We start from the raw sequence: 115,343 nt of genomic DNA on the forward strand, positions 1-115,343 counted from the left end.
TGTATTAATTACAACGGTGGCTAAAAAACTTGCTACCCGAGAAAAATTATTAATTCCTGTTATGATGTTATTTTTTGCAGTAGGCGGTTCTTTAATGGGGATGGCGGAAGAAACGCTAGCCTATATTCCTCTTTTAATTCCCTTGGCACTTGCTCTTGGATTCGATGCATTAACAGGGACTGCTATTGTGTTAATTGGCGCATCGGCTGGTTTTACTACGGCAGTTATGAATCCATTTACAGTTGGTGTTGCGCAAGGAGTAGCAGAGCTTCCTATGTTTTCTGGAATGGGCTTTCGACTCATCTTGTTTGTAGTTGTTTACGCTGTTTCAGTTTGGTTTGTCTACCGATATGCGATGAAAGTGAAAAAAAGTCCTTCTATTGGGACGTACGGAAAATACAGCATAACCAGCGCAAATAAACTTTTAAACTCGGATACCAAGTTAACTAGAAAGCATAAATGGATTATGGCAGCATTTCTTGTTAACTACGTAATTCTTGCTTTTGGCGTTATTAAGTATAAGTGGTACATTACTGAAATTGCCTCTTTATTTGTCATTTTGACTGTTGTGATTGGGATTATTGGAAGGCTCTCTGTTGAAAATACAGTTAAGTCATTTACAAACGGGGCAGCAGCACTAGTTGGAGGAGCGCTTGTTATCGGAGTTTCTCGTGCTGTTCTTGTTGTTTTAAATGAAGGACATATTGTAGACCCTATGCTTCATCAAGTATCTGGAGCTATTCAGCATATTCCGGGATATTTAAGCGTCATCGGAATCTATAACTTCCAAGCGCTGATTCATCTTATTTTAGCATCTGGAACAGGTCATGCGATGCTGACGATGCCAATCATGACGCCTCTTGCAGATTTACTTGATATTACAAGGCAAACAGCAGTATTATCTTTTTCTTTTGCAGATGGCATTGGAAATATTATCTTCCCGACAGCTGGAACATTAATGGCTGGTTTAGCGATTGCGGGAATTTCATGGACAAAGTGGGCCAAATGGGTGTTGCCGTTAGTCCTTATTCAATATGTGATTGGTTTAATTGCCGTTGTGATTGCTTATTTTATCAATTACGGACCATTTTAAGCATCAAAATTATATAGAAAAATGTTATTCGTAAGTTGAGCTTACTAGTAGGAGGAATAGAAGTTGTTAACCTTAATCAAAAACGCAGAAGTATATGCACCAGAGTATTTAGGAAAAAAAGACGTATTGCTTGCAGACAGCAAAATCATCCTTATAGAGGATTGTATTGATCATGTAAATACGTCCATTCCTATTCATGTTGTAGACGCTGCTAATGATATTATAGCTCCAGGCTTTATTGACTCACATGTTCATATTATTGGCGGAGGAGGAGAAGGCGGATATAAAACACGTACGCCTGAACTAATGTTAACCGATGCAACGACTGCCGGTGTTACAACTATTGTAGGTGTACTTGGAACAGACGGTACAACAAGAAGAATGGAAAGTCTTCTTGCTAAAGCAAGAGGATTAGAAGAAGAAGGAATTAGCTGCTTTATTCACACAGGTTCTTATCAAATACCAGTAAAAACGTTAACTACCAGCATCGAAGAAGATCTTATTTTAATTGATAAAATTATCGGAGTAGGTGAAATTGCCATTTCTGACCACCGTTCCTCTGAACCGACATTTGAAGAACTGGTAAAGGCGGCTTCTGCTGCCCGCAATGGAGGGATTTTATCAGGGAAAGCCGGAATATTAGAAGTTCATGTAGGGGATGGAAAACGGAAATTATCTTTATTAAATCAAATCGCAGATGAAACAGATCTGCCAATTCGTCAGTTTCATCCTACACATATTAATCGAAATGAAGAACTGTTTAAAGAAGGAATTCAATTTGCAAAACGAGGTGGCTATGTAGATTTTACAACTAGCACCATTCCATATTTTTTAGAAGAAGGCGAAGTTAAGTGCAGCAAAGGGTTACGTATCATGCTTGAAGAAGAAGTTCCAATCTCGAGCATTACGTTCTCATCCGATGGACAAGCGAGCCTGCCGTTTTTTGATGATAACGGAGACTATAAAGGGCTTCAAGTTGGAAAAGTGTCTTCTTTATTTCAAGAAGTACGAGATGCAGTATTAGAAGAATCAGTGCCGTTAGAAACAGCTCTTCAAGTCATTACTTCTAATCCTGCCAAAGTATTAAAACTGGCCAATAAAGGGCATATTCAACCTGGAAAAGATGCAGATTTAGTCCTTTTAGACAAAGAGACACTAACAATTAAAACAGTTTTTGCTCAAGGTAAAGTAATGGTAAAAGACGGTGTCCCTGTTGTGAAAGGAACGTTTGAATAACAGGTTTTAAACATCATTTAACGAAAGTATCGAGGAAGGATACGAGCTAGTCAGAGAAAGGTATTAAAATTTGCGTGGAAAGGATCTTTCAAATGAAAAAGAAACTTGTTTCATGTCTTATCAGCTTTACATTACTTTCTTCTTTGAGTACACCGCTGCTTGCAAAAGCACAAGAAAATACTGAAGACATTAAAGGCAGCCTTGTTATTGCAGGCGGAGGTATAGGGACATCTAATCACGAAATCTATGAAAAGTTTCTCTCGCTTGCTGGAGGAAAAGAAAAAGCAAAAGTAGGGATTATTCCAGCTGCTAGCACAACGCTGCAGTCTTCTAAAAAGTTTAAGGAAGACCTCGTAAAATACGGAGCAAACTCAGATTCTATTAAAATTCTTCCCGTTTCAAATCACGATTTTTCTGATACACAAAAGGACGAATCAACCTGGAAGAATCAAGTAAATGATAAGAAGTTATCCCGTACGATTAAAGGACTAACGGCAGTTTGGTTTGTTGGAGGAGATCAAACCAAAATTGTGGATTCTCTTCGTCAAAATAATGGAAGTGATTCTGAAGCGTTAAAAGCTATTTGGGATATATATCGTAAAGGAGCAGTAATCGGAGGCACAAGTGCAGGAGCTGCAATTATGAGTGACGTCATGATTACAGGAGGAGACAGTCTAGGAGCGTTAAAAGACAGTTTAGAAAACAAGGAAAATAAACATGTAAGCAAAAACAAACGCAGTCAAAAAGAGTACGAGCCTCTATCAATTCAAAAAGGGCTGGGGTTTTTCCAACACGGCATAATTGATCAGCACATGGATGAACGAGCACGACTTGGGCGACTTGCAGTAGCTGCATATATTTCTGAACGTGACAAAGAAAAAAACTTTGCATACGGTGTGGACGAAGATACGGCTATGGTCGTTAACAATAAAGATCAAAAGATTGAAGTTGTTGGACGAAGCGGAGTAGCCGTCTTGGATATGAGCAAAGCTAAGCCTGTATCTAAGCAGAAAGCTCGTTCGGGATTAGAGAATATGAAGGTTAGTTACTTATCTTCTGGAGATAAAATTAACTATCATTTAAAGTCATTTGAATTTCCAAAAGAGAAAGTAGAAACGAAGGGATTTGAATATTACTCGTTTAACGCACTGCCTGCTACGGGTGTTTTTACGCCATATGGAAGATTAAAGGCTTATTTATCCTATTCTCTTGTTGACAATGAATCGATGAAATCTGCGAAAAGCTATGTTTATGACAGTAAAGGGTCGGGATATGAAATTGCTTTTCAAAAGGACAATGATACAAACGGCTACTGGAGATATACTGACGGCCAAAAAGACGACTATTCCATTGTAAATGTCAGAATGGATATTACGCCTAAAACCTTCAAATTCCAATCGGATAGAAAAACTAGTTTAACGTATAAAAAACCTACTTTTTCTTCATCTGAAAGTCCTGCATACGATTCGATTAAAGGTAATCTCTTAATTGCAGGAGGAGCGCTTGGCAGCAGCAATTCAAGCGTGTATAACAAGTTTATTAATCTTGCAGGAGGAAAACAAGCCAAAATAGGAATTGTGCCTGCAGCGAGTACTAAGTTCGACTCTTCTAATCAGTTTAAAAGTGATTTAATTAAATACGGAGTGAAAGCGGAAAATATAGAGATTTTACCTATTTCGAACCATGACTTTAAAGGGACTTCTGAAAATGAGTCGACTTGGAAAACAAATATGAACAGTGATAAACTAGCGCAAAAAGTCAAAGGGCTAACGGGCATTTGGTTTGTAGGAGGAGATCAAACCTTGATTACGGGCTCCTTGCGTAATGAAAATGGTTCGGACTCAAAAGTTTTACAAGCTATATGGCATACGTATAAAAGCGGGGCAGTACTTGGCGGTACGAGCGCCGGCGCTGCAATTATGAGTAATACTATGCTCGCAGGCGGAGATAGCTACGGAGCTCTTTCTTACGGATTTACAAACACATATAATGATATGACTCAGCAAGAAGGCGGGCCTGCTTATTTGGAAAAAGGTCTTGGCTTTTTCCAATACGGTCTTGTTGATCAGCATTTTGACAACAAAGCAAGACTCGGACGTCTTATTGCAACAGCATATGAAAAAGGAAATAAAAATCAGCTTTCATACGGAATTGATGAAGATACTGCTATGGTGGTAAATAATAAAGCAAAACAAATAGAAGTTGTGGGAAGAGGCGGTATTACGCTAGTTGACTTAGCGAAGGTACAGGCAAATGACAAATTTCCGAGTGATTACAAAAATATTCTTATCTCTTGTATCACTCCAGGCGACAAAGTAAATCTCACAACAAAAGAAATCGTCATAAACCCAGCTAAAACATCTACTAGAAAAAATGAATACTACAGTGAAAAAGTTGGACCAAATACAGGTCTTTTCTCTCCGCACGGTGTACTAAGCAAGTTCTTAGCTTACGATCTTGTTGATAACGCTCAGAGTAAAGAAATAAAGAGCTATGCATTTAACCAAAACAAAGGTTTTGAGCTTACCTTCCGAAAAAGTGCTGAAAGCAATGGTTATTGGGCTTATACAGACGGTCAAAAAGACGATTATTCCATTGTGAAAGTTGCGTTAGATATCAAACCAATAAAAGTAGCTATTAAATAAAAAGAGAACAGACAGTAATTCAATGCATCTAGCACTTTAGCATATTGTGCCTCCACCTATTAAAGCGGAGGCACTTTTTCTACTTATTTTTATTTGCAATAGGGACAAACGTCCGCTAGATGAAATGCAGGGCAACGTATAAAATGATAGGTACAGTATTCCAAGACTAATCTCTGAAGGCAAGCAAATTTAAAGGCCTGTAGAAAGGTGTTCATACGATGAAAAAGAAATTAGTTTTAATAACAGGAAGCAAGCAAACTAGAATCATTTTGCACAATCAATTAAAAGAGCTGCTAGACGATTACATTTTTATTGAATGCTTTGCGATTGACGAAGAATTACCGGGTGAAATTGATGGGGATGTTGTACTCTACTCATCAGAGAGTATAAAGCACGAACTGAAGGACAGATTAGACGTTCAGCATGCACATGAAATTGTAGGAAATAGAACGATTCACCATAAACATATAAATGAATTGCTGCAAATCCCCGCCCATACAAAAGTATTAATTGTAAACGATGACGATAAAGAAACCCTTAAATTAATAGAATCTCTCTATCAAGTAGGTATTAATCATGTTCAGTTTATTCCTTTTAAAAAGCAAAAGACCTATTACGAAGGTGTGGAAGTTGCTGTTTCTCCAGGTGAGATTCACTTATGTCCGCCATATGTAAAACATGTAATTGATATAGGCGTTAGGCTTTTTGATATGGCGACCATTTTTGAACTTATAAAATCATTTGGTTTTAATCAGTCTAATCATTCAATTATTTGGGATCGCTATTTACGAAATATTATTGAGCTGCAAAAAAAGCTAATAGAAGCAGAAGGGCAAATGAAAGAACTTCACCTCCATGTAAAGAGTGTTGTAAATGTAGTAGAAGATGGGATCCTGGCCGTGGATTTCAATAAAAGAATTACGTTATTTAATAAAAGGTTAGAATCATTGTTTCAGCTATCTTCTTCTGATGTTGTAAATCGTGAAATTCAACATGTCATTTCTAACGAAGGCCTTGTGGAGTTTATTACATCGTCCGACGAGAAAAGTCAGTACTTTAACGTAAACGGATACGAAATGGTTATCTATAAGTCTATGATTCAGGAAAGCAATACTACGGTAGCAACGTTTAAAAGTGTGAATCAAGCTGTTGAAATAGAAGGAAAAGCGCAGTCAGAACTTAGAAAAAACGGCTTTTCTGCTAAGTATAATTATCAAGATATTATCGGAGAACACCCAGCTTTGCTTAAAACGATTGAAATTTCCCGGAAAATGGCGGTTACTGAGTACCCTATTTTAATTCAAGGAGAAACCGGTACAGGAAAAGAGCTGTTTGCTCAGGCTATCCATAATCATTCTACACGTAAAAACGGACCGTTTCTTGCCGTGAATTGCAGTGCCATGACCGATACATTGCTAGAAAGTGAGCTGTTTGGGTATGAAGAAGCCAGTTTTACAGGAGCCCAAAAAGGCGGCAAAAAAGGGCTGTTTGAGAGCGCTGATAAAGGTACGATCTTCCTGGATGAAATTGGTGATATCAGTCCACGTTTACAAACTCAGCTTTTAAGAGTGCTTCAAGAAAAAGAAATTAGACGGGTAGGAGGGACAAGAGTTATTCCGATCAATGTAAGAATAATAGCAGCTACTCACAACAATTTACTACATAAAATGAAAGAAGGGTTGTTTCGAGAAGATTTGTACTATCGTTTACACGTATTATCTTTAACGATTCCTCCTTTAAGATATAGAAGAACCGATATTCCTTTACTGATTCATCATTTTATTTCTAAATCAAAAACGTGGACGCATATCCATCCAGAAGCGATGAAGCTGCTTATCGAATATGAATGGCTAGGAAACATAAGAGAATTAAAAGGAGTCATCGAGTATTTGCTTACTGTCTGCGATGAAAACGAAGTGAAAGCAAAAGACGTAGAGTATAGGCTTAGTAGTCAAAAGGAGGAGCATACTTTACATGAAATTGAAAATGAATCGGTTGACTTAATCGAACTTCAAGAAAATCACGCTCTGTTAGAAACGATAAAGCAGTGTAATGATACAGGAAAAGCAGCAAGCAGAAAGTGGATTACACAGCATTTAAAAGGCTTTACTCTTACAGAACAGCAGGTGAGAAATCGTTTGGATGTACTAGAAGAAAGAGAGTATATTATAAAACGCAGAGGCAGAGCAGGAACGAAAATAACAGAAAAAGGACTGCATTATCTATATCATTTAAAAACAAAACAGCACTTAATCAATCCTTAATATACGGAAGAAAGGGAAACTTCACTAATCAAGTTTCCCTTTTCTATAAAATAGTGTCGTCATAGACTGGGCGTTTACGGCTGATTTCCTCCGTATACTTTTCCTGTAGAGGAAGTAATAACACCGCCGTTTACGTTTAAAGTATAAGCTAACCCTCCAGAACCCGTCCAAGTGGAAAGATTAAAAGTGCTGCCATTAAATAGTTTATAGATAGAAATATTATTAAACGTCAGCGGCTGACCACTTATACAAGTAGCAGGCGCCTTATTCGTTTTAGCTAGATAAACAGCTGCATTTGTAGAGCCTGGCTGTGTTACTACTTTAGCTGAACCATCTTTTTCTACCAGAAGCGCTGACTGTTCATTAACAGCAATTCCCTTGGCGCTTGTTCCAGTTTCTTCTCCGTCTTGGATATTACGTGCAAGAAATGTTAAAAAACGTCCCATTCTATCTCGTTGTTCAAAATGAGTGTCTGTTTGAATGTTATTATTATGCGGGGTTTGAATCAAATAATCTGTAAAAGAAATAAGAGAACTATAGGGATTGTTTAGCGCTGTTTTCGAATCTAAAGTTGTAGAGCCTGCTGAGATAGAGTCATAAACGTGATCACCTTGAATCATGGTGCCGGCACTTGTTCCTCCAAAAGGAATGCCTTGATTAATACGATTATTTAAGGCTGTAAGAGCTGGGGATCCTTCTAAGAAATCTACGTAATCAGCTTGATTGCCTCCAGCAAAAAAGATGCCTTCTGCTTTGTTAATTTTGTCAATTAAAGAAGAGTCTGAACCTGCTCTTATTAAATCATCAACAACAATTGTGCTAACAGAGTTAAGGGGCTTACCTATGCTTTTGGCGAGGTCATAGATATATGAATTATAGGCGTCAGTACCCGTCGCTCTTATAACCAAGAAATCTCCGCCGTTTGCCTTTTGAATCATCCATTTGAATGCTTCATCTACATCGATGCTTCCGCCCATATAGACTTGCCCGAAGCTTGTACTAGTAGCTTTGTCTGCAGTACTTCCGACTTGATAAAGCGTATAAGGTGCAGAAGCAGCGGAAGTGGAGATTGGAAGTAAAAGAGATACCGCGAGAACAGCACAAGTAATGACCTGCTTTTTAATACTTTTCTTACGTTCAGCTTTTTTCATAAAGTTCTCCTCCTTTAATAAGTGTTCATAAATGAACATGCAAGTTTTATACCAACTTATTGAACACCGGCAAAATAGTGAAAGAAGGCTTTTTTTAAAAGCTCTATGTGTAATACAGGTTATTTATGGGTCATTATTAAGGTTTTTTACACCCGAAAAATGGCGAGAACAACTCTAACTTGGATATCTAATAGTGAAAAGAAATTGCAAAAGGTATATTACAAGATTACATCCCTCATTGAAAAATCACCTTTAAAAACTTAAAATTATAATAGAAAGGAAAAACAAGGATAAAAAGAAGAGCTGTCCGCAATAGCGACTTATTTATCAAACAGACCTTCATTCTATCAATATCTTCATCTCTTAAACATTTTCCACCAGCATTTCTACGCAGAAAAATTATACATGAGAGGATCTGTCAAAATGAACAAACAGGAAAGTAGCTACAGATGGGTTGTTTTTGGAACCGCTTTATTAGCGTATTATTTGATTGTCAGTCAACGAACAGCCCCTGGACTTATTACAGAACAGTTAATGAAAGATTTTCACGTTTCAGCGTCTGTTATAGGATTAATGACTAGTATACAATTTTTAGCATATGCAGGTCTTCAGATTCCTATTGGTTTACTTTCTGACCGATACGGTCCCAATCGATTTTTGATTATAGGGTCGCTTTTAACAGGAATAGGAAGTCTTATCTACAGCACGTCTCCTAACGAATATGTGTTAATTTTCTCTCGTTTACTAGTCGGTACGGGAGACTCCATGATTTTTGTCAATTTAGTGTTAATTTTAAGTCAGTGGTTTAAGGGAAATGAGTTTGTAAAGCTATTAGGTTTAATTGGGCTGGTAGGAAGTGTAGGTTCATTATCAGCTACCGTGCCTTTGTCTATGTGGATTTCATTTTCAGGCTGGAGGGTTCCCTTTCTTAGCATAGGTCTAGTTTTAATGGCGGTATCCTACCTGCTTTATGTCGTTTTGGTGGTGAAACCTAAACGATTATTTCAAGATGATGCTAAAGCAAATAAATCCTCTGTTAAGACTCCGGAAAGTGTATGGGCGATCCTAAGGAGAGTGATGACGACTCGCCAAGCCTGGGCAACATTTCTTTGTCATTTTGGTGTAGTTGGTACATATATCGGTTTTATTGGTTCTTGGGGAGTTCCTTATGGAATGAATGTGTTCCATTTATCTCGCGCTGATGCAAGTCAGCTTATTATGTATGGTCTGTTTGGCGCTATGATTGGCGGACCTTTAATCAGCTGGATATCAAGCAGGTTAAATTCCATTAAAAAAATTTATTCACTTATTCATCTTATTGTGGTGCTTAGCTGGACTGGGTTATTACTTTCCGGCGTGAAACCTTCATTCATGCTAGTCGTTATTTTGCTTTTTATCATCGGCTTTGGAAACGGCGCAAGCGCTTTGACATTTGCCGTAGTACGTCAATCCTTCTCAGTAAAAGAAGTAGGAGTTGTATCAGGTTTTGCCAATATGGGAGGCTTTTTAAGCGCAGTATTATTACCTAGTATTTTCGGAAATGTCCTGGATTTATTCCCCGAGCGTTCGCTGCATGTTGGTTATCATTATGCTTTTATGATTCCCATTTTGTTTTCAATGATGGGGTTGTTAGGTGTCTTACTAATTAAAGAAAAAGGAAAAAAGGAGCAAAAGGTGCTGAATGCTTCTTAATGTCTTATACAATGAGAGACATGCAAGAAAAAACGGGGCTGTCTGCGCCCACTCTGCGATACTACGAAAAGGAAGGCATTTTACCATTTGTGGAACGAAATGAACATGATCACCGTCTATACAATGACCAGAATATCGAGTGGGTCAAGTTTATTTTAGCCTTACGTGCAACAGGGATGCCGCTTGTCGAGATTAAACAGTATGTAGAGTCATATAAAAAAGGAGAAAGTACCATCAGCGAACGTAGAAAGATGATGCTTCAGCATAAAAAGAAAGTGGAAGCAGACATGTCGCAAACCTACCTGCATCTAGAACGAATTAATTATAAACTTGCGCTGTACGATACGTTGGAAGCTGGTTTAAACAATAAACAAATAAAAATTTAAATGCTGATAACAGAGAATCCTGTTCATACCCAAACTATACAGGTGTTAAAAACTGCGAAACAAACAAAACAAGATAACTGCACAGTTATCTTGTTTTGTTTGTTCTATTCTAGTATGTACTGCTTAAATAAAGAGCTACATCGCGAATTGCTTTATCAGTTGCACTTTCTATTAACTCTCTGTCCTTTGTATACGAATAAAGAGTATCGCCGTGAAGAAGGTGGTCTGATAAATTTAATAAGCCGACAGCCCGCTTGTTGAATTTATGAGCAATGGCCAAAGTGGTAGCTGTCTCCATATCCACACCGAGAAAACCTGCAAACGACCATTCCTTTACCATGTCAAGTGTCTCGATCAGCATGGCACCCATACTGACCACGTGTCCTTTTATATAGCTGTAGCCTTTTTGTTCACAATATCTACAGGCGGCTTCCACTAACTCTTGGTCAGCTTCTACAAGCGTTTTTTCTGGTAAATACCAGTGTGATACGCCATCTTGCATTTTTGCTGCAGATACGATTAAGATATCTCCATATTGTATAATAGAAGATAAGCCTCCAAAATATCCCGTTTGAATAAATAAGTCGGTTCCGCTGCCGGCAAATTGATGTACGATGTTTGACGCCATCGGACTGCCGTACACATTCGCAAATCCTATGTTTCTGTTATTTAACTTACCTATTACCGTGTTCCATTTAGGCATATGAACATCAGTGGATAAGATCTCCTTCCATAAATTTATATTATCTTGAAATTCCCACTCACCATGAATAATAAATGCATTAGGCAGCTCTTTTTCTGGTAGCTTTAATACGTTTAGCCAATCTTCTTTTTCAAAATCGCCATACAGCTTCATCTTTTTCTCCTTATTTTCTCATTTAGACTAGTTAGAAAAGAATTCTTCATTACTAGCTTTCATTCCTTTAATTTTTAGAACTAACAAATATAAAAGAAATGACAGTGCTGATTTAAAAATGAAGTTATGCGTGCTTTTTTTGCTCATTTCTCGACAAATATTTAGAATTAAAAAGGAATTCAGTAATAATAAAAGAAATTTCTTACTAACGCTTATTTAAATTAGATAAAGCTGTGAGAAAAGCTCCGTTTAGTGAATGGATAAGAGGAGGGAAGGTACAGGTGTCAAATTATTTTCCCATAATTAAAACAAAAAGGCTTACCCTAAGGGAGATTGCAGCAGAAGACGCAGGCAGTATTTTAAAATACCTATCCGATAAAGAAGTAATGAAACACTACGGTCTAGAGCCTTTTACAACGGTTGAAGATGCTTCAAATGAGATTGCGTGGTATAAATCGATCTTAAACGAAAAATCTGGAATAAGATGGGGTATTACTCTTAAAGAACAAGACGACATTATTGGCAGCTGCGGGTTTCTTAATAGAGTTCATAACCATTACCGTGCAGAAATTGGATATGAGCTAAGCAAAGATTACTGGGGGAATGGGATTGCTAATGAGGCATTGGGCGCTGTTATAAAATATGGTTTTACACATTTTAATTTGCGGAGAATTGAAGCATTAATAGAGCCTGCTAATACTGCTTCACAAAAATTAATAAAAAAGCATAGCTTTATAAAAGAAGGCTTATTAAGAAGCTATGAATTTACGTGTGGAAAATTTGATGATTTATATATGTATTCTTTATTAAAACAAGATTTTGACAGGCTTCAACCACATGAAGGGAATATCTAGACATCGTTATTAAGAATACGAATAGCATAATGACAGATAAGGGGAAAATGTATGGCCCATTTTAATGTTGATATTGTTCACTATCATCCTCAATTTGCTGAACAAACGGTAAAAATGTGGAGAGATAGTAAAGAAAAAGCGATTGAACAAAAGGAAATGCACAGTTTTGACCGTCATGTCTATTTTTTAAATCATATATTGTCAGCACACTATAAAATTGAATTAGCGTTAATGGATGAACAAATAGTAGGAATGATTGCTTATCATGCTGACGAAATTAGCCAACTGTACGTTCATGTAGATTATCAAGGAGGAGGAATCGGACAGCTTTTACTCGAAAGAGCCAAGACAGAATCAAATGGAAAATTAATATTACGTACATTTGAACGAAATAAAAATGCCCAGAGGTTTTACGAGAAACACGGCTTCAGTATTATAAAAAGAGGATGTGAAAACGAAGAGAAACTACCCGATATTACATATGAATGGACAAACAAATGAAGCATACGTAATTTTAATAAAGGAGCGGTTAGTGTGAATACGTTAGCACATGAAACATAACAACGCTGTCTATATGTCCGTGGTCCGCCTTTTACTAGTTTAAGATAGATGATTAATGCTAGCTATAAAAAGGAGGAGTTTAATATGATAACGGACAAACATTTTTTAAACGCTGTAGACGATACAAATGTTGATTTTACTGGATGGGATTTTTCTATTATTACTCGTACTGGTCGTATGGATAGCGACATGCTTTCGTGGTCGTACGGAAGTGAAGCTTTTCGTCTTATTCAAAACTCTAATGCCGCTTTAGATATGGGAACAGGAGGAGGAGAATTTTTATCTTTGTTACAGCCTTTTCCTCACGTTATGTACGCTACAGAAGGATACAAACCTAACGTTCCAATCGCTAAAAAACGTTTAGAACCGCTTGGTGTCACAGTTGTTGAACGAACTGAAGACGCAAATTTACCGTTTAAAGATGATACATTTGATTTGATTTTGAACCAGCACGAATCTTTTTGTGCTTCAGAAGTAAGCAGGATTTTGTCAAAGGAAGGCACGTTTTTTACGCAACAAGTGGGGGCTTAGACTGTTCACGAATCAATGAATGTATAGGGGTTCCAATAAATAAAGAGTTTTGTAATTGGAACTTAAAGAAAGCAATAGAAGAGCTTAACCAAAGTTCTTTTAACATCATTTCTTGCAAAGAAGAGTTTCCTGTACAGAGATTTTATGATATTGGAGCGCTCGTCTTTTATTTAAAGGCAATTCCTTGGCAAGTTTCTAATTTTGATATCGAAACACATATCGGCGGATTGTATAACATACATCAAATTATAGAGTCTGAAGGTTTTTTCGACGTAGAACAACATCGTTTTATTATTAAAGCTGAGGTAAATAAATAGGTAATCAACCAGAGAAAGCCGATCTCTAACTGGAGACCTGCTTTCTCTGGTTTAATTATGTAATTGTTTGCTAGATAAATCTAGCTCAAAAAGAAGAGAATTTCGATCTGGATAATCATATTGAACTGTCAGATCCTTTTTGGTCACTTGTTTAAACCCAGCTTTTTTATAGAAATTATGTGATCGAGTAGCTTGAGATGGAGTATCTAAAATAATTTTAGAAAACCCGTGCTTCTGCACAAAAAGAAGTAAAGAAGCATAAAGATTTTTTCCTATTCCAAACTCTTTTCCTCTATAGTGCTTGTAGACAAAAAATTTCTTTAATATGCCTATTTCACTGGTTTTCTTTTGCAACCCAATACATCCTACTACTTCTTGCTTATCATTCAAAGCTATCCAAAAGTTACCGCCGGTATGGAGATAGTTTGACTTAATGTCTAAAATATCCGGCTGTTCTTCAACACTAATACCTACACCAGCTTCTACATTTTGTACATGCAATATTAGTTGAATAACTGCTTCTTTATACTTATCTTCATACAATACAATCATTGATTAATAATAACCCCTTTCCTTCATTAAATGTTTCCTCCTCATTGCTCTTATTATATCTAGTACTATGGTGCAAATCTATTACGATAGTTGAGTAATAAAAATGTATCTATATGGAACGCTTGTTGTCTTGAATATGACTTTGTGAGGTATGAGATTTTGGTAATATGCAGTCTACTGCTTTTTTTGTAATGGGCATAAAAAAATTAAGCAGCACGCCGCCTAAAAACACGGTTAATAGCGTTCCGACACCAATTGGTCCGTTTAAAAGCATCGCAGATAGTAAAAATGTGAAGTAAATCAATGTTCTTGCGAGAAATAAATTTGTGTTAGCTAGTTTTTGTATGATTAATGTTAAGCGGTCAATTGGAATGGGTGCAAAATTTGTATGTAAGTAGGTTGAGGTTCCTACACCTATAATGATTAAACCAATTCCAAAACAACATAATTTGCTGTACCACATTTCAAAGGGAGCCCAACTCTCTAATAAAAAAAGCCATACATCAATACCAAGACCCGTTATGAATGCTGTTAACAGTCCCAGTACTTCCGGCTTTTGTTTGCTTAAAAGGGCATTACCACAAATTAATACACATGCAAGTATCATTTCCCAGCTTCCAACGCTAAGGCCTACGTTTAGGGACAGTCCAACTAAAAGTGCATCAAAAGGTGAAGCTCCTAGGTTGGATTGGATCGTTAAAGAAATTCCCAGAGTTAATAGTAAAATTCCTCCTACATAAACAACATATTTCACTGTAATCAGCTCCTTTACTTATTATTTTTTGTTGCAAATGCAACTATTTTAAGGTACATTAAACGTATATTATTTTTATTGTATTTGCAACAAAAATATGTGCAAAGGAGATATTTATGAGTGAAATTCTGCGTGAAATTGGAATGATAGCAAGAGCATTGGATTCGATTAGTAATATAGAATTTAAAGAGTATGACCTGACTAAGGGGCAGTATTTGTATTTAGTGCGAATATGTGAAAATCCGGGAATCATTCAAGAAAAGTTAGCTGAGTTGATAAAAGTAGATCGAACAACAGCGGCTCGGGCTATAAAAAAGCTTGAAATGAATGGTTTTATTGAGAAGAAAGACGATCCCCACAATAAAAAAAATAAAAATCTTTTTCCAACTGAAAAAGGGAAGAGCGTATATCCAGTTATAAAAAGAGAAAATGATTATTCCGATAAAATGGCATTAGAAGGTTTTACCCAGGAAGAAACAGATACCATTCTTAAGTTGGTTCAAAGAGTAAGAAAAAATATAGAAGCAGACTGGGAGTTTGTCAAAAAAGGAAACAAGAGAAATTATTGAGGATATAAAGGAGAGGCGTATGTCAGTGATGATGGATATAAAAAAGTGTACTCTTGAAGATGTAAATCACCTTCAAGATATTAGTTACAAAACATTTAATGAAACATTTAAAGATCAAAATTCACCTGAAAACATGAAAGCTTATTTAGAAAAAGCATTTACAGTAGAACAGCTACAAAAAGAACTATCAAATACGTCCTCGCAATTCTTTTTTATGTATGTTAATCATGAAATTGCAGGTTATTTAAAGGTTAATACGGGTGATGCTCAATCTGAAGAGATGGGGGAAGAAGCGCTTGAAATTGAAAGAATTTATATAGGTAACAGCTTTCAAAAACAAGGGCTTGGTAAACATTTATTTAATAAAGCAGTAGAGATAGCAACGACACTTAATAAAAAGAAAATTTGGTTAGGTGTATGGGAAAAAAATAAAAATGCGATTGCTTTTTATAAGAAACAGGGATTTGTTCAAACCGGATCTCACTCGTTTTACATGGGAGACGAAGAACAAATAGACTTCATTATGGTTAAAACACTTTTATAGTTTTTTAAAAGATAAATAAAGTACGATAAGGATTATTCACTAATTTAACTGGTAGAGGATAATCCTTATTGCATACAGAGATTTTATGCTTTTTTTCAAAGCAGATGCTTTTAGGGTAAGCAGTAAGCAAACTAATATGACTGCTGTGCCAGCATATAGGAGAATGAAATTAATGTCACATGCTTACCAATTTACTTTAATTCTATTTGAAATAACATAGACTAATTAGATATATATCGAATTAGAAAGTTTAAAAAATGAACGTTTTTACGTCCATTTTAAAAGATAACGGGCCACATCTCTTTCGGATTTAACTCGTATTCTCCATTTTGCCTATACATAAAATGCTGCATAATTAACTCTCTGCGAATCGTTGCGTAATCTTCATGATATTTTTTTATATGTTCATTCAGTTCTTTTTCTTGATACATTTTTCCATGCTGTAAATCACGTATTAAATAAGCTAATATCACGTTCTTTTTCTTTCTTTGACTTGGAATGATCTTTAAAGTTCCATCACTATTTATAAAGTTTTTAACAATTGATAATTTGTCTTTATCCTGTAAATGGTTTTCTTGATTTTCCATCGAATCCTCTCCAATATTCAAAATAGCCTTCGAGTTATATTCGAGTCTTTCAAGGTCTAGATAAAAATAAATAATGTTCCCTTGTCTTCTTTGATAAATAATTCCTACATCTCTTAGCTTTGAAATGTGATGAGTAATAGTTGAAGGCTGTAACCCCAGCTTATAAGCAATGGCTTGCCCGTGAAGAGGCCCTTTTTTTAATAGTGAAATAATTCTAATCCTGGTAGGGTCACCAATGGCTTTATGATAATTCACCAACTTATCTAATTGCATAGCGTACTACCTTCTTTCCCTAATTCGATATACATCTAATTAGATGTATATCGAATTAGATGTATATGTCAAAAAAGTAAAAATATTTAAAGTGATCACTTTTCACACTGCGTATAAAAAAATCTGCCCTGTATAGTCTTCAAACTATAAAAAAAGCGTCTATTTCTTCGTATAATTTAACCATTGTTTTTACCTGTTCTTTTTATTATTAAGAAAAAGTTACCATGTTTTCATCAAATAATACCGGGGAACATGTTCAAAGAGATAAATGAATTATTAAAGATACATGTATGTAAATAATAAATAATAAATGAAAAAGGAATGAGTAAATCATGACAGGAAATTCAAAAATTTTAATGGTTGTTACAAATGGACATACAATGGAAAACGGAGAACTTGCTGGCATTTGGCTTACAGAATTCTCTGAAGCATATTTAGCATTTAAGAAAGAAGGATACGAAGTAGTCGTAGCAAGTCCAAAAAGCGGAAAATCACCTGTGGACCCTAACAGCTTAACAGATGATGTGACGGACGAAGACAAAGAAGCAGGAAAACTTTTAGAGAATACAAAATCATTAGCTGAAGTAAGTTCACAAGACTTTGCAGGCATGTTTGTACCTGGAGGGCACGGAACAATGTTTGACTTTCCAGACAATACGCACTTACACCGTTTGTTAACAGAATTTGCTGAAGACGACAAGCTGATTGCAGCAGTATGCCATGGACCGGCAGCTCTTGTAGGCGGAAAGCTTAAAAACGGTGAGCCGATTGTAAAGGGTAAACGTATTACAGCGTTTACTGATTCAGAAGAGAAAGATACAACCTTAGATAAATACATGCCGTTTCTTCTTGAAACAAAGCTTCGTGAGCTAGGCGCTGAGTTTATTGCAAAAGATAATTGGAGCGATCATATTGAAGTAGACGGAAAGCTTTTAACAGGACAAAATCCACAGTCTACTATCAGCCTCGCAAAAGAATTTGTGCGTGCTTTAAACGCGTAAAAGTATGTATGACCTTAATAGGGTGAAATAAAATAGGAATTAAGGAAAATAAAAAGGGCAGCTATCTAAATAGCAGCCCTTTTATTTATTAGAAGGTTTATTTCTGAAAATGTATGTAGTAATTCCTGTCACAATGATAACAGCTACAACACAAATGATCAGACGAACAATCTGTGTCACAAAGATATTATCTGCAATGCTCATGTTTTTGGTTAAAATTAACGTTCCATAAGCAGCTAAGACAGATAAAAACATATTGACGATTCGTTGAGCCATGTTGTTTTTACTCCTTTCGCTTCACTACTTTACACTTTAACACATGTGTTCGCTGTAAAAAATATTGAATTACAAGTATGTCAGAAAATCAGCACTCCAGTAAAAGAATCTACTTGTAAGGAAGTAGCTGATATCATACTAGTTATGACGACTAGAGCTCAGAGAAGGAAATAAGATTTCTTTAGTCGAATTTAACATGCTTGTATTATTTTTTTAGATAGGTGGGAAAAGCTTGTTTAATAAATTAAAAAAGCTATTTATGGATAAACAGGATCAGGAAACAGATGACAAATATATTTTAGTCCCTGAGAGTGAAATAAATGAGAATTTAAAAAGAGATATAGTAAAGTTGGAAGAAGTAGGAGAGGCATACTGCAAAAGTCTTCAGCAAAAATATAGAAGTAAATTTGAACGTGATGGTAAGCAGAACTTAAAAATATGGGTGTGCCGGGATATTGATGGCGACCAACTGCCAAATCTAAGTTCGGAGCAGTGTTTAGAAAAAGAATATCGTTCCCAGGTTGGGATAAACTTTGATGGATTTACAGATGAAGAAGATGCATACGTTCATTACATCCAATTATGGTATTACTTTAGTGGGTATTTTAAAGGGACAGGCACTTTGTATGATTTGTCAAAAAATCATTTAGAGGCTGATATTGAAGAAAAATTAGAAGAATTACTGAACCAATTATAGATTTCTACTTAGCACTGAGATTATTTGTTAATACACAGGGAGAAGGAATATGAGGGGAAGGCCAGAGCTAGAAATAGAAAGGGAAAAAGTTTATAAAACGAAAAAAAATCCTAACAGAACATTTATAGCGCGAATTATTCAAGTGCCTAAGGAAGAAAATATGTTAGATTTTGTGCTGGAAATTAAACACTTAAGGAAAAAGGAACTTACTTATAGAAATCTATTAGTAACGACTGAAAACTGGTATGATTCTTTTCGTCTTGCTAGAGGAGATCTGAAATGGGTATCTTTGCATACAGTAGCAGTATGGGACCGGCTAGGACATAAATTAGTTGAGGTAGCAGCCCCGACCGGTAAGGAAAATTATCGTATTTCAAATGACCACTGCTCAGCTTACCGAGAAAAGTAATAATGACGATACAGTAAGGAGAAAACGAATGAAAAAGCATTGCTGCGATTATATGAATTATCATGCGAACTTTACGTGTGATATTCACAGTGATCCGTTTGATTGTCCAGATAATCTTATCTTATTTGATAAAACAAATAAGGAATACGGTTTAATTATCCATGATGGTGGTTCATCCATCATTGGAATTTCATTTTGCCCATGGTGTGGTGCGAAGCTATGAATTAAGTATGAAGGGGAGGAGATCCTCTTCATTTCTGGAATGGGGGATGGGGCTTGATTTTTCGTTATCTAGCTATGTTATCAGGATTAGGAATCGTTTTATTAAACCTTTTTGATCCTATACATCAAGGGGTTACGCGCTGGTTGATGGTCATCTGCGGTTTATTCATCTTTAGTAGCCATTTAAAATTCATCTTAGATAAGAAATCGAAAACAACGGATAATCAAAAGAAGACCTACTAATAAGAATTTCTTTTGATGTTGTACCTTTAATAATTATGTAAATGAAAAACCTAAAGAATATGTAGTAAAGAAATAAGAAAGAAAATTATATGTTATAATAATCATAAATATCCAAATAAAGGAACATTATGTTGTTATGAATCGTAAATTTAATTCTTTATTTATAGTCTATCCTATCGTTTTCTTTGTAGTGCGTACTGTTTTTTCTTTTGTGAAAAATAGCGCTGCGGAATCTGTCTATGAGACGTTAGCTATACTCGCCATGTATTACTTTGCAGCTAGTATTTTCTATTCGATCGACTTGTATATGCAAAAGAAAAATAGTTAATAGATTAGAAAATTCTGAGAGTCAGAGTAAACACAAATTATATAAAGGAGTCTAACAGTGCGCATTAAGAGCTATTTTTTGTTTATTTTTCCACTCATTTTATTATTATTAGCAAGCTGCGATCCATCTTCTACACCTAAGGAAAAATACTATTCAAGTACCAAAACCACCAATCTTAAATTAGAAAACGTTAAGTCAGTATCAGTAGGAAGTTCTAAATATGACGTAGCAAGTTATTTGAGGAAGAAACCAAAATTTATAGAGGTTGCTGAGCAGCCTCCGTACACTACCTACGTTTACGGAAAAAGTACAGAAAAGTATGATGTTGAATTTAAAATAGTAGATAATAAAGTCAGCAGGTATGACTTGATTAGCAGCAAGTATGGTAGCGAAAAGGGAATACATACTGGTGACAGCAAAAAAGATGTTATTAGGGCATATGGAGAAAATTATTACGAAAGAGAAGATACCGGAGCAACAATAATAGGGTATTTTGATAAAAATCATAAACTCAATATTGAGTTTTCTTTAGATGACAAGGACAAAGTTGGAGGCATTTTGGTTCAAAAAATAAATAATTAAGATGAGTAATACTCATTTTTGCTGCAGCTTTTAATATGTACTCATTTATGTAAATTGAGTATGTTTGAGCTATAAATCTAAAACAAATAAACAGAAAGGGTTTTTTCCTATTGAGTACGTTTACTAAAGTAGTACCGTCAGCTTTTATACTTCTCTATATAGTATTTTTCTTTTTAGATATTTCTTATCATTATGGTGTTTCTTATTCATATAGCTTTTTTCTTTTTTTATTTTTGTCATTAATATCTCTAGTTTTATGTTTAGTAATATGGTTTAAGGACAGGGAACGTCTTTTTCTATTTTTAGCTGTAGTTTCAATCCTTCAACTTACGTTTACTGTCTTTATTTATCTTTTGCCAGAAGCAGGAACTAAACCACTAATTTATGAAAAAGTAATCACAAAAGAAGATGTTTTACATAAATAAGCGTACACAAAAAAACTTGAAGAATGTGTATCTAGTATAAGGTTATTAAAGAGATCCCCTTACATAAAGAGGATCTCTTTGATGCAGGTGTTTGTAATAGTAATTATATTAACTAGCGTTGTATACTTCTTCATTACAAAGCGGTGTTTCATACTTATTAAAAAAAAATGTGTACAGTTAGTGTAAGAAAAGGAATTTAACAAAAACCCATTAATTTACACTTTAACCATAATATGTTATAATATTTCAAAAATGGTGGTGTGACGATGAGCGAAGATAAAGAAACACCTGAAAGAAGAAGAGAGAGATTAAAACACGAAGAGGTCAAGATAAACCCCACAGGGAATATGAACAATGCATTTAACAGAAATGAAGCTGGAAACCTATCTGGTTTAGCAGGCAGCTTAGGATGGAAGGGGCTAGGTATACTTATTACTGTACTGATTATAGGCTTTATCGCTGTGTCCCTATTTTTAAAATAATATGAGGTTTATAAATTAAGAGTACTGGAGGAGTCATTTTGAAAAATTATGCAGTCTTTATTGGTAGTTTTATAGTGTTACTGTTTGCTTTTCAAATTGTTTCTGGGCTATTTCTTACACTTACATATGTACCTGAGACTTCACAGCATTTGAGTAGCTCAACGCTCAGTATTTTTTCTTTTAATTATCCATTTTTAAGTTCTATTATAGCAGCGACCGTTGCATTTATTATTTCAAACAAAGTATGTAAAGTTTAAAAGAGCACCTATAAATGATTAGGTGCTTTTTTGTGCTGAAAATATTCATTATGATTTTTAACAACTGCTATTTTTCCTTTTTATGGTATTATATATAGATACGTATTCAGTACTGTTGAAAGAGGGAGATACTTAATGTTGCAAACACTGATTTTTGATATGGATGGAACGCTGTTTCAAACAGATAAAATTTTAGAATTATCGCTTGACGATACCTTTACCCATTTACGAGCACTCAATCAATGGGATACTCGCACTCCTATTGATAAGTATCGTGAGATTATGGGTGTACCTTTACCAAAAGTATGGGAAGCTTTATTACCTAGTCATTCAGATGAAATGAGAAAGTATACGGATGAGTATTTTTTGAAAAGCTTAGTGGAGAATATAAGAAAAGGGAAAGGTGCTTTATATCCCAATGTAAAAGAGGTCTTTAGCTATTTAAAAGAAAATAATTGTTCCATTTACATAGCAAGTAACGGTTTAAAAGAATATTTAGAAGCAATTGTAGACCATTACGATTTGAATAATTGGGTGACAGAGACATTTAGTATCCAACAAATCCAAACCCTCGATAAAGGAGAGCTAGTCAAAACAATTATAAAGAAATATGATATCAAACATGCTGCAGTAGTAGGAGACCGCCTATCTGATATCAATGCTGCAAAGGATAATGGTTTAATGGCAGTGGGGTGTAATTTCGATTTTGCTCAAGAAGCTGAGCTTGCGCAGGCTGATGTGGTAATAAATGATTTGAAGGAGTTAAAAACTATTGTATCTAACATAAATAGTAGCTTGTCAATCTAATAGACTGATCTTTGTACGTAACCGTTATAGCTGGTTAATGTCTCAATTTTATTAAGAGAATAAATTTTTTATATGCTATGTAAAAGGATAGGTCTTTAAAGGCCTATCCTTTTGATTTACCTTACAGCATTGGCATCCACTTGATTTTGAATCTTCACTGCAGTTTCTGCTTCGTCAATGAATTCATACATATAGAAATCTCAATCTATTGAAGTTGAAACATAACTAATGAGTGGTTCCCCTACAACTCTCCAATGTTTACATAATCTTTTCTTGTCATTAATAAATGGTTTACAATCCTGAGCTATGCTTAGGTTAAGATTTCCAAAATAGTTTTATATTAAAAATAATTCTATGAGAAAGGAGATTTTTGATTATGACTTCGCATATGATTCGTAAATCTGATAGCGCTCAGTTATATATTAGAGGATATAAGATAAAATTGACACTCAGCCAGTGGAAGCTTGTAAGCACTCAGAGATAATGAATGGTTAACCCAACTATAAAAAAGGAAACCTCCACCATAATTTAGGTGGGGTTTTTTGCATTTCTTTTATTAACTTTTTAATTGGTTAACTATTTAGACTTTATAATAAAAAAGACTAATAAAAGTTAAAAAATGTAATAAAAAAGAGGAATATTATTTAAGTGAAATTAAAATAAAGCACAACTAAATATGCATTTTTTAAATGTTTTACCACTTTTTATTGACCATAAAAATTTAAAAGAATTAAAATAAATATAAAGTAAGTAGTTACTTACATTTTAAAACTAATTTGTAGGAGGATGAATATTTTTAATGTATAGTTTAAGTTTTCAAAAGGTGGACGAGGCGAATGAAAAAGTTGGAGCAAAAGCTTTAAACCTTATAAAAATGAAAAAAGAAAATTTACCGATTCCGGATGGCTTTGTTATTCAAACAGAAGCTTTAAAGCGATATATCGAATGGAATGGGATTAATCGTCAAACGGATAATATCCACGAGAGAATTTTGCAAGGGGAAATTCCTATTGAAATTGAATCGGATCTCATAGAGGCATTTCGAAATCTAAAAAGCTCTTATACATCAGTAGCTGTTCGATCATCATCCAGTGCTGAAGATTTAGAAGGTGCATCGTTTGCTGGCCAGTATGAAACCTATCTTAATGTGAAAAGCCCTGAGGATTTTTTAAATAAAGTAAAAGCGTGCTGGGCTTCATTTTTTACTGAAAGAGTCGAACAATATACTCAAAATATGTATGCTGATTTTGATGAAATTTCAATGGCAGTTGTTGTTCAAGGGTTAATTGAGTCCGAAGTATCGGGAGTCATATTCAGTCAAAACCCCGTTACTCATAATACAAAAGAAATGATGATTAATGCCAGCTATGGACTAGGAGAAGCAATCGTATCGGGCATAGTAACACCTGATGTTTATCTGGTTAATAAACAAACCTTTGAGATAGAGAAAGAGAAAGGGCTAAAGGAAGTAAAAATAATTCCACTTGATGAAGGCGTTGAAGAAATCGAAACAACGGAAGATGAGCAGCAAAGGTTTTGTTTAACAAATGAAACAATTATTAAGCTGGCCGAAATAACAAAAGAAGTAGAAGCTCTTTACCAATATCCCGTAGACATAGAGTTTGGTGTTCAAAACAATCAAGTATATCTATTACAGGCAAGAGCGATTACCACATTAACAGAAACTAAAGAATTAACTCCTTTCCAAAAAGATATATCTTTAAGTTTCGAAGATATAGAAGAGTTTTGGATTTTAAATGACACAAGTTTTTCTCATGCTGTTAGTCCTTTGTACGCTTCATTTATTATTCCGGCATTTTCTGAAGGAACAGCTGCTAGTTTTAAAAAGTTAAAGTTTATGTTTAATAGACTTAATTTAAAACTTTATAAAGGTCATATCTATACAAAAATGGAGCCTTTTAAAGGAGATTCCAAGAAAAGATTCCAAGAAAATAAAGAATTGATGGAAAGTATTTATCCAATCCTAACAAAACGAATGAATCAAATAATTACGGAACAATTCTTGCCTTACTATAACAAGTTAGATAGCTTTACCGGAGGAAATCTCAATCTTCAGAGAGGAAAAGAGATTCTTCAAAGTTTGACTGATTTTTATAAAACGGCATATGACTTGCATTTTGACATTGTTATGCCTCAAATGTCTTTAAATACTAAGGCTGAAGAATACTATAAAAACCTTACAAATAAAAAATCCGGACATGATGTTTATGAGCTATTGACCGGGAAAATGAACAAATCGTTGGAAACGGATCAACAGCTTTCTAGACTTGCTTTAACAGTTAAAGACGATGCGGAACTTACTAAGATCTTTGAAGAAGAATGTACAGAAACTTTATTAAAGAAATTAGAGGAAAATAAAGCAGCAAAAAGCTTTATGGCTGAAGTAGATACTTTTCTAAAACAGTATGGATATCGAAGCGTCGTAAGTCACGATTTTGTAGGGGAAACTTGGCTAGAGAATCCTCTTCACGCGTTATTGATTATTCAAGGGTATGTTAATGACGGTTACAACTTTGATGAGAATTTCAAACAGACGGTCAAAAAACGTGAACAGAACTATAATGAATTTCTGGAACAGATAGCGGATAGCAAACACAAAGAAGAGTTTAAAAAATATTATCAGTGGGCATTAGATGCCTCTGTTATAAGAGATGACCATCATTTTTATATCGATGCAATGTTGGACGCAAAAGCTCGTTTATTCCTACTCAATCTAGGTGATTTACTAGTACATCATCATGTTTTTCTAATGAAAGAAGATATTTTCTTCTTATATCTTGATGAGGTAAAGTCTCTTTTAGAAAATCCAGTAGACGTGACAGAATTAGTTGAGAAACGTAAAAAAGAACACGCAGAACATGAACAAATGTCTAATTTGCCTAGATACTTCGGAGTCCCTGAGCCAGCTCACCTAAAAGAAGCTGAGAAATATATGGGAGCTATTGAAGAAAATGACGCTAACAGCGAACATTTTATTAAAGGGTTAGCCTCTTCCTCGGGAACATATACCGGAAAAGTAAAGGTCATTTTAAATACGAAGGAATTTTCCAAGCTGGAAAAAGGTGATGTTTTGGTATGTAAGACCACTACTCCACTTTGGACTACTTTATTTCAAACTGCGGGGGCTGTTATTACTGACGCTGGAGGTATTCTTTCTCATTCGGCAATAATTGCACGTGAATATGAAATTCCTGCAGTGGTTGGCACGAAAATAAGTACGGATAAGCTAAAAGATGGCTATATGGTCATGGTCGATGGTACGAATGGAATTGTCACGCTTTTAAATGAATAAATAGTTCTCTTCGCTTCCATTTGACAACAGCTCTTTTTCCTTTATATACTGCCTAATGGAAAGTAAATACTTACATTCAGGAAGCATAAAGGATGATTAACATGAAAAAAGATGAAACAAAAAAGAAGATAACAAAAGCTACAATAGAACTGCTTAAAGAAAAAGGCTACAAAGGTACTACCACTAGAGAAATTGCAGAACAAGCTGGCGTTAATGAATTAACTGTTTTTCGCCACTTTGGCAATAAAGAAGGCATTATTCAAGCTATTGTCAAAACAACAAGCTTTTCGCTTGAAATTTTTGATAAATCAATTGAATGGGAGCTTGAAAAAGATTTGACGAATTTCGGTTACCTGTTACTAAAAGACTTTGATAATAACCGAGACATGATTTCAATTGCTTTAAAAGATCCTTTAATTTTCTCACAGGCGCACGAAGAAATTTTGAAAAAAATTAATGATACGAAAGAAATACTAAAAGAATACTTTGAAGAAATGCAAAGGAAAGGATACATCAAAGAATTAGATTGCTGTACACAAGCGGAGATTTTCCTAAGTACGTATTGGGGATATTTTATGTATAAACTAAATTTTGGAGACAAAGCCTTACATGCAGATTATCAAGATATGATAAAAAACAGTATAAAAACGTTTATAAAAGGAATTTCTCTCCATTAAAAGGAGGCAATAATGTTTGGGTAAACATAAAGAGCTTATCTTGATTATTTCATTACTAATTGGGACATTTCTTGTACCAATAAATTCGACAATGATTGCCGTTGCTCTATCAACCATATCGGCTCATTTTAATGAACCACTTGCAAGTATTTCTTGGGTAGTAACTATTTATTTAATTGTAATGGCTGTCACTCAGCCTATCGCTGGAAAGCTAGGAGATCTATATGGAAACAGAAATATCTATTTATGGGGCGTGGTGTTCTTTCTGATAGCATCTTTAGGCTGTATATTTTCAACTAATCTCATTTCTCTTATTATCTTTCGATCACTGCAGGCAGTAGGAGGAGCTTTACTTACTCCAAACACTATAGCAATCATTAGATATGTGGTGCCAAAAGAACGGCTTCCTAAAGTTCTAGGTATATTTGGAATGGGGATGGGTTTGGGTGCTGCAATTGGACCTTTATTAGGGTCTGTCCTGCTTGAAAACTTCAATTTGGAAGCTATATTCTGGGTCAACGTTCCTTTTCTTTTCTTAGCTTTAATCGGCGGAATAGTTATGATTCCTAAATTTAATGTTAAAAAGCAAACAAGTACTTTAGATATTCAAGGTTCCATTTATTTAGCAATTAGCATTTCTTTATTGATCTTATTGATACACGGTATGAAATTTACCAAGGCTTTAATAATGGGAATAATATTTATTTTATCTACAATCTTGTTTATCAAAAGAGAAAATACGGCAGAAAACCCGATTACCGATTTTTCTTTATTTAAAAATTCCACCTTTACAAGCGCTAATTTATCTATTATGCTTAGCAACTTTGTTATGTATGTGATTTTATTAATTATGCCTCTGTTAATGAAGTCTCAATTTCATTTATCTACAGCGCAAACAGGGCTTGTTTTATCAGTTTTTTCGATTTCAATGTCTTTAAGCGGCTGGATAGGTGGATTATTAAACAATAAGTTTAGTTCTAAAAAAGTGATTGGGTTTTCTTTTGCTATGATTATTGTCTCTAATATTCTTTTTCTATCTTTAGAGAACATTGGATCTATTCTTTTTCTTATAGTGGCTTTAATTATTGGAGGTTTTTCGACCGGAATAGGTTTAACAAGCATGCAGGTTGCCTCGTTGGACTCCGTAAGCAAAGAACAGTCTGGTACAGCCTCTGGCATTTATTCAACGTTTCGTTATTTTGGAAGTATTATTTCGTCCACGCTTATTGCGCTCGTTACAAGCTATAACTACATCTTCATTATTTTAGGGATATCGGGGATAGTAGGTATACTAGTAGCTAGAAGCATTAAATCTAGTAGCCAAGATGTAATAAGCAGCAATAATTCTAGCGCAAAAGCATAGTTGTTTTTGATAAAGCTTTTGTTTATATACACAATTTACTAATTAATCAATAAAAAATAAGTACTGCTTCTAAAATAGGAGCAGTACTTATTTTTTTGCTTAAAAATCTTGGAGAAAATGGCAGATGAATTCATCTGTCCTTCAAAAATGACTTGTTTTAAATAAAAAAATTCTAATAATTCAATCTTGTTATTGACGAATTCGCATTTCAGATGTACACTTAAGTCACAAAGCTACTTAGTATACAAGTTACCTAAGTATACTAAATTATATGTTAATGGATATATCATTTAGAAAACAGCAAGTCATAAATTAATGAGGTGACTAAAATGAAAGAAATTAGTATTGAAGAATTAAAAGAAAAAGCCATTCAATTAAGAAAAACAGCTCTTACAATGATTTATGGAGCACAGTCTGGCCATCCAGGAGGTTCACTTTCTGCGGCTGATATTATGGCAGCGCTTTATTTTAAAGAAATGAATGTTGATCCGCACAACCCTAACTGGGAAGATCGCGATAGATTTGTACTTTCTAAAGGTCACGTTTGTCCCATTCAGTATTCCGCTTTAGCTTTACGAGGATTCGTTCCCTATGAAACGATATACACGTTAAGAGAATACGGTTCTCCGTTTCAAGGGCATCCAGATATGAAAAAGTGCAAAGGTATTGATATTTCAACAGGCTCACTAGGACAAGGACTTTCGTGTGGCGTAGGTATGGCAATCGCAGGTAAACGAGATTTTAAAGACTATAGAGTTTTTTCTTTAGTAGGAGACGGAGAATGTCAAGAAGGACAAATTTGGGAAGCTGCTCAAACAGCAGTTAAGTACCAATTAGATAATTTAGTTGTGTTTGTAGATAATAACAGACTTCAAATCGATGGATTTTGTGATGAAATTATGCCATTGCAAGATTTAGAGAAAAAATTTGATGCATTTGGTTTTGAAACAAAGCGAATTAATGGACACTCCATGGAAGAGATTGTAGCAACATTGGATGAAGTAAGAGTAGCGAAGAATGGAAGACCAAAATGTATCATTTGTGACACGGTAAAAGGTAAAGGCGTTTCGTTCATGGAGGATGTGGCTGATTGGCACGGAGTTGCTCCTAATGAAGAACAATATCATCAAGCAATGGAAGAAGTAGCAGGAGGTTTAAGATAATGAGCATACTAGAAAAAGATCTTACTGTAAAAAAAGCTACGAGAGAGGCCTTTGGAGATGAAATCGTAAAATTAGGGAAAGAAAATAAGAATATTTATGTCATTGATGTAGATATTGCAAAGTCGTGTAAAACAGTAAACTTTATCAAGCAATTACCTGACCAGCATATTAATGTAGGAATTGCAGAGCAAAATGCGGCTGGGTTAGCAGCTGGACTTGCTACGACTGGTAAAATTCCTTTTGTAAGCACTTACGCGGTTTTTGGTTCGTTAAGAATGCTTGAACAAATTAGACAAGAAGTCTGCTATCCTAACTTAAATGTAAAGATTGCTTGTTCACACGGGGGGTTAACGCCAGCTAATGATGGCGGAAGTCATCAAGCTATAGAAGACATGGGTGTATTAAGATCGGTTCCCAATATGACCGTCATTATGGGAGCTGACTATTATTCTACTAGAAAGCTAGTAGAACAAGCTGCTAAAGTGTACGGACCTGTATATCTTCGTTTTACTCGCGATACGGTTCCAATGATTTACGATGAAAATGAAGAGTTTACAATTGGAAAAGCGAAGAAAATTAAAGATGGAAGCGACATCGCTATTATTGCCAACGGCGATACAGTAAGACTCGCTTTAGAGGCAACGAAAGAATTAGAGAAACAAGGCATATCTGTGAAATTACTAGACATGCATACTATTAAGCCTTTAGATCGAGAAGCAGTGGTTGATTGCTTAAATATCGGAAAAATCATTACGGTTGAAGATCACAATATTCTAAACGGCCTTGGCAGTGCCGTATGTGAAGTAGTTGCGGAAGAGGGAAAAGGTACGGTTCGAAGAATTGGTGTACAGGATCAATTTGGACAATCTGCCCCTTATGAAAAACTGTTAGAGTTAAATGGAATTACTGTAGAAAATATTATCAAAACGGCTAAAGAATTGATTTAAGACTAACTAAATTAAATAGAAGAAGCTAACAAGATGGGGGAAATATAATATGTTCGATTTAAAAGAGAGAGTAGCAATCATTACTGGTAGCGGTTCCAAAAAAGGAATTGGACGTACAATCGCCCTGACACTTGCAGAGCAAGGAGCAGCTGTTGTTATAGCAGATATCAATTTTGATGGCGTGCAGGATACCGTAAATGAAATAAAAGAAGCTGGCGGCAAAGCCCTAGGAATAGAGTTAAATGTAACAAGTAAAGATTCTTGCGATGCGATGGTTAAACAAACACTTGAAGAATTCGGCAGAATTGATATTTTAATTAATAATGCAGGGATTTCTCAAAAGGTTACCGTTCAAGATATGACGCTTGAAGACATTACAAAAGTGTTTAACGTCAATATGTTTGGATTGTTTCTATGTACGCAAGCAGTATTAGAGACAATGAAAGATCAAAAGTATGGTCGAATTATAAGCCTGTCTTCTGTTTCGGCTAAAAGAGGTGGAGGAGTTTTTGGAGGACCGCACTACTCGGCATCTAAGGCCGCAGTACTAGGTTTTTCAAAGAACTTAGCGCGCGAGGTAGCCTTAGATGGTATTACGGTTAACTGTGTAGCTCCTGGACTCGTTAATACAGAAATTTGGAAATCCCTTCCTGAAGAAGATGCAAAGTCTGTGATTGATAGTATTCCTATGGGGAGACCAGGTGAAGTAAAAGAAATCGCAGCTACAATTGCCTTTTTAGCTTCAAAAGAAGCTTCTTATATTACAGGAGAAGAAATTGATATAAACGGTGGCTCACATATGGATTGATATTCAAGTTTGTTATACAGGCATGCCATTATGGTATGCCTGTATAGCTGTTTATTGATAAAATTATTAGTGAAATGAGAAACTGACTACATAAATAAGGATTTTTTTGCTAGAAGGTGCTAGGCTTGTTGCCCCTAAAAATAGAACAGTATATAATAATTATGTCTACTTAATTATGAATAAAATGAGCTAATAATTATAGAGAGAAGTGATTTCCATTAGTTTTAATCCAGTTTCCAATAATAAATTATATATTCAAATTTATAATCAAATTCTTTCTGAAATTCAATCTGGAGCGTTCCAAGTAGGAGACAAACTCCCTGCTGAAAGGGAGCTGTGTGAACAATTTGGTGTAAGTCGAGTACCTGTTAGACAAGCCCTTAGCGCCCTAGAATTGAACGGTTTTATTTATTCTCGCCAAGGAGAAGGTGTATATGTTAAAGAGTTTCAAACAGAAGCTGAAAATTCTCAATCCACACTTTTAACGGAATCTACCTCCCCTGAAGACATTGTGGAAGCAAGAATGAACATAGAGCCTCTTATTGTACGTTTTGCAGCTTTGAGAGCTACAGAAGAAGACATTAAGGATCTGCGTGCAACAATTGATAAGATGGAGGAAGAAACGAACGCAGGCGTGTATGTACCAGAAACAGATGAAGCCCTACATAATGGTATAGCAAAGGCTTCTCATAATGATTTATTTATTAGTATTATGGCAGCTATTAGCAATGCGATGAAACAGCAGGAAATGTGGAAGTTTATAAGAGATCGAACCGTCACGAGACCTGACTACCGAGAAGTTAATTTTAATGAGCATAAATTACTTATTAATGCTATTGAACAGCATAATGAAGAAGAAGCTGTGAGAATTATGAGTTTTCACATGCAAAATTTATATGATCGTTATTGGAAAGCTTAATTCCAACTAATTTTTTATTAGAATAATACCAAATATAGAGGTAAAAGGCAGCTAAAGTGTAGCTGTCTTTTTGCTGTTGAAAAGACAGCATAAAATGAGTAAGATTCAGTGTTTTCTTTCCAAACTAACTGTGTATTTCTTTTCATTTTTAATAAGGTTCAGAAAATATTTAATATAATAATTATATTGACAATTGATAGGTATGTAAGTACACTGTTTATATAAGGTAACTTAGTATACAAGTAGCTAAATCTATAAAACGGAGGTAATGTAAATCTTAAAATTCATTATTCTTTACAGCTCGATATTTTTTGAAGAGATTAGCAGAAGGATTCAAAAATGTAAGCGTTTTTTATCGTTATCGTGCATTACAAATGTTTTGGATTATTAGGATAGAAAGTAGAAAGTAGATTTATAGTGTTTTCATATCGCTAGTAAGGTTTTGGTGTATGATATTTTCTAGTAGTTCTTACTTTTTTAAATGATAAATAATACAGGGGGATACTTCGCTTTTTCATTTTTTATATTCCCATATGAAAGGGATTACAGAAGTAGGGACTAGATTTACTCAGACTTAGAAATAGATCAATCATCTTTTATGTAAACTTTTAATTCTTTCTGTCAATTAGCCTAGAGCAAACACTCAGGTCAAAGACTGAAGAGTATGAAGAATAGAAGGATGGTAACCCAGGGAGGAATTATTTTGGATCCAATTAACTTAGAACGTTCAACTACTAAAAAAGTAACGTTAAGGCTCATTCCATTTCTATTTTTATGTTTTACCATATCGATACTTGATCGAGTAAATATTGGGTTTGCTGCATTACAAATGAATGAAGATTTAGGTTTTTCTAATGCTGTTTTTGGATTAGGGGCAGGAATTTTCTTTCTTGGCTATTTCCTTTTAGAAGTACCTGGCAGTGCTATGATGACAAAGGTCGGGGCTAGAAGATGGATTAGTAGAATCATGATTACATGGGCAGTAATTGCTATTTTAATGGCTTTTATCCAAACACCATGGCAGTTTTATACAGCAAGATTTCTTTTAGGAATTGCTGAAGCTAGCTTTTATCCTTGTATGGTCTTTTATCTAAGTGGTTTTTATCAAACAAAACATCATGCAAAAGCAATTGCTGGATTTATGATTGCGATCCCTGGTGCTAATGCAATAGGATCTCCTCTTTCTACTTATTTATTAGGTATTGACTGGTTAAACATGGATGGATGGCAATGGCTTTTCATTTTGGAAGCGATTCCAGCTTTAATCTTAGGTGTGATATGTTTCTTCTATCTTGACGATAAGCTTGAGGATGTAAAATGGCTGACTAACGAGGAGAAGAAATGGTTAATCGACGTTACAACAAAAGAGAAGTTAGAAAAGCAGGAAGCCAAACACTATACATTCGCTCAGGCCTTAAAAGACCGTGACGTATTAACCTTATCTTTAGGATACTTTTTCTGGATGGTTGGCTACTACGGCATCGTCATGTTTTTACCGACAATTTCAGAAGGTTTATCTAAAACGACTTCTCTTAGCACGCATGCTATGGGGTGGATTTTAGGATTAATGTATGTTTGTGCAATGGTAACCATGATGTTGGTTAGTAACCACTCTGATAAGAAAAATGAAAGACGCTTTCACGTAGTTGCTTGTTTAGTAACAAGTGGCGTGGCATTGATTATCAGTAGCTACGTTGCAAATATGAACATTGTTTTATCATTTATATTCTTAACGATCAGTCTTTGCGGAGCGTTCGGAGCATATTCTCCGTTTTGGGCAATTCCACCGTCTTTCTTAACGGAAGCTGCTGCTGCAGGTGCCATTGCCCTTATTAATAGTATTGGTAATCTAGGTGGTTTCTTCGGACCTTACATCGTGGGATATATTAAAGATATGACCGGATCTTTTAATGCTAGTATGACATTTCTAGGTGTCAGCATGTTCGTAGCGTCCTTTATCGTAGCTTTTTTATTAAAACAATCAGGAAGAGCTATTAAAAAAAATACAGTTGATCGATTAGAAAAAACTAGTTGATTCTTGTTTGAAAGAAATTTGTACTACTAGGAGGGGCGGACAATTAGTTTCTAGAGACTGTCGGCCAACTTTCTTACATGGATAAGAATAACAGGGGTGTATGGCAATGATGAAGCTAGGAGTTTTAACAAGTGGTGGAGACGCTCCAGGAATGAATGCTGCTATTAGAGCAGTAGTAAAAACAGCTAACTATCATAACATAGAGGTAATGGGAATTGAGGGTGGTTACCAAGGTTTAATAGAAGGTAAACTTCATAGATTAACCTCTACGGATGTAGACTACATTGCGGATAAAGGCGGGACATTTTTAAAAACCTCCCGCTGCGCAGAATTTATGAAAGAGTCGGGCAGAATGAAAGCCTTAAGTGTATTAAAGGATTATGGAATTAATCATTTAGTGGTAATCGGCGGTGAAGGCTCTTTTAAAGGAACACAAAAATTACATCAATTAGGTGTAAATGTCATTGGTATACCGGCAACGATTGATAATGATTTATCTTACACAGATTATTCAATTGGATTTGATACTACATTAAATACGATATTAGAATGCCTCGGTAAAATTAAGGATACAGATTTATCTCATGAAAAGACTACCATTGTAGAAGTTATGGGAAGATATTGCGGAGATTTAGCCCTGTACTCTGCTTTAGCAGGCGCAGGGGAAATTATCTCCACACCTGAGAGAAAATTAAGTTTTGAAGAGATATGTTCCAAACTGAACGAGAAAATGAAAAGCGGCAAAAAAGATAACCTAATCCTGATTACTGAAAAAATGTACGATATTCAAGACCTGCAAAAATATGTCGAGGATCGATTAGATATTAGCGTCAGGACAAGTATATTGGGTTTTATTCAAAGAGGAGGACAGCCGTCCGCATTTGATCGTATATTAGCAAGTAAAATGGGGGTCACAGCAGTAGAATTATTACTCAAAGGGTATTCTGGTAGAGCTGTAGGAATCAAAGAAAATGACTTAATTAATGTAGATATTGAAAAAGTTCATTCGAAGTTATCTAGTAACGATGATAAATACAGCTTACTGGATACCATTCTAGCTTAAGGATATCTTTTCTAACATACAATGATTGATCTCTAAAAAAATGTATTTGAATACAAACGAATTTTTCTAATAAAAAGGAGGAAATAGAAATGAATAAGCAGGTTAATGTAAAACAGGGAACTATCGTTTGTCAAGTATGTGGGAAAGTTATTGAGAATGTAGACAACTCTGAAGGGGTTAAAACATGGTACGGGAAGTGTTCTGAAGATTGTTCTAGGAAATAACGTATTGGTAAAAAGAGACTCCCAAAATCATTAGAATTTTAATTAAGACTATAGCTGAACAAGGAGAGTAATCTTATGAAAGTTATAATTGCTTCAGATCATGGTGGGATAAATATTCGTAAAGAGATTATAAATCTATTAGATGAAATGTCCATAATATATGAAGATCTAGGCTGTGAATGCAGCAGTTCAGTCGATTATCCGGACTATGCGATTCCAGTTGCCCAACGAGTAGCAAATGAAGAAGCGGATTTTGGAATTTTAATCTGCGGTACGGGAATTGGCATGAGTATTGCCGCTAACAAAGTAAAAGGAATTCGTTGCGCACTTGTTCATGACGTTTTTTCAGCTAAAATGACGCGTGAACACAACGATACGAACATTTTAGCCATGGGGGAACGAGTAATTGGGCCAGGTTTAGCCCGCGAAATTGTGAAGACTTGGTTAACAACCCCATTTATTGGAGGCCGTCATGAAAATCGTATCTGTAAAATTACAGAATACGAAAATGTATCACAACCTTCTCTTGAAAGAAAATAAAGATAAAAAGGCAAGAATCAATTTGATTCTTGCCTTTTCCTATTATTTCACTTACTGATATGATGATTATAGATCCTATCAGAATAGCAAAACTAACCATTCCAATTCCCATACCAGTTAACCTTCCGTAAAAGCAGCTTATTATGACAACAATGAGACTAATTATTTTTGCAATTAAAATAGATGTAATAAAATATGTCTGATTTATGCTTAGGAGTTAAAGAAGTTTGTTTGCTGATGAAAAAATCTGTACGGTTAGTATCTATATATAGGAGGAAGCGAATATGCAGGGTAAAACGTTGATAACAAAAGTTATGGCTTACATAACTAGGTTTAATGGTCATCATACAGAGTTATTAGTTTACAAACACAAAGATTATCCAGAAGCAGGAGTTCAAGTTCCAGCAGGTACTGTAGAACAGGGAGAAACAATTGAAGAAGCTTTATATAGGGAGGTCAAAGAAGAATCTGGATTAATGGAGTTTTTATCGGTAACAAAATTGAAAACATATGTTTATCATCATGAAGGTAAAAGCCAGTATCATGAACGACATGTTTTTCATTTGGAAATTAAAGAAAAAACTGCAGAACGGTGGGAATATAAGGTTAATTCTAAAGGGGAAGATGCAGGATTAATCTTTTCATACTATTGGGCTCCTATTCAAGCTATTCCCAAACTAGCTGTAAATCAAGATGATTGCATTAATCAGTTATTTTTATAGTTCTAAATTTATTAATAAGAGAAATATGTAGGTATCAAAAAGAATAAAAGTAATTTTATATTACATCAAACCGTCCAGATATATAGCAAAGGAGAATAGGAAACATGCTTAATCAATTAAAGCTGTGGGCTAAAAAGTTAAAAAAGCAGCTATTTATCTTATATTTAGCTTATAAAGATGAACGAGTATCTTGGTATATCAAATTATTTACTGCTTGTGTTGTTGCATATGCCTTCAGTCCAATCGATTTAATTCCTGATTTTATACCGGTTTTAGGCTATATTGACGATATAATCATTGTTCCTTTAGGAATTATGCTTGCTTTGAAAATGCTACCTGCAAGTGTTATAGAGGACTGCACAATCAAAGCAGAAGAGCTCATTGGAAATGAACGACCTAAAAATTGGGTTGCGGGTTCAATTATTATCGTAGTATGGCTACTTATTTTTATGTGGAGCTGTTTTACTGTTTTTAAATTATTAAATTGAATGAACTCTTATCAAGAAAAAATATAGTAGGTTTACTATCGATCGTTATGATGCAAAATGGTAAATGATATATATAATTGAAAGGAGTACATTAGAACAAATGCAGCAAATTGATATCCAAGAAAAAAAGATAGACAGAGCTCTCTTTCAATTTGTTTTCCCTTTTTCCTTAAAGCAAGGAACTGAATCTAGTATCTCCCTTTTTTTAAATAAGAGCGGGTTTAAGCTATTTCAGTTAAATCAACTAGAAGACGAATGTGCATATTACGGCGATTTTAAAGTCTCACATCGTGATATGGAGGCGTATTATTTGTCTTTCACTAATAAGATACTCTTTCCACACTCAGAAAAAGAAAAAGGCCTTCATAGATATTCAAAACCTTTAAATAAAAGAGGTAAGTTAATTACAGATACAGAATGCATTCCTTTTCAAATACACTCTGTTGATTTAACGACATGTCCTTATGAACTTGGGTTTTTAACCATTCGAACTGAGTTGAAACCCTTTACGTCTGTGTCATTGTCTCATTCTTTAGAATTCGCAGATCGCTTTCGCGTATTAGAACCACGAACACGAAAGGATAGCAGTACAAAAATTGAATGCGATGGCAAGATATACATGGGAGCAGGGAAATTTGTATTTAACAACCTCTTTGAGGGGCTCTCCCGCTTTTTTGAAGGTGATTCAAAGGAGAATTCTTATTTTGAAACCTTTTCTTTTTTTGAAGATGAAAGAATGTATGTCCAATCTTTAGTGGCATTAGAGAAAAATGAAAAAATCGATGTAGTTGATGTTTATCGAATGGGAAGTCTTTGCGGCTTAACTGGAGAGGGGAAGACATATGTTCATGCTAATAACCTTCCTTACATTCAAGATTATTTACAAAAACATGCTTATCAGCGCTGGGCTCCTAGCACTTATTTTCTGATAGAAGAACATATTTTTACTTGTATAACGATTCAAGATGAACGTACAACTCCTGATTTAGCTAATCAGTTTTATGGAGAATTTTACTACGGGCTTGTATTAAACCTTTTTCACAAGATCGTTTTATTAAAATTAGCTAATACCTATACAGAGCTAAATATTGAAAAAGACGTAAAAGAAATGGAAAAATTAATTTATTCCATTAATTCGTTTACCGCCAATTATTTTTCGCTTGAAATAGTATCTCAGTCCCGGAGCCGTGATATTTTCTATCTTCTTAGGGAAAATTTCAATATTGAGTTGTTATATAAGGAAGCTAAACAATCTCTAGAGAGTTTATTTAGATACCAGGAAAACGTTAATGCGAAAAAAGACAGCCTGTTATTACTGATTTTGACTCTTTATTCCGTAGTAGGTCAAATGCTTGGAATGGGGCTTGTAGTAAATGATTTTATTGGAAGAATCAAATGGAGAAATATACTTGCGTACAATCCTGTAGAATATTTTGCCTTAACCCTGGCAGCTAGCGGTGTTATAATTTCTCTGATACTAGGCATACAAAGTTTATATCAATGGATCATTGACCAAAGAAATCGAAAAAAATGGGTGAAACAAACTGTATTATCTTCAACAAAGGAATGAGAGCAGTCCTTTATTTCCTCCATATTTATCTTAAAACAGAAACAAAGATCGTAAGCCCATAATTGATACCTATGGTTATCAATTATGGGCTAATTTATCTCTATGCCTTTTTAAAAAATGTTCAGCTATATTGCTTTACAATTAAAGATAAATGTTGAAATTAAGCTAATTATCCGTTTTTTTAGTGTGTTTTTTTACTGTCCATTTCTTATAGATGTAGTGTAGGAGGAAGCCTCTGTACTGATTTATAATATAGTAACTAACAATATAAAGTATACTTCCAAATAAGAAGCTATTAAGAACCATTCCTGTTAAAAAATTCTTTCCTACTTTCGCTCCTAGTTCTAGTCGATTATCCAAATCTTCATCTGCATTCTGAAGCAAAGTTTGATTAAGGTCGATTGGAAATATATATCCTCCCACTACTGTATTCAAGTAAAACATCAACGGAAAGGCCCACATAAAAAACATTCCACCAATAAGGCCTGCTATGCTATTTCCTTTACATAATTTAGCTAAACCTACGGATATTATAAGGCCCAATCCAAAGGTAGGAACAAAGTTCACAACAGAACCTAGACTAAAACCTAGCGCAACTTTATGTGAATGATCTTTTAATCTTAATAGTTTAATAAGTAAGTATTTAAACCGGCGCTTCAAAAACACTAATTTGCTCACATTATTCCTCCTATCTCTTCGCGCTGGCATCCTATCTTTCCTTTTGGTGTCCACCATTACAGAAAGGTTTTTTATTGTATTCAAGATTTAGCGTCACATAAGTAAAAAGAAAAATGAGGTTCAAGAAAAACAGATTTAACCATTATAAGTATATTTATACTTTATATGACAAAATAAATAGTTACCTCCTAATAAATCAAGTGATTTTTGAAAATGTCACAAAAAATTCACAAATAGGTTGTTTCTTTTCTCTTTCTCCCTGCTAAAATTTTATAGTCAAGAACAAGAAAAATATAACATCGGGGGATATACTTAGTGAAAAAGATAATTTCTTCATTAGCTCTATGCTCGTCATTGATTGTGTTACCAACAATAAGCCAGGCAGCTTTAGGAGACAAGCTATTAAAAGAAGGTATGACAGATCCAGACGTAAAAGAATTACAGGATGTTTTAAGACAGAAGGGGATATTTTCAGCTACTTCGACTGGCTATTTTGGTTCAATTACAAAAGATTCAGTTTTAAGCTTTCAGCGTTCTCATAGTTTAACCGCTGATGGAATTGTAGGATCTAATACATATCAAGCGTTAATAGGTAATTCAACAAGTACGGTTACAAACGGTACACTTTTAAAATATGGAATGACTAGCAATGAAGTTGAAAAAGTACAGCAATTGTTAAAGGGAAAAGGTTACTTTAATGCCACACCAACAGGATATTTTGGTACAGTTACTCAAACTGCTGTTATGAATTTTCAACGGGATCATGGCTTAGCCGTGGATGGAATAGTAGGTCCGGCTACTTTAAATGCCTTAAATAACGCATCTAACGGCTCCACTGGTTCTTCAACTGTCAATAGTTCAACGCAAGCGACAGCTAGTGATATTGTTGCTTATTCCAAAAAATTCATAGGCGTACCATATGTGTGGGGAGGAACGTCTCCGAGTGGTTTCGATTGCAGCGGTTTCATTTATTATGTATTTAAAAATGGAGGTGGAGTAACTGTACCGCGAACAGTAGCTACTTTGTATCAGTCAGGAAAAAGTACATCTACTCCAAATGTAGGAGATATTGTGTTCTTTGATACTACTGGAGGTCCTTCACATGCTGGAATTTATATTGGAAACGGGCAGTTTATTCATGCTGGCAGTTCAACTGGTGTAACTATTGCATCGTTAAGTAATTCTTACTGGGCCCCTCGTTATTTAGGAAGTAAATCTATTCTCTAATAGATTACTAGTAAAAAAATATAGCAATTGAAACTAAGCAACTTTATTATTTGTGTAAATAAAGTGAAAAGTCCTGATATATAGTCAGGACTTTTTGTTATAGCAGCGAACAATGGTCTTAATATAAAGGGTGAGCTTGCTTGAAAGAATGAGATGTATGTCTCCTGTAGCAGCTTGTTAATAACAATAACGCTAGCTAACATACACCATTTAGCCATTCAGACGTTAAACACTCCTTATATAAGCTTGTTCCATTGAATGGCTTTTGAATGTTTGAGTGTACGTGTTAAACATCGAAACATTGGTAAGTATTCCTGCAGCAAGCATTAACAATGTAAGCGAAGAACCTCCAAAGCTTATAAAAGGAAGGGTGACACCAGTAATAGGAAGAAGGCCCGTGACAGCCCCAAGGTTTACAAATACTTGAACAGCAATCATAACGGAAATACCGATAGCTAACAGTGCTCCAAAAGGATCACGACACTTAATAGCTGTTTTTAATCCTTTAAAAATAATAAAAAACAGTAGCCCCAATACAAGAAGTACACCCCAAAATCCCAGCTCTTCTGCAATAATGGCCATAATAAAATCCGTATGTGATTCAGGCAAGTAGCCCGTTTTTTGAACGCCTTGTCCTAATCCCATACCTAATATTCCTCCGTTTCCTATAGCCACATAAGAATTAACAAGTTGATATCCATCGCCTTGTTGATTTTCAAAAGGATGCAAGAATCCGGTAAAACGAGCCAAACGCCCCGGAGAAAACAAAAGATCCATGTTTCCGGTTACTAATAAAACGGTTAACATAACAAGTGTTCCAATTAGGCCTAATAAACTAATTTTTAAAATAGATTTCTTTGAAATCCCTGAACATAACACAATAGCTGCAACTGTTCCTAAAATAAGCAAGGCTCCGCCATAGTCAGGCTGCAAGATAATTAAGAAACAAATAAAAAGCACAACCACCATAGGTGGAAGAATCGACCTTTTTAAATCATTGATATACTCTTGTTTGTTTGCAAAAACAGCGGCTAAATAGATAATAAGCGTTAATTTTGTTATTTCTAACGGCTGAATAGCAATAGGCCCTATTTTAAACCAACTTTGTGCATTACCTGCTGTATGTCCAAAAGCTAAAACTAAAATAAGGAGTGAAATAGTGACACCTAATAAAAATTTTAATACTGCTTTTTCTTGATAAATTTTATATGGTACGATAGCTGCTAATGTGAAAAGGGTAAAGCCTGCTATAAGAGCAAGCTTTTGTTTTTTATAAAAATAATCCCCAGATACACCATAACGGCTAATTGCTGTTACCATGCTGGCACTATAAACCATAATTAAACCGATCAGGCTTAGAACAATTAACGCAGCAATAAATTTGTAATCGTAACACTTTAGAATTTTTTTGAACATAAAAAACTCCTCCTAAAAAAACGACCTAATAACGGCTATATATAAGAGAGAAAATAAAAAAATACACATATATTTCAATACTTTTATACGAATCTTTAGGTCTAAATTTATCTCTTTAGCCATTTTTTTATTAGTCATTGTATTACCTCACATCCTGATCAAACATATAAGCTTTTGATCGAAAGCTTATATTTAATACTAGTCCCATCAAAAACATCGTACTCATTAACGCACTTCCCCCGTAGCTTATAAACGGCAGTGGTATTCCCGTTATCGGAAGAAGTCCTATACACATGCCCACATTTTCTAAAACATGAAAGAAAACAATTGAAATAACGCCGGTACAAATGTATGTAGAGAATTGATCTTTCGTATGAAATGCGACGGTAATAATTTGGTAAATCAGCACCATAAATAAGAAAAGAATAAGGCTAGTTCCTAAGAAGCCGTAACTTTCTCCAATTGCACTAAAAATAAAGTCTGAATGTTTTTCGGGCACATATACTGAAAATTTTGATGTATCTCTTCCTGAAATGGATCCGGCACCTATTGCTTTTAACACTTGCATATAGTTGTAAGACAAGCTGCCTGCATAAGATTCTGGATCAAACCACGCATAGATACGATCAAACTGATAGGATTGAACGTGCAAATATTTTTCCAATATTTTTGGGTGGTTTAAAACCATATATAAAATACCTGAAGCGATTCCTATAATTGAAGTAAAGGTAGGAAGAATGAGCTTAAAACTTACTCCTGAAACGAATATCATGACAAAGAATAAAAAGATCATCACAAGTGCCGTTCCTAAATCGGGCTGCTGCATAATAAGAAGAATAGGGACCGCTAACGTAGCTCCTAGCTTTCCAACGAGTAAAACGTCGCTTCTTATATCTCTTACGCGAAATTTTTCGTTATGATTTCGTATCACTTTACTAAATGCTAAGATTAAAGAGATTTTTGTGAACTCTGACGGCTGTATCGATCCAATACCAGGAAGGACGAACCAGCTTTTTGCACCATTTTTGACAGGAGCAATACTTTGGGGAGAAACGATGAGTAAAATAAGGATAAAAATATTTAGCCCATAAAAGAACCATGTGAATCGGTCCCATTGTTCCTCATCGGGCCTCATGGTGATGAAGATAATCCCAATACCTACTGCGTACCATTCAACTTGTTTAATTACGAAGTTTGTAGAATACTGTCCTGTTTTTTGCGCGTTATAAATAGCTATACAGCTAATGATAAAAAACAGCAGCATTGTAAAAGCAAGACCATAATTAAAGCTTTCTGACTTCTTACGTTCCATCTTTAAAACACCTTTTCTTTATTAAATTTCCATTCCAATTACTGAATATAAGTTTCTCTAATATATGCTAGAAAAATATCAATAAAATCGATTTCTTCTCATGATCTATCACAAACCTCCAATCTGTTTTACCCGTGATGTTTTATATAAAAGGTCTACCATACGATAGCGTGTATAATCAAAACGTGTATTAGCCCTAATTTAGTGAAAAAGATATTTTCTTGACTTCAGCTTATTTTTTTTGTTAAATACTATAAATTTGCCTAAAGGAAACTTTTTGAGCATAAGAAACCCTTTGGAAATAAAATTTTGACTTAGAACAGACTGAAATGCCTATAGGTATTAACAATTCATATATTTAAATGCTAATTAATTTTTCCTTAGGGAAACAGTTTAACATTGAGGAAAAATATTTGTCTAATAAAAACCTTGAAATTTAACTAAAAACCGAATTACTTTCGTTAAATCAGTATAGAAAACTAATGATGTAACTAACTCTCTTTACACTAAAAAACTGACCATTATGGTCAGTTTTTTAAGGTTAATAAATAAGTTATTTTGCTCACTTCTCATATCGTTTGTAATTTTATCATTGAAAAATGAAAAATAAGTGAAAAAAACAATATTGATACAAATAAGTTAAAAAATATTTAATTTTGTATAAAATTCATGTGATTCATAAAAATATTGAGAAAGAACGTTCGTTGAAATTTTTAATGTTAACTTTTATATAAAAGCTGTGATTGCTTACAGAATGCAAAGTTCTTTTGAAAGCACCTTTTTATTTTTATGAATATTGAGCTTTATGATACGATATGAAGTGAATTTTTTAAATGAGGGTCTATATGCAAAAAATTAAAGGTAAAAGAATAAAAATCAGTATATTTATGCTGGGATTAGGGGTTGTTTTTTTTCTGTTTGCCGGGAAAGAGCTTGTGGTAAACGAAAAGCCGGTAAAATCTGACGTGATTATTGTGTTAAGTGGTGATAATGATCGACTGGAGAAAGGAATTGAATTATATAAAAAAGGCTATGCGGCTCATTTAATCCTTTCGAATGGTCAAGAGAATAATTTTTATCATCAAGCCAAGGAATCAGGGATACCTGAGAATTCAATTATATTAGAAAATCACGCTACAAGTACTACGGAAAACGCTAAATTCACAAAAAGGCTAATGATGAACTATCATTTTCAATCCGCTATCGTTGTTTCTTCCAACTATCATATGAAAAGGGTAGAAAAAAACTTTAATAAAGAATTTAAGGATACCCAAATACAATTAACCTATTGTTCTAGTGGAAGTCGCTATTATAATCCACAGAGATGGTGGGAAACTGCTTTAAATAGAAAAGTTACCTACACAGAATACGTCAAGCTTATTGGCAATTATTTTGGTTTTAGCGGAAAGAAATCTAAAGAATTATTAAGAGAATTTATCTAACAAAATCGTATAAAAAGTCCATAGGGGATGTCTCTATGGACTTTTTGCTATTTAAAATTACGATTAGTTGAACGTAATCTTGTAAGCTCATATGAAACGGAATGATAATGGATTACTTGTTTAACATAAAGGAAAGCACGGTGCCCCATATAAAGATTACTAAATAGAATAATCTTTGCAGCAGACCGGTAGGCATAGGAACAAAAAATACAAACATAATGAGTATGAGGATGACTAGTAAGGAGACTAAACAGCCATAAGTCCAATACTTGCTGCTGGTTAAAGATGACGCATACATCCAAAGACCAGCTAAAACAGTGATCATGCCAAGTTGAGCGAATATTGAATGCCAAAATAAATTTATATCAGCCGGTATAAAGCCTGAAACAATGTTACCCAAAGCTAATATAAGAATAAAAGCTGTTGCTAGTTGGGTTATTTTTGTTTTCTTTAGGTTTTGTGAAATGTACAGAACACCAATTGAAAGTGTTAATCCGTTTATAATAAACAATACGTTCATCCAGAAATGGTGAGGAGAGCAAATTTCATGAGGTGCAATTGAATAGGTATATGTTCCACAAGAAGTTACGCCAAGATCACTCATTGCGTGATGTAAAAAACTGTAGGGAGCAGTTGAAGTCAAAATAAAAAAAGGTTCAACTAAAAAATACAAGCAAGTAGCAAACCAGCTTAAAATGCCAAGCTTTTTCGATATATACAGAATCATCACCTCTTAAAAAGTGTTATATACGAATTGTATATCCAAATAATGTTAAACAGAATGGTCTTGAAGCCTATTTTTACGTAGGGCTTGAGGTTGATGCGAGGAAGGAGGACAAAGTGTTTAAACTTGAAGGTGCTTAGGAAAAGACCTCTTTACTAATGTTTTGTAGCGGTAAAGAGGTCCAAAAGCTGCTTAATTAGAAATGAATAACGGCTGATTATTCCCCCCCATACGTAAAGTTAATGCATTCTAAATGCGGTGACATTCAAGACGTTTTCTCTAGAATTTTATAATCTGATGTTTTTTGAATATCTACATCATATTCATGTGCAAATGTTTCTAATTCCTTAAAAACATTTGGTGGATTAAATAATGCTATTCGCATATTCCACCCGTTTTCTACTTTTACTACTGCCAATTTTGTTTTCCAACTTAACCGTTTAAATACAATTCTTTTAATGTCCATTGGTTTAACGGTTATTGCATATACTTTAAACCATAATATATATGTTCTATAGGTTAAACTATCTTTGTCTATTTGAAATTCATATCTGAGGCACAGGGAAAGAAACGAACAAAGGATAGCAAAAAGAAGTAAAAAATCAAATGCTTTATATTGAACTGCTTGGATGCATAATAAAGCATTTAAAGGTAATAGAGTGAAAATAATAGTTTTTTGAGCAGTAGCTTTAAATAACATAGAATCTCCTTTCTTTAGTAAATAAGCCAACTGGTTTTTTCTATGATATTATTTAAGTGTTAATTTAGATTAGATTTATATTGGGAGGTCTTTTACATGTATAATACCATTTCAGATTTTATCAAAGAATGGAACAACGAAGCTATGCTAACTCAAAAAGTTTTGGATAGCTTAACAGATGATTCATTGAAACAACAAGTTTACCCTGAAGGACGTACGTTAGGAAGAATTGCTTGGCATTTTACAACCAATATTCCAGATTATCTAACTGAATTTGGACTGAGCATAGACAGAATAGAAAGTACAGCAAGCGTTCCATCTTCTGCCCAGGAAATCGCTATAACCTTTAAAAATGTAAGTTCTCACGCTGCTAAAATCATTGAACAGCAATGGACAGATGAATCTTTAGAACATACGCAAGAAGCATTCGGAAGAACCCAATCAAATGCCACAATCTTAATGGGACTAATCAAGCATATTGTTCATCACCGAGGTCAAATTACCATTCTGATGCGTCAAGCAGGACTAAAACCGCCTGGAGTTTATGGGCCTCCAAAAGAAGATTGGGTTCATTTAGGTGTGGAAAACTCACCGCTTTAATAATATCAGGTAAATAAAAAAGAGGCTGTCCATAGAAAATACTATAAAATTTTTTTCTAGGCAGCCTTTAGGTAAAACCTAATTAAACAGTTAGTACTTACTCTGAAAAAGCTTTTGAGCACTGCACAACACCTTGCATATTTTTTAATAATCCCTCTGTTAACTCTAAGGTCATAAAGAATTCTTCAGGAAAGTCAAAAGGTTCTTTCTTATCGCTGTATTCTTCATTTTAAAAAGCGCTTTTCACAACTTCTTCAGTTTTATTATATTCTTCAGTGAGTTCTTGTTTAATTAAGATATCCATAATTAGTATGTATATATTTTATAGTGTTATATTTTATGAGTCCACCTTTAATACATAATATTTGTAAATTTTTATGGTAAAACATACTATATATGTTAAATTATAGTGTGTGAAGAAGGGGTAATATCTGATGTTGAACGTATTATTTATATGTTTAGTAAGCTGCTTCATTATTTGTATTGGGAAACGTGTATGGAAAAAAGGTAATACTAATTTCATTGCTGGGTATGGAAAGATATTTACACCTAAGGATGAAAAACAGCTCGCTAAAGGAATTGGCCTTATTATTATGTTATTTGGCTTTGGATCTATAATATTCCCCATTCTCCCTTTGTTTTTTGAAGGGATTGGCTTTTATTATGGATTGCTGGTTGTGTTGAACTTCTTCGCTATATTTGGACTTATGATAAAGGATCAGGTGCAGGGAAAAGTCTAAGGAGGAGAAATATGAAAAAGTTCTATCTTGGTTTGTTTGTTATTTGTTTAGTATTTATCATTTCCGCTTGTTCAAAAACCGAATATGTAAACAATGTTGAGTACTTAAAATTACAAAAAGCAGAGGTACTATTAACAAATGATAAAAAAATCGTTGGGGAAATGATAGTTCCTGATAAAAAGAATAAAAGTAAACATATCGTTCCAACGGAGTTACGCTATACATTTACGATGGAAAATACGTCTAATAATATTATGGCTCTCTCTGATTTTGCTAAAACAAACATTCGCATAGAACCAGATAAGGAGTTAGTATCAGCTGTAAAAGAAGCAATTGGTTCAAATATTTATAATATGGATAACAACAAGTTAGGTATTGGTATGAGTATAGGAGAAATTCCATCTAAAGGAACAAGTAAATTTACTCTTAGTTATACCTTAGGAGCAAAGGAAAAAAATAATGAATTACCTCTTTTGCCAACTGAAGAAAAACTAAAAAAGCTACAAGCTAATGCGTTAAAGGGTACACTCATTATCTCCCAAGATGACAAGGATATTGTAAAGTTTAGGTTAGATTCAAGCCAATAAACATGATTACAAGTTTAAATAATAGATTAATAGCTCGCTAATCCTGTATATCGTCAGCGTTAGCGAGCTATTGTTTTTATATTTATACGCTTGTATGTGGATTTACTTTTTCAAAAAATAAAATTGATTAGCCTTACTTATTTGGTTACGATAAGCGCTCGAATAATTTCATTCCAATAGTATTTGAAGTTTTTGTCACTTGTATTTTTTTGCATTAGAACGGTTTGTTCCTTTGTATTCTCTTTTTTTATAGACATTATGATTTCCCCTTATCTCTTTATATTTAGTATGTTGTGGTTTGATTTACCATATTTTATAATGAAATTAGTAATCGTTACAGATGAACATTACGATTGAATCAATTGAAATATCCGATTATAAAGAGGTGAGGAAAATCGAAATAAAACAACTGATTACGTTTAAAACAGCTGCAGAAAATTTAAATTTTACATATACAGCTAAAATTTTGAACTTTGCTCAATCAAGCGTTACCGCTCAAATAAAAGCTCTTGAAAATGAACTTGAAACTCCTTTATTTGAACGTCTCGGAAAGCGCTTGGTTTTAACAGAGGCAGGTCGAGAATTTAAAAGGTACGCCGATAAAATGATTCAATTGACTAAGGAAGCAAAAAACGCTGTAAGTGGAGTGGAAGAGCCTGCGGGTACACTTATTATTGGATCTTCTGAAAGCCAGTGCACGTATAGATTGCCTCCAATATTAAAAGAGTTCAAGGATCAATTTCCAAAGGTTAAAATGATCTTTAAGCCCACTTACTCTCAAGCACAAACAAGAGCGCAGCTACTAGACGGCACTCTTGATATCGCCTTTACGATGGAGCCTATCCAGCATCATGATGCAAATCTACATACACAATGTCTTGTTGCAGAAGACTTGAAAATTATTGCTGCTCCTCAGCATCCTTTAGCTGATAAAACGGATATCTACTTAGAAGAGCTTGAAAATGAGACTCTTTTGTATACTGAGTCGGGGTGTTCATACCGGGTAGTATCGGAAAATTTGTTTCGCGAGGCGGGTATTTGTACATCAACTAAATTTGAATTTGCAAGCGTGGAAGCTATTAAGCAATGCGTCATGCTAGATTTAGGTATTGCGATATTGCCCGAAGTAGTAGTAAAAGGAGAGCTTGAGAAAGGCGTGTTAAAAGAATTGGCTTGTACTAAAATTGATACGCCTCTTTATACACAAATGTTTTGGCATAAAGATAAATTTATGTCTCTTCCTTTACAATCTTTTATTCAATTGGCTTACAGTACTTTTGGTTTAAATTATATAGGTATCGAAAGTAAAAAACTCTAGGTGTAATATGCTGACTAAAGAATTACACTGGATACATAAAATAATCTAATATCTTTCCTAATAAGATAAGAGGTGAAGGAAATCTTCATTCCTTCGCTAATATATAGATGAACCTTAATAAACTAGATTTTAATTGGTGAAATCTGAGTTAGGAGTTGATCTAATTTGAAAATGCGAGTAAATCAAATTGAACTAAATGGTTTAACATTTCAATATCGAGAGGCAGGCGAAGCTTCGGCACCCGCTATTATTGCACTTCACGCTTTGGGAATGAGTGCAGAGTCTTGGGATGAAGTAGCAGCTGTATTAGGAGAGGAATATCGATTTTTAGCTTTAGATCAGCGAGGACACGGTGGAAGTGAAAGAACCGGCACCTATACGTTTGAACTTATGTGTGATGACTTACTTCAGTTCGTAAATGTGATGAATTTGGAGCGTTTTACGTTGATTGGGCATTCTATGGGGGGGACGGTGTCCTATCTTTTTTCTGAAACATTTCCAGAAAGGGTAGATCGGCTGATTGTTGAAGATACTCCTCCACCTTTTACAGGAGAAAAGTTCGAAATTCCTGCCAAACCGCCTGGTTCTTTACCGTTTGACTGGGAGGTTGTACCTTCAATTCTTCAACAGTTAAACAACCCCAATCCTAAATGGTGGGGAAGTCTTACAGAGATAATTGCACCTACTCTCATCATAGGAGGAGGATCCAGCCATATTCCTCAAGATAAATTGCAAGAAGTTTCTAAGCGCATTCCAAATTGTAAATTAGTAACGATAGAAGGGGCTGGACATGAGGTGCATGCAGGAAACTTATCCGCTTTTTTAACTGCTGTGAAAAGCTTCCTTGATTCGTGACTTTCTGGAGCTTTTATTTAATTTGAAAGTTTGGTGAAGTAAATAACATGGTAAAAGTTATTAAACTTTTATAGAAAGGGAGACTATACGTTAGTCTCCCTTTTAATCCTCAAATATGTTAATATATGAATTAAATGTAATAAAATTCATAATAAAATAATTTTTATGGAAGATAAATAAACGCCTTTTAATAGTTATAGGGAATACTATAACTCATTAAATGAGCATGTTTGAAAGGAGGAGAGTGTCTTGTTGAAATTTATAGAAAAAGGTTTTTTCTACGGCCTTATTTTAGGAGTATCATTAAGTTTCTTTGTGATTCCATATAAAGAAGTCCAATCAGTGGGTGATGGTGTAACAGAAACAACGTATTTAAACCTTACTGATTTTATTATTCATCTAATTCGTTTTAGTGTAGTTATAGCTGTACTGGGAGCGGTGATAGGTTTCTTTGTTTATAGAAAAAAGAGTTTGGAGTGATTCACCCAAGCTTTTTTCTACTGGTGATTAAGTACATTATGGTAGCTGCTAGTTAAATGGTGCCATATAAACATATATCTAGTTTGCAGAGGACCAAATTGAAACAACGTTTTAGTCAATATTCACTGTGGTTATCGTTGCTTGGGATGGCTGTTGGTGTTGGACGATACCTTACACCCATACATAGCCCCAACATTTTGTATGTATGTATGTATGTATGTATTACCCTTTATTCGATAGGATTCTCATGTGGAATAATAGCTTTTGGAAAACAAGAAAAAGGGTTGATGAAATATTTTAGTTTAATCTTTTTTGCAGTAATCCCAATATTTATTATGACGAGCTTTTTATTTTTTGCAATGAATTTTGGTGAAAAATAAAAGAAGGTAGTTATAATAAATATTTTCATGTTAAAATTTGTATGTGAGATGTAAAAACACAATTCGGTTGGTAGTCCGGATGCATTGATATGTATTAATGTCAGTAACCTTCCCCTCCTCGGGATGTCCATCATTTCATAGTATGTTTAGAGGAGGGAATCGTTATGTCACTAACGATTTACCATGATGGTCAGTTTTGGGTAGGAATTATTGAAGTTGTAGAAGGCGGTAAGTTAAAAGCATTTCGTTATGTATTTGGAACAGAACCGAAAGATGCAGAGATATTAGACTTTATTTATGACAGACTGCTAGAGGTGATTAATCAATCAGTTCATGCAGGTATTGATGTAAAAATAAAATCTAATAAAAAGGTAAATCCAAAACGTTTACAACGCCAAGTAGCAAAAGAAAGAAATAACGTTGGTATTTCGACTAAAGCTCAAGAAGCCATGAAGCAAGCTTACGAAGAAAAGAAAAAAAGTAGAAAAAAGAAAGCTAAACGATATCGTGAAGAGCTGAAGGAACAAAAGTATTCCATAAAGAAACAAAAGGCAAAAGCTAAGCACAAAGGCAAATAGAAGACAAATAAAGAGCCTTATTTAAGGCTCTTTATTTGTTCTTATTCTTCTACGATAGGAACATTCTTAAAAAATTGTTCTCGAATAGTTGCCGATTTAACTGCTTTATTAATCTTCTCTTTATTATTATCTATAAATTGCTGTGCGTTTTCTTTATCAAATAACTCATTGCTACTTGGTAAAGTTTGAATGTTTTTGGAAATGAATTGTTTCATTTCTTGTCTAGATACTGAGAATTTCTGATCATCTATTTTAAAACTGTACCCCTCAGTATTAGGTATTAGTATCGTTAAATAAATAGCCCTCTTTAGTACCATACATTATTTTTGGTGTTTTATTATGTAAATCAATTTCTTTAAATGTTTCCCCTCCAGGCAATGCTCTTACGATAGCTACTACGTTAGAATTATCTCCAACATAAGTTCCACTGTGGTCTTTAAGATCTTTTACATCAACAGTGTTAATGCTTGTGACTTCTTCTTTTGAAGAACAGCCGGTTATACCTACAAGGATTAATAAGATTAAACCAAAAAGTACCTTAAAATATTTCATAATAACCTCCATTTTCTTACTTTAATACCCTTATGTGGATATTTCACGAATTATCAGTGTATCGTAAATGTGATGTTTTGAAAAGTTGTAGGTACTTTTGTACAAAACACCCTTTGCTATAGGAAACGTTTTGTCTACTGTAAGTAGAAGGAAGGAACTTTGAAACATGAAAAGACCCCAAAGCTTTCTTAAAAAAACGCTTTGAAGTCTTCATATCTCATGTTTTGATTTTAGGAGCTAATCCTTACAATTGATTTGATGATTTGTTCCCAGTCTTCACTATGGACTTCATGTCCCGTACGATCAAGAGCTATTAAATTAGCATGAGCAATAGCTTTTGCAAGAGCAAGTCCATGTTCGTATGGGAGTGCCGGATCTTCTGTTCCATGAATAATCAGTGTAGGTATAGTAATTTCACTCAATCTGTCATAATATTGGCCTCCTCCTTGAAGCAAAGCATGGTTAAATCTACTCGGCAGCTGTTTGGCGCGGGCAGCTTCTCTTTCTGCTAGCTTATACATTCTTTTCTCTTCATAAGGTTTTGTTCCACTTAAAATTTTCCATCCACCTGCAAGGTAGGGAACAGTCTCCTCTTGATTTGACCAGTCTATGGAAGCGCTCTTCGTGTGGTAATCAAGTATCCGCTGATCCATTGGGGGCAATTTTTCCGCCTCCGTTCCAAATACGCTTGATGCAATTAAAGTAAGGGAGTCTATGCGATCCGGATATCTAAGAGCAAGGATTTGTCCTATCATCCCGCCCAAAGACATTCCCACAATATGGGCTTTGTCTATAGAGTAAGCATCTAAAACACCAATTGCATCGTCAGCCATATCCGTTATTGTATAGTTAGACGTACCGGGTGGATAAGTGGTAGATCGCCCTAAATCACGATGGTCGTAACGAATAACAAATCTCTCATGTTCAGCGAGGCGAAGACAGAAGTCTTCATCCCACCAATCTAATGAAGACATTGCTCCCATTATTAAAAGTACAGCAGGATTCTTGGGGTTTCCAAAACTTTCTGTACAAATCTCAACGTTATCAATTTTTATTATCTCTTCATTCATTCGTGTACCTCCTTTTAAGTGTTAGAGAAATGAAAAGCAGTCCTTTATTCAGTTCTCTAACATAGGGATATTTCCTTTTAGAATTTTATTTAGGAAATCCATTATTCTACCTATCTCTTTACCTTTTTACTAAAAAGTAAAATATAACGTTCTTGAAAATGTAACTAAGGAAAGAGCCTAAACTTGTTGGAGACTAGGGGGATTCAGCTTTTGCTGTCTGAAACATGTTGATAAGGCAGGAAAGTTGAATGCATGTATGGAAAAATACTTATGTGAGGTGAAATAAAAATGAATGATTACTATGGAGAAAATACCTTTTAAACTTTAATTACATTTTTTCATTTATTACAACTTGATAGATTAATATACATATACAGGATTGCTGAGTTCGTGTGCTATTGGTGAGTATATGAATTCAACGTTCTCATGAGGAGATGCTTTATGAAGCGGTTAATAAATAAAATTGCGATTGTTACTGGTGCTAGTCGGGCAAAAGGTATTGGTACTGAAATATGCAGGGAATTAGCTAGAGAAGGCGCAGATATTTTTTTCACTCATTGGTCAAAGTATGATCGTTTAATGGATTATTGCAATGAGGATGATTTTAAATGGTCGAAACATCTTATAGAAGAAATTCGCAGTCTGGGAGTGCGATGTGAATCAATGGAATTGGATTTATCGCAACCTGATGCACCAAGAAAGCTGCTTGGTGAAGTTCAAAACAAACTAGGCTCTCCATCAATCCTTGTAAATAATGCAACACATTCCGTGGACGTAGATTTTCGTTCTATAGATGCTGATATGCTTGATGCTCATTATAACGTGAATGTTAGAGGAACGTGTCTTTTGACTGTTGAGTTTGCACGTCTAATCGAAGGTAAGCATGGCGGTCGAATTATTAATATGGTTTCAGGTCAAGATAAGTCACCTGAGCCTGGGAATTTGGCTTATGTTGCAACAAAAGGGGCTGTTTCTACGTTTACTAAATCAGTTGCTATTGAATTAGCACCTCTTAAAATTACTGTTAATGCTGTAGATCCTGGACCAACTAACACTGGCTGGATGAACAGTGAGTTAAAGGAAGAGCTACTGCCAAAGTTCCCAATGGGTCGACTTGGTGAGCCCCGCGATGCCGCAAAATTAGTTATCTTTTTAGCAAGTGAAGAATCAGAATGGATTACTGGACAAATTATTCACTCAGATGGAGGCTTTTGGTGATTTAACATAGTAGCGGTCTTCCACTTTTTAGCGGATTTTTGTATGAAACAAGCAGTTAAAAGGATCTTCGAATGAAGATTCTTTTTTATAATGTAACGTAATATGACGATAACCGATTTTCTCCACTTTATTAGTCAGTCCCAAAGGATTGTTGATGGGCTACAAAAGAAAAAGTACGGGCTTTTCTAAATCAGTAGTAAAATGAGATATTTCATTTATGACGAATGCTTTATCATTTTCACTTATTGACGACAAATAGGATATATTCAGGGGGAATGTTTATATGTCAAGCTTTGAGGACGAAGAAGTGCTAACAGGAGGGAATGTCTCTAACGTTTATCGCTTGGGAGATACTGTACGACGAGAATTAAAATCAGATAGTCATAAATTTCATAAACTATTAAAGCATTTAGAGAACAAAGGTTTTAGTTATGCACCAAAATTTTTAGGCATTGATGAAAAAGGGAGAGAGGTCTTGTCATTTATTGAAGGTGAAGCTGGTAATTATACCTTGAAGAAATATATGTGGTCTGACGATGTTTTAATAGAAATAGGGAAAATGCTCCGTCTTTATCATGATTCAGTGAGTGATTTTTCATTTGATGACAGCTGGAAATCAATAGATAACACTCCTAAACCATTTGAGGTACTATGTCATAATGATTTTGCCATATACAACATCATTTTTAAGCACAAAAGACCAGTAGGCGTCATTGATTTTGATGTTGCTGGGCCTGGTCCAAGAATTTGGGACATTGCTTATACTCTTTATACGTGCGTCCCCTTAAGTAGATTTTATCTTTCTGACACAGGTGAGAGGATTTATTATAATTCATTGCAGCACGCTCAACATATAAACCAAAGAGTGAATTTATTTTTTGAATCTTACGGCGAAGAAGTACAAGAAGGTTATTTGGAATTGGTATTGCTGAGATTAGAGGGGTTATGTAAAACAATTACAAGAAAAGCCAGCGAAGGCGACAGTGCGTTCCAGAAAATGATACACCAAGGGCATCTTGAACATTATCAAAATGATATTAAATTTATTCGTGAACATAGGAAAGAATGGGTTTAAGGATAAGTTTTAATTGAAGAAGCAACACACTTTTATTAAAAAGCATGTCTATAACATCCTTTATGTAAATGATGGCTGTTATTCCTGGTAGAGGAGCACTTGTTATGCGAATTATTAATATTAGAGAACAGGTATAGTACAAAGATAAAGCTATTGAATATATTCAGAGATTGTATTTAATAGATTAACTATTAATTTTTATTTAAAATGTTTTTTACTGTTTCAATCAGTGAATAGCGGGTATAAATTGATTATACAAGCGTAGTGCCCCCCAGGAACATGCATGTATATTTCTTTTTCTTACTTACCCTGTTTGAATCCTCTTTTTATGGAGGGTTCTTTTTTTTGCGTCTAAGAGGTATAACTTTTTTAATTATATATATCAAACTCTTTAACATATATGTATTTTATACTCAATAAATCAATGCAACAACAGCAATATAAGATGAAAGAGATTCAGTGTGTTTGTAAGTTGCAGCAACAAAAACAATCGTTATGCACTAAGAGCTAGCTTTTTATATGTGCCCTCGAAAGAGCATCATGTTGACTAGGGGGGAATGTAAGAAGTATTGCAGAAATACTATGGACAGGGATGGCCAAATTTTCAATTTGTAAAATATTTTTTTTGGTTTTACGCGTTTTGCTTATGCCAATTTTTGTTTTTTTTATAGTATGTACTATAAATGTATAGGGAGGTGAAGTTATGCCAGGACGTCGTAGTGGAGGTCGCCGTACATCTCAATCTCAATCTCGTTCTATAGTAGATAATTTTCGAAGAGGAGATAAAATTCAAGTTTTTTCTGCAGGAAGACAGCTTGATGGAAATGGTACGTTTATTCGAGCAGAAGGCGGATTTTTAGTATGGGAAGATAATTCAGGTAATAGAAATACGACTAGTTTAGAAAGTATCAGCGTTCGCAGATTAAGAAAACGTAGTTGCTAATAATTTGGACAGGCTCTGATTTTATATAAATAAAAAACACCTTCAAGCTGATAACCGGGTATGGAGTACCGAGCAATCACTTGGAGGTGTTTTTTCTGATGAAAAAACTGGTGATTCTGTTTTGAATGTATCCATTAGGTAGCATTTTTAGAAATTAAATATTGATAGTTGCTTCCTCACTAGTGGTACATGAGCTAATTTATATAAAAGCGACTTACTCAGTTTGTAAGGGGAAAAGTAACTTTAATCTCTGTTCCAGCATGTTCTTTGCTTTGTATATCAATTTCTCCTTTATGGAGGTTTACAATATTTTTAGCAATAGCTAATCCGAGTCCACTTCCTCCTGAATCCCGTTTGCGGGCTTTGTCTACTCGATAAAACCTTTCAAAAACATGAGATTGTTCGTCTTCTGGTATGCCAATGCCATAATCTTTTATTCGGAGAATCGCTTTATGCTGATTACTTTCCAAAAAGACCTCAATTACATCGGTACTATACTTTATAGCATTATCTAAAAAGATAATGATCACTTGTTTCAGCTTCAATTCATCTCCCTTGATGGAAATGGAGTGGGAATTTTTATGCAGAATAATAGGTCGGTCATAAACTTGCATGAACTGAGTTACAAGGGCTGTGCTGAGAGAGACAAGGTCAACTGATTTTATATCAACAGGTTCGGAGTCCTCTAATTCAGCTAAACTTAATAGTGTTTTAGTCAAATTTTTCATTCTATTTGTTTCTGAATAAATAGCCTCAATTGCTTCTTTTGCTATTGTTTCGTCTTGTGTTCCATGCCTTCTAAGAATCGTAATAAAACTGCTAATAACAGTCACAGGTGTTTTTAACTCATGAGAGGCATCGGAAATAAATTGCCTTTGTTTATCTGAGTTTTCCTTCAGTTTACTAATCATACGGTTAAATGTAGCTGCCATTTTGTACACTTCATCTTTTGTTTCAGTTTGTATACCAATCTTTTTCAGCGTTCCACTTTGTTCAATATCTTCCATTGTAGAGATCATTGATACAATAGGCTTCATAATGATAGCTGATAGCCATCTGCCAGCTAGAAAAGAGAGAAGAACAGAAACCAGGGTAACAGTCCCCATTATGGATAAAATAATATCTTTGCGGCTTTCTAGTCCTGATAACCGCTCACTTATTTCTAACGTGCCGATTACTTTGTGATTCTGATGAATCGGTACGTGAACTACTAAATTTTGATGTTCTTGAAAAGGTCTAAGTTCAAAGTTCTTTTCTGTTGAAAAAGTAGGGGGGATTTTTTGAACAAGGACTTTGTCGTTAGTGACTTGATTAATAGTTGTAGAGTTCGGCCCAACGATTCGAATAAAAGAGTGACTAGGCATGTAAGAGTTTAAAAGGTTTTTGTCTAGTGTTAAGGATTTGGAAATGTGGTATTTTTTCAACATTTCACTCGCATTTTTAAAGACTAAGTGTGCTTCCATATTAACGGTCGTTTTCATAAATAAGAAAAATACAATCGTATTTACAATGAGCAAGCTGACTAACAAAGAAACTGTAATAAACAAGTTAACCTTGGTAGTAATTTTCATATGGTTCCTTTCTTATCACATATCCTACTCCTCTGACGGTGCGAATCAAGGGAGAGTTAATCTCTTCTTCTATTTTCTTTCTCAAATGTCCAATATACACATCTACTACGTTTGTTTCTCCTTCATAATCGTAGCCCCAAACGGTCAAGAGGATATTTTCTCTGCTCAGTACGATATTTTGATTTTTTAGTAAATAAACAAGCAAATCATATTCTTTCGGGGTTAGTATAATCGTTTTGTTTTTTCTTATCACTTCTCTGGTCTCTAAATTCACAGATAAATCTTCTATTGATAAATGAACATCTTTTTTTTCAGTAACTTCTTGAATGATAGCTCCATGGCGAAGACTATTGCGCACCCTTGCTAATACTTCTTCTATTTCGAAGGGCTTGGTGATGTAATCATTTGCTCCATGATCTAGTCCCATCACTTTATCTAGCGTAGTGTCACGGGCTGTCAAAAGAATAACAGGGAGGCAGGCGTTCTTTTTTCTAATTCTTCGAAGGACTTCGATACCGCTAAGTTCTGGAAGCATAACGTCTAATAAAACTAGATCAATGCTATTATGTAAAGCAGCTTCAAGGCCGCTTTTTCCTTCATGCTCTACGAATACTTTGTATCCTTCATGTTCAAGCTCAATTTGAAGAGCTCGTGCAATCATTTCTTCATCTTCAACGATTAAAATACGGTTTTGCATGCAGCTTCTCCTTTCCCGTCGTTCAAAATATAATAAATGCCATTTGGACAAGATAAGTTCCTGTTTAGTTTGACTTTCTTTTTAGTGAACCGCTATAGACTAATACCTTTCATAAGGCGGAAGGTTTCAAGAAGCAAAACGTTTAACCCTAGCCATACTCCTCCAAATACATATCCTGCTGCAATATCGCTGGGATATTGTATGCTGAGGTACAAACGACTAATCGCAATAAGCAATAAAATAAGAATGGCTGCTATTGGTGCTAATGTAGGAGTCCATAATCTTTTAGAGTGTCGAACCAGCATAAATACAGCAAACCCATAAATAACAAAAGCCATCAAAGACTGCTCGCTTGGAAAGGTGTATGAAAGCTGTTCTATCAACGATTTTCTAATAGGGGAGAAATGGTGGAAAATTCGTCTTAGGCTTTCTTCGTATAGCTCTCCGCCGCCTGCAACAGCTACCAGAGATAATAATTCGATTTTTTTATCTCTGCCTTTCCATAAAATCCACACAAGTGTAAAGGAAATTAATGCCACCAGAACTTGCCTGGATCCCAGCATGAAAAATATCCGCATTGGTACATTCCAATCTTTATTAAAAAGGGCTGTTATTAATAGACTCGTTATTTTGTTAAAATCTCCAAACTCGTTTGCGATAAAGTCTTGCGTCATTCCAATCATAAGCAGAATAAACCCTAATGTTACTAATGCTGTAAATATAAAAACAAGCCCTGCCCGTTTCCGCGTATGAAACACATTTACTATCCACTTGAGACAATTAATTGCTATCTTTTTAATCGTTACTTTGAACTTTTTATAAATGTAAAGAGCAACGAACAAACTTACAGCTGCAATCATCCCAATGATAAAGTACTTCTTGATAGAATTATGAAACTGTTCCCACTGAGGTCCTAATAACTTTCCTAGAGTAATAAATGTGGTGACCCAAAGAAATGATCCGCTATAGGCGTACAGTGCATACGTACGAAAAGGAAGCCGAGTAATTCCTGAAAAATATCCTGTAATATGTCTAATAACAGGGAGGAAATAAGCAATAATCAACAGTTTGTTTCCATGCACACTAAACCATTTTGACATTCTTTCAATTCGCTCTGGCCCCATATGAAGGGTTTTTCCGTATTTATCAAAAAAAGGAGTCCCTAACTTATAACCAACTCCGTAGGCTATGGTCATTCCAACCATACTCCCCATATCAGCCACCAAGATACTTCCCATCCAGCTCAAATGTCCTTGAAAGGCAAGAACCCCAGCGTAGCCCATGAGCAGCTCCCCTGGAAGAGGAAGAGCGAGCAGTTCCAGCATCAATGCTAGAAACAGCACGATATATCCGTATTGATTTATATAAGATGTGATAAAATCCATGGTTTGTCCTTCTTTCATAATATGTATTTGCCTAAAGCACAGTGAATAACTCAAATATGCTTGAATTTGATTGAAAATAAGCTAAGTGAAAAGGTTAATTTCACCTTTGCTTTTCTTTTAATGTAGCACTATTTATAAAAAAAACTTTCTTTTTCATTGATTTTTAATGTTATTTTTAGCCTATTTTTAACTACAAACCGTAGACTGAAAATGTGCTATTTGAAAGCTCAACCTAAGACTGTATGTGTTTCTAATAAATAGTGTAAGAAATTCCTAAACAATCTATGTAACGAAAAAGAAGAAAAGATACACCACACAAATTGATGAAAAAGGCTAAATACCCGGTATTAATTTTTTTATCATGTTTACTCTTTTATCAGTAGAGTAAATCTTTACTTGCATAAACAAAAGAACAAAAAGATGTGGTGAATATTTCAGGTTCCATCATATGACGAAAGAATAAAAACTATAAGGAGGGAAAGTCATGAATAATCGTGAGAAGGATAAATACCTCATTCTTTCCGCTACATTTGGAGAGGGACATAAACAAGTGGCTAATGCGATAAGCGAGGCAGTAAATGAGATCGCTGCTGATGCTGATCCCATTACTATGGATATCATGGAGTGGATTCATCCCACCCTCTATCCAATCAGCCACTATATTTATAAAAAAAGCATTAAGAAGTTTCCTCAAGTGTATAGCTTTTTGTATAAAAAAACTCGTGTAAAAAATTCATTTTCCATTAAGCTAAATTCGATCTTTTTGTCGGGCATGCAAACCGTGCTTAAAATCATACAGGAAATAAAACCGAAGGTAGTGGTTAGTACCTATCCATTTGCCGCCGGGATTATATCAAGATTAAAAGAGCAAGGGTTAATTGATATTCCAGCGGTAACCATCATCACAGATTATACGGATCATTCTTATTGGATTCATCCCTCTACAGACCAATATGTGGTAGGGTCTGCTCGATTGCGTGATCAATTAATTGCGTTAGGGGTAGAGGCAGACAAAATTAAAAACACTGGAATACCTGTACGGAAAAGATTTATGGATGTTCTTCCAAAAGACCTTCTCCTAGATAAATATATGATTAATCCAAATATGTTCACCCTGCTCATCATGGGAGGGGGAGACGGATTTTTTGGAAAAGGGATTTCAACCTTTAAGGCATTAGAATCCATTTCCACACCGATTCAACTTTTTATAGTATGTGGTAAAAATAAGAAATTAAAAACACAATTAGAGTGGGAATTAAAAGACTCGAAGCATGACGTGAGAATTTTTGGATACTGTGAAAAGGTTGAAGAATTAATGGCTATTGCAGATTTAATGATCAGCAAGCCGGGGGGAGTAACAACCTCTGAGGCAATGGCGATGGATCTACCAATACTGCTTTATCATTCGTTACCAGGACAAGAAGAAGACAATGCAGAGTATTTATGCCGTTCGGGATTCGCACTGTCTGCACAGTCAGAAAAAGAGTTAATTGCGCAAATTGAAAATCTTGTCCACGATTCAGCACCTTTAAGATGGATGAAACAAAGAATGAAAAAATATCAAACCAAAACATCATCCATAGACGCTCTCTATGTCATTATCGAAGCAGCAAGACGCGGTCCATTACGTAACGTAACAGATAGTAGAACGATACAAAAGCAAAAGGAGATAGAGGTGAGTATATAATATGGAGTTCATGATTTCTGCTATTATTTTTTTTATTTTATTATACACCGTTATTCCGTATTTCTTATCACGTGGTCTAGGAGTGAACGTAGTTAAAAGAGGAAGGGATTTATCTAAAATTGCTTTTACGTTTGATGATGGTCCGAACCCTGTTTATACGCCGATACTTCTTGATTTATTGAAGAAAAATGAGGTGAAGGCAACCTTTTTTGTGGTCGGTACTAAAGCAGAAAAGTACCCTGAACTGATTCAGCGCATGCATAATGAAGGCCACTTAATCGGAATTCATAACTACGTACATCACTCCAACTGGTTTATGTCGCCTTGGAAAGTTAGAAATGGACTTAAGAATACAGCCAAGGTGATTAAATCTATCGCTGGAGTCACACCTATTTATTATCGCCCGCCTTGGGGAATGCTCAATCTTTTCGATTTTATGAGAAGAGGTAAATATAAGATTATTCTATGGTCAATCATGGCGGAAGATTGGCGCACCGCTGGCGGAAGTGAAAAGATCAAAAAACGCCTGGCAAACATAAAAGGCGGGGACGTCATTTTGCTGCACGACTGCGGAGATACGCTCGGGGCTGAATCCGACGCTCCAAGAAACACAATTAATGCGTTAAAAGATGTATTAAAAACAGTGCAAACAAAAGGATTCACTTGTGTCCGTGTTGATGAATTGGTAGAGAAGCTATAGATAGTAAGAGGATTAGAGGATTGTCTTTATTAAAACTTGCGAATGAAATTTTAATTCTTGTTATTTATTACCGTAACTAAATATCTTGTCTGTTATAAAAAAAGAACCTCTATTTTAAAGAGGTTCTTTTTTATGGTCAGTAAAAATATATGGTAATATAATCATATATTGGTTATATTTATAATTTCTTGATTTTTAAAATCTGTGTTGAATCAACAGTCAATTTAAACGAAATCTATGAAAGTAGGGTAGTTCTTGAAAAAAGTTATTTTGAAATTCTTTGTATATTTTTTAATCTTCTTTGGAGGAAACTTAATGATTAATATTCTGTTTACTTCTAATTTTGATCTTTTAACAGCATTTTCAACCGCTTTTGGAGTTTCCTTTGGGATTGCTATCTTTGAGTATTATACACATAAAAAAGGCAAGGTAGCATAAGGTGCAGTGTTTTTCACCCAATACATAAAAGATTTTATTAGAAACTTAAATATCATAGTATTAAATTATAAAAATTTTGAGGTTTGAGATGGGAAATTTGTTGAATTACATTTATTTTTTTATTGCCATTTTAGTTGGCTTGTACTTTTTTATCACCAATAAATACTCTAGAAAGCCACTATTCATGTTGTTACTATCGATGCTTTTATTTTATAGCAGCGCGTATTTCTTTTACTATAAGACTTATCCAATTAACTTACTCAGTACATTATCCATACTTGTGCTTTGGTGGATTATCCTTTTATTGCTAAGAGAGGTTTACTCTAGAGAAGAAAATATTTTCTGGAATCTTTGTTTAATCTATGTAGCGCTATACCACTCTTTGCATTATGTTTTTGATTCATTGGCTCAAAAGAACTTTTTGTATGGATTTATCTTTTATTTTTATACAAATGTAGGATTACTTCTGCTTGGCTTGTACTATTTCTTAAGAGTCTATAAAAATAGAACCGTGCATTAGAATGAAAAAAGCTCTTTGGAGATCAATGTCCGCAATTCTTGTGGCGTTAAATTTTTATAACAGATTGCTTTGCAGAAAATCAATTATTTTTCATCATTTAATAAATATTATTAAATCTCATGGACGCCTTGTATATTTTTATATTATTTACCGCACTTTAAAAGAAAAAGGCGAGGCTGATATAATGGCTAAAATAATTCCATCCTTATGCATTTTGCTCGGGGCTTATGTTCTTATTGTATTCATCGACGTTTTTCAGGGAAGCTATATGTTTCAATCGTTTTATAACCTAAAACAATATTTTGTAATTGCTCGTGGGGAAGATTATTTTTTGGTTATTTTATTTGCTTTACTATTCCTTGCTGTTAGCATTTTTCCTGTTTTAAAAAAACAATAGCCTCCCTTGTCATAAAAGGGTAGGCTTTATTTTTTGTTTTATATATGCTGTAATCAGCAATAGGATGGGAATTGCTATATGAAAAGGGAGGTGCAATAAATAAGGAACAATTTTGAGTCCTTCATTTATATGAGCTTGATAACTAGGAGCAATCATCAGTGAGGAGAAAAAAATAACACCGCCAATTAAATAAATGTTTGTAACAGAAGGTTTCATTCGAAACAAATCAGCCGCGCCAATCACTGCACAAAAGAAATAAATGGTTATTTTAACAAAACCTAAAATGACCATGAGAATGAGAATAAAGGTATCCAGTCTTTGAATAAAACTAGCTATGTTAATGTAACTCACAGCTGTAAGAGCCGGGAAAGAGGATCTTAAAACAGTCTCTGGTCCGAGTACACACAAAAGAATAATTGAATTAATGGTTAAGACCATTCCTCCTATTATGATGGCGGATAACCCAATTGTTGCAGCCTGACTTTTTTTATTTAAATAAGGAAGAATCATAGTAAAGGTAATCAATTCCCCGAAAGGTACAGTAATGCCAAGGGGGACTAACTCTTTTCCTATGTTTCCCCATCCATTCGCTAATACGGGTTGAAGATTCTCCACCTTGATGTAGCCTCCTACTACATACAAAACATTTAATATAAAAAGAGTCAGTAAAATAACAACAAAACATAAGCATGTAACTCGTGCGAATGCTTCTATTCCTAAGTGAACACTATAAATTAACACAAAGGTCATGCATATGCCCAGCGTAATAATCGATGTAACATAGTAAGAAGAGCTAATTAGTAATTCTTCAAAATCACGCAATACTCTGGAAGCAATATAAACAAAATATATAATATAACAAAAGCTGATAGCACCGCCTACGTATTTACCCCAGATTTTAATGAGGTAGCCAGTCAAAGGCATATTAGGGTATCTCTTATATAAGGAGATATAGATTAAATACAGTACACATCCAAAAAAAGTAGCCAGCAGGGGGACTATCCATGCATCTTGCCTAGCAGCCTTTCCGATATCTAAAAGCAACGTACTGCCTAATATAAAGATAAACATCATACAAAATAATTGAAACCCATCGATTTTTATTTTAGTCAATGCTTTTTCAGCTCCTCATCTAATTTACCTCATAAGGATTTGTCCGCATTCCGGTATTTACAATACTGACGTTCACATTCATCGATATTTTAGCGCTTGAAAATAGATTCTTCCAATTCTGTTTATGCTGACGCCAATAACTAGGGTTGGTTCGAGACAAGCTATCACCAAAGCCAAATATATCTGTCTTTTCTTTTTGTGCGATGCGAATAGTTTTTGTGATTTCCTTTTGCAATTCCTTTTGTACTTCTTTTTCCAATTCTTTTAATACCTTAGGGTTGCTTAAATCTTTTTGGCATGTTGTTTCCGTAATTTCTCCCATGACGTTCAAATCTGTATGAATGAAAGGTTGCCTATGGCGGATTGCTGTTTTCATTTGGCTTTTTATTCCGGTCGCTGTAACTGTGATATTCTCATTTATACTGCAAGGGAAAACGAGGGCTGTACTCTTTACTTCAGAAGTAACAAGCTGGACAGATCGAGCCTCATCGCCATCTAGCCATCGAACTAATTTTCCTTTTCTAAACATGGCTAATCCTTTTACCTGCATAGCACTTGGGCTGGTATTCTCTAAATTGCCTGCTTCTTCTGCCTTCTGAGAGGGCTTGTTAATGCTGATTCCAGGAAGAGATAGATCTTTTCCCTCACTCAAAAGCATAGAAATAACTTCATATGCTTGTACATTACTAACTATTCCGTACATTTTTTGATTGTTCTGGCTGGTACTTAGGATACTTTTGACTGGAGTAACCTCAAAAGGTTCAATCACACCGAGCAATTTCTCAGCAGTCCCATCACGTGCAATAAAAACTGGAATACTTGTACGAGCTTGTTTGCCTCGATCCAAAGCATCAAATAATAAGCTAAGGTCATTTCTTGCTAATTTTTCACCTATAATGATAAGCGAAAGATGTGAAGTAATATGTTCTCTTGGAATGACGATGGAGGCTTTTTTTAATGCCTCTACTAGTGTTTTGGCAGTTACTGTGTAGTTAATGACAGGAAGACCCTGTCCTCCTGTCGAACTGCCCTGTGATAAACCACTTGGATTAATGATCTGATAGGTTACTTTATAAGGTTGTTCCAAGTTTTCGTTCTCATCAATTCCCAATCCTATAATAACTCCTATTTGGTTTAATTCTCGGTAATTCGAACATCCTGAAACGCATAAACAAATGGCAGCGATCCATAAAAGCGAAAGATAAGTTTTCATTTTCTATCCTCATTCATCTTTATACGACGTCTATTTATTGTGATGTTTTTTCAACAGAGATGGTAAAGAGAATCGAACTAAAGTATCCTTTTGCTCTTTAAAATCAAAGGGAGCAAAAGGTGAAAAGTAGGGAATACCAAAAGATCTTAGACTACTTATATGAAGCCATATACATAAGGTCATAAGCAAAATTCCATATAAGCCAATAAATGCTGAAATTAGAATCAAGATAAACCGAAAACCACGGGCCGCATTGACAATGCTAGTAGATGGCAGTGTAAAATTGCTGATGGCAGAAATAGCAACAATAATTACAACAGCCGCTGATACAAAACCTGCTTCTACAGCTGCTTGTCCTAAAATCAGTGCTCCTACAATGGAGACTGCTGGTCCGATTGCTCTAGGCATTCGGATTCCGGCTTCTCGCAACATCTCAAAAGCTAGTTCCATCACTACCATTTCTACAATTGCTGGAAAAGGAACTCTTTCTCTTTGCGCCATTAAGCTGACCATTAATGTGTTCGGAATAAGTCCCTGATGATGCGTAATCAATGCTAAATAGATAGCAGATGCATACATAGAAAGAAAAAAAGAACCAAATCTTAGTATCCTTAAAAAGGAAGCAATATAATAATTTTGATAATAATCTTCGGGAGACTGAAAAAATTGAGAAAAAATAGCAGGCGCAATTAATACAAAGGGTGTTCCTTGTACAATAATAGCAATTCGACCTTCTAATAAATTTCCTACGACGGCATCAGGTCGTTCCGTATTTAATAAAAGTGGGAAAATAGTGGTACTATCATCCCGGATAAATTCCTCAATATAGTTCGACTCAAGGACCCCATCTACCTTAATCTCTTTTAAACGTTCTTTGATTTCCTCTACAATACGTTTATCTGCATTCCCTTGAATATACATGATTCCTATATCTGTTTGGGTTACGCTTCCAATTTTCATGCTTTCTAAGCGTAAATTAGAATCCTGAATTCTAGCTCGTATCAAGGAGGTATTAGTCCTTAAATTCTCTGTGAAACTATCTTTGGGTCCTCTAACAACAGTTTGACTGGTTGGTTCTGTTACTGCGCGGGACTGAAGTTTTTTTGTATTGCCAATGAAAATTTTAGAACTCCCATTCAGTAGGATGACCGTATCACCGGTTAAAACGGCTGACATAAATTCATGCCAATTCTCTTTTATAGTCAATTGAGATACAGTTAATATCTGGGGTATTTGTTCTTCTATCTCTTTGACGGTTACTACTTGATTACTTTCTTTAAGCCACTGAATAAGAGGCGTCATGATATTCTCATTTATAATGTTTTCATCTGCTAATCCGTCAAGGTGAATAACGGCTGCTTTTAACGTTTTTTGATAGGGAGACTCAACCATTCGAAACGATACATCAGAACTATTTCCTAATTCGTTTAATAGTCTCTCTATATTTTTATTTACAGCATCATATAAGGGAGTTGCTGAACAATCTGTTGTCTTTTCCTTATTAGAATTAGAGCTTTTCAAAAGATATCTTTGTCGCACGTTTTACCACCTTTTATATGAGTGAATATTTGTTATACAACGAGTAACGTTATCATTCCTATAAAATGTAAAAAATATGTACGTGAGGAAAATACATAAAATAAAATGATAGGAAATGCATCTAACTTTGTTTTCTGTTTTGCCGCATTAGTTGAACGTCAAAGTAAAGCTGAGGATTCTTTAGAGTTTTTAGATGAAAATCAAAGCGGGTTAGCTAGTATTACTTTATATCCAGTGACAGATCAGAAGGTATTGTTTTAAGAGTTAAGGAATTGGAGAGAAAAGCATCTCACACTTCTCTGGATATCTGATGTTTTTATGGCCGATATCGTACATTATGATAATTAAAAATGAAGTGAATATTCACATTGATTGATTCCAAAATTTCCAATGCAAAAGAATAAAAAGCCCTCTCTTAAGTTTAATTGCTTAGAGATTGGGCTTTTGTATAGGAATATCTTCAGTATTATAAATGAATTTCTACGCTACTTTTCTCTTAAACAAATGGGAGTTCTCTTTTATGCTTTAACAGTCTGTTTTTTTACAGGAATGTAGATATCAATCTCTTTATTTTCTGAACCATAACATCTTTTATCATACAGTTCAAATTCCATTGATCCGTAGTGCTCATAACCCGATTCAGGGAACCATTCTGTAAAAACATAATTCCATGTGGACTGAATGGAAGAAGTAAAAGATTCTTCATTTGATTTTGGTGTAGTAAATACGGCATAGTCTAGTTCAGGGAAACTTCTGTAAACTGTTCCTTCAGGCGCTGAAGTGCCTTCCTTTACTTCCATGCCAATTACATAAACAAACTCACCCGTTTCAGGATTAAAATCAGTGCAAATACCAAGCTCCGTGTTTTCTTTTAAGGGATTGGGGATTTTAGAGCCTAATCCATTTTGCATGTACTGTTGCCAAAATTCAGGAATGTCTTTGTTATTCTGGCCACCCTCGTTCTTCGTTTTTAGCTCATATCCAATGACATAAAAAGCAGATTTAGTGACTAGTTTTGGTTCCATCTTATTTCCTCCTGACAAAAGTGTGGTAGTTAGGTAGGCTTTTCCCCGCAGCGGTCCAGATATTCTCCTTGCGTTACGGTATTGCTTCGGTGAAACATCATAAAAGTTTTTGAACGCTCTGTTAAATGATTCTTGATATTGGAAACCAACATCAAGTGCGATATCAATGACTTTTTCATCTGTAAAAAATAAGCGTTCTGCTGCGCGTGTAAGTCTTCGTTTCCTCACATAATCCATCACCGATTCTCCAACCATGGCTTGGAAGACACGGTGATAATGAAAAGGAGAAAAGCAAGCAATTTCTGCTAACTTTTCTAAAGTAATTTGTGTCTCCAAATTCTCCTCAATGTAATCTAGCGTTCTTTGTATACAAGTTACATAATTCATTTACATTCACCTACCTTACGTTCACTATAACAGCAAACAAATCGTTGTTCTTAACATTTTTTGCTATATTCAATTAGATGAGGATAGTTTTGCAATATACGCCTCTAGAGGTATAGTTTTAAAGGGATGCAGATAGTGAATTTTTTTATGTAAATTAATGATATTGATACATATTTAAAGGGAAAGTTTGAATTGATTTTATGAGGAAGTCCATTTAATTATTATGAAACTATAAATCAAAAGTTACCTAGTGAATTATCTTATCTAACCTTAAAAAAAAGCTTAAGAACACTGAATTTTAAATTTTATTGCCTTTTTCATCATAAGCTTATTATTTGAAAAAGGGGATTCTGGTACTAATTATGAATACAATTTATAATATGTTTTAAATATATTGTTCAAGAATTAAAAATTCCCCCACCTTAGGCTTGCTAAGTAGGGAGAATCCAGTATAAGAATATTTTTAAAAATCTAATAGAGGATTATTAATGCTCACTTTCGTCTATTTCGTCTTATTTTTACGTAAGTAGTCGATGATGTACCAATGACGTTCCCGCAGGAGTCTAATGCTTTTACTTGAAAATAGGGGCCAACTGCCTGAGCATGAATATCTGTTTCGAATCCAGTACAAGGGGTACTAAATACCACTACTGCTAATTTAAAAGGTGTTGGGCCTGCCAGTACCTGCCAAGCGACCGTTTCTGTTGAACCATTCCATGATGCGTAAACTGTAGCTTCACCGTCATGCAATAAGTCTACAGTTATGCTAGGCGGATAAAGTGGTAGACCTACCCACTTATTTTTAAACGCTCGATACGAAAGATTCTGATTTGGATACTGCATATCATATAACAAGTTAAATGAATGGTTTCTCCTTGTATTGCCAGCGTTCCTAAATTCCGAAAGGTACGGTTCTTGCCCCCACCCAATGAGTTGATTTCCATTAGAAAGCTTTTGCGCATTTCCTTGACTTGGAACATATAAAGCTGGGTCATGATAATACGTTCGATCTATACTGGCGATCTTGTGTTTATAATCTAAGTGAAGAATTAAACCACGCGCTTGCTCTTGAGGTGGAGAATCAGGAGAAGCACAGCAGGCATTGTCAAACAAGCTTATCCTGTTTTCGGACCTGTATCGTGCATCATGCTGCCAAGAAAATGTAGCGTTCGGCCCAAGCTTAAAATCACTTTGCTTTCCACCAAGTTGCCAAATTACCTTTCCCGTATCTTTGTCAATGTTATAAATAGCCCACATACTACGCATGCTCACTAAAAGTGTGTTGTTTGGACCTTCTTCGACTGAATTTACGTGGTAACAATCCCATATATTATTAGAGCTTGTGGCGGATGAAGCAGGTACCATCGAATCAGCTGGATTAATATGTTTAAGTACATCCCAAAAGAAGAGAAGCTCTCCCGTCTCAATGTCTATTTCTTGAATAGAGTAATTACTAAAATACCCGTGTAATGGCCCTCCATACTTAGATAAATCTGCAGGTACTTGTTTTACCCCTGTGAACAAAGCCGTATTCCGTTTGGTGATTGTAAACTCGTGCAAATCAGAGGCAAACCCTTTTTTAGCAAATAACTTTTTAATGACCTCATAATGCTGATTGATAATTTGAAAATGAGCACCAGGCTCAGGTTCACCCACTGGAAGGTTAGGGTTTGCAGTTTGAGTTCCTGAAATTGTTCCTTGCCACATCGTAAGAACAGGGTTTTCATGGTACATTTGTACTCGAAAGTCTGTGTTTTGGATATACCTACTAGCAAGCGGTCTAAACCACACTGGATTACCCGTCTGATCCATAATTAGTGCCCCAGTTTGCCCAATCATCGCTGCTTCATATACCGTATAGGGCGCAACAAATAATAGGCCGGGAGCTGTTCCAGGCTTATCAACATTAACGGTAACCTTCATGGGATGTAAATTAGGAGCTGAAACAAAATTCCATACTTGCGGGTTTGAATGACTAGTGAATGATTGTGAATTAAAATTATTCATTCCCACTCTCATCTCCTCTAACTTTTATTATTAAACACTGTCTCTTGAGCTATTAATATGTCATTTGCTTCAAAATATGTAGGTGCTGTTTAGGTTTAGTTGTGTCTTTTGTTTGCTCGTGATTAGCAGGTCAAGAGAAGTGTAAAACGAAAAGTAGCGGAGACTTTATAAATAAAAATAAAGCCGCAAACGGAAGGGAAGAGGAAAAGATAGAGAATTTTCTAGGTAAAAGAATATTAATACGGAAGGATCTTGGACGAAAAAGTTAAAAACAATTTAATAAATAGAAGAGTTTAGTATATTTTAAATACTTATATATAGATAAAACATACTTGAAAAACGAGCTCTTGTTTATGAAGGGCTCGTTTATGCATCATTGGTGTAGAAAGACTTTGATTATGTTTAAAAATTTCTGCTTTGTTGCGAGAGTGATTCTATAAAAGGTAAAAACTAAAGCCTATCGCAATGTAGGTACCAACAAGTAAAACACCTTCGAACCAGTTGGAATCACCGTCGTTCACAACGGTCACCGTCATGAGAGCGGCAAGGATCATCGCAATCATTTCCGCTGTATTAAATACAAGAGGCAAGAAATCATACAAGTATGAAAACAGAACGAGTATAGGAGCAACAAACATGGCCGTTTGGACGGTTGAACCAATGGAAATCTCCACCATTACGTCCATTCTGTTATTATAGGCCATTGCAATTGCTGACACGTACTCTGCAGCACTTCCAACTATGGCCACAACAATAATTCCAATAAAAACGTGACTCCAGCCTAAGGCAGCACCTACTGGCTCAATGGTGCCAACAAGTTTTTCACTAATATAAGCTAGTACAATTGTGGCCAGTCCAAGCACAACGATTGCTTTCTTTTTTCCCCATTCTGGTTCCTCTCCATTTTCTTCTGCGTTTCCAGTAAAAATCCCCTTATGCGTGACAAGTTTAAAAAGAAGAGCAAGCAGGTAAATGGTCAGCATCACAATAGCAAAAGAAGTTGATAGAACCTGCATATCTTTATCATCCAAGCGTTTTGCAAAGATAAATGGCAATACAAAAGTTACGATAATAGCAAACATTAAGAGAGAGGTATTATGTCGTGTTTTAAACACACTAAATTTTTGCTTTTTAAATCGAATTCCTCCAACAATCATTGATATTCCGCTCGCAAAAAGTAGATTAACGAGAACTGCTCCAGTAATAGAGGAAATGACGATTGTATTTAGTCCTTTGCTTAATGCAAAAAACGAAATAATAATTTCTGCAGCGTTGCCAAACGTAGCATTAAGTAATCCCCCTGCTGTTGGACCTACTACAACGCTAAGGCTTTCAGTAGAACGTCTGATGTAATTAGCCAAACTAATTAATGTCACACAATAAATAAAGAACATTAAAATATAATTCCAATTAAAAATGCTGCCAATAATTGAAAGAGGTACACCAATAATCATAAAAATGAAAAAGACTTTATTCATATTTTCCTCCATGGTCATTTATAGATCCTATAGCAAGAAGAGAAGCTCTATATTATCTTAGCGTTTTTATTAATATAACTCTTAAGACTTTTGTTATTCACATGGAGAGTGCAACTAGCAATCAACTCGACGCATAGAAAGAGAACATACTTAATAATAGCTGGTGTAAAGTTAAAAAAGAAAAGAATCGTACAAGATAAGGCGCTATGAACTCCTCAAGATAAGCTTCAAAGTATATTGAATAGTCTGCTCTGAATAACCAATATGTATCTTTTACATGCTAAAAAGATATGGATTTTTCAAACGCCCATAATTAACGTTTGCGTTAACGTTAATTATGGGTAATGTAGTTTATAGATTTAAAAATAATTAGAATGAAGCACCATTTAAATATGATTCAAACTGGTCATTATCATTAAAGGAGAGAGCTATTATGTATACACTTGGAGAACTATTAGAGCAAAGGGCTACACAATCTGCTGAAAAGGAGGCTTTAATTTGGAGTACATCTTACCATATATTTAAAGAATATAATGAACGTGTCAATCAACTCGCTCATTACCTGTTAAGCCATAACATTAAAAAAGGGGATCGAATTGCAATTCTCTGTCAAAACAATCATCCGTTTCCTACGATTCTGCTAGCCGCATTAAGAATCGGAGCCGTAGCGGTTCCTATTAGCTGGCAGCTTACGAAGTATGAAATTATCGATATTTTAGATAGTGCGCAACCTAAAATTATTTTCTACGACCAAAAATTTCATGAGGTTATTCCTTTTGATTCTGAAATATTAAATGACGTGATTACTTTACAAGTAGGAAGAAAAAATAGTGTGCAGACAGTTGAAGAATATAATGAAATTTTTTCTGCGTATTCTATACTAAATCCCAATATACAGGTCTCTCAAGATGACATAGCTATGCTTCTTTTTACTTCCGGAACAACTGGCAACGCAAAAGGCTGTATGATTGAGCATGGTCATGTGTATTCTTATATACAACCATCTAGTCAACGAATCGATTATGAAAAGGATGGTCGTTTTCTTGCCTCGCATCCTTTTTATCATATGAGTTCTATTAATAATATTTTGAAATCTGTTTCCAACGGGATGGGATTATTTTTGTTGTCAGATCCTACACCGGAAATCATTTGGGAAACGATTGAAACTCATAAGATCACTATGATGTTAGCGTTTCCCTCTATGTACATGCAAATGCTCGAAGCGGTGAAAAATGAAGGGGCAAAGAAATCTTCACTAAAGGTTGCTATTGCTGGAGGGGCAAAAGTTCCTGCTTATCTTATTAAGGAATATGAAAAATTAGACATCAGCATGATACAAGGTTATGGAAGTACAGAAGCATGGACAGTCAGTGTATGGACACCAAATATGGGAAATGAAAAAATTGAATCAGCAGGTAAGCCTCTTTCTGGTGTAGAAGTGAAAATTATTGATCCCGAGTCAGGACAAGAAGTGAAAACAGGAGAAGTTGGAGAAATTATCATAAAAAGCCCCTATTGTTTTAAAGGCTATTGGCATAATCAAGAGGCGACTGACAAAGTCCTTAGAGATGGCTGGTTCTATATGGGGGACGCTGGAAAGGTAGATCAAGACGGCTTTTTATATATTATGGGACGCTTTAAAGATGTTATCGTATATGGCGGTGATAATATCTATCCTGATCAGGTAGAAGAAATAATTGAGCAAATAGATACGGTTATAGAAGCTGCTGTAGTAGGAGTAGAAGACCCAGTTTATGGAGAAAAACCTAGAGCGTATGTGGTAAAAGATCCTCATTCTTCTTTAACAAAAGAAGATATCTTAAAATATTGTAGAGATCGTCTAGCAAGCTACAAAATTCCCGAAGTTTATTTTATTGATCAACTTCCTAAAAATCAGCTCGGTAAAGTATTAAAAAGAGAACTGAAATGAAGATAGTTAAAGCGTGAACTGAATGCAGTCCACGCTTTTAAGATGGGGGAGATCCTACATAACAAAAGCTTCATTATTTTAACGCAAAAATGTTAAGTGGAAAGCTTCTTGATATCAGTGTAACAAATACGAAGGGTATTCTCATATTCAGATTCATAGCCTGTAAATAACACCTTTTTTTCTTTATTATCATAGTGAAATCCGAAGTTTTTTAAATCATTTCTCAATATATCTTCACTAATTTTAATGGAAGAAGCAATATCTTCATAAGTAGCACCATTATTTAGTTGTTGAACAATCTCACTGATTAACAAATTACGACCTCCAGTAGTATACGTGTCTGAAGTAATACTTTATCCTGAATAGCTGCTTTTATGAATTGCAAGTAAAGGTAACAATTTAAATGAACTTGGTATTAAAAGAAGTGTAGAAAGCCACATGTTTCTGCTGAGGAATTGTTCTTCTTACCTTTGTATTTCTCACTAATAATAGTAAGAAGTATCACCCTATGTTATGACCTGGGTTTGCTGAAAAAGCAAAGAGAATATTCTCTTTGCTTTTTTCTTGGTTTTAATATTTAATGCTCTTTTTCTGGTACCATTTCAACTTTACCTGGCCAAAAAGCAAATCTTCCTAAAACCGTAGTAATCGCAGGTACAAGGAACGGCCGCACAATAAATGTATCTAACAGAACACCTAAAGCCGTGATAATTCCAAACTGAACCAGAACTTGAATAGGCAGTGTTGCTAGAACCGCGAAGGTAGCAGCTAAGATGATTCCAGCTGATGTAATAACACCGCTTGTTTCGCTTACGCCTTCTTTAATTGCTTGCTTTAATGGCATATGCTTCTTTTTCTGCCAGATGCTTGAGATCATAAAGATATTATAATCCTCACCAAGCGCCACTAAAAATACAAATGCGTATAAAGGGATCGCTCCTTGGATAGCATCTGCCCCCATGATATTGTGAATAATGAGCCAGCCTAATCCTAAGGCTGCACTGTAGGATAAGATAACCGTTCCAACCAAGTAAAGCATGGCTACAATGGAACGCAAGTAAGCTAATAGCAAGAGCGATATAAAAATAATAATTAATGGGACAATGATACTGTCGTCTTTATCACTCGTGGTCATTGTGTCATACTGTGTTGCTGTTTGACCGCCGATCCATACTTTGGATTTGACTGCAGAAACTCCGGACTGTGACAGCGCCTTTTCAGCTGCATCTCTCAAGTCTGGAATAGCTTTCATTGCTTCTATACTATATGGATTCACATTAAACGTAACGTCATATACTTTTAGATCCTCATTATTTGTACCACTTTGAGGTGCAGAAACAGTACTAATAAGGTCATTTTTCTTTAATGCTTTTTCAAGGTCAACCGATTTTCCTTCCGTATCAATGACTACTTGTGCTGGTGCTAGTTCACCAGGAGAGTAAGCATCAGAAATAATCGTAAATCCTTCACGAGAAGGCATATCTTCAGGGAAAGAAGACAATAAATCATATGTGTACTTGATTTGACTAGAGTAAATGGATAAAGCTCCAAAAAAGACTAGACAAGCTACAATGATTGTCCATGGTTTCGTCGTAACCACATTACCAATCCAATTCCCGAAACGGTTTTTCGCTTTTCGGTCACGCACCGGTTTTCCTTTCTTTTTCGCCAATTCTTCTTCCATTTCAGGAGTACGAGGGACGAAAGGATAAAAAGAACCTCTTCCCATAACCGAAAGCAGGGCGGGAATAAGTGTTAAACTTGCTAATCCCATAATTAGAATAGATAAGCTAAAAGGGATTGCAAAACGGTGGTAAGCACCGTATTTTGCTACAATCAAGGCCAGAAGAGAGATGACAACTGTAAATCCACTCATAGCTATAGCACCTGAAGCACCTTTAAAGGCATTGATAAGGGCTTGTCTCTTATCTTTTACTTTACGAAGCTCATCACGATAATGAGAAATTAAAAATAAACAATAGTCTGTTCCTGCTCCAAATAACAAGACCGTCATAATGGATATGGACTGCGAGTCAACCGTAATCCATTCTTTATCTGCCAAAATACCGAGAATCGGACTCAGAACCCCATAGGCAAAACCCACACCGATTAAAGGAATAATCGCTAAAATTGGGGAACGATAAATGACAAGAAGTAAAATTAAGACTAATAAAACTGTCGCGATTAGTAAGGAAACGTCTGCTCCTTCAAATAAGCTGGTTGCATCTACTTGAATTCCTACAGGTCCGGTAACGCGCGTGCTTAGCTTATCTTTTGCATCGATATCTGTAGCAAAAGAATCATATGAAACCTGTTCTTTTACTTGTTTTTTAATCGTGTCTAGATTTTTTTCTAGTACATCTGTTTCAACGTTTTCTTTAAAGAAAATGGGCTGTACAAGCGTTGTACCGTCCTTTGAAATCATTTTTTGTAAAGCTGCTAACGGTAATTTGTGCAAAGGCGGAGTAGACGTTTGTTTTTCTAATGGTTTCTTTTCTAAATCTGCCGCCACTTGCTGAATAGATTTTAAGTCATCGGTATTCAAACCGGATTCTTTATGCCATGTAAGTAAGGCAGGAACCCCTGAAGAGTTAGGGAATTCTTTCTTTATAAGATTTTCAGCCTCTACGGAAGGTGAATTCTCACTTAAGTTTGGTGCATTGTTCACTTCCGTTTTATTAACGGCAGGCCAAGCAATTGTTAGAACTGCAGTTGCCAAAATCCATACGGCAATAACAACCCAACGACTCACTTTTCCAGTCATCAATCGACTGAATGTTGCTAAAGGTGATTCTTTCATTAATTCTCCCTCATTTCCAAATCTGTTTGTTTCTATTACAATATATATAGAACCTTCAATAATTATATATACCAGAAGGTTAATTAATCAACTAGTTTAAATGTGCCAATTTCTTGAACTAGAAGGAGGGCCCTTATGAATACGAACCAGACACCAAAAAAAAAGCCTGGCAGACCTAAAATAACAACTGAAAATAATATAACAAGAGAGCAAATTTTAAAAACAGCTGCCCATCTCTTTATGGCATATGGATACGAAAAAGTTTCAATGGAGCAAGTGGCTGAAGCAAGCGATGTGACCAAGGCCAGCGTTTACTACTATTTTAAAAATAAGGCAACTTTGTTTACCGTTTCGGTATCAAGTATGTTCCAACGTATCACAAAACAGACAGAGAAATTATTACAAAACTCCAAAGGACTGAAACACAGATTATATGAGGTAACCTTGGATCATTTAAAAAGACCGCATATTGATTTTGAAACATTATTGCAAGAAGCGACTTCTTCGCTTACAGAAGGTCATATTCATGAAATTCGTGAAGCAGAGAAAGCGATACATGAGGCATTAGAGAACGTATTCAAGCAAGCTGCAAACAGCGGAGAAATCGTCGTAGCAAGTCCCAGATTGCTTGCGCATACATTTTCCACGGTAACAATGATTCGGAACAAGAAAGAATTAATTGCAGAATTAGGAGGCCCTGAAAAAACGGCTCAGGCTCTAGTAGATCTTTTTTGGGTAGGGATTAGTCCTAATTAATTTTCTTATTCCACTATAAAAACCGGCTGTAATATATTAGTTAATATGTTACAGCCGGTTTTTTTATTGTTCACAGGTACTTCTTGAGAAAAGGGGAAGGGCATAACAATAATAGGGTGACTTTCTAACCTATGTAAGTATGTTGACATAAACTATTTACTGACATACTGGAATTTGTATTTATGTTTATCTTAAGAGATGTTCAATTGTTGATTAGTGTTAAAAAAATGAAAATTTTATCTTTTAGAGTTTACTGCAGCATATATGGTTATTCTATTGTAAACAAAACCTTTAGCATAACAGCTTATATTTTGGAAAGGGGAGAAGCGGATGGAATCTATTTGGCTCGAATATGTATGGGCATTATTGATTCTAATCGGGTTAGAAGGATTATTATCAGCTGATAATGCTCTTGTACTAGCAGTTATAGCTAAACATTTACCCGAGGATCAGAAGAAAAGAGCGATTAATTACGGAATTCTTATGGCGTTTATTTTTCGATTTGGAGCTCTTTTTGCCATTTCATTTATCGCCAACGTTTGGTGGATACAGGCGATAGGAGCAGCTTATCTTCTGTATTTAGGTTTAAAGCATGTCATTAAGGCACGGTTTGGGAAAGACAATGAGAATATTCATAATGATGATGAAAAGGAGTCTGCTGGCAAAGGGTTCTGGCCGACGGTGGGCAAAATTGCGTTAGCCGACCTAGCTTTTGCCATTGATTCTATTTTAGCTGCGGTTGCTATAGCACTTGGACTTCCGGATTCACAGTTTGGAGAAATCGGTGGTATGGACGGAGGGCAGTTTGCAGTTGTAGTTCTTGGAGGGATTGCAGGTCTTATTTTAATCAAGTTTGCAGCGACCTGGTTTGTAAAACTCCTTGAAAAGCGACCTGCCCTAGAAACGACAGCATACGCCATTGTTGCCTGGGTAGGGGTGAAACTTGCTGTTATTACTTTTGCACATAAAGATATTGGTGTCTTAGATCCCCATTTTCCTCATAGCACCATCTGGACTCTAATTTTCTATGGAGTATTAGTTGGTATTGCTCTATTAGGTTGGTTTGCACCGGGCAATAAATCATCAGAAAAATCATCGGCCTAGAAGGTAATCGAGTGTGATAATCACCCTGAATTCATCAATTAACCGTACTCTTTCCTTCCAAACGGATCCTCGCTTTAATATTTAAAAGCATGTTTAGATTTTATAGAAAAGTGAGTTATGTTGATTCAAGTGTAACCATCAAGTGCGTTAATCCAAGCTGGGTTAACGCACTTTTTAATTGAAATGGCTGCGCAAATGAACGTGGTTATTTTATTTATGATTTTTGTGCCTTTTGATAATCAGTAAAGCAGGAAATTAAGAAACTCCCAATAAAAAAAACAATAAAAAGACCGATAAGACTTTCTATTTGAACATCTTTTTCTCCAATTATTTGACCGTAAATTACCCTGAATATAACACCAACGAAAGAGAGAACAACAGCCTTGATGGTAATATGTAAAAAATTAATAAAATCACACCTTTTCACAAAATATAGTACCCGATTTTAAACGATTAAAAAGTTCTAGAAAGAAAGACTTACAATTTAAGGTTCATTTAAGGGTTATATATTACACCTAAAGGGATTTATTCTGCAATACAATGGAAGGTCAATTGCAAAAACAGGTGATTATTTTTGTTAGTTTTAGTATTCCTGTTTCTTTTTCTGGAATTTTTAAAAAATAACGAATACTTGTTTAAATGGAAATGATTTGGGAATATAATTCACAAGTCAAAAAAATGACAAGGAGGATGCAAACATGGCAAAGGGACTAGCTATGCACGAAACGCTAGAAGTTCATGAAATCTTAACGCTTAAAACATCATGTGTAACAAAAGGAACAGCGATGTTGGAATTGGTAGAGGATGAGGAATTAAAAAAGATTCTTGAAGAAGATGTTCAAACATCTACTGAAGCGATTAAAGAATTGAAAAAAATCTTAAAGAAAGCTCAATAAATAGGAGGGGTAGAAAAATGGCCACTAAGAGTACTCTTACTAAAACGTTAGATGATCTTGCTATTGCGACTGATTTATTATTATCAGCTAAGAATGGTGTACGAACATATGCGGTAGCGCTTACAGAAACGGCGACGCCCGAAGTTCGAAAGGTATTAAAAAAGCAATTAGATAAAGCCATCGAGCTTCATGAAAAGATTGCTCAATATATGATTGATAATGAAATGTATCACGCCTATGATGTAGAAGAACAAGTAAATCACGATTTAAAAAAGGCAGATAAAGCGTTAGATTTAGCGAAAGGTTAACTAAAATTCTCCCTCTGACAATAGAGGGGGAATTTTTTTAAGGTTACATAAAAAGTTCTCTTTTGATATTTCTACAAAGGAAAAGAAGTCTATATTTTATTCTCTTAGAAGTAGATAGTTTACCCCATTTTATACAATATTTAGATGATATTTTATAGTCTTTTATCCCATATCCGAATAAATTGGTTTTAATTGGCTGCTGAAGGATACACCTATTAGTAGAACGACATATTCTATAGGGATAGAGGAGGAGAAAATAGTGAAGGAAATTAAAGTAGCAGAAAATAGTGGTCAGGCAAATAAGTTTATTGAAGAGTTTTTTGCTAACGGGTTTCGTAAAAACGAAATTTATTTATTGACCTATAATAAAGAGCGCTCGGAATATTTAACAAATACAACAAATACAAAAGAATATCGAGCTTCTGAACAAGGAGTTTTTGAATCTGCAGTTAATAAGTTATTTTCTCGTGAAGATGAACTTCATTCTAAAATGGCCTCGTTAGGTTTAACCCAAGAAGAAGCTAAACAGTGTGTCGGTGAAATGAAACAAGAACGTATAATCATTATTGCAAAAAAAGATGTGTAATGGTTCTCCTTTGCAATAGCTTTTGAGGAAACTAAGTGATCGAGAAGTATTAGTAAATCATACTAGCATGTTGCTTTATATATAATATTTATTTTTCTGTACGAATGTTTTATAAATCGGAAAGATACTGAACGAAAAGTATATTACTTGAGTCGTTTACTACTCTCATATGGAGGTGAAAGGGTAATGATTCAATTTTTTGGTATCCACATAGGGACGTTATACTTTCCTACAAGTATCCTTCTAATTACTTTATTAGTTTTAGTAGGTTTTGTTATCTATTTTCTTAGTAGAAGAAAAAGAAATAGAGATCAAACGATTCATTCAAATGAGAATAGGGTAAAGGGCAAAAGAGGAAAAGATAAAACTCTGTAAATGATCTAAAAGAAGAATTAATATATTTCGTCATCAAAAAGAATTCTCGTTTGAAATGAAAAAAAAATCATCCTAATCCTACAGTTCCTGATACAGCCTTACACCATGATTTAACTCCTGAGAAAGTATGATTTAAATAAATGCAGAGAGGGCCCTTGAATTCATTTCTAAGGGCTGTTTTTATTTTTGTTCTGTAAAGGACAGACGACCTTTTAATCTTCTATTTTCTTACTATTTCTTATTTATAACTTCAAAAGAAACTTTATTATCATTTTTTAAGATCTTAAACAAGCAATTGAACCCTTGATAAATTTGAAATAGTAGTCTAACCTTCATATTAAGGAGTGAAAATTATGAATGAAAACATTTCGGGTATTGATTATCAGGAAGTCATTGAATATGCGTTAGATCCACTCATTATTCATTCAAATCATAAGATTATATATGTTAACCACGCAGCTGAACATTTTTTTAGAGGCAAAAGGGAAGATATCATAGGTGCCAGTCCTTTAGATATATTTCAAGAAACATCTAAAGCAGCAATAAGGAAAAGAATCCAATCTGCTTATGAACGTCCAGCAGAGCTTATTGAGGAAACCATATTTAGATTGGACGGGACAACTGTTAATGTTGAATTATATTGTCATCCCTTGCTGCTGGGAGATAAAAAAGTAATCCAAACCTATGTGAGAGATATTACGGTAAAAAAAGAGAGTGAAACAAGACAAAAAGAAATAATAAAGCAAATAAATGAACTGTCTACAACCCTCGTTCCTCTTTTAGAGGGAATCGCTGTACTTCCCTTAGTAGGATCCATAGATGAGGAAAGAGCAAACCAACTTTTAATGGCTGTTCCAGTAAAAGTGCAGACACAAAATATAAATTGTTTAATTATAGATTTTTCCGGTATTTATACATTGAATTCAATTGTAACGGAGCATCTTTTTAAAATTAATAGCGTTATGTCACTACTTGGAGTGCAATGTATCTTAACAGGATTAAGGCCCGAATTATCTCGCTCTGCTGTTCAGCTAGGTATTAATTTAGATTCTACCCGGACAATGGCTACTGTAAAAAACGCACTTCATTTTTTAGGAATTACTTCTAGTAAATAATCTTTAAAATGAAAATAACTAAAGTAACTTGTACGTTTTTAAAGATACATATGATATGAATCTTTAGATGGTACTACTGTCAGAGGAAGTTTCTGATTAAAGAAATAGTGGCATCGTCTTTACGATTTCGTGCTGTTTTAAATATTTTTAGATGGTTTTTTAAAATTAGATTTGTATCTTGTATACATTAGAAAAACAAAAGAAACTCCTGAACATATATCAGGAGTTTCTTTTGTTTAAAATAACATATTGTGCAATCGCACGTTTGTTAAATAAAAGATAGAAGAATCATTGAATCGCTTTCTTCAGTTTAAGATCTTGTATAAAGCTTCAGAAGCGTTATCTATATCATAATCGTTATAATTTAAGGTTTTTTGATCCGTAAGTGTAGTGATTTGAAAAATCTTAGATGTTTTACAATACGACAGTTCCAGTACTTGAGGAATGGTATGAGTAATAGCACTATCCTCATATTGAATAAGAGTATAAAGCGTTTTTTTTATTTCAAGTATATTCATAAAAGTACCTCTTTCCATTATAAGGAAACCAGGGGTACAAAGAGACCATATAATTTTAATTTATGTTCTTTCTCTATTGTAACATATGAACGTATAGAAAAATACCTGCCGAAAACAGACAGGATGGTAACTGCAATTGTAAATTCTATGCACTTCTAATTCTGCTAGCTGGTCAGTTAAAAAGGTGACCAGCTAGCAGAACATGTTCTTCTTATAATAGAATTACCTTGAATAGATTCAGTAATAAAAAAGAGTAGATTATTAACCTACTTTATTGCTTTATAAACAACTGGTGAGGAAAGTTTAATCAATGTAGATGGCTGCCCAAAAGCCATAGATTCATCAATGAATGTTTCAAGAGATTGAACGGAATTAGTTAAAACTTTTACTAAGTAGTTGTATTGACCTGCCAGACGATGACATTCGATAACTTCAGGGTGTTTTTTGCAATATTCTACAAATTGTCTGCAGTTTGTATTGCTGTATAAAATAAAAGCAGTTACAGGTTTGTTAAAATTTTCAGGATTGATTATTGCTCTATATCCATCTATTATATTTTTTTCTTCAAGTTTTTTTACTCTTTCATTAACAGCAGGGGTAGATAAACCAACCAACTTTCCCAACTGTGTAACGGACAAACGAGCATTCTCTTGTAGATGTAGTAATATATTTTTATCAATTTCATCCATAAAACATACCCCGCTTTAAATTATAAATTAAAATAATAGGTTTTCCGTCAATATTAAAGTTATTACTTAGTAATACAATAAGAAACATATGTAAAAATAGAAATTTATAGAATACAATTTGATTATATCAAAAGGAGGGATTTAATGGCTTTAGAAATGAGAAATACATGCGAAAAGTGCAATAAGAAACTCCATAATAGCTCTGTTGCTTATATCTGTACACATGAATGTACATTTTGTGATAAATGTAGTGAAAGCGAGATGTATATTTGTCCTAACTGTGGAGGAGAACTAGTTAAAAGACCAAGGGGCAAAGAACATTCGTTAAGTTGCTCACTGAGCTTATCGTAAATTTAGACACAACATTCTATAAATAGTGCAGTCAAAGCAGCTATGGTCAATGGGGGGGCATTCAACAGCGAACCGCAACAGGTTTAAGTACGGAACAAATTATAAAGCATCATTGTGGTGAAAGTCTACATGGTCATTGCAATGTTGGACACTTTTCAATTGTCAGAAATGCAGAAGAAGACTTGTTTCGTCCGACACATTATTCTTATAGGTAACTAATTGCACGAAGACAAATATTTTTGGAGTACTGAAAATCGAATTCAGTAATCAATTGATTTATAGATAAAACAAAAGGTAATAGCACATAACTAAAATAAAGCCCTAAAAGTGTCTAATTGACGATTGTTAGGGCTTTGTTTCTGCCAATCATTGGGGCTCAATCGGTTTTTATTAAGCAGGAAAGCCTCCTGTTGGCGGTGGCCATGCTCCGTTTAACCTTCTCATAATGACAATTTCACCTAGATGATAGCTGTTGTGAGAAGCAATATTACGCAGTAATCCCCCTGGGGTTTCACTTGGCCAAGCATCCAGAGGTTCTTCGATTGCTAATGTATCAGCTAAGTGACATGCTTCGTCAATTCCATTACAAAAATGCTGGATTGTCTTTTTCCATTCTTCCTCATCAACCGGAGCAGGGTGTTCAGGCCAGCTTTCACTTACACTTTTCGGTCTTTCAGGGTTTTCTCCTTTAGCAAGGGCAAGTAAAAAGTCTTGCCAATAGCTCATATGCTTCACTAATTGATAAATAGAATAAGGTAATTCCTCTTGTTTATGTGAAGCAAGCTCTATATTAATATCAGTTATTGCGTTAATCGTCGGAAGATGGCCTCTTTCACCTCGCAGTGATTTGATAAGCGCATCACGAAATGCTGTATTCGTTTGTGTCATGTTTTTTTCAGCCTTTCTTTTTCAAAGTATTAAGCTTGTAACAGTCTAACACAAATCAGTTTAATATATGTACTTCTGTGATTAACGACTTACTATAACAAAGCCACTAAAAATTAGTATCAATCACAATTTTTTGTTTGTAAGTCACCTTTATATGAAGAAATATGGTTTAATATAAAATATATAGAAATAAGTAGAAAAAGGTACCCTTTATGGAAAGTGAAAAAGATTATGTGATTTTGAGAAAGACGATAACAACTCTTTCTACAAGCTTTATTTTAGCTTACCTTTTGACAATAACAGGTCTGATTCAACAACTAACTGACGGAGAAGAACTATCGTATCATACTGGAAATGACATGGCAGGATGGTTCCTTGTATATCTTTTTTATGTAGGGGCCGTTATTGCTGTATACGGAAATTTTGTCTCAGTTATACTGGACGCTATTCGAAAGAAATGGCTTCCCAACATGAGGTGGCTATTTGTCTTCTTCCACGGCATATTAGGCTTAATTAACGGTTTGTTTTTTCAAGATACATATTTGGCTTATTACGGGATGGCAGCCGCTATGTTATATGCATGTATAGATTGGTGGGTAGAAAGAAGAATTGACAGGGAAAAAAGTACAAAAGTATTGCTAATTATACCTCTTATTCTTTTACTTCTCAGTTGGAGTATATTAGAAGCGCTATCACCTAGCCTTCCGCCATTTACGAAAGAAGATGCCATAGAGTTTGCGACAAGTGGTGAAGGAACAGATATTGATTTATTTCCTGCTAAAGTTGGAACATGGAAAGGAACTTTTGGAGGGTATCAAATCGAAAGAAAAACTCGTGCTAAAAAATTAAATAAAGAGTTTTATCTAGTGACGTTTGAAGAAAACTGGACTAAAGGTAAACAAAAAGGACGCTATGTAATGTCTTATAAAGTAGATCGCAGCAGTGTCTCAGGGGATGGCGGAAGTGGCACAACACCTCCTTATTATGAAAAGGTATTAGAACAATAAAATAGTAAAAATTAAGTTTATGAATAAAGGAGCTTTGATCTATGTCTAAGATTTCTCTAGCAGAGGCTGTGAAATTGAAAAGTGTATTATCAAAACGAATACATGAATTAGAAGAAGAGATGGACCGAGTTGCATTTGTAGAGATCGAAAAAGGGGAGAAGATTCCTCCTCAGGCTCGATCACTATCTGATGTTGAACAGGATTTAGAGGACATTCGAAAGGATTTGCGTCTACTTGATAAATTAATGTATCAAGCCAATATTCAAAATAATATTACTTATAATGAACACAAACTAACAATTGTAGAAGCGATTGAATATGCCACTCAATTACGTGCTAAAGCAAGAAAATATAAGGAGTTTGGTTCATCATCTAAAGAAGAATATCCTTACTACGGAGAAGGGGTATCCATTATTAAAGTGGCTACATTTGATCCTGAAGAATATCGTCTAAGAGGGCTAGAGGTTGAAAAGAAAGCAAATAGATTATCAAATTTAATTAACGCTAAAAACTATCAAATAGAGTTAGAGTTTGATGGAGATAAATATTTTTAACCCTTGAAGAGGTGAGACTCCCTTCAAGGCATAGAAGGAGAATGTTTAGTGTACTCAAAGTACTATTGTGATGGCAAGTGATAAAACCAATAATCCAATGACCCATTACACTGTTACTATTTACCAATAACCAACTATAGCAATGGACGGTCGATGACCAATACCTCCTTGTTTTTAACTCCTTCTATGGTGCCCTTACTTGTAAGTTAAGTAAGGGCCTTATTTATCTTATTTTTATTAGAAAGCTTTCAGTATAATAACACCTGTAATAATAAGAGTAACCGAGATAATCTTTCTTTTGTTTTTTGATTCCTTAAATATATAAATACCTAACAGCGTTGTACTAACAATCGTCAGCCCTGCCCATATAGCAAAAACAATTCCCATTTCAAAATAGTGCGTCGTTAGAGAAATAAAATAAATACAAGCAATGAAGAGTAGAAATGCGCCTATCGTGGGAACAGTTTGTCTAAAGCCTTTAGATAGTTTTACACACATTTGGCCTGCAATGCCTAAAACTAAGCCCATCGTTAAAAATACGTATCCCATTACGCTGTCCTTCTTTCTTTAGAGCTCCCTTTAATGTTAAGAGAAACTGCACCGATTATAATAAGAGAAACTCCTGAAATTTTAGATAAAGAAATAGTTTCATCAAAAAAGATAATACCTGTGACAACAACAAGTACGGTTGCTCCTCCCGCATACAAAGCACTTGCTACTCCTACTTCACCTTTGGCGTTAAGTAGCATATAAGCAGCAATTGAAGAACAATAAAATAGTATGGCGAGAACAGTAGGAACAAAGTTTGTGAATCCATTTGTAAGATTAAGAAAAAATACTGCGATTACCTCCAAGATGATGGCAAGAAACAATAGTAAATAAAACAATTAGATCTCCTCCTTTCAGTCGCCTCATTTTAAGAACTTTACGTAATTGCTACTAAATAGTTGCAGTAGCACTCGGATGTCATTATTTTATCTAGAGCTTGATATCTTGTAAAATAATGATAAATGATTATAGATATCACTATTATTAATACCTAAATGAATGTAAGTGGAAAGGAGGATGTTTATGGAAGTAGAAGATATACGCATATTTATGGCTGTAGCAGAATACGGCAGTGTAAGCCTTGCCGCTGATAAGCTAGGCTATGTCCAACCAAATGTAACAGCACGTATTCGGTCTCTTGAACGAAAAATTGGACACCCATTGTTTCATCGTCACAGACGAGGAATGACATTAAATGTAGAAGGTCGAAAACTTTTAACATATGGAGAACAAATGATGCGGCTGATGGATGAAATACAGAAAGCATTTCAAGATGAGCGTAACCTTGTTGGATCATTATGTATTGGATTAGTTGAAACGGTAGTAGGGTTTCCTGAAATCATTTCTTCCTATCATAATAAGCACAAAAATGTGGATATTTCTCTAGTATCAGGAGTAAGTACACAATTAATAGAGAAAGTTCTTAAGTTTCAGTTAGACGGGGCATTTGTAGCAGAACCAGTAAATGTGTCAACGCTTGATCAAATTCCAGCTTTTGATGAAGAAATTGTACTTGTATGCAGTGTAAATGAAAAAGGGAAGAAGCAGATTCAGTCTGCCAAAGAGTTACTGCACTTACCATTCATTTTATTTAATGAAGGCTGCCAATATAGAGAAAGACTGCAGCAGTGGTTAAAAGACGAACAAATAGTATTACCAAAAATCATGGAATTTGCTACACTTGAGACGATTATGGGGACAGTAGTTTCTGGTCTTGGTGTGACACTTATAGCCCGGTCATTAGCGGAAAGATATGAGCGGGAAGGGTTAGTACAACTCTTTTCAATACCTGAACCTTACAGAAACCTCAGGATTGTGTACGTTCGTCGCTCCGACTCCTATCTAGGAGTAACTGAGGGCGAATTTATAAAGACAATCAGCGAAGTAAGAGAAGGGAAAAATCAGAGAACGAATTGAATCGATTATAAAAGATATAAACGAACACACGATTGTAGAAAGAGTTGACTCGGACGAAGTAGGAGGGCTAAAGATCTTTTTATCTCAAGGTTATTTATTGGAGGTATTTCCAGATACGTCAGAAGACGATGAATACAGTGAGTTCTGGAGACTTTTCAACCGGAAGGAAGACACCCCTCACTTTGTTGTCACAGGAAATGGTGTTAAAAACGAGTAATCCTATAATTAAAGAAACGAAAAAAGCACAAACCCGTTGGAACCAAACGTTTTTGTGCTTTTTTCTTATTTTATAATTGAGTTACATATAATCATAAGCGGAATCATCAAAATAGAGCCAGTGATAATATTCAACCTGCGGATCTGTCATCTTCGAAACTTCTTCTTCATTGAATTTTTGATACTCAACTAATTTCTGCACTTTAGAATTTCTTTCCACTTGGCTCATTTTAAATCCTCCTTATAGTTTGAGAAGTAACAATGTATTTAAATATAGAAAGCGTTTTCTTTTTCTTGCTTTTATTATATATCTCAATATGAGATTAAAACAATATCAATTATAGATGATTTTTCAAAAAACAATATAGAAATGGTATCATGGCGTCAGATGGGGACAACAAGGCTTCTGCAATCGAAATTAAATAATGGGTGATTTCCAATGGCAAGGCTAAAAATTTTTTGTTAGTATCGTTGCTTAATCCCTAAAAAACATTGTGATAACTAGCTCTATAAATTAGAAATAAAGCTAGCTGTGTTAAGCTAGCTTTATATTTTTTATGCTGTTTTCCAGAGCCGTAAATTTTCAACTGTCGTTCACTTTGTTATAAAAACTCTTTAACATTTTCATCATGTTACGTCCTGAAGTTCTTGACATTTGATTATTATCTTCATCATCATGAGTACTCAGGTACCAACTTCCTTTGTTATCTTCATTTAATCTATATACCTTATTGGTTCTACTATCTGTATAAAAGTTTCCATCCTTCAGTCTCACACAATCCCCCCTCTACCAAGTGTCTATCCTGTATTATGCCCAAGATATCAATTTTATGAAAAATTTCATATACACAAAAACAGCAGGTTTCTTAATGCGCTTATTATTTTGTAAGTAATCTATAGAGGTGCAAAAATGGTGAAAGTCCATTAAATTTATGTACTGCTAGTAAACCTTAAATTAGTTCTTATTATGATACCTATATTTCCATTTTAAAATTTTATCTATTTTTCTGTATTTGCTATCTTCGGTTCTGTGTGTTACGCTTAGGTTAATTATTTTTGTTCGGTGTAGGATTGAGAGAAGAGAAATCTCTTCCATAGAAATTTTCATCTTAAGATAGTATGGTTGGACAAGGGTAGTAATACAAGTGTGGAGTATTCCACACCAGGAGGCACTATTATGGAACAAGGTACAGTAAAATGGTTTAATGCAGACAAAGGCTTCGGTTTTATCGAAATTGAAGGCGGAGACGATGTATTCGTACATTTCAGCTCTATTCAAGGTGAAGGCTTTAAATCATTAGAAGAAGGTCAAAAAGTAACGTTTGACATCGAACAAGGTCAACGTGGAGCACAAGCTGCTAACGTTCATAAAGTAGCATAATTAAAATGAGTAAAAAAGACTCCACCTAGGAGTCTTTTTTTTACTTTTGGTTTCACTAGCTAACAAAAGACATATTATATCTGATTTTAAAATCTCGTTATAATAGAAAAACCAGCGTTTTAAGTCTGGTTTCTGGGTCATACGAAGGGTACAAGGTATGAACTAGTTAACCATACACTAGAAATACAAAGCAAATATGGCATGTTTGTTCGGTAAGAAGTTTACTTTCAGTTAAAGAAGTGCCGTAAGTTTTTTATAGATTTATACAACAGACGGACATGAATTATTTTTGATGGGGATTAGGAGACGCATCTAAAAGCCGTTCTCCTGTTCTCATTTTATGGCCACATAAAGGACACTTTTGGTGTTTTTGATAAGAGAAATTTTTTCTCATCCAACCATTACATTCTTCTGATTCACATTCCCAAATCTCTATTTGTTCTTTAGGTAAGGGCTCTTGATTTTTCTTCCTATGGTTATAATACATAACTACATCATCCCTCCTCCTAAATAGTATACCTTTTAAAAAAGAAATAGTGAGAACCATATCTTTCTAAATTAAACCACACTTTATAGATCCTATAAAAATTTATAAATACACGGAAGCGCGGATAAAATAAGGTATGAATTCGCCTTGTATAGATACGCTAAAATAAGATGTTCGTGAATAATAACCCTGATTTCCAATACGCAGAAATGAATAAATAATATCTCTCGTTAAAGAGTACTTTTCTCATTTCTGAATTTAAGTAAGAGAAGGAGCACGAAAAAATGAAAAAATTTTCTGATTTTAATTTAAGCAAGGCCATTGAAAAGGCAGTTCATAACTTGGGTTTTGAAGAGGCTACGCCGATTCAGGCTGAATCCATTCCGATAGCTATGACGGGTAAAGATCTAATTGGACAAGCTCAAACCGGTACTGGAAAGACAACAGCTTTTGGCATTCCCCTTATAGAGCGGGTTGAGCTTAGTGAAGAAGGGATTCAGGGAATAGTCTTAGCACCGACACGCGAACTGGCTATTCAAGTAGCAGAGGAGTTAAACCGAATTGGGCAGGTAAAAGGAGTTAAAACGCTGCCCATTTATGGAGGTCAGGATATTAATCGTCAGATCAAAGCCCTTAAAAACAGACCGCATATTATTTCAGCAACCCCAGGACGCCTTAAGGACCATATGAAAAGAAGAACCATTCGTTTAAATCATATTCGTACAGCTGTTCTGGATGAAGCAGATGAGATGTTAAATATGGGCTTTATTGAAGATATCCAAACGATTCTTGGTGGAATCTCTTCTCCCCACCAAACCTTGCTATTTTCAGCAACCATGTCGAAGCAAGTACAAAGTCTAGCCCAGAAATTTATGAACGATCCTGAACTCGTAAAAGTAAAAGCGAAGGAGTTAACGGTAAAGAACATCGAGCAGCAATATATGGAAATTCCAGAGAATCGAAAATTTGATGTTCTTTGTAATCTCGTAGATCTTCAATCACCAGACCTTGCTATTGTGTTTGGACGCACAAAAAAACGTGTGGATGAACTTGCTGAAGGGCTAAAAAAGCGTGGATATGCAGCAGAAGGCATTCATGGAGATCTGACGCAATCCAAACGTGCCGATGTAATTCGTCAATTCAAGAATCATACGATTGAGATTATGGTTGCAACCGACGTTGCAGCAAGAGGACTTGATATTACAGGTGTTAGCCATGTCTACAATTTTGATATTCCTCAGGACCCTGAAAGCTATGTTCATCGTATTGGCCGAACAGGGCGGGCAGGTACTAAGGGATTGGCAGTTACCTTTATAACTCCAAGAGAACGTAATCACTTAAAAGTAATCGAAGATGTCACGAAAACCAAAATGTCTAGACAATCACCTCCTACTTCTAGTGAGGTAATGGCAGGGCATCAGGAAGCAATCATTCACCAGGTTTTGACCGCTATCGACAAGGGGGAGTTTGTGAAATATAAGCCAATGGCGGAAAAGTTATTAGAAGAAGTGGATTCTGTTTCTTTACTGTCAGCCACTTTAAAGCTTTTAACAAAAGAATCAAATATGACCTCTGTCCAATTGTCTGAAGTGGCACCACTTCGTAATAAAAAGGCAAAAACAGAACGTAAGAGAAATAGAGGGAGAAAAGAAACCGTAGGCCGTAAAAAAACATATAGAAAATAATCCCTGATTATTTTTGATGCGAGAAAGGATAATGGCTATGAGTGAGAAAATATTTAGTAATGGAGAAGTAGTAACTATAAGAGTATCGAATGAATTAGTGACAATCTTAAAAAGTCATTATGTAAAAAATATGAAAAGATACTCTTATACAGTCGATAAATACCCAAGTACCTTTTTCTTTGAAGAAGAATTAAAAAAACACGAACTATAATTATTGATGAATAAGTTTTGATATAAAAATCTTTTTAAGTAAAAACAGACTCTGAAAATAGAGTCTGTTTTTTAGTATGGTTTCTTATGCTTTATTTACGTTTGTCGCTTGTGGTCCACGTTGCCCCTGTTCGATATCAAAAGTCACTTCTTGACCTTCATCCAAGGATTTAAAGCCTTCACCTTGAATAGCTGAGAAGTGAACAAACACATCTTCTCCACCTTCGCGCTCAATAAATCCAAAACCTTTGTCAGCATTAAACCATTTTACTTTACCGTGTTCCATTTTTTGTTGCCTCCTAAAATGTAGAAAATAAACCAGATTATCATTAAATCTAGCTTATTTATATATTATCCCAATGGAGACATCTTAAACTTAATTTAATTTGATCTTTTTAACTTTCTGTTATCATCATTCATTCCATTAAAAGGTAATAAGGGCATGACTATATACATCATAATGGAGTTCTCGTGTAAAAACTTCAAAATATTTATAAGTGATCCTCTAAACATGGAAATGATAGAAGTCGAGTATTAGCCACTGTTCACACAATCATTAAGGGCATTGCAGTCATAAATATGAACCTAAATTAGATGCGAGAGCATAATGGGAGCCGTCTGTCCAAAAGAAAGGGAAGTTCACCCAAAAAAATTTTTGAATAGTGGTGTAAAAATACATTCGATTAGATAGAAATCTATATACCTTTTTCATATAAATACAACCTTCGCACTAGAATCAGTAACCTTGTTTCCAAATAAAAAATGACGCCGTTTTAGGCGCCATTTTTTATAGAATAGAGAAGGACACACCCTATGCACGGGCGGTACTCTTAACACATCGTCTTGATTTGATAATACCCAGTGTTTAAATTTACTAAACCTTTGGTTAGGATGCTTTATGCAGAATATCTACGTGTACCTATTAAAATTATTTATTAAATTTCTTTGGAAACTGCTTCACAACTCCTGCAGATATAGTATCTGCCATTAAGATAATATGCGATACTCCTTCATCAATTGCAACGATTCTCGCCTCCCAGTCTCTTTTTAAGCTTGCAGATAAATCATTTGTCACTAATTTTAGATGCGTATACAGTAATTTTTTCAAATCTTCATTTTTAAAATAAGGGTTGGCCTGGCTAAGGAACGCTGCTATATCATCAGCATTTCTATACCATTCTTGGTTTAATTGATTCACCAAGGCTTTCTTTCCCGTTTTAGCCGCATCTACAATCTTGCCAGCAATCACAATATGTTCCTTGAGCAAATCCGTAAGTTTATTCCCAGCTTTCTCTCCGTATATCGGCTTCACAGCATTCCCGATATCTTCTTGATTTTTTAATAACCTTTTCAACACTTGTTTTTGGTCTTCTGATCCTGCTGTTGTTGCACTTGTAATATAATTGCTTGTCCACAGTACATGATCCATCCAAAGTCTTCTCAATTCATTTTCAAACTTTACCTGAGGTTGACTAACACGATGCTCTTGTGTTTCAGCACGAGCACTACTGGGTTCAACCAGCATGTTTAGCGAAAATAACAACATAAATCCCATCAATAATAATCTTTTCATAAAAACGCTCCCTCCAATTTAAACGAGTATGCGCCTTATTATTTGTATATGGGATTTTTTACATTCCTCAAAATGTTACGTTCTAATAATAATTTTTTATAGGGTATCTTTACACTTTCAATCAGCCAACCTAGAGGAAGGGGAAGAGAGAGGATACCTTTTTGTAAGGTTAGAGCAGAAAAAATAAAGCTTTTTTTGTTGACTAACAAAGAAACAATCATTGCCGTCTAATTTCCTTCCAAGTTTTTTGACTCATTCAATTATTTATACATTCTCTAAAAAATGTCTTTAACATAAGAACCTAATGGCAACACTATAAACAATAGTTAGTGAATAGGATTTCTTTGCATAAATTTGGGGTTTTTGCGAGCTGAAACTCAAAAAATACGATAAAGATCAATGAGCTATTCCTTTCACATAAGCTTGTCAGAATACTATCTAGAGAGAGGTCGAACAATATGAAAGTGACGGATACACTTGTTCAATGTTTAGAAAATGAGGGAGTTGAATATATTTTCGGAATACCCGGTAAAGAGACCTTGGATTTTATTGATTCCTTATCCAACTCTAAACAGATTCAATTCGTGAATGTGAGGCATGAGCAAGGAGCTGCTTTTATGGCAGATGTATACGGAAGGTTAACAAACAAAGTAGGGGTATGTTTATCAACATTAGGCCCTGGAGCGACTAATTTATTGACAGGTATATCTAGCGCAAAGCTAGACCATTCCCCTGTTGTTGCTTTAACAGGACAGGCTGCTTTGGGAAGGCAGCATAAAGATTCGCATCAGTATATGGACATTATCAAAATGGTGGAACCGGCAACGAAGTGGGGTGTTCAGATAAAAGATGCACAAACGCTTCCTGAGATTATTCGAAAAGCATTTAAAATTGCACAAATGGAAAAGCCAGGACCCGTAGTAGTAGAATTGCCAGAAGACTTAGCAACTCAAATCGTTCCCATTAAACCTATTTTACCTACATCTATACCCGTAAGCATACCTATATTGGAGTCCATTCAGGCTGCCAATACTCTTATTAAACAGTATGAGAGACCTTTTGTTATTATCGGTAACGGCGCTGTTAGACAGGGAGCCGTGGATGAGCTTCAACCATTTATTGAACGCCTTCAATCACCGGTTACCCATAGTTATATGGCTAAAGGTGTACTGTCTAAAGATCACCCACAAAATTTCTTTACGTTTGGATTTAATGAAAAAGATGAAGTGCTAGCAGGCTTAAAGGAAGCTGATCTACTTATTGTAATTGGGTTTGATCTTGTCGAAAGGTTACCCAAAGAATGGAACACAGAAAAAACATCAATTTTACATATAGATACTTTACCGGCAGAAGTAGATGAATATTACCCTATAGAGGTCGAATTGGTTGGAGATATAAAGCATACTTTACGAGTATTCAATCAGCTTGATATTCCTTCTAAACCATGGATTCCCTCTGGTAATCTCCAGAAACAAATTAAGCAATCTTATCACATTGAAGAGAAAAAGATAGATAGCGATTTGCTGCCTTTGACAATCGAGAATATCTTGCATATTATTGACAAGCTCTCTTCAGAGAAAACAATTGTGATTTCAGATGTGGGAGCTCATAAAGTATCTATAGCCCGAACTTATCAACCTAAAAACCCTAACAGGCTCATTATATCAAATGGTCTAGCTTCCATGGGTATTGCTTTACCAGGCTCAATTGGAGCTAAGCTAGCCTGCCCTAATGATCCAGCTATTTGTATTACTGGAGATGGAGGAGTTTTAATGAATTTTGCTGAAATAGAGACGGCAAAACGCTTAGGGCTTTCATTCATCATTATTGTTTTAAACGACTCTACATTAAAAATAGAGCAGGAAATGATGAACAAAAAGTTTGGTAAGAGCTATGGAGTAACTTTTACAAACCCAGATTTTGTTCAACTGGCAAAAAGCTTTGGAATTAAAGGGGAACAGGCAAATAGTTTAGTTGAATTTGAAAATATAATGAAAAGAGCCTTACAAAGTTTAGATGAGATTGTCCTAATTGACGTTCTTCTAAAAAACTGATTGCGATTTCTCCATTATTTTAACGAGTTATCTTTGTTAAGGGATTAATTTGTAGATTCACTAGGAAATAAATGTTTTTAATTTTTTGAAATAAGCTAAGCTGAGTTCAACCCAAATCCAACTATAAAGGAAAGTAAATACAAAAATTAAACCAGTAGTAGAAAGAGAAAAATTTTTAGAAATCACGGGACCTAGTACTGGGAATTTGAAACCGTACAATAGGGTAATAATCCCAACAGTTAATAGAGTGGCCCCACTTACAACAATGTATAATCTTTTTTTAAAAAAGTAAAAAGCAGCTCCTATGCCCATTCCCAATATTCCTGTTGTAAAAGGAAAAATAATAAGTTCACTTGGCTGGATAATCAGAAGAAGCAGGTTTGTTAGTATATAGGTAATAAATCCTAGAGGGAGCGAAAGTGTAAAACAAAAAAGAATGGGTGCAGTAGAGAATGGACTAATAAAAACTCCTATTCCTGGTAAGAAACCTCCTGCTGATTGAAAAAGGGCTGCTAAGCTGGCGAAAAGAGCGCCTGATACAAGCTGCTTAGTTTTAGATAGTCTATTAAAAAAAAGCTGCGCAGAGTTTACTTCATTTGAAAGAGACTTTAAAAAGTACATGAATTTCACCTCGGTTAACTGTTTTTACATTATAAGGGGTTAAAGAGAGATTTAGATCATTACCTGATATATCAACTCTTACATGTAATATATGAAGAAATTAAGAGGGAGGACTAATAAGTCGCATTTACTTTTAAAGGAATAGGTCATATCCGTTAAGATAAATTTCTTTATCTTTCTAAAGGTATGTACTGTAGCCCATAAAATGAACCTTTTATGGGCTTTATTAATTAAAGGCTTTTTTATTTTCTAGGAAGTTCATTTGTTTATTCCTATAAAATAGCTGGTAAAAAAATTAAGCTATAACTTTTAGGAGAAAATCAATACCCAGTCGAATTTTATAAATATAAGTCATGGAACAATTTCAAAAACAGTACCTTGATTAAAGTCAGACACTTTCATAGAGCCATAAACTCCTAAATAAAGCCTGGTTTGATCCAGATTCGTTCCCAAACTAACGTAGTAAGCTGATTGAGAACCAAAATTATAATCAATTTCCACCACACTAAAATCATTTAGCTTACAATCTGTACCTGCCCTGGTATAAGCTAAAACCCCTTTAACTGGGGATTGAGATTCTTTAACCTGTGCAATATCTGTAAACATAACGCTTCCTGTTAAGCTAGGGATATTATTTCCCATATATGGCTGAACTCCTGTAAGTGAGGTCCCTCCAAATTTATTGGGGCGGGGATCTTTATGAAAATAACTAGTTAAAGGCTGAAGACGTCTCACTGAAGTTTTTACCGCTTCATTGTAATAAGCAATTATTTTCTCATCCAAGGCCGGATTTTCAGAACACCTTTTTATAAACGAAGTTGGAAAATCTCCTTCCCATCCCCGCCAGCCAAGGTTAATAAATCCTTCTTGGCTGGGTTTAGCTCTCATTAAAGAAGCTTGAACAAGTTGAAGAACAGGTATTGGCTTATAATGAACAAATGAAAAAATTGACTCTACTACATCTTGTCCGACATTTCCCACATATTTGATGTACTGATTATAAAATTTTTGAAATGAAATGCCCGTTATATTGCGAACACCCTTAGCAATGAGCGTAAGAGTTTCCTGAATAGGTGAGGGGAGTTCACTAAAACGTGTGACTACGGGTGGATTATGGATAAATGTATTCTTGCCTACATCAATTTCAATTATTTTCCCGTAAATTTCTATATCATTCTGACTTAAGTTAAAGGGGTCATAGCCTGATCCACCATCTCCGGTTGTAAAGATAAGTTTTCCAGTTTCAGGTGAAAAGTTTAAGCTGTTGACACCATTATGATTAAAAAATGGTCTTCTTAAGTTAAGTAACGTCCGTCTTTTTTGAGGCTGAGCATTTGGTTGGAAAGTCCATTCTTCCACTGTATCAATATGATCATATTTAGTTTCTCTATTTATCCACCTTAAGTTTGAAGTTTTAGGATCACACGGGTTAGGTCTATAATGTTCGGAAAGTGCACCTGGGCCTTGTGTTCCAGCTACTGAGTAATGAAGATAAAACAGACCGTTATAATAAAATTCTGGATGGAACGCTAGCCCTAGCAATCCTCGTTCATCATATCCTCCACGGGAAACACCTGGTTCAGACGTACCTAATTTTATGATTCGTGAGCGAATATCTAAAAAAGTCTGTATAGCTTCGTCTCTTATGTAAAAGATCTCTCCTACTTGGGTTGCAATAAATAAGCTTTCAAATGAGTCACCAGGAAGTATAGCTGTTTTCAAAATGGTAGGTAAATTTATCTTACTAACAATAGGCCGTAAACTAACCTTAGCTTTTATCAACTAACTTGACACTCCTTTTTAATGGTTTCTTTTATAAGAATATGATTGTAACTGTTCTATTAGTATCAATACTGTTTTATAAAGTGCGGCAATTTAATGGAGGGACCTAATCGAGAAGCTTCTTTCATAAAACTTATTTAGTTCTGATTAAGCCTGCTATTTTCTTCTCTCAACACTCAAGATTCTCCCAACGTTCATAACTATTTGTGACTCCCCAAAATTGAAATTAAGGAAAAATAATAATTAATTTACAAAAAATAGTGATATTATTTTATAAATTGGAAAAGAATATGACTTATGAAAGGAGTGAATGCAAATGTCTGTGAAAAACTGGTTAATGGGACTATTCGTTTTGTTTGCGATGGTTATCAGTGTGATGACTTCAGGATCACTCGGCGTTTTGGCCGAATCAGACATGGTAAGACAAAAAACCATGGAGGTTCAGTTGAACGATGATTACTTTAATCCAGAAACCATCACTATCCCGAGTGGAAAAACGACAACATTGATATTAAAAAATGAAGGTCAGAAAGAGCATACCTTCACAGTAGAAAAGCTCGGAATTGACGCTGAAGTCCAGCCTGGAAAAGAAAAAACCATTACCGTAAAACCACAAAATCCTGGTACATATGAACTGATATGTAGGTATCATTTTAATAGTGGAATGGTGGGGAAAGTGATAGTCAAATAACAAGCAGGGCCAATGGGTCTCTGCTTTTTGAAGTGAATATAACATACTTTCTTAATTAACATAATGGATTTTAAAGGTATAAATAAACCGTTCACAATTTCAAAAAAGTAATAAATATTTATTTCAAATATATACTAAATGAAGAAAAAGCACAGGAAAGTATAGAATAAAAACAGCATTTATATCCAGGTTATTAAAAAATGTATCCTTAATGAATGAGCAATGAGCATTGTTTAATTAAAAGGAGGAATTTTATATGGGCGATAATCAATCAAATAATTTAGAACAGGTATCAGAGAATAATACAGATGAAACCAAATTAGGTGATCTTGAGAAAGAGTTTGTAACAAAGCCTGCTAAGTCTTCTGATCCTTATCCGCATAAATATTATACTGGAGACATTTCTATAGTTTCTAATGCTATGCCACGAAACGAGAAAGAATAAAAGTTTCTTATATATTAATATATAAGAGAAACTTTAGACCATTTAAGCTTAAGCTCTGTATTTTTTCAGAACCAAAATACATCTCATAAAAAACAGTTATGTTTCATTTAGTATTTTAAATCCAAAGTAATCGCTTTCATTTTTTGTTTTCTCGAAATCATTTGATAGGTTATAATAAATATCTACAAAAATATTAAATGATATGTAAGTAACAAGCAATTACACCCTTAATATTAAAAAAAGAAAAACTCCCTTAACGCACTAGGGGAGTTTTTCTTTTTTAAAATATCCAATATATTCCATTTAAACTCATCAAAAAAGAGGTGTTCACTATGTTGAAGCCCGTTAACTATTCTACTTAATATATGAGTAGGCTACGAAATGTTTATATACCTGTAAATGGGCGATTTACCATATAAGAACATTAATACTTAATTGGAAGGAGAATGAAAAATGAACAATAATACTGAAACCGTTGAAAATAAAGTAGAGGATAAACTAAATGAAATGAGTCAAGAGAAGAAAGACAACATCCTTTCTAGTTTTAACGAATTTAAAAGTTACTTAGGAGATAAAGTCACAAAAGGTGAGAAACTAGGGTTAAATGATAATCAATTAGCTCTAGCAGCTAAAAAAATAGCTGATTATCTCGCAACACATGAGGAGCCACAAAATGAAGAGCAATACTTGTTACATGAGTTATGGAAAGTTGGAAATGAGGAAGAACAACATCATCTTGCTCATATGCTTGTTAAATTAGTTAAAGAATAAGCTAAATCCCTAATAAATTGTTATTTGCCATTATTTATTAGGGATTCAAGTGTATTCAATTAACGTAGCAAAGAGCCACTTGCGTAAAACAATTGGTTCTTTATATTCGTTATGTGTTAGGTAATATCTTTGCAGAAGTAAGAATAAGCCGAGATTGAAATATGGTATCTGCAACCCCTTTTATTGACAACTTATTAAGAATGTATAACTAAAGAAAAGAAATAAAGATCGGTTATTTTCTTCCCTCTTTATTCATTTTCTTTAGAATCTTCCTGGTAATGTTCATTTAAGTATGGGTTCTCTGTCGTAGCAAAATTAACAGATTGAAGGCTAGTTTCAGGATCCATTCCATAATAGCCTTTTAGTTCCGCATTTTCTAGCTCGCCACTTCTGAATTGTGGTTCTTTTTTCTCTTTCATGCTGCACCTCTTTTTTCTTATAAATAAAGCTTAGAGAAATATGGTATTAGTTATTCGGTTCTATTTGGAGATGGAAGAAAAGAATATGAAAATTCCATATCCTTCCTTTGTGACTTTTTATTTTTCTTCTAAATCAAGGACTGGAACCATACGGTCTTCATCATGTGTTCCTCTCGCATGAACGGTAGCCATACTTGATGTTTCATCTACACTTTTAATCCAAATAGGAACTCCGTGGTAATGAACATCAATTTCCTTGGGTGAAGAAAGAATTTGCTTAGCTCGATCTATTTCCATATTATCACCTCATTTTTTAGTATGTCCCTGCAATGCATCAATTAAAAGATAAAGCTATATTTCCTCAACAATAATTTGACTACACGCTACAACTCATTCCCTCAAAAATTAATCTATCCTTTAACCTTACAAAAATCGAACATCAATGGGTTTGCTTAACCTCATTTTATTCTTTAATTCGAATACGTATAAATACGAAAAATGAGCACATACTGTACCTAATCAGATTCCTCCTTTTGCTGACAAATCATTTCTCCTTTAATATGTTAAGTTTACAAAAAACATCTGTCTTCACAGGTGTTTTTTATTTTGAGAAAATATATTAATTTGTATACAAACTAAGTTTTATTTTACTTCTAGTAGGGGAATAAAATAGTAAATTAAATTGGAGAGGATGAGGGGTTTATGATAGAGATGGAGGTAAAGAACCTTCAAAGGTCAGAAGCTAAATTTAGAAAGGCTGAATCAGAATACTTAAATAAGGCAATCGAAGAGTATTTCGTTCGTCGTACATACCATAATGCACCAGTAGTTGATGCACTTCGATATGTACTAACGATTGATAATAAAAGGGAACATTTAGAAAGTGCCGTTGAACTTTTTGGAGATAATATCAAAGAAGTAAATAACCAAGATATTATAAACTATTTAAATCAATGTAGATGTTATAAGGAAATAAGAGATATAGTCTAAATTTGATGCTATCTTATGAAAAAATTTATTGTTCATAAATAACCAAAAGGGGATTGGAGATATGAACTATAAACAAAGGGATTATTATATTAGCGCAAAAGAAAATGAATATTATAAAGTACTAAATGTAGTCGATTATATGTTAGAGGAAGCAAAAAGCAACAATAAATATCCTATATGGGGTGAAAAGCTAAGAACTGAGTTAAAAGAAAGTGCTGGCAACAATCTTACTCCATGGCATTTTAATACAATAATATCCGTACTTTTAGATTACGTACCTGATGAAGTAAAGAATAAACCTAATGCTAAGTCACTCTAAGCGGGTGGCTTTTTATGATGTGCATAATATGTAAGTTAAAACATGTGGTGAATAGCAAAAAGAAAGGTGAAATAGTAATATGAGTGATACTGAGATTGTGGGTTTGAGTCAATAATCCGGAGTCATTCTCTCAAAAATAAGTGTAAGGACTTAATTACAAGGTTTCCATAAAATTATACTTAAATGATTCTTGCGTGAAAGGAAATTTACTGTTATATTAAATTCAATTAAATATTTTCTTATTTCAATATTTTTTGAAGTGAGGATAGAGGCGCAAAGATCATAAGTATACAATTTGAGGAGAATGAGATCCAATGACAATTGTGGAAAGGGGTATTTGCCGAAGCCGAAAGAATCTCATGTTCTTGAAGCTGGTTCTGCTGTTGAATAAATACAGAACTGTCATATGGGAAACTGTATGGAGGGCTATCTTACGCACGGAAACTATTTTTGATAAATATTGTTTCTACTGCAGCAACGAATCCCTCGTTGCTGCTTTTTTGCGTTTCTTATGAATGGCCCTAACCCCTCTAATTTTTAAAAATTTATAAAGGGTGTGTAGTTATGAATTTTGGCCAAGTATTAACAGCAATGGTTACCCCGTTTGATCAGAATGGCGAAATTGATTTTAACGCGACGAAAATGTTAGTTGAGCATTTAATTACAAATGGCACAGATAGCTTAGTTGTAGCTGGTACAACTGGAGAGTCTCCAACATTAACCACAGAAGAAAAAATTAAATTATTCCAATGTGTGGTAGAAGCTGCTGCGGGAAGAGTCCACGTCATCGCTGGAACTGGCTCAAACAACACGCAAGCTTCGATTAGCTTAACGAAACTTGCAGAGGAAACAGGAGTCGATGGTATTATGCTCGTTGCTCCATACTATAATAAGCCGTCTCAAGAAGGCTTGTACCAGCACTTTAAAACGATTGCCCAGTCAACCTCTTTACCAGTTATGCTTTACAATATCCCAGGGCGAAGCGTAGTTAACATTTCTGTTGAAACAATTGTTCGTCTATCAGAGATTCCTAATATTGTATCAATTAAGGAAGCAAGTGGCAACTTGGATGCCATGGCAGAGATTATTAGCAAAACACCTAGCGACTTTACACTATACAGCGGCGATGATGGGTTAACAATACCAGTATTAGCAATTGGCGGGGCAGGAGTTATTTCAGTTGCTTCCCATATCATTGGCAATGATATGCAAGAAATGATTAATGCCTTCAAAAATGGCGATGTCCAAAAAGCTGCTGCTACACATCGCAATCTGCTTCCAATTATGAGAGCATTATTTATTGCGCCAAGTCCTTCACCAGTAAAAGCTGCATTAAATCTAAATGGAATACAAGTTGGCGGTGTTCGTTTGCCAATGGTTCCTTTAAGCAATAAAGAGCAAAGTGCGCTAGAAGAAGTTCTGCAAACTAGCGGCATTAACGTTACCTGTTGAAATAAATAAAAACAGATTAGAAGAGAGAGCATAGCTAAAACGACCGATTCAATCGATGCATTAAGGCAAGATTGGTGCACAAAGCTCAAGATGGATGAATCATCATTTAGCTAACTCCTAAAAACAGAAAAACTCCCTTAACGCATTGGGGGAGTTTTTCTGTTTTTTCTATGTATGTATACTATATACATCTTCAGTTGCCATACAGAGGGAGACCTATTTCACTATATGTTCGTTCTTCTGTCGGTATTGGTGCAAAAACTTATATCTTAGTCAACACGATTCCGCATAAAGTAAGAATAATTCCTATTAATTGATATTTTTTAAGTCTTTCTTTAAAGATAATTAAGCTCCCAATTAAAACAACAATACAATTTAAACTAATGATTGGATAAACCACGCTGGATGGACCTTCCTTTAGGGCGAATAAATAACAGCTGTAACCAATCGTACTTAATATACCAACTAGTATACCTATCTTTATTTCAATTTTATGTGCAGTTAATTGTTTAAATTCTTTCCGAGCTAATAAACTTAAATAGACAGCTCCTCCACCATACATTGAAACAAGCATTTCACCCATGCTAAAGTGCTGATACGTGCTGAATTTCATAATAACACCAACTGTGCCGATAGATAGAAGAGCTAAACAGCAGCTCAAAATCCATAATTTATACTCTATGTGTGCCGTTTTGTTTGGTTGATACTGAATAATACAAGCTGCCAATATAATAATGACGATACCAATCCAATTTGTTAAAGGAATGGATTGAGGAAATAATAAGGATGTAGCTATAACAACAATGACTGTATTCATCGCAATAATGGTAGATGTAATACTCGCAGGTCCTTTCTCAAAGGCTTTCGACATTTGGATATTGCCATTGGCATTTAATATACCGATTAGTGCCCCCGTTAAAATAGGTAAAATGTGAAATTCAAAACTTCCTTTAATAAGAGTAAATAATAAGAGGATAAAAAAAGAAATCCAATAAAAGAAAAGTTGAATACACACTTTAGATAAATGTTGAAGAGCACCCCATTTAAATAAAGTATTATTTACTCCGAAGCATACAGCTGTCCCTAAAGCAGATATAAACCATAACATAGTGTGTAATTCCTTCCTAGTAGTTTTTATACTACTAAATTATACAATTTATATAATAGTTTTAATATTTCAATTTAATGAAAAATAGTTTCGAATAACTCTTTTGTAAAAGTATAAAGATGAGAAGAGGAGAAGTATAAATTTATTACGAACCAACGGATTGTGCTCTTTTATTAAAACCTCGTTTCCTATTATTCTTACACCTTTTTACTGTCCAATAAAATGCGATGAATTTTTCAAATCCATTCACCATTTTCTTCTCATTAAAACCTAAAGCTTTGTATCCTAAAACTCAAATGGACGTTTTAGAAGATGAGGTGCGGGAATCAAGTGAAGTAAGACAATGATTAAATAAAGGAGGAGTTGCTATGAATATAACAGAAGTGATGACTTCTAATGTTGAGACAGGTAACCTTAAAAGTTCATGTGGTGAGGTAGCTAATATGATGAAGAATGTAGATGTAGGAGTTATTCCAATTTGTGAAAATGATAAACTAATAGGCCTAATAACGGATCGTGATTTAGTCGTCAAGGGATTAGCTAATAATTTTAATACGAATACACAAATATCTGAAATGATTACCACTGATGTCATTACTGGTACAAAATACATGTCTGTAGAGCAGGCTTCAGATCTCATGTCTCAGCATCAAATACGCAGACTTCCTATTGTAGAAGGTGGAAAACTCATTGGAATGGTTTCTCTGGGAGATTTAGCGGTAAGTAATACTTCAAATAAAGAAACAGGAAAAGTTCTTGAGAATATTTCAGCTCCTGCTGAGCTTAATAAATAAAAAAAACTCTTTTTGTACTTCATTTTATAGATAAGAGCAAGCTAATAAAAATTAGCTTGCTCTTAGTTTATATATAACAACACATGGCTATTACAGCTTTTAAAGATCTTGTATTCAATAGCTTCAGCAGTTTATGGCTTTCTATAGAATTAGCCAAGTTTAAACCCATTTTCGTCCTAGATTTTTTTATCATTCATTTTTTATATCCACAAAAAGTTGCCCGTTTAAAAAACTACAATATAAAATACGTTTCACGTCTTTGTATCCTCTTTGTTTCAATTCGTTGAAAAGCCAAGAAGAGTTTTTATTTATTAGATTTAAATGCTTTTCTTGAATGATCCCATCAATAACAAGGGGAAGTAAAAATACAGATTCTGATTTATCTTTGCTTTCTGGTTTTTTAAATACAGATAATGTACCCGAAGGCTCTAATATCGCATAATCCACCTCACGGATATCTCCTATATTTTTATCCCGAAGCTGTAAAAGCAAGTCGTCCAAATTATAACGTGATTTCCTCATTTGCTTTTCATCAATCTTTCCTTGTTTTATTACAATAATAGGTTGCCCATCTAGTACTCTGCGTAACTTTTGACTTTTTAATTGGATATATGTAAGGCCTATTTGGATAACTGTTAATATAAGAATAGGTACAAGTTGATAAAGTAAAGAACCTCCCGTATCCTCAATTGCAACAACTCCAAGTTCACTTATCATAAGCACAACAACAAGGTCAATGACATTTAGCTGATTTATGCCTCGTTGGCCGATAAAACGAAAAATAATAATAATAACAACATATAATAATATTGTACGCCAGCTTACTTCGATGATTTCCACTTTACGCTCTCCTTTCATTAGAATCTTTTTCTCTCTTGGAACAGGGATGAATGTAATATATAGATTTATACACTTAGCTGATTCTCTAGGATGTTTATTTCTTTATGTTAAAAATTAAATGAGTAACGTACAAAGTGTTTAAAGTGTTATTCATGGCACTAGATTTTTAACAGAAGCATTATATAAACAATTAACTGGGGAGAACCTTCATTATGTTAACTTTGTTTTGTATATCATATGCATTAAAAAAGATGCCGTTTAGGCATCTTGAATAGTTTGCTCAAGGTATTAGTATTTATACATTTAGCTGTCTAATACCGCAGCCATATTTATACTCTCATATATATGTGCTAAAATAACCAGTGAACCAATCCCTCTAAAAATTAGAGGGATGTACAGTTGATATATTAAAGGCAAATCGTATGTCACTTGTAGAAGAAGTTGTTTTCCAAATCGAATCCTTAAATGAATATAGAGTGTATGGGAAAATGGAAGACAGATCCTTTCTGAAACGAATTTAATGCAACAATTTGAAGTGAGCCGAAATGCATTGAGAGAGGCTATACAATCTGTCGTACATACTGACCGACTACAAACAAAGCAGGGAAAAGCTTATGAAAAAGCTGACATCCAGCTGCATAAAACAATGTTAGAAGCATCACATAAATCATATGTTAATTGATTTATATAACCATAGGATAGATTTTTTACATACATCTGGTCATCAAATAGTTGAAGTAAGTTCTCATACCGATTTTAATTGAACCTACTTTGTAAACTTGTGGATGCTATCATGGCAATCTGCACAGTAAATGAATATATTACTTAATTTTAAAAACTTTAAGATTATATACGGAGGGTCTATAACTACCATGGGTATCCCACACACAACAAATCAACTAGAACAGCCAAAACTAAATATAAATCCTAAAATAGGATTACTGATTATAGGCATTATCCTAATTGGAGCTAATCTCAGAGCCCCTTTAACATCTGTGGGCCCACTGGTAGCTTCTATTCGTAACAGTTTAGGAATATCTAATACTTTAGCAGGAACAATAACTACAGTGCCTTTACTAGCTTTTGCATTCCTATCTCCTTTTGCTCCCAAGTTAGCTCGGCGTTTTGGCATGGAGTTTACGCTATTTATTTCTTTAATCTTATTAACAATCGGAATTGGAATACGCTCTTTTGGTGGAGTAGAAACATTATTTGTAGGAACGATCTTAATTGGTTTATCTATTGCTATTGGAAATGTATTGTTACCTAGTCTAATTAAACATAACTTTGCACAAAAGATAGGCATGATGACAGGAATTTATGCAGTTTCTATGAATTTATGCGGCGCTATTGGGTCTGGTATAAGTATTCCCATTTCTTCAGTATCAGGTTTAGGATGGACCGGAGCCCTTGGATGTTGGGGGATTTTATCTCTTCTTACCATTTTCATTTGGCTACCACAATTGCGAAATCGACATAAGTCTACGAAGTCTCAACAAACAGTGCAAAAGGTTGAATCTATTAACTTATGGCGTTCTAGATTAGCATGGAATGTCACATTGTTTATGGGATTTCAATCCTTTATCTTCTATACAGTTATTACATGGATGCCGGAGATTCTTGAACAAAAAGGATTGAATACTCAGGACGCTGGCTGGATGTTATCGTTAATGCAGCTTGCTGTACTTCCTATTACGTTCCTCGTTCCTATTTTAGCCGGCCGTTTGCAAGATCAGCGTTTATTAGTAGTCATTCCAGCTGTTTTGCTTATTGGAGGATTATTCGGTATCTTGTACGGAAATACACTCCTTATCCCATTGTGGATTATTATGGTTGGAATTGGAGTCGGGTTTGTATTTAGTTTGGCAATGATGTTCTTTAGCTTACGCACACAAAGTACTAACGAGGCAGCAGAATTATCTGGTATGGCTCAATCATTCGGTTATCTTTTATCTGCTGTAGGGCCTGTGTTATTTGGAGGACTACACGACATTACACACAGCTGGACTATCCCTTTATTGATGCTAGTTTTAGTTTCAATCTTTATTTTTATCGCCGGTATGGGAGCAGGGAAGAATGAATATGTGACTTCTAAATAATAAAGAGGTATAAAAGCCCTTTAGAACTGAGGTTTTAAAGGGCTTTTATACTTGGTATTGTTTGACGGCTTCTTTTTCTACCAATCATCCGCCTTATATAAACTGACTTTGTATGTGCTATACATACTTTAGTGGTGAATGTTTTTACTAAATTTTCTTTTCACAGATTCAGCTATAGATATAATTAGTAGGGAGATAAGTGATGAGATAAAAGCAGTAAAGCTAATTGTTCCTACTCTCATACCAATCCAGCCTCCGATAAGGAAACTTACGATAACAACGCCAACACTAACCACTCCTACAATTAGAGGTGTTATATATTTAATAGTAGGTTTTTTTCTGCTGAGTGCATATGAAAGTACAATTAAACCGGCAATTATAATTGTAGAAACTATCTGTAAGTCACCCATTATTAACAGCCTTTAAATTCAAGATATCCATACTAGTATATTCTCCTAATGAAGTATCAAATAACACCTTGCTCAATCATAGCATCAGCAACTTTTATAAATCCAGCGATGTTTGCACCTACGACAAGATTACCAGGAGCGTTGTATTCTTGAGCAGCTTTCTTGCTATTTTGGTATATGCTTTTCATAATCACATGTAATTTGCTATCGACTTCTTCAAAAGTCCAAGAAAGCCTAGTGCTATTTTGAGCCATTTCTAATGCTGATACAGAAACACCACCAGCATTTGCTGCTTTAGCAGGGGCAAATAAAATATTGTTCTCTAAGAAAATCTCGACAGCTTCTAATGTAGATGGCATATTTGCACCTTCACCAATTGCTTTTACTCCATTGGAAACTAATAATTCTGCAGAGTTTTGATCGATTTCATTTTGAGTAGCACATGGTAAAGCAATATCACATGGTACTGTCCAAATCCCATTACAACTTTCCACGTAAACCGCTTCGGGATGATCATTTACATAAGTACTTATGCGTTTCTTTTCTACTTCCTTAATCCGTTTAACTGTTTCTAAGTTAAGACCATCTTTGTCATAGATATAACCATTCGAATCGCTGCACGCGACCACTTTAGCCCCTAGCTGCATCGCTTTTTCAATTGCATAAATTGAGACATTTCCTGACCCTGACACAACAACTGTACTGCCTTTAAAGCTGAGATTATTATCTTTTAACATTTCTTCAACAAAGTAAACTGTTCCATATCCAGTTGCTTCTTTACGAGCTAAACTTCCACCGTAACTAAGGCCTTTTCCTGTTAGAACGCCTGCTTCAAAGGTGCTACGCATTTTTTTATATTGCCCAAACAAAAAGCCAATTTCTTTACTTCCTACACCAATGTCACCTGCAGGAACATCCGTATCAGGTCCGATATATTTGCTAAGTTCTAGCATAAAGCTTTGACAAAAACGCATTATTTCTCCATCTGATTTTCCTTTAGGATCAAAATCAGCACCGCCTTTACCGCCGCCAATTGGTTGACCAGTTAAAGAGTTTTTAAAAATTTGCTCAAATCCTAAAAATTTAATAATACTTGCGTTGACAGATGGGTGAAATCTTAATCCGCCTTTATATGGACCAATTGCGCTACTATATTGAACGCGAAACCCTCGATTAACTCTAACATTTCCCATATCATCGACCCAAGGTACACGAAAAGAGATGACTCTCTCAGGTTCAACGATTCTCTCCAGAATAGCTTGGTTAATATACTGAGGGTTTTTAATAAGAACAGGTATTAAAGAATCGAATACTTCTTTGACTGCCTGATGAAACTCACTTTCACTTGAATTTCGTTTTTTTACTGTTTCAAATACTTGATTAACATAATTCTGCACGCTTTCTGTATTCGCCGATTGATTTTTTTCAATTGTTATCATACTTATCCGTCTCCTATTTATCGATTTATAATGAAAATTTAAAAAATTCGTCGTAATTTTTTAGGGTTGTTAGTATAAAATATTTTATAATTGAAATAATGATCGAATCAATATAAAGAAACGATAATATCAATGCGTTTTATGCATTAACTAATAAGGAGGATATAAAATGGACTTTAGACAAATCCGTTATTTTATGGAGGTTGCTACACGCGAACACGTAACTGAAGCCGCCCATTCTTTACATGTAGCACAATCCTCGGTAAGTCGACAAATAGTAAATTTAGAAAATGAATTAGAAGTTGATTTGTTTATCAGAGAAGGAAGGAGGGTACATTTAACGCCAATTGGAAAAATATTTTTTGAACGAATGAAACATGCCATGAATGTGATAGACGATGCGAGACGTGAGGTTAAGGAATATTTAGATCCTGAAAAAGGAACAATACGCATTACTTTTCCGATAAGTTTAGCAGCGTATACATTACCAACTGTAATCTATGCATTTAGATTGCGCTATCCGGAAGCAAAATTTCAGTTAAAACAAGCGCTTTACCAGGAATTAATTGAAGGTGTGATTAAAGGAGATTTTAATCTTGGTCTGATAGGTCCACTTCCTCTCAAAGAAAAAAAACTTGGACAAAAAGTTTTATTTACGGAAAATATTGTGGCTCTTTTGCCAATTCACCACCGCCTTGCAAAAGAATCCTCCGTAAAACTTCAAGAACTAGTAGACGAACCGTTTGTTTTATTACCTAAGGGTTTTGTCTTTCGAGATATTGTTGTGAATGCTTGTCAGAATCTTGGCTTCACACCAAATGTTGCCTTTGAGGGGGATGATATCGATGCGTTGAAAGGGTTAGTTTCTGCTGGTTTAGGTGTAACACTCATGCCGGAAGTCACGCTAGTCGATAGCTTGCCGCGCTCAACAGTTAAAATACCACTGGTTGAACCAAACGTAACAAGGACTGTAGGCGTTATTACGCCAAAAGAACGAGCACTACTTCCAACAGAAAAGTTATTTTATGATTTTCTTCAGGAATTTTTCACTAGATTAGATGATTTTAAGAGCTGATTTATACTCAAGAAAAAGCACGTGATTAGCAAAGAAAAGTAATATATTACATTTTCTGTTACCTAGATCCCTTTTTTTGGAATATAAACAAAAAAGAATCCCTTGAAAACAAGGGATTTAAGAAAGGCTACGATTACGAATTATGCAGCTTTTATACATATGCTTATCTTTATAATAAATCGCTTTTATGAAAAAATATGTTGTAATTTACTTACTAACACACATTTCATATCTAGTTTTATAAAAAGCTGCCTCTCCTGACGCTCCGAGGCAGCTTTTTATCTCGTTAACATGTTAACAATAGCTGTTCAGTCAACGTTACTTTGGTTTGTAGAACAGTTTTTAAATACTTAAGTCTTTTGATTTTTTCTTAAATCTCAAGGGGTTTTTCTTTAAAAAGGGCAAGCATTCCGTCCGGAAAAGTTACTTTCACAGATAGATAACAATACTGAAAATAAAGTTTTCAATATTACATTGACAAGAATGCGAATCCTGCTTACAATTGAAAACGATTATCAACATCAAGTAGGAGGAGACACCGTTATGTTTAAGGGTAAAATTAGTCTGAAAATTAAGTTAACTTTTATGTTTATTTTAATTTTGTCGACATTATTAGTTGGTTGTTCAAACGCTAATAATGAGGAATCAACATCGAAAGACAATCATGATAACATGCTTACGATTGCTTGGCCGAGAGATGTAGGAGAAATGAATCCGCATGTCTACAATCCTTCACAATTATTTGCTCAATCTATGGTATATGAACCGTTAGTAAGCTATCAAGCCGGCGGTAAGATAAAACCAAATCTAGCTAAGTCATGGGAAATCTCTGAGGATGGTAAAGTATACACGTTTCATTTGCGTGAAGGTGTAAAATTTTCCGATGGAACAGATTTTAATGCAGAAATTGTTAAAAAGAATTTTGACACTATTTTGAATAATAAAGAATTACATAGTTGGTTGGGTTTCATTACAAAAATAGCTCAAACAGAAGTAGTGGATAAAAATACTTTTAAATTAACATTGACTGAACCATATTACCCAACAATTCAAGAGCTAGCTGTAGTTCGACCAGTTCGTTTCTTGGGTGAAGCTGGTTTTCCTAAAGATGGTGATACTTCAAAAGGTATCGTTAAACCGATAGGTACAGGGCCATGGATTTTAGAAAAGTATAAAGCAGACGAATATGCTATTTATAAACGAAATGAAAATTATTGGGGAGAGATTCCAAAAGTAGAAAAAATCAAAGTGAAAGTTATTCCAGATGCGGAAACGAGAGTACTCGCATTTGAAAAAGGTGATTTGGACATGATTTATGGAGAAGGAGTTGTCAGTCTAGACACGTTTAAGCAATTAAAGTCTACTGGAAAATATGAAACTAGGGTTTCTGAACCAATTGCCACAAGACAGCTTGTTATGAATACAAAAACAGAACAGCTTTCAGATGAACGTGTAAGACAAGCCCTGCATTATGGTTTTAATAAAGAAGCGTTGGTTAAAGGAGTGACTTCAGGTTTAGAAGAAAAAGCAGACCATATCTTACCTACAAATTTACCTTACACGAAAGATGTTGATGTGAAGTTGGTAAAGTATAATGTAGAAAAAGCAAAGGCACTATTAGACAAAGCAGGATGGAAACTCCCTAAAGGAAAAACAGTTCGTGAAAAAGATGGAAAGTTACTTGAAATTGACCTAATGTATGATTCAGCAGAATCAATTCAAAAAGCAATGGCCGAAACTCTTCAATCTGAATGGGCGGCAATTGGTGTGAAATTAAACATTGAGGGAGTTGAACTACCAGATCAAGTTCAAAGATTTAAAGATAATAAATTTGATATTAATTTCTATAGTAATTTTGGTGCTCCTTATGATCCTCATACATTTTTAAACATTGTCTCATCAAAAGGGTATGGGTTTAATGAAGCTATTTCAGCATATCCAAATAAAGATGAATTAATTAAACAAATGGCGAAGGTTCCTCAAACAACAGATGAAAAAGAGCGCCAACAGCTCTATTCGTCTATTTTAAAGTCAATACAAGACCAAGGAGCTATTATTCCTATTTCGTATATGAAGAAAACAGCCATTTATCAAAAGAATGTAACGAATTTTAATTTCCCTGCTAATCGTGACGAGAATCCATTCACAGGAATTAGCATCAAACAGTAACTAGCAGGAGGTTTTCATGGGCAATTATATACTGAAACGAATTATGTCCATCATTCCAGTTTTTCTTTTGGCCACACTTCTCACGACTGGAATGGTTCACCTTTCATCGGTGGATCCAGCTGAAGCTTATTTAACAGCAGCCCATATCCAGCCGACTGATGAGATTTTAGCTCAAAAAAGACATGAGTTTGGTTTAGATCAACCATTCTTTATTCAATATGCAAACTCTATTATGAAGATATGCCAACTTGATTTTGGCATATCTTATGTTTCGAATAAGCCGGTTTGGGATGAGGTTATATATCGAATACCAGCGACCATCCAACTAGCTATAGCAAGTATATTAATAGCCGTGTTCGTCAGCGTGCCTCTTGGATTTTTGGCGGGAGTAAAGAAGGGTAGCGCTATTGATCATTTTAGTCGTTTACTTTCCTTTTTTGGTGCATCTATTCCAAGTTTTTGGCTGGGCTATATATTGGTCTTTTTCTTTTCTGTTAAGCTTAACCTTTTTCCAGTTGAAGGGATTGGGACATGGCAGCATCTTGTACTGCCTTCCATTACGCTAGCTCTTCCTTTAATAGCGATGTATACAAGATTATTACGTGCCAGTGTTCTTGAAAACTTGCAGCAACCATATGTGCTATTTGCTCGAACTAGAGGACTTAAAGAAAAAACGATTATGACAAAACATGTGCTGAGAATTGCTATTTCTCCAATGATAACTGGGCTTGGAATGAATCTTGGGAAATTACTTACGGGCACAATTATCGTTGAATCGGTTTTTTCTTGGCCTGGATTTGGACGTTATTTCATTGAAGCTATTTTTAATCGTGATATACCTGTTATACAATGCTATGTACTAATAGCGGCTAGTTTATTTATTTTGAGTAACTTAATTGTAGATATAGTTCAAATGTATATCGACCCGCGTATTTCCAGGAAAGAAGGGCAACATCGATGATAACAAGTATACGTACGATATTAAAAAATGAAAAAGTAATTCCCATATGTTCAACGATATTAGGTATTCTTTTTATCATCGCCATTTTGGCCCCTTGGATTACACCAAATGATCCCATTGCCGTCAATTTAGCTTATAAATTGCAGCCTCCAAGCTGGAATTTCCCATTAGGAACCGATCATTTAGGAAGATGTAACTTGTCACGTATTTTATATGGAGCACGCATCTCATTAGGTTTTGCTATACTTATTTTTATTTCATCATTAGCCATTGGTTTAATTATTGGAACTTTTTCAGGTTATAAAGGTGGCTGGGTCGACCATGTTTTAATGAGATTTTGCGATGCTGTTATGGCTTTTCCAAGCCTTATTCTTGTATTAGGATTGGTTGGTATATTTGGTCCTGGACTGTCACAAGTAATCTTAGCGCTGATGCTTGTACAATGGGTTTATTACGCGAGAATGTTCCGAGGAATGGCCCTTAGTTTGAAAGAGCAGAACTTTATCCCTGCTGCGAAGATCAGTGGTTCTTCTCAATGGAAGATCATTAAAAATCATATTATCCCCAATGTGTTACCCCCGCTTGTCGTAATGGGTACATTGGAAATGGGCTGGGCAATCATGGATATATCTGCTATGTCTTTTCTGGGATTAGGCGTTCAGTCTCCTACACCTGAATGGGGAGCAATGATTCACGAAGGGAAATCATATATTCGGACGAATCCGGAACTGATGCTTTATCCAGGTTTGTCTATTATGCTTGTTATTGTTACATTCAATCTATTAGGCGAAGCATTATCAGAGCGTTACGGTGTCAAACGTCGATTTTAAAAAGGAATGAAGAAAGTTGGGAACAGACAAGTCAAAAGTATTACAAGTTAGAGATTTACATGTTCAAATAAAAGCAAAAAACGGTATTACAACTCTCGTTCAAAATATCAATTTTGAACTGAAGCCTGGGGAGATTCTTGGTCTTATTGGTGAAAGCGGTTGTGGTAAAACCGTCACAAGTATGTCTATTCTTCAGCTCCTT

The 115,343-nt window shown here is 34.8% G+C and carries 118 protein-coding genes, 1 pseudogene and 1 riboswitch (2 of these 120 cut by a window edge); of the genes and pseudogenes, 78 read left to right on the top strand and 41 right to left on the bottom strand.

Annotated elements, in window-relative coordinates:
* The 4 genes from ACFX4R_RS20585 to ACFX4R_RS20600 form a co-directional block, all read left to right on the top strand.
* Positions 1-1,093, top strand: the 3' portion of a protein-coding gene (locus ACFX4R_RS20585; RefSeq protein WP_377570180.1) for a YfcC family protein. The gene continues 329 nt to the left of window position 1, outside the view; the window shows 1,093 of its 1,422 coding nt (coding positions 330-1,422); its start codon lies off the left edge, out of view; the stop codon is at positions 1,091-1,093.
* A gap of 63 nt (positions 1,094-1,156) precedes the next feature.
* Complete coding sequence (gene iadA, locus ACFX4R_RS20590) at positions 1,157-2,329, top strand: beta-aspartyl-peptidase (RefSeq protein WP_043979081.1); 1,173 nt, start codon at positions 1,157-1,159, stop codon at positions 2,327-2,329.
* 92 nt (positions 2,330-2,421) lie between these two features.
* Complete coding sequence (locus ACFX4R_RS20595; RefSeq protein ID WP_377570182.1) at positions 2,422-4,974, top strand: cyanophycinase; 2,553 nt, start codon at positions 2,422-2,424, stop codon at positions 4,972-4,974.
* Between the two features lie 218 nt (positions 4,975-5,192).
* Positions 5,193-7,238, top strand: a complete 2,046-nt coding sequence (locus tag ACFX4R_RS20600) for a sigma 54-interacting transcriptional regulator (protein ID WP_097823840.1) — start codon at positions 5,193-5,195, stop codon at positions 7,236-7,238.
* A gap of 74 nt (positions 7,239-7,312) precedes the next feature.
* Here ACFX4R_RS20600 and ACFX4R_RS20605 read toward each other — a convergent pair whose 3' ends face one another.
* Positions 7,313-8,389, bottom strand: a complete 1,077-nt coding sequence (locus ACFX4R_RS20605; protein ID WP_377570184.1) for a cyanophycinase — start codon at positions 8,387-8,389, stop codon at positions 7,313-7,315.
* Between the two features lie 423 nt (positions 8,390-8,812).
* On the opposite strand from ACFX4R_RS20605, the gene ACFX4R_RS20610 reads away from it, so the two are divergent.
* Both ACFX4R_RS20610 and ACFX4R_RS20615 read left to right on the top strand, forming a co-directional pair.
* Complete coding sequence (locus ACFX4R_RS20610) at positions 8,813-10,081, top strand: MFS transporter (RefSeq protein WP_043979070.1); 1,269 nt, start codon at positions 8,813-8,815, stop codon at positions 10,079-10,081.
* Complete coding sequence (locus ACFX4R_RS20615; RefSeq protein ID WP_043979067.1) at positions 10,081-10,467, top strand: MerR family transcriptional regulator; 387 nt, start codon at positions 10,081-10,083, stop codon at positions 10,465-10,467. Before ACFX4R_RS20610 ends, ACFX4R_RS20615 begins: the two co-directional genes overlap by 1 nt.
* Positions 10,468-10,576: 109 nt before the next feature.
* Here the strand turns inward: ACFX4R_RS20615 and ACFX4R_RS20620 are convergent, their stop codons facing one another.
* Positions 10,577-11,323, bottom strand: a complete 747-nt coding sequence (locus ACFX4R_RS20620) for a phosphorylase family protein (RefSeq protein ID WP_377570186.1) — start codon at positions 11,321-11,323, stop codon at positions 10,577-10,579.
* Positions 11,324-11,604: 281 nt separating this feature from the next.
* Between ACFX4R_RS20620 and ACFX4R_RS20625 the strand changes: the two genes are divergently transcribed.
* From ACFX4R_RS20625 to ACFX4R_RS20635, 3 genes and pseudogenes are all read left to right on the top strand, one after another.
* The gene (locus ACFX4R_RS20625; protein WP_323618848.1) at positions 11,605-12,177 is read left to right on the top strand and encodes a GNAT family N-acetyltransferase; all 573 of its coding nucleotides are present in this window, start codon (positions 11,605-11,607) and stop codon (positions 12,175-12,177) included.
* A gap of 51 nt (positions 12,178-12,228) precedes the next feature.
* Entirely contained in the window at positions 12,229-12,678 is a 450-nt protein-coding gene (locus ACFX4R_RS20630) for a GNAT family N-acetyltransferase (RefSeq protein ID WP_165575324.1), read from the top strand.
* A gap of 144 nt (positions 12,679-12,822) precedes the next feature.
* A pseudogene (locus tag ACFX4R_RS20635) lies at positions 12,823-13,586 on the top strand (class I SAM-dependent methyltransferase).
* A 51-nt stretch (positions 13,587-13,637) separates the two neighbouring features.
* Here the strand turns inward: ACFX4R_RS20635 and ACFX4R_RS20640 are convergent.
* Both ACFX4R_RS20640 and ACFX4R_RS20645 read right to left on the bottom strand, forming a co-directional pair.
* Complete coding sequence (locus ACFX4R_RS20640) at positions 13,638-14,138, bottom strand: GNAT family N-acetyltransferase (RefSeq protein ID WP_097823833.1); 501 nt, start codon at positions 14,136-14,138, stop codon at positions 13,638-13,640.
* 109 nt (positions 14,139-14,247) lie between these two features.
* The gene (locus tag ACFX4R_RS20645; protein WP_162213965.1) at positions 14,248-14,892 is read right to left on the bottom strand and encodes a YczE/YyaS/YitT family protein; all 645 of its coding nucleotides are present in this window, start codon (positions 14,890-14,892) and stop codon (positions 14,248-14,250) included.
* A gap of 116 nt (positions 14,893-15,008) precedes the next feature.
* On the opposite strand from ACFX4R_RS20645, the gene ACFX4R_RS20650 reads away from it, so the two are divergent.
* A complete protein-coding gene (locus tag ACFX4R_RS20650) occupies positions 15,009-15,461 on the top strand; it encodes a MarR family winged helix-turn-helix transcriptional regulator (RefSeq protein WP_043980681.1) in 453 nt (150 codons plus the stop codon).
* Positions 15,462-15,480: 19 nt separating this feature from the next.
* Positions 15,481-16,005, top strand: a complete 525-nt coding sequence (paiA, locus tag ACFX4R_RS20655; RefSeq protein ID WP_043980683.1) for a spermidine/spermine N(1)-acetyltransferase — start codon at positions 15,481-15,483, stop codon at positions 16,003-16,005.
* Positions 16,006-16,283: 278 nt separating this feature from the next.
* Here paiA and ACFX4R_RS20660 read toward each other — a convergent pair whose 3' ends face one another.
* A complete protein-coding gene (locus ACFX4R_RS20660; protein ID WP_097823829.1) occupies positions 16,284-16,865 on the bottom strand; it encodes a DUF2087 domain-containing protein in 582 nt (193 codons plus the stop codon).
* Between the two features lie 332 nt (positions 16,866-17,197).
* On the opposite strand from ACFX4R_RS20660, the gene ACFX4R_RS20665 reads away from it, so the two are divergent.
* Positions 17,198-17,866 (top strand): type 1 glutamine amidotransferase domain-containing protein, encoded by a 669-nt coding sequence (locus ACFX4R_RS20665; RefSeq protein WP_323618844.1) that lies wholly within the window; start codon positions 17,198-17,200, stop codon positions 17,864-17,866.
* 81 nt (positions 17,867-17,947) lie between these two features.
* On the opposite strand, the gene ACFX4R_RS20670 is transcribed toward ACFX4R_RS20665, so the two are convergent.
* Positions 17,948-18,142: a hypothetical protein gene (locus tag ACFX4R_RS20670; RefSeq protein ID WP_025749210.1), complete on the bottom strand. Its 195-nt coding sequence runs from the start codon at positions 18,140-18,142 to the stop codon at positions 17,948-17,950.
* A 232-nt stretch (positions 18,143-18,374) separates the two neighbouring features.
* On the opposite strand from ACFX4R_RS20670, the gene ACFX4R_RS20675 reads away from it, so the two are divergent.
* The 22 genes from ACFX4R_RS20675 to ACFX4R_RS20780 all read left to right on the top strand — a co-directional run bounded on the left by ACFX4R_RS20675 (position 18,375) and on the right by ACFX4R_RS20780 (position 38,426).
* Entirely contained in the window at positions 18,375-18,839 is a 465-nt protein-coding gene (locus ACFX4R_RS20675) for a hypothetical protein (RefSeq protein ID WP_028409950.1), read from the top strand.
* Positions 18,840-18,888: 49 nt separating this feature from the next.
* Entirely contained in the window at positions 18,889-19,248 is a 360-nt protein-coding gene (locus tag ACFX4R_RS20680; protein WP_098790787.1) for a hypothetical protein, read from the top strand.
* Between the two features lie 28 nt (positions 19,249-19,276).
* A complete protein-coding gene (locus tag ACFX4R_RS20685) occupies positions 19,277-19,471 on the top strand; it encodes a DUF6980 family protein (RefSeq protein ID WP_025601776.1) in 195 nt (64 codons plus the stop codon).
* Positions 19,472-19,524: 53 nt separating this feature from the next.
* A complete protein-coding gene (locus ACFX4R_RS20690) occupies positions 19,525-19,713 on the top strand; it encodes a hypothetical protein (protein ID WP_025749207.1) in 189 nt (62 codons plus the stop codon).
* A 385-nt stretch (positions 19,714-20,098) separates the two neighbouring features.
* A complete protein-coding gene (locus tag ACFX4R_RS20695; RefSeq protein ID WP_323618843.1) occupies positions 20,099-20,623 on the top strand; it encodes a hypothetical protein in 525 nt (174 codons plus the stop codon).
* Positions 20,624-21,314: 691 nt separating this feature from the next.
* Entirely contained in the window at positions 21,315-21,530 is a 216-nt protein-coding gene (locus ACFX4R_RS20700; RefSeq protein ID WP_323618842.1) for a DUF6366 family protein, read from the top strand.
* 38 nt (positions 21,531-21,568) lie between these two features.
* Complete coding sequence (locus tag ACFX4R_RS20705) at positions 21,569-21,787, top strand: hypothetical protein (RefSeq protein ID WP_323618841.1); 219 nt, start codon at positions 21,569-21,571, stop codon at positions 21,785-21,787.
* A gap of 135 nt (positions 21,788-21,922) precedes the next feature.
* The gene (locus tag ACFX4R_RS20710) at positions 21,923-22,594 is read left to right on the top strand and encodes an HAD family hydrolase (protein ID WP_377570192.1); all 672 of its coding nucleotides are present in this window, start codon (positions 21,923-21,925) and stop codon (positions 22,592-22,594) included.
* 799 nt (positions 22,595-23,393) lie between these two features.
* Positions 23,394-25,907 (top strand): PEP/pyruvate-binding domain-containing protein, encoded by a 2,514-nt coding sequence (locus ACFX4R_RS20715; RefSeq protein ID WP_377570194.1) that lies wholly within the window; start codon positions 23,394-23,396, stop codon positions 25,905-25,907.
* 92 nt (positions 25,908-25,999) lie between these two features.
* Positions 26,000-26,584: a TetR/AcrR family transcriptional regulator gene (locus ACFX4R_RS20720; protein ID WP_043980698.1), complete on the top strand. Its 585-nt coding sequence runs from the start codon at positions 26,000-26,002 to the stop codon at positions 26,582-26,584.
* A gap of 16 nt (positions 26,585-26,600) precedes the next feature.
* Positions 26,601-27,947, top strand: a complete 1,347-nt coding sequence (locus tag ACFX4R_RS20725) for an MFS transporter (protein ID WP_377570197.1) — start codon at positions 26,601-26,603, stop codon at positions 27,945-27,947.
* A 311-nt stretch (positions 27,948-28,258) separates the two neighbouring features.
* Positions 28,259-29,110 (top strand): transketolase, encoded by an 852-nt coding sequence (locus tag ACFX4R_RS20730; RefSeq protein ID WP_074897096.1) that lies wholly within the window; start codon positions 28,259-28,261, stop codon positions 29,108-29,110.
* On the top strand, positions 29,110-30,057 hold the full coding sequence (locus ACFX4R_RS20735; protein ID WP_013056350.1) for a transketolase family protein: 948 nt from the start codon (positions 29,110-29,112) through the stop codon (positions 30,055-30,057). The genes ACFX4R_RS20730 and ACFX4R_RS20735 overlap by 1 nt, the downstream gene beginning before the upstream one ends.
* A 49-nt stretch (positions 30,058-30,106) precedes the next feature.
* Complete coding sequence (locus tag ACFX4R_RS20740; RefSeq protein ID WP_043980703.1) at positions 30,107-30,865, top strand: SDR family NAD(P)-dependent oxidoreductase; 759 nt, start codon at positions 30,107-30,109, stop codon at positions 30,863-30,865.
* Positions 30,866-31,073: 208 nt separating this feature from the next.
* A complete protein-coding gene (locus ACFX4R_RS20745; protein WP_043980704.1) occupies positions 31,074-31,784 on the top strand; it encodes a FadR/GntR family transcriptional regulator in 711 nt (236 codons plus the stop codon).
* A gap of 703 nt (positions 31,785-32,487) precedes the next feature.
* Positions 32,488-33,819, top strand: coding sequence for an MFS transporter (locus tag ACFX4R_RS20750; protein ID WP_237074739.1), 1,332 nt, complete (start codon positions 32,488-32,490; stop codon positions 33,817-33,819).
* 106 nt (positions 33,820-33,925) lie between these two features.
* Complete coding sequence (gene pfkA / locus ACFX4R_RS20755; RefSeq protein WP_162213975.1) at positions 33,926-34,882, top strand: 6-phosphofructokinase; 957 nt, start codon at positions 33,926-33,928, stop codon at positions 34,880-34,882.
* An 89-nt stretch (positions 34,883-34,971) separates the two neighbouring features.
* The gene (locus ACFX4R_RS20760; protein WP_107917869.1) at positions 34,972-35,106 is read left to right on the top strand and encodes a GapA-binding peptide SR1P; all 135 of its coding nucleotides are present in this window, start codon (positions 34,972-34,974) and stop codon (positions 35,104-35,106) included.
* Positions 35,107-35,181: 75 nt separating this feature from the next.
* Entirely contained in the window at positions 35,182-35,646 is a 465-nt protein-coding gene (gene rpiB / locus ACFX4R_RS20765) for a ribose 5-phosphate isomerase B (RefSeq protein ID WP_165575318.1), read from the top strand.
* Positions 35,647-35,930: 284 nt separating this feature from the next.
* Complete coding sequence (locus tag ACFX4R_RS20770; protein WP_377570200.1) at positions 35,931-36,368, top strand: NUDIX hydrolase; 438 nt, start codon at positions 35,931-35,933, stop codon at positions 36,366-36,368.
* A gap of 104 nt (positions 36,369-36,472) precedes the next feature.
* Complete coding sequence (locus ACFX4R_RS20775) at positions 36,473-36,856, top strand: YkvA family protein (protein WP_043980709.1); 384 nt, start codon at positions 36,473-36,475, stop codon at positions 36,854-36,856.
* A 100-nt stretch (positions 36,857-36,956) separates the two neighbouring features.
* Positions 36,957-38,426, top strand: a complete 1,470-nt coding sequence (locus ACFX4R_RS20780) for a hypothetical protein (RefSeq protein WP_377570202.1) — start codon at positions 36,957-36,959, stop codon at positions 38,424-38,426.
* Positions 38,427-38,591: 165 nt separating this feature from the next.
* Here ACFX4R_RS20780 and ACFX4R_RS20785 read toward each other — a convergent pair whose 3' ends face one another.
* Positions 38,592-39,104, bottom strand: coding sequence for a DUF2062 domain-containing protein (locus ACFX4R_RS20785; protein WP_162213978.1), 513 nt, complete (start codon positions 39,102-39,104; stop codon positions 38,592-38,594).
* A 315-nt stretch (positions 39,105-39,419) separates the two neighbouring features.
* Here ACFX4R_RS20785 and ACFX4R_RS20790 point away from each other — a divergent pair, with 315 nt between their 5' ends.
* A complete protein-coding gene (locus ACFX4R_RS20790; protein ID WP_043980712.1) occupies positions 39,420-40,331 on the top strand; it encodes a C40 family peptidase in 912 nt (303 codons plus the stop codon).
* Positions 40,332-40,556: 225 nt separating this feature from the next.
* On the opposite strand, the gene ACFX4R_RS20795 is transcribed toward ACFX4R_RS20790, so the two are convergent.
* Positions 40,557-41,747 (bottom strand): FtsW/RodA/SpoVE family cell cycle protein, encoded by a 1,191-nt coding sequence (locus ACFX4R_RS20795; protein ID WP_043980715.1) that lies wholly within the window; start codon positions 41,745-41,747, stop codon positions 40,557-40,559.
* Positions 41,748-41,889: 142 nt separating this feature from the next.
* Positions 41,890-43,059, bottom strand: a complete 1,170-nt coding sequence (locus tag ACFX4R_RS20800) for an FtsW/RodA/SpoVE family cell cycle protein (RefSeq protein WP_043980717.1) — start codon at positions 43,057-43,059, stop codon at positions 41,890-41,892.
* Positions 43,060-43,904: 845 nt separating this feature from the next.
* On the opposite strand from ACFX4R_RS20800, the gene ACFX4R_RS20805 reads away from it, so the two are divergent.
* Positions 43,905-44,501 (top strand): YdcF family protein, encoded by a 597-nt coding sequence (locus ACFX4R_RS20805; RefSeq protein WP_377570206.1) that lies wholly within the window; start codon positions 43,905-43,907, stop codon positions 44,499-44,501.
* A gap of 112 nt (positions 44,502-44,613) precedes the next feature.
* Here ACFX4R_RS20805 and ACFX4R_RS20810 read toward each other — a convergent pair whose 3' ends face one another.
* Both ACFX4R_RS20810 and ACFX4R_RS20815 read right to left on the bottom strand, forming a co-directional pair.
* Entirely contained in the window at positions 44,614-45,228 is a 615-nt protein-coding gene (locus tag ACFX4R_RS20810; protein WP_377570208.1) for a DUF998 domain-containing protein, read from the bottom strand.
* 262 nt (positions 45,229-45,490) lie between these two features.
* Positions 45,491-45,925 (bottom strand): hypothetical protein, encoded by a 435-nt coding sequence (locus ACFX4R_RS20815; RefSeq protein WP_043980721.1) that lies wholly within the window; start codon positions 45,923-45,925, stop codon positions 45,491-45,493.
* Positions 45,926-46,021: 96 nt separating this feature from the next.
* Between ACFX4R_RS20815 and ACFX4R_RS20820 the strand changes: the two genes are divergently transcribed.
* From ACFX4R_RS20820 to ACFX4R_RS20850, 7 genes are all read left to right on the top strand, one after another.
* Positions 46,022-46,525 carry a DinB family protein gene (locus ACFX4R_RS20820; RefSeq protein WP_162213981.1) on the top strand — a complete coding sequence of 168 codons (504 nt, stop codon included), beginning with the start codon at positions 46,022-46,024 and terminating at the stop codon, positions 46,523-46,525.
* Positions 46,526-46,959: 434 nt separating this feature from the next.
* Complete coding sequence (locus ACFX4R_RS20825; protein WP_377570210.1) at positions 46,960-47,265, top strand: hypothetical protein; 306 nt, start codon at positions 46,960-46,962, stop codon at positions 47,263-47,265.
* Between the two features lie 11 nt (positions 47,266-47,276).
* Positions 47,277-47,852, top strand: coding sequence for a hypothetical protein (locus tag ACFX4R_RS20830; RefSeq protein WP_162213988.1), 576 nt, complete (start codon positions 47,277-47,279; stop codon positions 47,850-47,852).
* A 394-nt stretch (positions 47,853-48,246) separates the two neighbouring features.
* The gene (locus ACFX4R_RS20835; RefSeq protein WP_377560551.1) at positions 48,247-49,170 is read left to right on the top strand and encodes a LysR family transcriptional regulator; all 924 of its coding nucleotides are present in this window, start codon (positions 48,247-48,249) and stop codon (positions 49,168-49,170) included.
* Between the two features lie 165 nt (positions 49,171-49,335).
* Positions 49,336-50,025, top strand: coding sequence for an alpha/beta fold hydrolase (locus ACFX4R_RS20840; protein ID WP_340448422.1), 690 nt, complete (start codon positions 49,336-49,338; stop codon positions 50,023-50,025).
* 249 nt (positions 50,026-50,274) lie between these two features.
* Positions 50,275-50,505 (top strand): hypothetical protein, encoded by a 231-nt coding sequence (locus ACFX4R_RS20845; protein WP_162213991.1) that lies wholly within the window; start codon positions 50,275-50,277, stop codon positions 50,503-50,505.
* A gap of 544 nt (positions 50,506-51,049) precedes the next feature.
* Complete coding sequence (locus ACFX4R_RS20850; protein ID WP_162213992.1) at positions 51,050-51,463, top strand: YjdF family protein; 414 nt, start codon at positions 51,050-51,052, stop codon at positions 51,461-51,463.
* 273 nt (positions 51,464-51,736) lie between these two features.
* Here the strand turns inward: ACFX4R_RS20850 and ACFX4R_RS20855 are convergent, their stop codons facing one another.
* Together ACFX4R_RS20855 and mle are read right to left on the bottom strand one after the other, a co-directional pair.
* Entirely contained in the window at positions 51,737-52,015 is a 279-nt protein-coding gene (locus ACFX4R_RS20855; protein ID WP_377570215.1) for a DUF4825 domain-containing protein, read from the bottom strand.
* Positions 52,016-52,245: 230 nt separating this feature from the next.
* Entirely contained in the window at positions 52,246-53,085 is an 840-nt protein-coding gene (gene mle / locus ACFX4R_RS20860; RefSeq protein WP_043980736.1) for an alpha/beta fold macrolide esterase, read from the bottom strand.
* A 441-nt stretch (positions 53,086-53,526) separates the two neighbouring features.
* Between mle and ACFX4R_RS20865 the strand changes: the two genes are divergently transcribed.
* From ACFX4R_RS20865 to ACFX4R_RS20875, 3 genes are all read left to right on the top strand, one after another.
* Positions 53,527-54,303 carry an SDR family oxidoreductase gene (locus ACFX4R_RS20865; protein WP_377570218.1) on the top strand — a complete coding sequence of 259 codons (777 nt, stop codon included), beginning with the start codon at positions 53,527-53,529 and terminating at the stop codon, positions 54,301-54,303.
* Between the two features lie 283 nt (positions 54,304-54,586).
* Entirely contained in the window at positions 54,587-55,378 is a 792-nt protein-coding gene (locus ACFX4R_RS20870) for an aminoglycoside phosphotransferase family protein (RefSeq protein ID WP_377570220.1), read from the top strand.
* A gap of 703 nt (positions 55,379-56,081) precedes the next feature.
* Positions 56,082-56,321, top strand: a complete 240-nt coding sequence (locus ACFX4R_RS20875) for a hypothetical protein (protein WP_043980742.1) — start codon at positions 56,082-56,084, stop codon at positions 56,319-56,321.
* A 218-nt stretch (positions 56,322-56,539) separates the two neighbouring features.
* Here ACFX4R_RS20875 and ACFX4R_RS20880 read toward each other — a convergent pair whose 3' ends face one another.
* The 3 genes from ACFX4R_RS20880 to ACFX4R_RS20890 form a co-directional block, all read right to left on the bottom strand.
* The gene (locus tag ACFX4R_RS20880) at positions 56,540-57,892 is read right to left on the bottom strand and encodes a sensor histidine kinase (RefSeq protein WP_043980744.1); all 1,353 of its coding nucleotides are present in this window, start codon (positions 57,890-57,892) and stop codon (positions 56,540-56,542) included.
* Complete coding sequence (locus ACFX4R_RS20885; RefSeq protein WP_043980746.1) at positions 57,870-58,589, bottom strand: response regulator transcription factor; 720 nt, start codon at positions 58,587-58,589, stop codon at positions 57,870-57,872. The genes ACFX4R_RS20880 and ACFX4R_RS20885 overlap by 23 nt, the downstream gene beginning before the upstream one ends.
* A 92-nt stretch (positions 58,590-58,681) precedes the next feature.
* Positions 58,682-59,974, bottom strand: coding sequence for a VTT domain-containing protein (locus ACFX4R_RS20890; protein ID WP_377570223.1), 1,293 nt, complete (start codon positions 59,972-59,974; stop codon positions 58,682-58,684).
* Positions 59,975-60,458: 484 nt separating this feature from the next.
* Between ACFX4R_RS20890 and ACFX4R_RS20895 the strand changes: the two genes are divergently transcribed.
* The 4 genes from ACFX4R_RS20895 to ACFX4R_RS29415 all read left to right on the top strand — a co-directional run bounded on the left by ACFX4R_RS20895 (position 60,459) and on the right by ACFX4R_RS29415 (position 63,716).
* Entirely contained in the window at positions 60,459-61,661 is a 1,203-nt protein-coding gene (locus ACFX4R_RS20895; protein ID WP_377570225.1) for an MGDG synthase family glycosyltransferase, read from the top strand.
* Position 61,662: 1 nt separating this feature from the next.
* Positions 61,663-62,361 carry a polysaccharide deacetylase family protein gene (locus ACFX4R_RS20900; protein WP_323618825.1) on the top strand — a complete coding sequence of 233 codons (699 nt, stop codon included), beginning with the start codon at positions 61,663-61,665 and terminating at the stop codon, positions 62,359-62,361.
* A gap of 315 nt (positions 62,362-62,676) precedes the next feature.
* Entirely contained in the window at positions 62,677-62,799 is a 123-nt protein-coding gene (locus ACFX4R_RS20905; RefSeq protein ID WP_255255999.1) for a hypothetical protein, read from the top strand.
* A 704-nt stretch (positions 62,800-63,503) separates the two neighbouring features.
* Positions 63,504-63,716: a YczF family membrane protein gene (locus ACFX4R_RS29415; RefSeq protein WP_479692217.1), complete on the top strand. Its 213-nt coding sequence runs from the start codon at positions 63,504-63,506 to the stop codon at positions 63,714-63,716.
* Between the two features lie 9 nt (positions 63,717-63,725).
* Here the strand turns inward: ACFX4R_RS29415 and ACFX4R_RS20910 are convergent, their stop codons facing one another.
* The 6 genes from ACFX4R_RS20910 to cax all read right to left on the bottom strand — a co-directional run bounded on the left by ACFX4R_RS20910 (position 63,726) and on the right by cax (position 72,478).
* Entirely contained in the window at positions 63,726-64,829 is a 1,104-nt protein-coding gene (locus tag ACFX4R_RS20910; protein ID WP_043980756.1) for a GerAB/ArcD/ProY family transporter, read from the bottom strand.
* Between the two features lie 19 nt (positions 64,830-64,848).
* On the bottom strand, positions 64,849-66,042 hold the full coding sequence (locus tag ACFX4R_RS20915; RefSeq protein WP_377570228.1) for a Ger(x)C family spore germination protein: 1,194 nt from the start codon (positions 66,040-66,042) through the stop codon (positions 64,849-64,851).
* Between the two features lie 30 nt (positions 66,043-66,072).
* Positions 66,073-67,581 carry a spore germination protein gene (locus tag ACFX4R_RS20920; protein ID WP_377570231.1) on the bottom strand — a complete coding sequence of 503 codons (1,509 nt, stop codon included), beginning with the start codon at positions 67,579-67,581 and terminating at the stop codon, positions 66,073-66,075.
* Between the two features lie 518 nt (positions 67,582-68,099).
* Positions 68,100-68,993: an AraC family transcriptional regulator gene (locus ACFX4R_RS20925; RefSeq protein ID WP_274157165.1), complete on the bottom strand. Its 894-nt coding sequence runs from the start codon at positions 68,991-68,993 to the stop codon at positions 68,100-68,102.
* 492 nt (positions 68,994-69,485) lie between these two features.
* The gene (locus ACFX4R_RS20930; RefSeq protein WP_377570234.1) at positions 69,486-71,000 is read right to left on the bottom strand and encodes an arylsulfotransferase family protein; all 1,515 of its coding nucleotides are present in this window, start codon (positions 70,998-71,000) and stop codon (positions 69,486-69,488) included.
* 434 nt (positions 71,001-71,434) lie between these two features.
* The gene (cax, locus tag ACFX4R_RS20935) at positions 71,435-72,478 is read right to left on the bottom strand and encodes a calcium/proton exchanger (protein ID WP_043980765.1); all 1,044 of its coding nucleotides are present in this window, start codon (positions 72,476-72,478) and stop codon (positions 71,435-71,437) included.
* Between the two features lie 433 nt (positions 72,479-72,911).
* Here cax and ACFX4R_RS20940 point away from each other — a divergent pair, with 433 nt between their 5' ends.
* A complete protein-coding gene (locus ACFX4R_RS20940) occupies positions 72,912-74,408 on the top strand; it encodes a class I adenylate-forming enzyme family protein (RefSeq protein ID WP_377570236.1) in 1,497 nt (498 codons plus the stop codon).
* A 92-nt stretch (positions 74,409-74,500) separates the two neighbouring features.
* On the opposite strand, the gene ACFX4R_RS20945 is transcribed toward ACFX4R_RS20940, so the two are convergent.
* Both ACFX4R_RS20945 and ACFX4R_RS20950 read right to left on the bottom strand, forming a co-directional pair.
* Entirely contained in the window at positions 74,501-74,722 is a 222-nt protein-coding gene (locus ACFX4R_RS20945; RefSeq protein ID WP_377570238.1) for a hypothetical protein, read from the bottom strand.
* Between the two features lie 263 nt (positions 74,723-74,985).
* The gene (locus tag ACFX4R_RS20950) at positions 74,986-77,208 is read right to left on the bottom strand and encodes an MMPL family transporter (protein ID WP_043980771.1); all 2,223 of its coding nucleotides are present in this window, start codon (positions 77,206-77,208) and stop codon (positions 74,986-74,988) included.
* Positions 77,209-77,343: 135 nt separating this feature from the next.
* Here ACFX4R_RS20950 and ACFX4R_RS20955 point away from each other — a divergent pair, with 135 nt between their 5' ends.
* The 6 genes from ACFX4R_RS20955 (at position 77,344) to ACFX4R_RS20980 (ending at position 82,348) form a co-directional block, all read left to right on the top strand.
* Positions 77,344-77,964 carry a TetR/AcrR family transcriptional regulator gene (locus tag ACFX4R_RS20955; protein ID WP_043980773.1) on the top strand — a complete coding sequence of 207 codons (621 nt, stop codon included), beginning with the start codon at positions 77,344-77,346 and terminating at the stop codon, positions 77,962-77,964.
* Positions 77,965-78,294: 330 nt separating this feature from the next.
* Positions 78,295-79,068: a TerC family protein gene (locus ACFX4R_RS20960; RefSeq protein ID WP_043980775.1), complete on the top strand. Its 774-nt coding sequence runs from the start codon at positions 78,295-78,297 to the stop codon at positions 79,066-79,068.
* 698 nt (positions 79,069-79,766) lie between these two features.
* A complete protein-coding gene (locus ACFX4R_RS20965) occupies positions 79,767-79,964 on the top strand; it encodes a hypothetical protein (RefSeq protein ID WP_016766364.1) in 198 nt (65 codons plus the stop codon).
* Between the two features lie 17 nt (positions 79,965-79,981).
* Positions 79,982-80,272: a spore coat protein gene (locus ACFX4R_RS20970; protein ID WP_013056394.1), complete on the top strand. Its 291-nt coding sequence runs from the start codon at positions 79,982-79,984 to the stop codon at positions 80,270-80,272.
* 259 nt (positions 80,273-80,531) lie between these two features.
* A complete protein-coding gene (locus ACFX4R_RS20975; protein WP_043980779.1) occupies positions 80,532-80,858 on the top strand; it encodes a YflT domain-containing protein in 327 nt (108 codons plus the stop codon).
* A gap of 728 nt (positions 80,859-81,586) precedes the next feature.
* Entirely contained in the window at positions 81,587-82,348 is a 762-nt protein-coding gene (locus tag ACFX4R_RS20980; RefSeq protein WP_043980783.1) for a PAS domain S-box protein, read from the top strand.
* A gap of 305 nt (positions 82,349-82,653) precedes the next feature.
* On the opposite strand, the gene ACFX4R_RS20985 is transcribed toward ACFX4R_RS20980, so the two are convergent.
* Positions 82,654-82,866, bottom strand: a complete 213-nt coding sequence (locus ACFX4R_RS20985; RefSeq protein WP_016766369.1) for a hypothetical protein — start codon at positions 82,864-82,866, stop codon at positions 82,654-82,656.
* Between the two features lie 266 nt (positions 82,867-83,132).
* Positions 83,133-83,555 carry an Lrp/AsnC family transcriptional regulator gene (locus ACFX4R_RS20990; RefSeq protein WP_377570241.1) on the bottom strand — a complete coding sequence of 141 codons (423 nt, stop codon included), beginning with the start codon at positions 83,553-83,555 and terminating at the stop codon, positions 83,133-83,135.
* Positions 83,556-83,699: 144 nt separating this feature from the next.
* On the opposite strand from ACFX4R_RS20990, the gene ACFX4R_RS20995 reads away from it, so the two are divergent.
* A complete protein-coding gene (locus ACFX4R_RS20995; protein ID WP_080781682.1) occupies positions 83,700-83,906 on the top strand; it encodes a DUF1272 domain-containing protein in 207 nt (68 codons plus the stop codon).
* 390 nt (positions 83,907-84,296) lie between these two features.
* Here the strand turns inward: ACFX4R_RS20995 and ACFX4R_RS21000 are convergent, their stop codons facing one another.
* A complete protein-coding gene (locus tag ACFX4R_RS21000; RefSeq protein ID WP_102813306.1) occupies positions 84,297-84,794 on the bottom strand; it encodes a DinB family protein in 498 nt (165 codons plus the stop codon).
* 212 nt (positions 84,795-85,006) lie between these two features.
* Here ACFX4R_RS21000 and ACFX4R_RS21005 point away from each other — a divergent pair, with 212 nt between their 5' ends.
* Both ACFX4R_RS21005 and ACFX4R_RS21010 read left to right on the top strand, forming a co-directional pair.
* Positions 85,007-85,801: a hypothetical protein gene (locus tag ACFX4R_RS21005; RefSeq protein WP_280559411.1), complete on the top strand. Its 795-nt coding sequence runs from the start codon at positions 85,007-85,009 to the stop codon at positions 85,799-85,801.
* 41 nt (positions 85,802-85,842) lie between these two features.
* A complete protein-coding gene (locus ACFX4R_RS21010) occupies positions 85,843-86,355 on the top strand; it encodes a DIP1984 family protein (RefSeq protein ID WP_016766374.1) in 513 nt (170 codons plus the stop codon).
* Positions 86,356-86,592: 237 nt separating this feature from the next.
* Here ACFX4R_RS21010 and ACFX4R_RS21015 read toward each other — a convergent pair whose 3' ends face one another.
* Together ACFX4R_RS21015 and ACFX4R_RS21020 are read right to left on the bottom strand one after the other, a co-directional pair.
* Complete coding sequence (locus tag ACFX4R_RS21015; protein ID WP_047932960.1) at positions 86,593-86,904, bottom strand: DMT family transporter; 312 nt, start codon at positions 86,902-86,904, stop codon at positions 86,593-86,595.
* Positions 86,904-87,242 carry a DMT family transporter gene (locus ACFX4R_RS21020; protein WP_323618816.1) on the bottom strand — a complete coding sequence of 113 codons (339 nt, stop codon included), beginning with the start codon at positions 87,240-87,242 and terminating at the stop codon, positions 86,904-86,906. Before ACFX4R_RS21020 ends, ACFX4R_RS21015 begins: the two co-directional genes overlap by 1 nt.
* A 184-nt stretch (positions 87,243-87,426) precedes the next feature.
* Between ACFX4R_RS21020 and ACFX4R_RS21025 the strand changes: the two genes are divergently transcribed.
* A complete protein-coding gene (locus ACFX4R_RS21025) occupies positions 87,427-88,320 on the top strand; it encodes a LysR family transcriptional regulator (protein WP_162214006.1) in 894 nt (297 codons plus the stop codon).
* Between the two features lie 298 nt (positions 88,321-88,618).
* Here the strand turns inward: ACFX4R_RS21025 and ACFX4R_RS21030 are convergent, their stop codons facing one another.
* Positions 88,619-88,765, bottom strand: a complete 147-nt coding sequence (locus ACFX4R_RS21030) for a BH0509 family protein (RefSeq protein ID WP_013056404.1) — start codon at positions 88,763-88,765, stop codon at positions 88,619-88,621.
* A gap of 948 nt (positions 88,766-89,713) precedes the next feature.
* Between ACFX4R_RS21030 and ACFX4R_RS21035 the strand changes: the two genes are divergently transcribed.
* Entirely contained in the window at positions 89,714-89,917 is a 204-nt protein-coding gene (locus tag ACFX4R_RS21035; protein WP_013056405.1) for a cold-shock protein, read from the top strand.
* Positions 89,918-90,200: 283 nt separating this feature from the next.
* Here the strand turns inward: ACFX4R_RS21035 and ACFX4R_RS21040 are convergent, their stop codons facing one another.
* On the bottom strand, positions 90,201-90,404 hold the full coding sequence (locus tag ACFX4R_RS21040; RefSeq protein WP_043981801.1) for a cold-shock protein: 204 nt from the start codon (positions 90,402-90,404) through the stop codon (positions 90,201-90,203).
* A gap of 284 nt (positions 90,405-90,688) precedes the next feature.
* Between ACFX4R_RS21040 and cshA the strand changes: the two genes are divergently transcribed.
* Entirely contained in the window at positions 90,689-92,089 is a 1,401-nt protein-coding gene (gene cshA / locus ACFX4R_RS21045) for a degradosome RNA helicase CshA (protein WP_165575306.1), read from the top strand.
* A gap of 295 nt (positions 92,090-92,384) precedes the next feature.
* On the opposite strand, the gene ACFX4R_RS21050 is transcribed toward cshA, so the two are convergent.
* Positions 92,385-92,585, bottom strand: coding sequence for a cold-shock protein (locus ACFX4R_RS21050; RefSeq protein WP_013056409.1), 201 nt, complete (start codon positions 92,583-92,585; stop codon positions 92,385-92,387).
* A gap of 642 nt (positions 92,586-93,227) precedes the next feature.
* Positions 93,228-93,872, bottom strand: a complete 645-nt coding sequence (locus ACFX4R_RS21055; RefSeq protein ID WP_162214007.1) for a glycosyltransferase — start codon at positions 93,870-93,872, stop codon at positions 93,228-93,230.
* Between the two features lie 458 nt (positions 93,873-94,330).
* Between ACFX4R_RS21055 and ACFX4R_RS21060 the strand changes: the two genes are divergently transcribed.
* Positions 94,331-95,926, top strand: a complete 1,596-nt coding sequence (locus tag ACFX4R_RS21060; protein ID WP_377570245.1) for an acetolactate synthase large subunit — start codon at positions 94,331-94,333, stop codon at positions 95,924-95,926.
* A 60-nt stretch (positions 95,927-95,986) separates the two neighbouring features.
* On the opposite strand, the gene ACFX4R_RS21065 is transcribed toward ACFX4R_RS21060, so the two are convergent.
* Complete coding sequence (locus tag ACFX4R_RS21065) at positions 95,987-96,547, bottom strand: hypothetical protein (protein ID WP_043981805.1); 561 nt, start codon at positions 96,545-96,547, stop codon at positions 95,987-95,989.
* Between the two features lie 351 nt (positions 96,548-96,898).
* Entirely contained in the window at positions 96,899-98,329 is a 1,431-nt protein-coding gene (locus tag ACFX4R_RS21070; RefSeq protein ID WP_165575305.1) for a PQQ-dependent sugar dehydrogenase, read from the bottom strand.
* 316 nt (positions 98,330-98,645) lie between these two features.
* On the opposite strand from ACFX4R_RS21070, the gene ACFX4R_RS21075 reads away from it, so the two are divergent.
* The 3 genes from ACFX4R_RS21075 (at position 98,646) to ACFX4R_RS21085 (ending at position 100,236) form a co-directional block, all read left to right on the top strand.
* Complete coding sequence (locus ACFX4R_RS21075; protein ID WP_043981807.1) at positions 98,646-99,020, top strand: cupredoxin domain-containing protein; 375 nt, start codon at positions 98,646-98,648, stop codon at positions 99,018-99,020.
* Positions 99,021-99,276: 256 nt separating this feature from the next.
* On the top strand, positions 99,277-99,465 hold the full coding sequence (locus tag ACFX4R_RS21080; protein ID WP_043981808.1) for a hypothetical protein: 189 nt from the start codon (positions 99,277-99,279) through the stop codon (positions 99,463-99,465).
* A 453-nt stretch (positions 99,466-99,918) separates the two neighbouring features.
* Positions 99,919-100,236 (top strand): DUF3243 domain-containing protein, encoded by a 318-nt coding sequence (locus ACFX4R_RS21085; protein WP_014460657.1) that lies wholly within the window; start codon positions 99,919-99,921, stop codon positions 100,234-100,236.
* A gap of 248 nt (positions 100,237-100,484) precedes the next feature.
* Here ACFX4R_RS21085 and ACFX4R_RS21090 read toward each other — a convergent pair whose 3' ends face one another.
* On the bottom strand, positions 100,485-100,655 hold the full coding sequence (locus tag ACFX4R_RS21090; protein ID WP_165575304.1) for a hypothetical protein: 171 nt from the start codon (positions 100,653-100,655) through the stop codon (positions 100,485-100,487).
* A gap of 117 nt (positions 100,656-100,772) precedes the next feature.
* The gene (locus ACFX4R_RS21095; protein ID WP_043981809.1) at positions 100,773-100,952 is read right to left on the bottom strand and encodes an H-type small acid-soluble spore protein; all 180 of its coding nucleotides are present in this window, start codon (positions 100,950-100,952) and stop codon (positions 100,773-100,775) included.
* Between the two features lie 405 nt (positions 100,953-101,357).
* On the opposite strand from ACFX4R_RS21095, the gene ACFX4R_RS21100 reads away from it, so the two are divergent.
* From ACFX4R_RS21100 to dapA, 3 genes are all read left to right on the top strand, one after another.
* Positions 101,358-101,645, top strand: coding sequence for a hypothetical protein (locus ACFX4R_RS21100; RefSeq protein WP_043981810.1), 288 nt, complete (start codon positions 101,358-101,360; stop codon positions 101,643-101,645).
* 61 nt (positions 101,646-101,706) lie between these two features.
* Entirely contained in the window at positions 101,707-101,964 is a 258-nt protein-coding gene (locus tag ACFX4R_RS21105) for a hypothetical protein (RefSeq protein ID WP_043981811.1), read from the top strand.
* A 258-nt stretch (positions 101,965-102,222) separates the two neighbouring features.
* Positions 102,223-102,401, top strand: a riboswitch (Lysine riboswitch).
* Positions 102,402-102,528: 127 nt separating this feature from the next.
* Complete coding sequence (gene dapA / locus ACFX4R_RS21110) at positions 102,529-103,416, top strand: 4-hydroxy-tetrahydrodipicolinate synthase (protein WP_043981812.1); 888 nt, start codon at positions 102,529-102,531, stop codon at positions 103,414-103,416.
* A gap of 262 nt (positions 103,417-103,678) precedes the next feature.
* On the opposite strand, the gene ACFX4R_RS21115 is transcribed toward dapA, so the two are convergent.
* Positions 103,679-104,524: a DMT family transporter gene (locus ACFX4R_RS21115; protein ID WP_043981813.1), complete on the bottom strand. Its 846-nt coding sequence runs from the start codon at positions 104,522-104,524 to the stop codon at positions 103,679-103,681.
* 368 nt (positions 104,525-104,892) lie between these two features.
* Here ACFX4R_RS21115 and ACFX4R_RS21120 point away from each other — a divergent pair, with 368 nt between their 5' ends.
* Positions 104,893-105,318, top strand: coding sequence for a CBS domain-containing protein (locus ACFX4R_RS21120; RefSeq protein ID WP_162214011.1), 426 nt, complete (start codon positions 104,893-104,895; stop codon positions 105,316-105,318).
* Between the two features lie 189 nt (positions 105,319-105,507).
* Here ACFX4R_RS21120 and ACFX4R_RS21125 read toward each other — a convergent pair whose 3' ends face one another.
* Positions 105,508-106,158: a DUF421 domain-containing protein gene (locus tag ACFX4R_RS21125; RefSeq protein ID WP_162214012.1), complete on the bottom strand. Its 651-nt coding sequence runs from the start codon at positions 106,156-106,158 to the stop codon at positions 105,508-105,510.
* A 499-nt stretch (positions 106,159-106,657) separates the two neighbouring features.
* On the opposite strand from ACFX4R_RS21125, the gene ACFX4R_RS21130 reads away from it, so the two are divergent.
* Positions 106,658-106,840 carry a GntR family transcriptional regulator gene (locus ACFX4R_RS21130; protein ID WP_370531016.1) on the top strand — a complete coding sequence of 61 codons (183 nt, stop codon included), beginning with the start codon at positions 106,658-106,660 and terminating at the stop codon, positions 106,838-106,840.
* A 190-nt stretch (positions 106,841-107,030) separates the two neighbouring features.
* Positions 107,031-108,257, top strand: coding sequence for a CynX/NimT family MFS transporter (locus tag ACFX4R_RS21135; RefSeq protein ID WP_013082610.1), 1,227 nt, complete (start codon positions 107,031-107,033; stop codon positions 108,255-108,257).
* A 128-nt stretch (positions 108,258-108,385) separates the two neighbouring features.
* Here ACFX4R_RS21135 and ACFX4R_RS21140 read toward each other — a convergent pair whose 3' ends face one another.
* Both ACFX4R_RS21140 and gdhA read right to left on the bottom strand, forming a co-directional pair.
* A complete protein-coding gene (locus ACFX4R_RS21140) occupies positions 108,386-108,667 on the bottom strand; it encodes a YesK family protein (protein ID WP_165575302.1) in 282 nt (93 codons plus the stop codon).
* Between the two features lie 56 nt (positions 108,668-108,723).
* Positions 108,724-110,106 carry an NADP-specific glutamate dehydrogenase gene (gene gdhA / locus ACFX4R_RS21145; RefSeq protein ID WP_230184377.1) on the bottom strand — a complete coding sequence of 461 codons (1,383 nt, stop codon included), beginning with the start codon at positions 110,104-110,106 and terminating at the stop codon, positions 108,724-108,726.
* Between the two features lie 169 nt (positions 110,107-110,275).
* On the opposite strand from gdhA, the gene gltC reads away from it, so the two are divergent.
* The 5 genes from gltC to nikD form a co-directional block, all read left to right on the top strand.
* Positions 110,276-111,181: a glutamate biosynthesis transcriptional regulator GltC gene (gene gltC / locus ACFX4R_RS21150; protein ID WP_098248835.1), complete on the top strand. Its 906-nt coding sequence runs from the start codon at positions 110,276-110,278 to the stop codon at positions 111,179-111,181.
* Between the two features lie 543 nt (positions 111,182-111,724).
* Entirely contained in the window at positions 111,725-113,350 is a 1,626-nt protein-coding gene (gene nikA / locus ACFX4R_RS21155) for a nickel ABC transporter substrate-binding protein (protein ID WP_043981820.1), read from the top strand.
* A 16-nt stretch (positions 113,351-113,366) separates the two neighbouring features.
* Positions 113,367-114,311 carry a nickel ABC transporter permease subunit NikB gene (nikB, locus tag ACFX4R_RS21160; protein ID WP_043981821.1) on the top strand — a complete coding sequence of 315 codons (945 nt, stop codon included), beginning with the start codon at positions 113,367-113,369 and terminating at the stop codon, positions 114,309-114,311.
* Complete coding sequence (gene nikC / locus ACFX4R_RS21165; RefSeq protein WP_043981822.1) at positions 114,308-115,141, top strand: nickel ABC transporter permease subunit NikC; 834 nt, start codon at positions 114,308-114,310, stop codon at positions 115,139-115,141. The genes nikB and nikC overlap by 4 nt, the downstream gene beginning before the upstream one ends.
* Positions 115,142-115,157: 16 nt before the next feature.
* Positions 115,158-115,343, top strand: the start of a protein-coding gene (gene nikD / locus ACFX4R_RS21170; protein ID WP_043981823.1) for a nickel import ATP-binding protein NikD. The gene runs 642 nt beyond the window's last position; only the first 186 of its 828 coding nucleotides appear in the window; it begins with the start codon at positions 115,158-115,160; the stop codon falls past the right edge of the window.

Origin of the sequence: Priestia sp. YIM B13490 (assembly GCF_042787735.1) — a bacterium.
GTDB classification, from domain to species: domain Bacteria; phylum Bacillota; class Bacilli; order Bacillales; family Bacillaceae_H; genus Priestia; species Priestia megaterium.

Excerpts from the sequence above, each read along its gene's own strand:
- ACFX4R_RS20595 (WP_377570182.1), top strand. The coding sequence starts at position 2,422 with ATGAAAAAGAAACTTGTTTCATGTCTTATCAGCTTTACATTACTTTCT.
- ACFX4R_RS20600 (WP_097823840.1), top strand. The coding sequence starts at position 5,193 with ATGAAAAAGAAATTAGTTTTAATAACAGGAAGCAAGCAAACTAGAATC.
- ACFX4R_RS20605 (WP_377570184.1), bottom strand. The coding sequence starts at position 8,389 with ATGAAAAAAGCTGAACGTAAGAAAAGTATTAAAAAGCAGGTCATTACT.
- ACFX4R_RS20610 (WP_043979070.1), top strand. The coding sequence starts at position 8,813 with ATGAACAAACAGGAAAGTAGCTACAGATGGGTTGTTTTTGGAACCGCT.
- ACFX4R_RS20615 (WP_043979067.1), top strand. The coding sequence starts at position 10,081 with ATGTCTTATACAATGAGAGACATGCAAGAAAAAACGGGGCTGTCTGCG.
- ACFX4R_RS20620 (WP_377570186.1), bottom strand. The coding sequence starts at position 11,323 with ATGAAGCTGTATGGCGATTTTGAAAAAGAAGATTGGCTAAACGTATTA.
- ACFX4R_RS20630 (WP_165575324.1), top strand. The coding sequence starts at position 12,229 with ATGGCCCATTTTAATGTTGATATTGTTCACTATCATCCTCAATTTGCT.
- ACFX4R_RS20640 (WP_097823833.1), bottom strand. The coding sequence starts at position 14,138 with ATGATTGTATTGTATGAAGATAAGTATAAAGAAGCAGTTATTCAACTA.
- ACFX4R_RS20650 (WP_043980681.1), top strand. The coding sequence starts at position 15,009 with ATGAGTGAAATTCTGCGTGAAATTGGAATGATAGCAAGAGCATTGGAT.
- paiA (WP_043980683.1), top strand. The coding sequence starts at position 15,481 with ATGTCAGTGATGATGGATATAAAAAAGTGTACTCTTGAAGATGTAAAT.
- ACFX4R_RS20660 (WP_097823829.1), bottom strand. The coding sequence starts at position 16,865 with ATGCAATTAGATAAGTTGGTGAATTATCATAAAGCCATTGGTGACCCT.
- ACFX4R_RS20665 (WP_323618844.1), top strand. The coding sequence starts at position 17,198 with ATGACAGGAAATTCAAAAATTTTAATGGTTGTTACAAATGGACATACA.
- ACFX4R_RS20670 (WP_025749210.1), bottom strand. The coding sequence starts at position 18,142 with ATGGCTCAACGAATCGTCAATATGTTTTTATCTGTCTTAGCTGCTTAT.
- ACFX4R_RS20680 (WP_098790787.1), top strand. The coding sequence starts at position 18,889 with ATGAGGGGAAGGCCAGAGCTAGAAATAGAAAGGGAAAAAGTTTATAAA.
- ACFX4R_RS20685 (WP_025601776.1), top strand. The coding sequence starts at position 19,277 with ATGAAAAAGCATTGCTGCGATTATATGAATTATCATGCGAACTTTACG.
- ACFX4R_RS20700 (WP_323618842.1), top strand. The coding sequence starts at position 21,315 with ATGAGCGAAGATAAAGAAACACCTGAAAGAAGAAGAGAGAGATTAAAA.
- ACFX4R_RS20710 (WP_377570192.1), top strand. The coding sequence starts at position 21,923 with ATGTTGCAAACACTGATTTTTGATATGGATGGAACGCTGTTTCAAACA.
- ACFX4R_RS20715 (WP_377570194.1), top strand. The coding sequence starts at position 23,394 with ATGTATAGTTTAAGTTTTCAAAAGGTGGACGAGGCGAATGAAAAAGTT.
- ACFX4R_RS20720 (WP_043980698.1), top strand. The coding sequence starts at position 26,000 with ATGATTAACATGAAAAAAGATGAAACAAAAAAGAAGATAACAAAAGCT.
- ACFX4R_RS20735 (WP_013056350.1), top strand. The coding sequence starts at position 29,110 with ATGAGCATACTAGAAAAAGATCTTACTGTAAAAAAAGCTACGAGAGAG.
- ACFX4R_RS20740 (WP_043980703.1), top strand. The coding sequence starts at position 30,107 with ATGTTCGATTTAAAAGAGAGAGTAGCAATCATTACTGGTAGCGGTTCC.
- pfkA (WP_162213975.1), top strand. The coding sequence starts at position 33,926 with ATGATGAAGCTAGGAGTTTTAACAAGTGGTGGAGACGCTCCAGGAATG.
- ACFX4R_RS20760 (WP_107917869.1), top strand. The coding sequence starts at position 34,972 with ATGAATAAGCAGGTTAATGTAAAACAGGGAACTATCGTTTGTCAAGTA.
- rpiB (WP_165575318.1), top strand. The coding sequence starts at position 35,182 with ATGAAAGTTATAATTGCTTCAGATCATGGTGGGATAAATATTCGTAAA.
- ACFX4R_RS20770 (WP_377570200.1), top strand. The coding sequence starts at position 35,931 with ATGCAGGGTAAAACGTTGATAACAAAAGTTATGGCTTACATAACTAGG.
- ACFX4R_RS20775 (WP_043980709.1), top strand. The coding sequence starts at position 36,473 with ATGCTTAATCAATTAAAGCTGTGGGCTAAAAAGTTAAAAAAGCAGCTA.
- ACFX4R_RS20780 (WP_377570202.1), top strand. The coding sequence starts at position 36,957 with ATGCAGCAAATTGATATCCAAGAAAAAAAGATAGACAGAGCTCTCTTT.
- ACFX4R_RS20795 (WP_043980715.1), bottom strand. The coding sequence starts at position 41,747 with ATGTTCAAAAAAATTCTAAAGTGTTACGATTACAAATTTATTGCTGCG.
- ACFX4R_RS20800 (WP_043980717.1), bottom strand. The coding sequence starts at position 43,059 with ATGGAACGTAAGAAGTCAGAAAGCTTTAATTATGGTCTTGCTTTTACA.
- ACFX4R_RS20805 (WP_377570206.1), top strand. The coding sequence starts at position 43,905 with ATGCAAAAAATTAAAGGTAAAAGAATAAAAATCAGTATATTTATGCTG.
- ACFX4R_RS20810 (WP_377570208.1), bottom strand. The coding sequence starts at position 45,228 with ATGATTCTGTATATATCGAAAAAGCTTGGCATTTTAAGCTGGTTTGCT.
- ACFX4R_RS20815 (WP_043980721.1), bottom strand. The coding sequence starts at position 45,925 with ATGTTATTTAAAGCTACTGCTCAAAAAACTATTATTTTCACTCTATTA.
- ACFX4R_RS20820 (WP_162213981.1), top strand. The coding sequence starts at position 46,022 with ATGTATAATACCATTTCAGATTTTATCAAAGAATGGAACAACGAAGCT.
- ACFX4R_RS20825 (WP_377570210.1), top strand. The coding sequence starts at position 46,960 with ATGTTGAACGTATTATTTATATGTTTAGTAAGCTGCTTCATTATTTGT.
- ACFX4R_RS20830 (WP_162213988.1), top strand. The coding sequence starts at position 47,277 with ATGAAAAAGTTCTATCTTGGTTTGTTTGTTATTTGTTTAGTATTTATC.
- ACFX4R_RS20850 (WP_162213992.1), top strand. The coding sequence starts at position 51,050 with ATGTCACTAACGATTTACCATGATGGTCAGTTTTGGGTAGGAATTATT.
- ACFX4R_RS20855 (WP_377570215.1), bottom strand. The coding sequence starts at position 52,015 with ATGAAATATTTTAAGGTACTTTTTGGTTTAATCTTATTAATCCTTGTA.
- mle (WP_043980736.1), bottom strand. The coding sequence starts at position 53,085 with ATGAATGAAGAGATAATAAAAATTGATAACGTTGAGATTTGTACAGAA.
- ACFX4R_RS20865 (WP_377570218.1), top strand. The coding sequence starts at position 53,527 with ATGAAGCGGTTAATAAATAAAATTGCGATTGTTACTGGTGCTAGTCGG.
- ACFX4R_RS20870 (WP_377570220.1), top strand. The coding sequence starts at position 54,587 with ATGTCAAGCTTTGAGGACGAAGAAGTGCTAACAGGAGGGAATGTCTCT.
- ACFX4R_RS20875 (WP_043980742.1), top strand. The coding sequence starts at position 56,082 with ATGCCAGGACGTCGTAGTGGAGGTCGCCGTACATCTCAATCTCAATCT.
- ACFX4R_RS20880 (WP_043980744.1), bottom strand. The coding sequence starts at position 57,892 with ATGAAAATTACTACCAAGGTTAACTTGTTTATTACAGTTTCTTTGTTA.
- ACFX4R_RS20885 (WP_043980746.1), bottom strand. The coding sequence starts at position 58,589 with ATGCAAAACCGTATTTTAATCGTTGAAGATGAAGAAATGATTGCACGA.
- ACFX4R_RS20890 (WP_377570223.1), bottom strand. The coding sequence starts at position 59,974 with ATGGATTTTATCACATCTTATATAAATCAATACGGATATATCGTGCTG.
- ACFX4R_RS20895 (WP_377570225.1), top strand. The coding sequence starts at position 60,459 with ATGAATAATCGTGAGAAGGATAAATACCTCATTCTTTCCGCTACATTT.
- ACFX4R_RS20900 (WP_323618825.1), top strand. The coding sequence starts at position 61,663 with ATGGAGTTCATGATTTCTGCTATTATTTTTTTTATTTTATTATACACC.
- ACFX4R_RS20905 (WP_255255999.1), top strand. The coding sequence starts at position 62,677 with ATGATTAATATTCTGTTTACTTCTAATTTTGATCTTTTAACAGCATTT.
- ACFX4R_RS29415 (WP_479692217.1), top strand. The coding sequence starts at position 63,504 with ATGGCTAAAATAATTCCATCCTTATGCATTTTGCTCGGGGCTTATGTT.
- ACFX4R_RS20915 (WP_377570228.1), bottom strand. The coding sequence starts at position 66,042 with ATGAAAACTTATCTTTCGCTTTTATGGATCGCTGCCATTTGTTTATGC.
- ACFX4R_RS20925 (WP_274157165.1), bottom strand. The coding sequence starts at position 68,993 with ATGAATTATGTAACTTGTATACAAAGAACGCTAGATTACATTGAGGAG.
- ACFX4R_RS20930 (WP_377570234.1), bottom strand. The coding sequence starts at position 71,000 with ATGAATAATTTTAATTCACAATCATTCACTAGTCATTCAAACCCGCAA.
- cax (WP_043980765.1), bottom strand. The coding sequence starts at position 72,478 with ATGAATAAAGTCTTTTTCATTTTTATGATTATTGGTGTACCTCTTTCA.
- ACFX4R_RS20940 (WP_377570236.1), top strand. The coding sequence starts at position 72,912 with ATGTATACACTTGGAGAACTATTAGAGCAAAGGGCTACACAATCTGCT.
- ACFX4R_RS20950 (WP_043980771.1), bottom strand. The coding sequence starts at position 77,208 with ATGAAAGAATCACCTTTAGCAACATTCAGTCGATTGATGACTGGAAAA.
- ACFX4R_RS20955 (WP_043980773.1), top strand. The coding sequence starts at position 77,344 with ATGAATACGAACCAGACACCAAAAAAAAAGCCTGGCAGACCTAAAATA.
- ACFX4R_RS20960 (WP_043980775.1), top strand. The coding sequence starts at position 78,295 with ATGGAATCTATTTGGCTCGAATATGTATGGGCATTATTGATTCTAATC.
- ACFX4R_RS20965 (WP_016766364.1), top strand. The coding sequence starts at position 79,767 with ATGGCAAAGGGACTAGCTATGCACGAAACGCTAGAAGTTCATGAAATC.
- ACFX4R_RS20970 (WP_013056394.1), top strand. The coding sequence starts at position 79,982 with ATGGCCACTAAGAGTACTCTTACTAAAACGTTAGATGATCTTGCTATT.
- ACFX4R_RS20980 (WP_043980783.1), top strand. The coding sequence starts at position 81,587 with ATGAATGAAAACATTTCGGGTATTGATTATCAGGAAGTCATTGAATAT.
- ACFX4R_RS20985 (WP_016766369.1), bottom strand. The coding sequence starts at position 82,866 with ATGAATATACTTGAAATAAAAAAAACGCTTTATACTCTTATTCAATAT.
- ACFX4R_RS20990 (WP_377570241.1), bottom strand. The coding sequence starts at position 83,555 with ATGGATGAAATTGATAAAAATATATTACTACATCTACAAGAGAATGCT.
- ACFX4R_RS20995 (WP_080781682.1), top strand. The coding sequence starts at position 83,700 with ATGGCTTTAGAAATGAGAAATACATGCGAAAAGTGCAATAAGAAACTC.
- ACFX4R_RS21000 (WP_102813306.1), bottom strand. The coding sequence starts at position 84,794 with ATGACACAAACGAATACAGCATTTCGTGATGCGCTTATCAAATCACTG.
- ACFX4R_RS21005 (WP_280559411.1), top strand. The coding sequence starts at position 85,007 with ATGGAAAGTGAAAAAGATTATGTGATTTTGAGAAAGACGATAACAACT.
- ACFX4R_RS21010 (WP_016766374.1), top strand. The coding sequence starts at position 85,843 with ATGTCTAAGATTTCTCTAGCAGAGGCTGTGAAATTGAAAAGTGTATTA.
- ACFX4R_RS21015 (WP_047932960.1), bottom strand. The coding sequence starts at position 86,904 with ATGGGATACGTATTTTTAACGATGGGCTTAGTTTTAGGCATTGCAGGC.
- ACFX4R_RS21025 (WP_162214006.1), top strand. The coding sequence starts at position 87,427 with ATGGAAGTAGAAGATATACGCATATTTATGGCTGTAGCAGAATACGGC.
- ACFX4R_RS21030 (WP_013056404.1), bottom strand. The coding sequence starts at position 88,765 with ATGAGCCAAGTGGAAAGAAATTCTAAAGTGCAGAAATTAGTTGAGTAT.
- ACFX4R_RS21035 (WP_013056405.1), top strand. The coding sequence starts at position 89,714 with ATGGAACAAGGTACAGTAAAATGGTTTAATGCAGACAAAGGCTTCGGT.
- ACFX4R_RS21040 (WP_043981801.1), bottom strand. The coding sequence starts at position 90,404 with ATGTATTATAACCATAGGAAGAAAAATCAAGAGCCCTTACCTAAAGAA.
- cshA (WP_165575306.1), top strand. The coding sequence starts at position 90,689 with ATGAAAAAATTTTCTGATTTTAATTTAAGCAAGGCCATTGAAAAGGCA.
- ACFX4R_RS21050 (WP_013056409.1), bottom strand. The coding sequence starts at position 92,585 with ATGGAACACGGTAAAGTAAAATGGTTTAATGCTGACAAAGGTTTTGGA.
- ACFX4R_RS21055 (WP_162214007.1), bottom strand. The coding sequence starts at position 93,872 with ATGAAAAGATTATTATTGATGGGATTTATGTTGTTATTTTCGCTAAAC.
- ACFX4R_RS21060 (WP_377570245.1), top strand. The coding sequence starts at position 94,331 with ATGAAAGTGACGGATACACTTGTTCAATGTTTAGAAAATGAGGGAGTT.
- ACFX4R_RS21065 (WP_043981805.1), bottom strand. The coding sequence starts at position 96,547 with ATGTACTTTTTAAAGTCTCTTTCAAATGAAGTAAACTCTGCGCAGCTT.
- ACFX4R_RS21075 (WP_043981807.1), top strand. The coding sequence starts at position 98,646 with ATGTCTGTGAAAAACTGGTTAATGGGACTATTCGTTTTGTTTGCGATG.
- ACFX4R_RS21080 (WP_043981808.1), top strand. The coding sequence starts at position 99,277 with ATGGGCGATAATCAATCAAATAATTTAGAACAGGTATCAGAGAATAAT.
- ACFX4R_RS21085 (WP_014460657.1), top strand. The coding sequence starts at position 99,919 with ATGAACAATAATACTGAAACCGTTGAAAATAAAGTAGAGGATAAACTA.
- ACFX4R_RS21090 (WP_165575304.1), bottom strand. The coding sequence starts at position 100,655 with ATGAAAGAGAAAAAAGAACCACAATTCAGAAGTGGCGAGCTAGAAAAT.
- ACFX4R_RS21095 (WP_043981809.1), bottom strand. The coding sequence starts at position 100,952 with ATGGAAATAGATCGAGCTAAGCAAATTCTTTCTTCACCCAAGGAAATT.
- ACFX4R_RS21100 (WP_043981810.1), top strand. The coding sequence starts at position 101,358 with ATGATAGAGATGGAGGTAAAGAACCTTCAAAGGTCAGAAGCTAAATTT.
- ACFX4R_RS21105 (WP_043981811.1), top strand. The coding sequence starts at position 101,707 with ATGAACTATAAACAAAGGGATTATTATATTAGCGCAAAAGAAAATGAA.
- dapA (WP_043981812.1), top strand. The coding sequence starts at position 102,529 with ATGAATTTTGGCCAAGTATTAACAGCAATGGTTACCCCGTTTGATCAG.
- ACFX4R_RS21115 (WP_043981813.1), bottom strand. The coding sequence starts at position 104,524 with ATGTTATGGTTTATATCTGCTTTAGGGACAGCTGTATGCTTCGGAGTA.
- ACFX4R_RS21120 (WP_162214011.1), top strand. The coding sequence starts at position 104,893 with ATGAATATAACAGAAGTGATGACTTCTAATGTTGAGACAGGTAACCTT.
- ACFX4R_RS21135 (WP_013082610.1), top strand. The coding sequence starts at position 107,031 with ATGGGTATCCCACACACAACAAATCAACTAGAACAGCCAAAACTAAAT.
- ACFX4R_RS21140 (WP_165575302.1), bottom strand. The coding sequence starts at position 108,667 with ATGGGTGACTTACAGATAGTTTCTACAATTATAATTGCCGGTTTAATT.
- gdhA (WP_230184377.1), bottom strand. The coding sequence starts at position 110,106 with ATGATAACAATTGAAAAAAATCAATCGGCGAATACAGAAAGCGTGCAG.
- gltC (WP_098248835.1), top strand. The coding sequence starts at position 110,276 with ATGGACTTTAGACAAATCCGTTATTTTATGGAGGTTGCTACACGCGAA.
- nikA (WP_043981820.1), top strand. The coding sequence starts at position 111,725 with ATGTTTAAGGGTAAAATTAGTCTGAAAATTAAGTTAACTTTTATGTTT.
- nikB (WP_043981821.1), top strand. The coding sequence starts at position 113,367 with ATGGGCAATTATATACTGAAACGAATTATGTCCATCATTCCAGTTTTT.
- nikC (WP_043981822.1), top strand. The coding sequence starts at position 114,308 with ATGATAACAAGTATACGTACGATATTAAAAAATGAAAAAGTAATTCCC.